Consider the following 109,878-nt stretch of genomic DNA (forward strand, 5'->3'; position numbering starts at 1 on the left):
CGCCTGTGCCGCGGGGATGACCGCGGCACCGATCCCGGTGAGCGGCTCGACGACGCGGGGGTCGTCGCCCGTGGTGGAAATGGCCAGCACCGCGTCGGGCGGAAGCCCGATGAACGGCGGCGGGTCCGCCCCGCCGAGGTCGAAGGCGAAACCGAACTCGGGCAGTGCCGGGTCCTCGACCACCGTCAGATCGGGCAGGGCCACGCCCAGTTCGGTGTAGAGGCCTTTCCGGGCGGCGGCGAAGCCGTCGGGCGCCGCGACATCGGCTGATTCCAGCAAGGCTTCGAGGTAACCGGGGTGGATCTTGATCCGCCACGTGCCCGAAGCCAAGCTGTCGACGACCTGTTCGGCGATACCGGCGGCGGGCAACCCGGGATCGACGGCCTGGTGGTACCGATCGTGGGCGTCCCGGAGGGAAAGGCCGAGCCGGAGGGCGAGTTCGAGTCCCGCCACCGCACCCGGCGGCGGTGCGCCTTCGGAAAGGATCGAAGCCAGGTGGTCGCGGTCCACGAGCGCGATCGCGTTCCGTCCGACGGCTTCGGTCACCACGGCGGACAGCACGGTCGAAAACCCGGCGACGTCGCCGGACCGCGCTCGCCCGGCCAGCACGGCCTCCGCTTCGCCGGCTTGCCGGTACCAGGGGATACCCGCGACCCCCCGGAACAGCGACGAAGAAGCGGAGTCGTCGGTGTCGCACCGGGCACCGCCGGCCGTGACGGTGAAGAGCTCGAGGGCGTCGGGGGCGCACCCGATGTTCACGGTGATCCCGACGCCGACGCCGAGCCGGTCCACCAGGTCTTCGAGGGCCTTCTGAACCGCGGTACGGCACCCGAGCAGGCCGGGATCGGACCGGGCGGCCGGTTGGTGCAGGGCCGGCGCGAGCTCGACGTCGACCGTCGTCTCGGCGGGACTGGTCATGCCGCTCCACCTCCGGCGCGCTGGATCGGTGGCAGCTGGGTCCGGGCTTCCCGGGCGGCTGCCGCGTACGACCACTCTTCGTCGGCGACGATCCGGATCAGGCCGTCGAGGTCGCTGTCGGGGCGGAGGCTGACCCCGGCGTGGAGCAGGTCCCGGAAGACCGTCGTCAGCCGGACGACGCCGCGCTCGTCGAGGTCGGGAGCGTCGACGAGGTGCCCGGCCGTCCGCCACTCCGAGATCAGCTCGGCGGCGTCGTCGATTCTCACCAGGTCGGCCGCGCCGGCGAGCAAGCGCGCCTCCAGGACACGCATCGGGTAGGTCAGCCGGTCGTGGTCGCCTCCGGTTTCGATCAGCAGCGCGGACCAGACGACCTGGTCGAAGAAGTGGTGGACCTTGTCCCTGACCCAGCCGACCGCCCGCTCCAGCGCGGTGGCTCCCGGGTGGCCGGTGCCCTCGGCGCCGGCGGGCGGCGCCACCACCCAGCACCCCTCCGCCCCGGTCAGGGGGTCCGGGACCACCGAGACTTCGACTTCCTGGCCGAGTTTCGACCGCACGTGCTCGCCCGAGCTCGGAACGTACGCGTGGCCGGGGGGAACATGCCCGGGCACCGCGCGTTGGTCGCCGATCCGGATGCGATAGCTGCCGGGGGGCAGCTCGCCGTCTTCCCGGATGCGGATGCCCGGAACGGTGACGCCGGTCGCGGCCCGGACCCGGTCGCGGATCCGGGGGATCGTGGTGGCGAACAACGGACCTTCCTCGCTCGTGTCCGCCGGCACCAGGTCGGTGGCGATCGAGACGACGATCGGGTCCGTCATCGGCCACGCCCAATCGCCGAGCGCCGGTGACAGCTGGAACAACTCGTCGCGCACCAGGTCCAGTGCTTCGACCAGCGGGAGCTCGCCGAGGCCGCTCGCCGCCCGGCGGAACCGCACCAGCCGCGCCGCACCACCGCCGGTCTTCCGGAGGACGTCCGCCAGCTCGTGGGCCGGCACCGCGCCGGCGGCGACGGCGGCGCGTCGCGCTTCGGACTCCTCGCCCCGCAGCAGCGAGGTGAGGAGGCGACGGCATTCGAGCGCGGTCAGGCAGTCGTCCGGGGGGAGGGGCAGCGGTGTGCTCAGCGCTCGCCCCACGAGGTCGTGGGCCCGGTCCACCTCGTCGTTCTCGAGCAGCGCGTCGATCGCCACGAGCACCCGCCCCACCAAGCCGGGCTTGTCGATGTCCGGGAGCCCGGCGGACTCGAGGACGTCGATCGAGATGAGCGCCGCCTCTTCCCAGCGGGCCGCGGCGATCAGGAGCCGGCTCCGGGTGAGCGCGAACGGCCACCGGCTGTCCTCGACGCTCGCTTCGGCGAGCCGGCGGAGAACGTCTTCGGGGTCGAGGTGGGCGGTCTGGAGCCGCCCGGCCAGCCGGTCCACCTCGTCCGCGTGGCGGAGGGCCGTCGCCGCACCGGCGTCACTCGGGGCCGCGCGGGCGAAGTCGCGCAATTCCCTGGCCAGCTGGCTCGCTTCGAAGACATCGCGAAGGGACGCGCGCAACGTCGCCATCTGCTTTTCGGTGACCTCCGGGCGGTCGAGAGCGAGGTGGCACAACATCAGCGTTCCCGCGATGTCACCGGCGGTGTAGGTCGTGCGGTCGAAATGGGAATCGATGGGCTCGAGCAAGGCGATGGCCTCGTCGTAGCGCCCGCCCCGGTACAGGAGCTCGGCGACGACCGGGATCCCGGCGTACTCGACCCGTGGATCTTCCCGGTCGATCAGTTCGACGGCACCCGCGGCCGTCGTAGCGGCCGCTTCGGGCTCGGCCCGCAGCAACGCGCGAATCGCGATCAAGCGGGCCTTGAGCCCTTCGGGCCCGTCGTAGGCGCCGTGCAGCATTTCTTCGGCTTCCCGGTATCGGCCGAGCAGGTACCGGGCGAGCCCGTGCATGAGCACGTTGTCGGGAGGCAGATCGAGGAATCGCCGGCAGGTCGCCTCCGCCTCCGGATGCCCGCTCTGCAATTGGGCGTAGAGGAGCGTCCACAGCGCGAACTGGTCCCCTGGGGCCAGAGTCACCGCCTGCTGGGCGCAGCCGAGGGCGACCCCGGCCAGTTCGAGCTCGATGAACGTCTCGGCCAGCCGCGACCACATGTCGCCGTCCTGGTCGTCGTCCAGGAGGTGTCGTTCGTAAGCTTCGAGCACCGCCAGCATGAGCGGCTTGCTCCGCTCGGGATCCACGTCGGCGAGCTCTCGGTGGATCGCCGCGGAGGTGTCCAGCGCCCAGGACCAGGCCCAGCTCGTCGGCCCGGCTTCGGTTCCGGCCCGCCACTGCTCCAGTGCCCGCTCCAGCCGGCCGCGTCGTTCGGCGCGGTCGAGCAGGCCGACCGAGCTCAAGCGGAGCGTCTCGGCGAGGTACCAGCGGGTGAGCGGGCGGTCCGCGGCGCCGAGCGACAACCGGAGGAGCCGTTCGGCGTCGATGAGCTGTTCTGCCTGGTACGCCTTTTCCCCGGCGTCGAAGTAGGCGTCGGCCACTGCTTCGACATCACGCGGGGGGAGCAGTTCGGCCTTGAGCTCGCGGAGACTCACCGCGGCCGCCGGATCGTGGTCGACCTTCCCTTCGTCGATGACCCGGGAAACATCGGTGAGTGCCTGCTGCTGCCTGCCGAGCCGCTTTTCGACGCGGATGAGGGCGTGGAAGACCGCGGGATCGTCGGAATCGCACGCGCGGACCGCGCTGAGCACGCCGTCGACGGAGCCGACGTCGGCTGAGCGGTCGGCGGCCTGGAGCGCGCCTTCGCAGTTTCCTTCCAGGATGGCGGCTTCGAGTTCGAGGGCGCACAGAATGTTTTCGGCGACCGGTTCGACCCGGTGGCGCAGGGCGGGGACGATCCGGTCGAGCAGAGCTTTGCGGGCCGGGCCCGCTCCTTCGGCGAGCAGCAATGCGTGCAGCCAGCTCGCGACGGCTTCGAGTGCTTCGGGGGTGTCCTCCACCGCCTCCAGCACCTGGGTGGCGGCGGCAGCGGGTTTCCCCAGGTGCTCGGCGCACTCGGCGTTCATCAGGAGGAGAACCGCACGGGGCGGGTGCGCACCCCGCTCGGCCAGTGCGGTGGTGATGGCGTCGTGTGCCGCTTCGTACCGCCTCTCCGCGAGGAGTGCCATCGCGTAATCCGCTGCTGCACGGCGGATCGCCGGCGGAGTGGTCAGCGTGTCCCGGAAGACGTCGGCACCTCGCCAAGCCTGCCATTCCACTCGGGTGGTCATGACGCCCTCTCGAATCCGTCGCCGGGCGGTTGCGGAGTCCGTGGAAGCGCACGGGGCTGGCCGGCTGGTTCGTCCGGCTGGTAGCGGGGAACCTCGAACGCATGGGTGCACACCGGGCATCTCCCGGACTGCGGCTTCTGGAGGTCTTCCCGGCAGCTGCAGCCGGCCGCCGCGTCCTGCCACGAACACGGGCACACGAGGGGAATCGAGCACTCGGCGCAGAGCTTGTAGATGGCCCGGGTCTCCGCCGAGCAGCGGGGACACGTTCCCTGCGGTGGCCGCGTTTCGCGCTCGGGACGTGGGCTCCGGTGCCGTGCCTTGACGATCTCGATGTCGCGCTGCAGGTAGATGACCGGTGTGCCGAAGTCTCGGTGGTCCCAGGCGTACTGCTCGCGCACCGCGAGTTGCTTGCGTCCCTCGAACACCGCCTGGCCGATGGTCTGGTTGTCGATGAGGGCCTTGTAGAAGGCCGCGGCGAAGATGTCCGCCTCGGTCGCGCCGATGTCGTACTGCATCGCGATGACGGCGGGGACACCGGACCGGACGATCTCGACCGCGGTGCAGTAGAGCGTCTCGGTGTCGGTTCCGCCGCCGTGGCAGGAGTGCAGGAAAATCAGGCTCGGTGGGGTGGAACCGAACAGTTCACGCAGTTTGCTCGTGTCGACGAGCTCGGTCCGGTCGATGGGCTCGGTCGGCAGGCGCCGGGAGCGGTCGATCTCCACCCGGGCTTCGTCGGCCGCGATCCGGTCCGATTCGCGGGGCAGCACGATCTTGCCCGGTTCGCCGTGCGCGACGAGGTGCACGATGTCGGGATTCAGATCGCTGATCTCCTTCTTCAGCTGGCTGAACGTCGGCTGGTGCAGGGGACGGGCGGTGAGCGCGGTCTCGTCGTGGAACAGAGCCTGGAGCTCTTTGGTGGTGCCTTCGTTGGTTCCGTCCGGAGTGCACAGCGCGAAGAGTATGGACAGGTTGTCGCGCGGGTTGTCGGGGAATTCGCGCTGGTCCGACAGAACCCGGGTGAGCACCAGCGAATGCGATTCGCCGGTGAGGAAGGTGCCGCTGCCGTCTTGGTGCGTGAGGTAGAGGAATTCCCAGGGAAGGTTGGTCAGGTCCTCCGCGAGGGGGTGGAAGGTGATGACCAGCCGGAGCGCGTTCGCCCGGCCTTCCTTGACTCGACTCCGGAACTTTTCGAACGTCTGGCGGAAGGCCAGGTCGACCTCGCCGCGGAAGACGCGGTCGTAGAGATGCCGCCCCAGGATCTTGAGCCCCTCGCCCGAAACCGCGTCGGCGCGATCTCGCAGGAGCTGACTGAGCCACGTGGTGGTCGCGGTGTGAAGCCCATCCCCGTCGGTCTGGCAGGTGTAGGTCCGCTCGTGGGTTTCGCTGGTGAACCGGACGTTCGTGTCGTCCACCAGATCCAGGGTGCACTCGATGAACCCGGTTCTGCTCATGACGCGCTCCGGATGTGCAGGGCGCGGGCCAGTAGAGGATCGGCTTCTCGCCGCGTGCTGTCCCACCGTTCGATGCCCTGGGCACGCTCGCGGATCGTGGTGGCCCGCTGTGCCCACCTGGCGTAGACGTCGTCCACGGCGTCGGGCGGAACGTCCGGACTGGTCGCGATTTCTTCGTAGAGCGCCGCGAGGTAGTTTCGCGTGACCGAGCGGGCGTCTTCGTTGGGGATTCCCGCCCACCGCACGATCCGGTTCCACAGCGGCGTGAACCACGGCAGCGACTTCAAGTCGACCAAGGGTTCCGCGTCGACGCTGAAGACGATGTAGTCGGTCTTCGCGGGCGGCTTCGCCGATGCCGCGGTGTCACCTTTCTTCAGCATCCCGCCGTCGAGCCACAGCCGGTCGGCGAGTTCGGAGTCCGGCAGCACCGCGAACGACGCGGAAGGCAGCTGGTCGCCGTGGAGCTCGATTCGTTCGCCGAGCACGGGCTGCACCTGCTTGTGGCCCAGAGCGGCTTCGACGGCGTCGAGGACACCGTTCGCGATGCCGAGCCCGGTGGACATCGGACCGCCGACGCCGACCGCGGAGCAGATCTTCTGCACGGCATCGAGCGCGGCACGCACGTAGTCGTCGCGCAAGAGCCGGTACAGGATCACCGTGACGGCGATCCGCCCGGTGTAGGGGAAGGGGCCGGCGACGAGCGTGTCCGTGTACCGCATGGTGCGCGGGGTGCCGTGTTCGGCGTTCACCATCGAAGAGCCGACGACGAACGGGACTCGGCAGGCGGCCCCGTCGAAAACGAACTCGGTGACGGCGAGAACGATCGGATCGTAGGTCTTGCCGAGTACCTGATCGGAAGCCAGCCGCATGTCGTTCACCGTGACGCGAACGCGGTGGCGATCTTTCACCGCCGGCCCGCCATCCCCGTTTTCCGGCCCGGCGCCCAGTACGTGGCCGTCCGGGATCCGGAGCCGGTGGCAGACCGGGAGCTGTGAACGGCCGAAGTTCTGGATGGCGTCGTGAATTCCTCCCGGCATCCTGTCTCCCTGAACTCGGCTTGCTGCGATGAGCGTGAGTCGTCGCCGGCAGCCACCGGGTTACACATTGATGTGGCAAAAGTGGGAAATCACTCGGGTGGCGTACGTTGTTTCGAGGAAGAACGGTGGCCGATGATCGCCTCGTCTTCGAGACGTTTCTTCGCGGGTTTCCGGGACGATCGGCTCGGGTCAGTTCTTCGCCGTGCCGGGTGCGTTCCGGTACGTCAGGATTCCGTCGACGCCGCGCAGGAAGGTTTCGCAGATCGGGGCCGGGTCGGTCAGGCAGCCCGCGGCCATGGCGCCGTCGCGGAGGAGGACGAAGTGGCGGGCCGCCGGTTCGGGGGCGGATTCGCCGGTGGCCGCCAGCAGTTCGGTGATGGTCTCCAGGAACCAGTGGCGGTGCGTGAGGACCGCCTGGTGCACCGGGTGGGCCGGGTCGGGGTACTCGGCGGCGGCGTTGAGGAACGCGCAGCCCCGGAAGCCGGGGGAGCGGATGCCGTCCGCGATCGAGGCGGCGACCGCGCGGACGGTGTCGGCCGGTGGGCCGCCGGCGGTGCGGGCGGCCGCCACCTGGGCGCGGATGGCGTGGTCGGCTTCGGTCAGGTAGGCGACCAGCAGGTCGTCCTTGCTGGGGAAGTGCCGGTACAGCGTGGCGCGGGTGACGCCCGCGTCGGCGATGACCCGGTCGATGCCGACCGAGTGGAGTCCCTCGGTGTAGAACAGCCGGCTCGCCGAGGCGAGCAGCCGGGCTCGGGCTTCGGACACGTGAACTCCTGCCTCGCGGTGCTGCGCCCAGGCTAGCAGATAGAACGGTCGGTCTTGACGGACGCACCGTGCGCTGCCATAGTCCCCATCACGAGATAGAACGATCTGTCTACCTGATTCGGGAGCACCCATGACCACCCGCACCGTTCCCGCCGCCGGCACCGCGCAGTCCCTGCGGCGGCTCTACTTCGCCCGGTTCGCGTTCGCCGTCGTCTGGGCCGGCCTGCTGTTCACGACGGCGTCGAGCCTCGGCCCGGTCAGCGTCGCGCTGCTGGTGCTGTACCCGCTGTTCGACGTGGCCGCCGCCGTGGTCGACGCCCGGTCGTCCGGGGCCGGTCAGCCGGTCCTGGCGCTGTACGTGAACGTCGCGATCAGCCTGCTGGCGGGCGCCGGACTGGCCTTCGCGGTCTCGTCCGGCATCCCGGACGTCCTGCGCGTGTGGGGGAGCTGGGCCGTCGTGGCCGGCGCCGTCCAGCTCGCGGTCGGCGTCGCCCGCCGCGCACTGGGCGGGCAGTGGCCGATGATCCTCAGCGGCGGGATCTCCGTCCTGGCCGGCACTTCCTTCATCCTGCAGGCCACAAAGGACGGTGCGTCGCTGACGACGCTGGCCGGCTACGCGACGCTGGGCGGCGTCTTCTTCCTCGTCTCCGCGCTGCGGCTGGGTCGCGCGAACAAGGCCGCAGGCTAGGCCTCGGCGAGCAGTGCCGGGTCGGTCGCGACCGCCCGGAGCCGCGCCAGCATGATGCGGGCGACCCGGTCGTAGCGGCTGTCGTCGTCGAAGAGGACGGCGTCCTCGGCGGCGACGCGCGCCAGGGCGTCGAGCTCGAAGGCCAGGTCGGTCGGATCGAGGTCCGCGTCGATCTCGCCCAGTGTCTGCGCCTCGGAAGTCGTTGCCGCGTAAAGGGTTTGCCAGTCCTGGCGGGCGGCGGCGATGGTGTCCCGGACGCGGCCGGGGCGGGCGTCGAACTCGGCGGCCGCCCCGGTGAAGAAGCAGCCGCCGTCGAACACCGGCTGCCGCGTGTACCGCAGCCACGACTCGCCCAGTGCCCGGACGCGCCGGATTCCCGCGGGGGCCCGCCTGGCCGGCCGGACGACCTTCGCCGCGAAGACCTCGATCGCCGCCCGCACGGTCGCGAGCTGCAGCTCCTCCTTCGACCCGAAGAGCGCGAACACCCCGCTCTTGCTGACGTCGAGCTCGACGGCCAGCCGCCGCACGGACAGGCTTTCCAGTCCCTCCGCCGAGGCGATGTTCATCGCCCGGTCCAGGATGAGCTGCCGTGACTGCATGCCGCGCAAGACCCGCTTGTCCACGACGTGAGCATACCGGACGGACGTCCGTCCGCTCTCTTGCCTGGCTGAGCGTCGATGTCAGCAGGGTTTGTCGGACATGGGTCTGGTTCACCACGTGAAGTTCCAGTACGGTCGTCCACATTGTTTGACCGAAGGAGCTGGGCATGCGAGCGGTGCGTCAGGACGAGTGGGGTTCTCCGGACGGCATGAGACCGGTCGAGATCGCGGCGCCGGTGGGGGTGTTCGCGGAGGTCGTCGACTGCACCACGGCGGACGTCGCCGCCACGGTCCGGTGCCTCCGCCCGGGCGGGATCCTCGTCGACGCCCAGAGCGCGTGGACCCGCGGGATGCGGGAACGGGCGGCGGAACCGGGTGTCCGCGCGTCCGGGTTCCTGGTCGAGCCGGGCCACGTCGGTCTCGCCGCGCTGGCGGACCTGGTGCGCGAAGGCGCGCTGAGCGTGCACGTCGGCAGCGGACTGCCGCTCTCGCAAGCGGTCGAGGCGCCCAGGTTCGTCGAAAGCGGACGGACGGTCGGCAAGATCGTGCTGACCGCGGGCGGGGCGGCATGAGCCCGATGACCACGTTCGTCCTCGTCCACGGCGCCTGGCACGGGCCGTGGGCCTGGCACGGCGTCGCAGCCCACCTGCGGGCGGCGGGGATGCGCACGATCACCCCGGAACTCGGCGCGGGCGGCCTCCACGACGACGCCGGTGCGGTCGCCCGCGCCCTGCCCGCCGGCGAAGAAGTCGTGCTGGTCGGGCACAGCTACGCCGGCCTGGTCGTGCGGGAGGCGGCCGACGCGCGCCCGGACGCGGTCGGGCACGTCGTCCTGCTGGACGGCTGGGCCGGGCCGGACGGCGCGAGCCTGGTCGGCTTGGCGCCGGCCGCGTTCGGCCAGGCGATGCGGGCGGCCGCCGCGGCGAACGGCGACGGCCGGCTGATCCCGGCGCCGCCGCCGGCCGCGTTCGGCGTCACCGAACCGGATCTCGCCGCGTGGCTGGCCGCGCGCCTGCGGCCGCAGGCGCTGCGCACGTTCACCGAACCCACGCGGTTGACCGGCGCGGTCGACAGCATTCCCGGGACAGCTGTCCACTGCCGGCCGTCGACCTACCCGTTCGACCGGTTCGGGGAGGCGGTCGGGTACGCCACGCGCGCACTGGACGGGCCGCATGACGTGCCGCTCACCGACCCCGGGCTGGTCGCCCGTGCGCTCTTGGCGATCCCGGAGCCGCCGCGCACGGCCGTGCCGGGCCCGGCTAGGTTGCTCGGGTGAGTCTCCTCGATGACGTGGCCGAACGCGACGGCTGGCGCTGCTGGGTGTGCGACGAACCGGTCGACCCCGGCATGTCGGTGAACGACCCGCGGGGGCCCAGCGTCGACAGCCGGACCGCCGATCGCAAGGCGAAGGTCCCCGAACGGCTCGCGCACCGCGGGTGCAACACGCGCAAGGGCGCGGTCAAGGTGGTCATCGCCTGGCCGGACCGCCTGCACGTGGCCGAACCCGCGCCGCTGATCACCGTGGCCGGCCGGCTGGAACGCAAGGGCGGCCGCGAACTGGTGGCCCGCTGCCCGACCGAGCCGGACGCCCGGGAAGCGGCGGACTGGCTGGTGGACCGGTTCTCCCGCCTGGTGCCGGGACTGCCGGTGACCGCCGACGTCCAGCCGGGCGGCGGCCAGTTCCTCGTCATCCTGGCCGCCGGCCGGCGCTGACGCGTGGGTCAGCCGGCCCTCACGCGGCGCCGCCGGGCTGCCACGGGCCGCCCGCGTACCCGGACGGCGGGTACGCCGCCGCGCGCTTGGCGGCGCTGAGCCGGACGACGCCGAGGACCGCGTTGAGGACGAGGGCGATGAGCAGGAACGGAACCGCGATCAGCTGGATCACCCGGAACCCCATCGCTTCGGAAACCAGCTGGCCGATCACCGGTCCGAGCACGAGGGCGAGCACGGCGAGCCCGGCGGTCACCCCGGCGACGGCACCGCGCCGTTCGCGGAGCTTCAGGATCAGCGCGACCGCCGTGCCGGCGGCCGCGCCGGTGCCGAGCCCCGACAGGGCGCGGCCGGCCATCAGCAGGCCGCCGGCGTCGGCGAAGGCGGCCAGCAGGACGCCGAAGAGCAGGAAGCACGTCGCGGGCACGGCCACGGCCGTGGGGAAGCGGGCGCCGAGCAGCAGCCCCGCGACGGCGCTGAGCGCCGCCCCGGCCAGGTAGGCGACCAACCCGATCAGGAGCAGGCTCCGGCTCGACAGGCCCAGCGCCAGCTGGATCTCCGACAGGCCGTCGAACCGGTAGATCACCGTCAGCATGAACAGCCCGATCAGCGCGGTGAACCCGGGCCCGGACACCTGCCACCAGACCGGTGCGGTGACCGGGCGGGTGACATTCGGCGATGGTGGCGTCACGTACATGCGGTGACCGTATAACTTCGACGGCCCCCGCGTGCGGCGTTGTCGGAAGTCGGACAGGGCCCCGTTTTCGGTAAGGTGGAGCCCGCTGGTGGCAGGGGGTGGTCGACGTCGGACCAGGTCGGGTGACCGAGCCGGGCGGCTCCGCCGAGCGGGCCGAGGACATCGTCGCGCTGACCCGGCTGGCCACCGGGCCCGGCGCGGTCGGCGCGGTGCTCGACTGGCTCGCGACGCGCACCGGCGGCACGGCGGCCCTGCTCGGCGTCGATGGCGAAACCCTTGCGGTGCCCGCGAAGCGGCCCGCTCCCGGCCCGCCGGTCCTGGCCGCGGCCGCCGCCGCGGTGGCCGGCATGCACCGCAGCGGGACGCCGTCGGCGGTCCTCGGCGGCGAGCCGGGCCCGATCGACGTCGTCCGCCTCGATGCCGGTGACGAAGCCGCGCGGGCGGCGTACCTGGTCCTCACGAACCGGTCGGCGCATCGGCACAGCGTCCTGCTCGCCGACGCCGCCCGCCTCCTCGGCCTGTGCTGGCGGCTGGCGGAAGCCGACCGGGCCCGCCACCGGGTCGCGTCGGCGATGACGCTCAGCCGCGAGGCCGTGCTGCACCTGCTCATGATCGGCAGCCTCGCCGCCGCCCGGCGGATCGCCGCCACCCTGGGGCCCCGGCTGCCGAACGCGGCCCGCGTGTTCGTCGTGGAGTGCCCGGCCGGCCGGCGCCGCCAGGTCGGCGAGCAGATCGACCGCTTCGCACGGGGGCGGGCGTGGATCGTGCCCTGTCCCGTCCGGCCCCACCACCTGATCGCGCTCGTCCCGCCGCGGCGGGAGCAGCGCCTGGACCTGCTGCTCGCCGACCGCGTCCCGGAAGCTCGGATCGGCGCGAGCCAGGAGGTACCGCTGCGCGAGACCGCGCTCGGCTACGAACAGGCGTTCCACGCGCTGGCGGTGGCCCGCGGCGTGCCCGGCCGGTACGCGCGGTTCGACCGGCACACCGACCTGACGCCGTTCCTCGGGGGCCGCGGCCCGGCCTGGGCGGCGGGGTTCCTGACGCCGTGCCTGACCCACGTCCCGGCGCGGCGGGCCGATCCCGGCGCCGAGGAGCTCTTGGCCACGTTGAACTCCTGGCTCACCTTCGACAGCGGCGCCGTCCGCCACCTCAAGATCCACCGCAACACGCTGTCCGCGCGGCTGCGCGTGCTCGGCACCCTGCTCGGCCTGGACCTGACCCGGCTCGCCGACCAGTCGGCGGCCTGGCTGGCCCTGCGCCTGCACGCCGCCCGCGGGACCGCGGCCGCCCTGGAGGGCACGCTCGACGATCTGCTGGCGACCCCGGCCGCCGTCGTCTGGGCCCGCTCCCAGCTGCTTCCCCTCGACCGGGCCGGCCTCCCGGCCGGCACCGAAACGCTCCGGGCCTGGCTGCACGCCGACACCCGGCTGCCCGCCACCGCGGCGGCGCTCGGCATCTCCGCACCGGCGGTGCGCAAGCGGCTGGCCCGGATCGAGCGCGCACTCGGCCGTTCACTGCTGCACGCGCCCAGCGCCAGGCACGAGCTGTGGCTCGCGATGCGAGCACTCGGCACGCTCTGACCGGCCGTCACTGGTCACCGCGAAACCGCGTGGGCCGCTCACTGTGCAGTCCGTGCCTCGCCGTGGCGGGCGGTGGCTGGCTAGGTTCGGGGCAGGCTTGCCGGACGATGCGAGGGGGAGCGGAGATGAGTGCGTCGATCGGAACAGCGCTGCGGTAGGTCTACTGTGGACTGAAGTGGAGACGCGACGGTGATCACTTCCGGCTCCGCAGCCCGCGCCGGTCCAGCATGATGCTCGGACATGGTCGAGAACTTCCGCCTGCGTTCGGTCGCCGCGGCCGCGTACGGGCCGGCGGCGCTGTTCGGGCTGTCCGAGGGGGCGGTGCTGCCGGTCATCGCGCCGAGCGCGATCGAGCGCGGGGCCGGCACGGCCACGGCGGCGCTGATCGCGGCGATGCTCGGGGTCGGCTCGCTGGTCGCGAACATCCCCGCCGGGGTGCTGACGACCCGGATCGGCGAGCGCCGGTCGATGCTCGTGGCGGCGGCCGTCCTGGCCGGCGGCGTGCTGATCTGCCGGGTCGACCTGGGCCGCGGGCCGTGGTCGCTGTTGCTCTACGGCTCCGGGGTCGTGCTGATCGGGGCGGCCGCCGCGGTCTACGGCCTGGCCCGCCAGTCGTACCTGACCGAAGTCGCCCCGCCGCACATGCGGGCCAGGGCGTTGTCGACGCTGGGCGGGAGCACGCGGATCGGCGTGTTCCTCGGACCCTTCGCCGGTGCCGCGGCGATGCGGTTCGCCGGTCTCCCGGGCGCGTACTACGTGAGCCTGGCCGCGATCGCCGCGGCGGCCGCACTGGTGCTGCGGGTGCCCGACCTCGAGGGTGCCGGCAGCGCCCACGCGCCCGTGGTCACCACGCGGGCGATGCTCAAGCGGCAGTGGCGGGTGTACGCGACACTGGGCCTCGGGGTCCTGCTGCTGTCGGCGATCCGCCAGACGCGTCAGACGGTGGTGCCGTTGTGGGCGGCGCACATCGGGCTGTCGCCGACGACCGGTTCGATCATCTACGGCGTTGCCGGCGCCGTCGACGCGCTGACGTTCTACCCGGCGGGCAAGGTGATGGACCGCTACGGCCGCCACTGGGTGGCTGTGCCGGCGACCCTCGTGCTCGGCACGTCCTTCCTCCTGATGCCGCTCGCCGGCGGCGCGACCCTGCTGACCGTGGCGGCGATGGTGATGGCTTCGGCAACGGGATCGGCTCGGGCATCGTGATGACGCTCGGCGCCGACGTGTCCCCGCCGGAGGGCCGCCCGACGCACCTGAGCATCTGGAACGAACTGGCCGACATCGGCACCGGCGTGGGCCCCTTGATCCTCTCGGCGGCGACCGCGCCGGCCGGACTCGGCGCGAGAATCGCGGTCAGCGGCCTGGTCGGCTTCGCCGCGGCCGGAGCGTTGTGGCGCTGGATTCCGAGATGCTCCTGACGGCCGTTCACCGCTGAGTCCGAAAAGGACAGTCCGGCCGGCCGACGCCGGTCGCGCACGCCCGGCTTCGGGCAATGCCCCAACCGGGTGGTGGTGCTTGACCTGCTTCGCGATCGTCGGACCACTACACCACCAGGTGTTGACATTCCTCGCACGCTCAGCACGCGGCAGCACTGCGCTACCGTAGAGATTCGGCTACACCGTGCTGTGGAGGTCCGATGAATCCGGCGGACAGGAACGCCGACAATGCGGTGCCGGTGCCGATGGACGGCACCCGATCGGAGTTGTCCGGTACGGCGGGTGACGTCGTCCAGGCGCGGGACGTCAGCGGTGGCGTGCACTTCCACCAGTCCGGTCCACCCGGGCGAGACGTACCCCGGCAATTGCTCGGCGATGTACGAGGATTCGTCAACCGCTCAGCCGAACTGGGCCGGCTGGACTCGGTCTTGTCCGAAACCGGGCGAGATGCCGCGCACCTCACGGTGATCGTCGGAACGGCCGGGGTGGGCAAAACCGCGTTGGCTCTTCGCTGGGCACATCGCATGCAAGACCAATTCCCCGATGGCCAGTTGTACGTGAACCTCCGCGGTTATGATCCGGGTACGCCGATCACCGCCGAACAGGCGCTGGATCGGTTCATTCGCGCCCTGGACGTGCCACCGGCGCGGATTCCGGCGGATCTGGAAGCCAAGGCGACCCTTTACCGGTCGTTGCTGGCCGACCTCCGGGTACTCGTCGTCCTGGACAATGCCGACAGCGTCGCGCAGGTACGCCCCCTCATCCCGGGCAGTGACGGCTGTCGTGTCATCGTCACCAGCCGGAGCCGGCTGGCCGGGCTCATGGCCCGGGACGGTGCGCAGCGCGTGATCGTGGAAGTCCTTCCCGAAGCCGAGTCGGTCGAGCTGATCAAGGCCATCACCGCGGATTACCGCGCCGAGGACGATCCGGGTGACGTCGCCGAGCTCGCCCGGCTGTGCGCTTGCCTGCCTCTCGCGCTGCGGATCGCCGCCGAACGCGCGGCGACCCGCCCGTGGATGCCGCTGGCGCAGCTCATCCAGGACCTGCGTGACGAATCCGGCCTTTGGGATGCGCTTTCCGCCGAGGACGGCGAGGAAGCCGATGGCGTGCGCGCGGTGTTCGCGTGGTCGTACCGGGCGCTCCCGGTCGACGCCGCCAGGATGTTCCGGTTGCTCGGCCTGCATCCCGGTCCCGAATTCAGCGTGCAGGCCGCCGCGGAACTGGCGGGCGCCTCGGTGCCGGACGCACGGCGTCTCCTGGACACCATCTGCGGGGCTCACCTGCTCGAGCAGATCGGGCCCGATCGCTACGAATTCCACGATCTGCTGCGGGCGTACGCGACCAACGCCGCCCATCACCAGGACTCCCTGGAAGATCAGTACGCGGCCTTGAACCGCGTCCTTTCGTGGTACCTGCATGTCGCCCACGCGGCCGGGACCGCGATGCGAACACCGGTTCGCCTCCTCCCGCCGACGGCTCTTCCCGCGCCTTCGGCACCGTTCGAATTCACGGACTACCTCGACGCCGCGCGGTGGTACGAGATCGAGTGGGCCAACCTCCTCGCCGCGGTGCGAGCCGCGGAAAAGTCCGGGCTGGACCGCGTCGCCTGGCAATTGGCGTTGATGCTGCGGCCGTACTTCACCCGGCAGGCACCGATGGCCGACCGGTTTCAGGTCATCGAGGCGGCGATGGGCGCCGCGGGGCGGGACGGCGCCGAGGTGGCCGAAGCGGAGGCCCGATTCGCGCTGGGCGCCGCGTACTCCACCGCGCACCGGCTGGACGACGCCGTGCGCGTGCATTCGGAGGTTCTTCAGCGCCAGCGTGAAATCGGCGACGGCGAAGGCGAATTGCTGTCGGTCAACATGCTCGGGGTGCTGTACCTCCTGCACCGCAGGTTCGCCGAAGCTGTCGAGCAGCTGGAGTCGGCTCGCGAACTCTCGCGCGAACGAAGTGATGTCGGACGCGAAGCGACCGCGTTGTTCAACCTCGCCGATGCCTACGACAGCTTGGGGCGCTACCCGGAGGCGATCGCCGCCGCGACCCGAAGTCTGGCGCTGAGCCGACAACTCGGTGACCAGCGGCGTGAACTGGTCGCGCTCGTCAATCTCGCTCGCGCGCAGGTCAACTCCGGCGACAGCGGGAGAGAAGAGGCGCTCGGCTCGGCCGCGGCGGCGCTCGACCTGGCTCGCGCCCGCGATGACGACCGCAGCGAGGGATGGGTGCTCCTCGACTACGCGCGGATCCAGCGGCTCAACGGCCTTTCCGCCGACGCTCTCGTGTCCTACCAGCGAGCGACCACCCTGCACATAGCGCTCGAAGACCGAGGCAGGGAGGCCGCGGCGCTGGGCGGCGCGGGGCAGGCGTACGAAGAGCTCGGACGGGTGGCGGACGCCGTTCCCTTCCACCGCCGGGCCGTGGCGATCTGCCGGGACCTCGGCGACCGGTGGCAGCTCGCCGTCGCACTCGACAACCTCGGGACGGCCCTGGCGGCGACTGACGTGGCCGATGCGCGCGCGTGCTGGCAGGAGGCTGCCGAGCTGTTCGAACACTATGCCGATCCTGCCGCGCGCGACCACCTGGCACGAATAGCCCGGCAGCTCGGCTGAGCGTCAGTGGTCACCGCATTGAGGGCCGGACTTCACCGGCGGGCAATCGGAATCTCCGCGACGTTCGGCGAAGTCCGCGGAGATCGCCGCCATCCTCGGGCTGACGAGAATCCGGTCCACCGGCTCTTGGCGGACGTTCCCGATGCTGATCCAGCGCGCCATCACGCAGGGGGAAACGTTGCCGAAAGTGTCGATGGCCGCTCGTCCCTGGGCGCACTGACCGCACAGGTCCGCGGCCGTGGGCGGTTCGTCCCGGGCTGCGCGCCCGATTTCGCGAACGTGGCCGACCCTGATGTCGGCGACGCCCAGCGCGCCGAGATCTGCGCACGCGAGATCGGCCGCTCCGTCGAAACCGACCACGACCACCCGGAGTCTCACGCCGGCTCGCACGGCCTCAGCGATGTTGGCACGCGTACGCGCATGGCTGCCCCGGACCCCGGTGAAGGCGTCGTGCGCCGCGGAATCGCTGGTGTAGTAGGACGTCGCCACGGAGACGTCCGGCCGCAGGAAGAGGGACCACCAGGATCGGCTGACCCGCACCAGGTTGGTGAACACCTCGACGCGCAGCCCCGCGGCCAGTGCGTGGTCGACCAGGTTCGCGCACTCGGGGTGCAAGGTGGGTTCGCCACCGATGAACTGCACCGCTTCCACGCCGGACCCGGCCGCCGAGTCCAGTACCCGACGCCAGTCCGCGCCGGTCATGGAACCGTGCCGGCCACGCGGCGAGGAATCGGCGTAGCAGTGCGCGCAAGTGAGCTGGCACCGGCCGGTCAATTCCAGCGACAGTGATCTGATGCGCGTGCCGGCTGGCATCGGGTCCCTCCTCTACGCCGATCGTCGAGCCGGAGCTTGTTCACGAAGGGTCGCAGGTAGTTCGCAGACGGTCAATGGCCCGGGGCGTCGACGTGGCTGCGTGGACTTCGTCGCGCCCGGCGAAGACCTCGACGTCCCACGCTGTCCGAAGTGGACTCCAGGGACCGCGGCCGACCGCCACGATGCGCAACGTCGTGTCAGACTGTAAGTCAGTCGGCCGGGAAAGGGGTCACGTGACCGTGCCTTTGCGTGGTACCAGCACGCGCGACGTCCTGGTCGGGGAGATCCGGCGGCACATCCTCAGCGGCGAGCTCGCGCCGGGGGAGCCGCTCACCGAGGTCGGGCTGGCGAGCATGTTCGGTGTCGCACGCCCGACCGTGCGCTCGGCCCTGCAGGAACTGCTCGCCCGCAACCTCGCCGAGCGGTCGGCCGGCCGGTCGCTGCGCGTTCCGGTGGTCACCGCGGACGACGCGCGGGACCTGTTCTTCGTCCGCACCCCGCTCGAGCTCGAAGCGGTCCGGCGCATCGTCGCCGAGAAGCGTCCGGTCGACGCCGCCGAAGCCGGGCTCGCCGCGATGGAGGCGTTGGCACCCGGTGCGAGCTGGGGTGATCGGGTCGACGCGCACACGAAGTTCCACGTCGCGGTGATCGGCTGCGCCGGCAGTCCGCGCCTCGACCGGATCTACCCGGCGATGCAGGAAGAGATGCAGCTCTGCCTGGCCCGGCTGAGCGACTCCTACCCGGCGCCCGGCGACCTCGCGGCGGAGCACCGGGTGCTGCTGGACGCGGTGCGTTCCGGGGACGAGACGCGCGCGGTGACGGCGATGCGCGAGCACCTGGAGCGTGCGTTGCGCAGTCTCACCGCCTGACGGTCATTGTCATACTGTCATACAGTGGGGTGATGACCGCTTTCGACCTGACGAAGTTCAAGGCCCTCAGCTTCGACTGCTACGGCACCTTGATCGACTGGGAGGCCGGGATCGCGGCCGTCCTGTCGCCGTGGGCCGAAGAGCAGGGGCTCGGCTTGGCCGACGAAGACCTGCTGGTCGCCTACGCCGGGCACGAGGCCGCCGTCGAGCGGGAAGCGCCGGCCACGCTTTACCCGGAGGTTCTCGCGGAAGCGTTCCGGCGCACCGGTGCCGGGCTCGGGCTCGCCGTGAGCGACGAGTGGGCCGGCCGCCTGGGTGGGTCCGTGCCCCGCTGGCCCGCGTTCCCGGACTCGGCCGGCGCGCTCGCCCGGCTGGCCGAGCGCTACCGGCTGATCATCCTGTCCAACGTGCACCGCGCCGGGTTCGCGGGCAGCAACGAGCTGCTGCGCGGCCGGTTCGACGCGATCATCACGGCCGAGGACGTCGGCGCCTACAAGCCCGCCGCGAACCACTTCCGCGCGCTGGAGGAGACGTTGCCGTCGCTGGGGGTGGCGCGCGGAGAACTGCTGCACGTGGCGCAAAGCCTGTTCCACGACCACGTGCCGGCGAAGCGCGAGGGCCTGCCGTCGGTGTGGATCGACCGCCGTCACGACCGGCCGGGCTGGGGCGCGACGCCCGAGCCGAGCGGTGACTGGGACTACCGCGCCGCGTACCCGTCGATGGCCGCCTTCGCCGACGCCGTCGACAGCGCGTTCGCCGGAACCTGACGCGCCGGTGCGGCTACGCGTCCGGGTGCGCCAGCGCGTTCGCGTGCCGCAGGACGAGGTCGACGCTCTCCGCCACGCTCGTCACCGCCGTGTCGATGACCAGGTGGTCGCGGTCCCACGCCTCGTATTCGCGGTCGAGCACCTGCTGCCAGGTCGGCAGCCGGAGGCCTTCGACGTCGACGGTCCGGTGCTCCACGCGGGCGCGGTGCTCGGCCGGGAGCGAGCAGACGAGTTCGGCTTCCAGGGTCCACCGGCCGTGCCGGTCGCCCACCGACTTCCAGGCGTCGCGGGTGAGCTTCAGCGGGTTCACGCATTCGGCGACCACGCTGACACCGACGTCGAGCTGGTCGCGGGCCAGCGCGTACCCGACCAGGTAACCGGCCGCCATCGGGTTTTCCGGGAGTTCCCCGGAGTCCACCAGCGCCTGCTCGATCCGGTCGATCCGCAGGTACGCCGCCCCGAGCGCGCGCGCCACCGGGACGGCCACGGTCGACTTGCCCGTGCCGGGCAGGCCGCCGAGCAGGATCAGGCCGGGCCGGCTCATCGTCCCCCCCTCCACCGGAGATCCCGAGCGTAGCCGTCCGGCCGGTCAGCTCGCCGGGCCGCCGACCAGCACCGACCAGCCGGCGTCGACGCGCAGGGTCGTGCCGGTCGCCGGGCGCAGCGCGGGGTCGACCGCCAGCGCGACGGCGGCGGCGACGTCGTCCGGTTCGAGCACGCGGCCCAGCACGGACTCCCGGGCGAGGCGGGCACCGCGGTCGCCGGCCAGCACGCCGGCGGTCGCCGGGGTCCGGACCGCGCCGGGCGCTACGACGAGCACGCTGACGCCGTCGCGCGCGCATTCGGCGGCGACGTGGCGGGCGAAGGTGGCCAAGGCCGATTTCGCGGTGCCGTGCGCGAGCCGTCCCTCGCCGACGTAGTCCGCGGCCGTGCTGCCGAGGTAGACGATCCGGCCGTCGCCCTGGGCCCGCATCGGTTCCAGGACGCGCTTGGTGACGTGGAACGCGCCGGCCAGCTCGCCGGTGACCTTGGCCGCGAAAGCGGTCCAGGACAGCTCGGCCAGCGCGGCGAACGGGGGCGGCGCGGTGTTGGCGTTGACGACGACCGCGTCGATCCGGCCGATCCCGGCGACCAGCGCGTCGACGGCGTCCGGGTCGGTGACGTCGGCCCGGGCGCTCGACGCCGTGCCGCCGGCGGCTTCGATGTCGCGGACGACCCCGGCGGCGCCCGCCGAGTCCGTGCGGTAGTTGACGATCACGTGGTGTCCGTCCCGGCCAAGGCGGCGGGCGACGGCCGCGCCGATGCCGCGGGCGGCGCCGGTGACGAGTGTGGTCGGCAAGGGTCCTCCAGGTGGTCGTGAGCAGGGCACTAACCTAGGGAAAGCTCGGCTGCCGCGGAAGGCGCTCACCACCGCGTGAGCTGCTCACCCGCGGTTGAGCGCGCAGGCCGGAGACGCGCGGGAGGCGTGGTGGGTGACGTGTTCCACAAGGACTGCCCGGCGCGGGAGGTGCTCGGCCACCTCGCCGGCCGGTGGGCGATCCTCGTGCTGACGGCGTTGCTGGCGAGCCCGCGCCGCTACCACGAGCTGCGCGCGGTGGTGGCGGGGATCAGCGACAAGAGCCTGGCGGCGACGCTGAAGTCGTTGCGGCAGCACGGGTTGGTGCACCGCGAGATCGGCACCGGGCAGCCGCCCCCGGTGACGTACTCGGTCACGGAACTCGGCCGCGGCGCGGCGGCGGCGCTGGCTCCGCTGCTGGACTGGATCCGCGCGAACGCGGACGAGATCACGGCACCCCGGGAACCCTGAGCGCCGGGTTCGCGGGCGGCGCGCTTTCCGGCCCTACGAAGGGAGATTCCCGCCAGGTGGGCCGGTTTCGGCGACCCGCGGCACCACGTCCCGGATGATCCGCTCGGCGTCCTCGGGCAGCACCGCCGGGCGCAGGCGGGCACCGGCCAGCCCGTGCCGTCCCGCCAGCCGGTGAGGATCGCGGCGAGCCCGGTCGCGGTGCCGGTGAAGATCGCCGTGTCGGTCGTCCACGCCGAACCGGCGGCCTGGCCGAGCCGGGCGAGGCGGCGCCGGGCGTGCTCGTCGGTGTCGCCGAGGACGACCGCGATGTCGGCGTACGCCGCGGTCACCGTGGCGTCCGGGGTCAGCTTTTCGATCTCCCGGAACGCGGTCAGCAGCGCGGGGACGGGGGTGCTCGGGCGTCGGGGTGAGGAACACGCGGTCGGCGACCGCGGCGGCGAGCCGGTAGGGCTCGAGGGCGTGGTGGGCGAGGGTCGCGACCGGCGGCACGGCGAGCACCGGGACGTTCAACGGCCCCACGGCGGTTCCCCGGCCGGGGAGCGGGCCGACCCGGCCGGGGAGCCAGAACTCCTCGCCGGCGCCCAGCGCGTCGGCCGGGAACGTCGTCCAGAGGTCGCGCACGGTGCGGACGTGGTCCTCGGCGTCGCGGAACAGGTCCCGCAGCCGGTGCGCGATCCGCGTCGGGACGTAGCTGTCGTCCGGCCGCAGCTCGGGCGTCGGCGTGCCGCCCACGGCCGTGGCGTCCCGCGCGTTCGCGGACACCTGGGGGCGCCACACCACCCGGCCGGGCCCGATCGCGGCCAGGGACGCCAGCTGGGTGGCGGTGTGGAACGGGTTGGCGTGCGTGACGTTCCGGGTGACCACGACTTCGCCGACGTCGGAGGCCGACAGCAGGACCGCGGCGGCGACCACCGGGTCCAGCCGGCCGCGGACCCGGCTCCCCGGATCGCCGGGGGCGGCGCCGAACTGCTCGGTCTGCGCGGTCAGGCCGTCTTCGAGCGTGACGAACCCGATGCCGCCGGCCGCGCTCGCCCGGCCCCACCCGGCCCAGTACCGGGCGCCGAAGAGCGCGGCCGGCTCGGTCACCGGCGACAGCAGCCACGCCGCCGGGTGCCACCCCACGCCGTCCAGGGCCAGTCCGATGCGAAACACCATGGGCCGATCACATGACCTTCACACCGGTGTGAAGGTCAACCGGTCCGGGATGTGGGAACACCGCCGCGGCGACCGCGCGGAGCGTGGCGATCGGGTCGTCGCCGAGTGGGTAGACGCCGACGTGGTCCGCGCCCGCCTCCCGGTGGGCCAGCAGCCGTGCGGCGACGGTCGCCGGATCGCCGTGCGCGACGAGCGCGTCGATCAGGCGATCGCTGCCGGCGCCGGCGAGGTCGTCCTCGGTGAAGCCCAGCCGCCGGAGGTTGTTCCGGTAGTTGGCGACGCCGAGCGCGGTTCCCGGCGGGGCCGACCGCGCGATCGCCCGCGCCCGGCCGGGATCCGGCTCGACCAGTGCGAAGTGGCCCGGCAGCACCAGCTTGCCCGGGCCGAGGATCGAGCGCGCCCGGCGGGTGTGGTCCGGGGTGACCAGGCACGGCACGGTGCCGGCGGTGCGGTCGCGGGCCAGCCGCAGCATCTTCGGCCCGAGCGCGGCCACCACGATCCGCCCGGCAGGCACCCCGGCGCGGACGAGCGAGTCCACATAGGACACCAAGGTGTCGTACGGCGACGCGTATTCGCGGTGGACTTCGCGGTGCCCGATCCCGACGCCGAGCAGGAACCGGCCGGGGTGCCGCGCGACGATCCGGTGGTAGGACGCGGCGACGGTCGCCGCGTCGGCGGTCCACGCGTTCACCACGCTCGTGCCGACGACCAGCCGCGTGGTCGCGTCGAGCAGCTCTTCGGCGAACGCGAGGCCGGCGGGCGGGGAGGCGTCCAGCCAGAGCGTGCCGTAGCCGGCCCGCTCGACGTCCGCGGCGCCTTCCGGGGTGACTTCGTGCTCGCGCAGGTGCGCGCCGAGCAAGCCGAGATCGAGGTTCATGGGGCCGACTCCAGCACGGCGGCCCGCGGCGAACCAGCGCCAGGACCGACGCGCAGCGATAACCTGGGGGCATCGTCCCAGCCCAGGGGAGGACCGGTGGAACTTCGGGCCTTGCGGTACTTCGTCACGGTCGCCGACGAGCTGCACTTCGGCCGCGCAGCGGACCGGCTGCACATCGCCCAGCCCGCGGTCAGCAGGCAGATCGCGCGGCTGGAACGCGAGCTGGGGGAGCGGCTGTTCGACCGGTCCCCCCGCCGGGTCCGGCTGACCGCGGCCGGGCACCGGGTGCTCGCCGCGGCCCGCGAAGCGCTCGCGGCCGCCGACCGGGTCCGCAGCGCCGCGGCCGGTCCCGCGGGTGTCATGCGCATCGGCACGGCGTCCGGGGTCACCGCCCGGCTGGAGCGCGGGATCGACGAGCTGCGCGAACAGTCGCCGGCCTTCGACGTCGTGCTCGTCGACCTCCCGCCGGCCGCGCGGCTGAACGCCCTGCGGCACGGGGAAATCGACGTCGCGCTGGCCAGGGGCGTGGCCGCGGCACCGGGGGTGCGGGTGCTGCCGGCCTGGACGGAACCGCTGTTCGCGGTCGTGTCCGCGCGGCACCCGGCCGCCGGTCGCGAGGTCGTGAGCGTGGCCGAACTGGCCGGAGGCAAGTCGCTGATCCACGACCCGTCCGTGGCCGCGGTGCTGCGGGAGGCGGGTGTCCCGGTGCGGCCGGACCGGCCGGCCGGGTCGGTCCAGGACACGATCGTCGAGGTCGGCTCGGATCCGCGCGCCTGGACGGTGCTGCCGGCCGGCCAGGTGGCGGAGATCGGCTCGACCCGCGTGCGCGCGATCCCGCTCGCGCCACGGACGACGATCACGGGCAGCGTCGTGGTCCCGGCCGGCCTCCCGCAGCCGTGCGCGGCCGCCCACCGGGCCGCGTTCGGTGACTGACACCGCGCCGCGGCTGGCCACTCCCGCCACCCGGCTGCACGCCGCCTGGCTCGCCGCGCACGCGGAGTGGGGACCGGGTCGGCACGAAGACGGCTTCGGGCTCCTGGCGTCCGACGAAGTCCTTTCGCCGGAAGGGTTTTCGGCGTGGATCACCCGGCTCGGCGCGGACGCCGGCTGCACGTACCGCTGGATCGTCGAGGGCGGCGAAGTGCTCGGCGGGATCGCCCTGCGGCACGGGACCCACGAGTCGGTCCGGCGGGCCGGGCACCTCGGCTACGGCATCCGGCCCTCCGCGCGCGGACGCGGGCTGGCCGCGTGGGCGCTGGGCCGGATGCTGCCCGAAGCGCGCAGCCTCGGCATGGACCACGTGGTGCTCGTCTGCGCGGCCGGCAACCTCGCGTCGGCGAAGACGATCGAGCGCTTCGGCGGCGTGCGCGAAGACGCCGGCACCACGTGGCGCTACCGCATCCGGCTGCGGTGACGCCGCCGGCTCAGCGGTTCCAGTGCCCGCCGAGCAGTTCGTAGGACCGGACGCGGTCGGCGTGGGCGTGGGTGATGGTCGTGACGACGATCTCGTCGGCGCCGGTGGCCTCCTGCAACTGCCGCAGGCGCGCGGCGACGGTGGCGGGGGAGCCGGCGAACTGGGTGCCGACGCGGTCGGCGACGAGGGCGCGGTCCTCGTCGGTCCACTCGTGCGCGGCGGCTTCCGCGGGGGTGGGGAAGGGGATCGCGCCCTCGGCCTTGCGGATGCTGCGGACCCAGGGGCCGTAGCCGCTCGCCAGTTCTCGCGCGGTGGCGTCGTCCTCGGCGACGACGACGTCGGCCGACACCGCGACGTACGGCCGGGGGAGCGCGGCCGAAGGCCGGAACGCCTGCCGGTAGGCGGCCACGGCTTCGAGCACGCCCGACGGGCTGACGTGGTAGTTGGCGGCGAACCGCAGGGAATTGCGCCCGGCCACGGCCGCGCTCTGCCCGCCGCTGCTGCCGAGGATCCAGACCTGCGGCCGCGCGCCTTCCCCGGGCACGGCGTGCGCCGCCTCCCCGTCGGCGGCCCGGTAGGTGCCACCGAGCAGCGCGAGGATGTCGTCGACCTGCTCGCCGTAGTCGGGCGATTCGGCGCCGGGTTGCTGCAGCAGCGCGAAGGTCACGCCGAGCCGCGCCGACCGGGCCAGGCCGCTGAAATCGGGTTTCGGCGGGATGAGAAGCCCGTTGGCGGCCTGCGTGGGCGCGGTGGGGTGCGCCGCCGCGGCGGCGTATTCGCGGACGAGCTGCTTGCCGCTGCGCCCGAGCCCGAGGTCGAGCCGCCCGGGGTGCAGCGCCTCGATGAGCCCGAACTCCTCCACCACGGCCAGCGGCGTGCGGTGGGCGAGCTGCACACCCGCGGACCCGAGCCGGATCGTCCGCGTCGCACCGGCGACGAGCGCGATCAGCACCGGCGGCGACGCGCCGGCGACACCGGCGTTCAGGTGGTGTTCGGCGAACCAGTACCGGTGGTAGCCGAACTCCTCGGCCCGCCGGGCGAGATCGACGGTGTTGCGCACGGCTTCGGCGGCGTCGGAACCGGAACTGATCGGGACGAGGTCCAGGACGGACAGCGGGATTTCGGGCATGGGCGGTCCTACCTTCTCGGTCGGGGCTGAGCGCGCGGTCCGGGTCGTGCCTTGACAAGGCCCATCGGGACGTCCTTTCAGCCGAGCTGTCCGTTGCGGAGGGACCCGGCGATCCGCCCGTCGACGACGATCCACGCGGCTTCGCGGGTGCCGAGGCGGGCGCGGGCGGCCGCCGGGCTTTCGGTGATCCCGATGGTGGGCAACGGATCCGTGACGTGGGCGGTGATCGGGTCGGCCGGGCGGGCCGTGCCGGCGGTGACCAGCCGGCGGAGCTCGGCGACGTCGAGGGTCCCGGTCACCTCAGCGACCGACAGCGAGCCCGGCGGCGAACCGGGCCGCCGGGGCCCGACCGGCCGCAGCGCGGCCGGGTGGCGGTCCGCGAGTGCCTCGCCGACCGATGCCGTCGCCGGCACGGCGGGAGGTGGTGCGGGCAGCGGGCCGACGACGTCCGCCACCGTGGGTCCCGCCGCGTGCCCGACCGGGAAACCCAGGCGCAGCAGCCAACCGTCGTCGTAGTACTTCGACAGGTACGACCGGCCGGAGTCGGGTACCACGACGACGATCAAGGCGTCCGGCGCCGAGCGGGCGGCCAGCCGCAGCGCCGCGGCGACCGCGGTTCCGGCCGAGGCGCCGAGCAGCAGTCCCTCTTCGCGGGCGAGCCGCCGCGCCGTCAGGATGGATTCGCGGTCGCCGATCGCTTCGACGTGGTCGACGACGCCGCGGTGGTAGGAGCGGGGCCAGACGTCTTCGGCGGTGTCCGGGTGGCGGTAGTGCCCGATGCTCTCGACCAGGTACGGACTGCCGTCGCCGCCGGAGTACACCGAGTGCTCGGGGTCGGCGCCGACCACCCGGACGCGGCCGCCGCTGACCTCCTTGAGGTACGCGCCGGCTCCGCTGACCGTCCCGCCGGTGCCGACGCCGGCGACGAAGTGGGTGATCCGGCCGTGTGTCTGCCGCCAGATCTCGGGCCCGGTCGTCGCGCGGTGGGCCGCGGGGTTGGCCGGGTTGTCGTACTGGTCGGCGAGCCAGCCACCCCGGTCGGCGGCGACGCGGCGGGCGACCTGCCGGACGTGCTCGGGGTCCTCCTGCGGCACGGCACCGGGGGTGACCACCACCTCGGCCCCGTAGGCGCGCAGGATCGCGGTCTTCTCGGAGCTGGTCTTGTCCGGCACCACGACGGTCAGCCGGTAGCCGCGCTGGGCCGCGACGATCGCCAGCCCGATGCCGGTGTTCCCGGAGGTCCCCTCGACGATCAGGCCGCCGGGCGGCAGCGCGCCCGAGCGCTCCGCGTCGAGCACCATCGCCAGCGCGGCCCGGTCCTTGACGCTCCCGCCCGGGTTGAGGAACTCGGCCTTGACGTACACGCGCGGTGCGATCCGGGCCAGCCGGATCAGCGGGGTCCCGCCGATCGCGTCGAGGACGGAGTCGAAGGCGTCGGGTCCGGGCGGCGCCGGAACGTCGGCGGCCATGCGCACCCCCTCGGGTTCGGGTACCCCACAGCTATCCCGAGCCGGCACCGCACCGCACCCGTGCCCAGGATGTGGGCGGATCGGCGATACCGGGTTCCGTGACGAGCGACGGCCGCGCCGTGCTGCCGGGCTTCCCGGAACAACCCGGACAACGCCCGGTACGTCGTGGTCGTGATCCCCGGTGTCGGGTCCGGCATGGCCGACGCGGCCCCGTTGCTCGACCTCGTGGACACCCAGGTGACCACGTTCGACGGCGACCTCGGCGACGACTTCTCGGTGGTCGGCTGGGCCGACTGCGTGGCACCGCGGGACGCGGGGGAAGCGCGCGACCCGGCGTACGCGGCCGCCGGGGCCGGCCGGCGGCAGTGGTCGCTTCGACGAGGTGTCCGCCTCGGCTCCGCCGCTCGAGCCGCGCCGACCGGCGAACCGGACCCCGCGGAGGGTAGGAAACACCGGGTCTGGCTGGCCGGTGCCGCGCCCGGCACCTTGGGGGTGTCAGCCGTCCGCCACCACCCCCGAGGTCCACTGTGAACGCGATTCCCGAAGAGATCACGCTGGGCGACGTCACCGTCACCCGCGTCACCGAATTCTCCGGCTCGGTCGGAATGACGCCGGCCGAGTTCTTCCCCACCAGCCCGCGCTCCTCCTGGGAGGAGAACCGCGACTGGCTGGCGCCCGACTTCTGGGACCCCGAAACCGGCGAGATCCTCGCGGCGGTCCAGACCTGGCTGCTGCGCAGCGAAGGCCGCACGATCCTCGTCGACACCGGCGTCGGCAACCACAAGGAGCGGCCCTACGCCGCGTTGTGGGGTCACCGCGACACCCCCTTCCTCGACACGCTCGCGGCGGCCGGGGTGCGGCCCGAGGACGTCGACCTGGTGCTCAACACCCACCTGCACACCGACCACGTCGGCTGGAACACCCGGCTCGAGGACCGCGCCTGGGTGCCGACGTTCCCCAACGCCCGCTACCTCCTGCCCGGCGCGACTTCGACTTCTGGAACCCGGTCAACGAGCACAAGTCCGTCTTCGGCCGGGGGAACCAGAACGTCTTCGAGGACAGCGTCGCGCCGGTGCACGAGGCCGGGCTGGTCGAGCTGTGGGACGGCTCGTACCGGATCGACGGCAACCTGCGGCTCGAGCTCGCGCCCGGCCACACGCCGGGATCGTCGGTGCTGCACCTGGACTCCGGCGGCGACCGGGCGCTGTTCGTCGGCGATCTCGTGCACACCCCGCAGCAGATCGTGGCGCCCGAGGTCAACTCGTGCTTCTGCGAGGACGAAGCCGAGGCGCGCGCCACCCGGCACAAGCTGCTCGGCTCGGCGGCCGAGACCGGCGCGCTGGTGTTCCCGGCCCACCTGCCCGGGCCCGGCGGGGTGCAGGTCCGGCGCGAGGGTTCCCGGTTCGCGATCGCGGACTGGGCCGGCTTCGCGCGGATCGCGTGAGCTCCCGGCACCCGGTCGCGCACCCGCCGTCCGGTGCGGTGCGGGGGACCCGCGACCGGTTCGGCGAGCGCTACCGCGCCATTCCCTACGCGGCCGCGCCCCTCGGCCGGGGTCGCTTCGCCGCACCCGCGGCGCACCCGGGCTGGACCGGCGTCCGGGACGGCACCCGGCCCTCGCCCACCGCACCCCAGCCGGCACGGGACTTCGGCCGGCTCGACCTGAGCCCGTACTTCGGCCCCGGCTGGGTGCGCGGGGACGAGTACCTCACCGTGGACGTCCGCACCCCGGCCGCCGACGGCGGGCAGCGGCCGGTCATGGTTTTCGTGCACGGCGGCGGATTCGTCACCGGCTCCACCGCGGCCGCGCTCTACGACGGCCGGGCGTTCGCGCGCGACGGCGTCGTCCTGGTGACCCTCAACTACCGCCTCGGGATCCCCGGGTTCCTCGTCCTGGACGGCGCCCCGGACAACCGCGGGCTGCTGGACGTCCTCGCCGCGCTGCGCTGGGTACGCGACGCCGTCGGGGCGTTCGGCGGCGATCCCGGCAACGTCACGGTGTTCGGGCAGTCCGCGGGGGCGACGCTCACCGCTGCGCTGCTGGCGGAACCGGAAGCGAAGGGCCTGTTCCGGCGGGCGATCGTGCAGAGCGGCAGCGGCACCGGCGCGTTCACCCCGGAGCAGGCACGGCGCGTCACCGCGGCGGCGGCCACCGCGCTCGGGACCGAGCCGACGGCCGAGGCGTTCGCGGGGATCCCCGACGCCCGCTTGGTCGCGGTCGTCCCCGCACTGTCCGGTGTGGACCTGAGGACCGCCACCGCCACGGATCCGCTCGCCGGGCTCAGTCCGTTCAGCCTGGTGCTCCCGGTGCAGCCGGCCGACGCGCTGGGCCGGGGCGGCGACGTCGGCCTGCTCGTCGGCACCACCACCGAAGAGGGAAACCTCTACCTGGTGCCGCAGGGGAAGTTCGACGCCTCGACCGGCGCCGACGTGCTCGCCGTCGCGGCGGCGAGCCGGGACGACCCCGAGGCCGCCGTCGCCCGGGTGCGCGCGGCCCGCCCGGGCGCGAGCCCGGGAGAGCTGCGGTCGGCGCTGCTCGGCGACGCCCTGTTCGGCGCCGGCACGGCCCGGCTGATCGCGGCGCACGCTCCCGGGCGGACCCACGTGTACTCGTTCGCCCACCGCTCGACGGCACTGGGCGGCCGGCTCGGCGCGGCCCACACGGTCGAGCTGCCGTTCGTCTTCGACGTCGCCGACGAACCGTGGCTGCACGGGGACACCGGGCTGCTGGGCCCGGATCCGGCGCCGGCGGACCTCGCGGCGCGCGTGCACCGCGCGTGGGTCGAGTTCGCCCGGACCGGGGACCCGGGGTGGGCGCCGCACACCCCGGGTCGGCCGGTGGTGGAGGTCTTTCGCTGAGCGTCAGAGGCTTGCTGCGTGCTCGTGGAGCCACCGGGAGAGGGCGAGCAAAGTGCGTTCCGCGCTCGACGCCATCTCGTCCCGGAGCGCGGCCACCTGGCGCGCGGTCGAGCCGAGCACCGGATCCAGGCGCAGCAGCTGCCACTCCTGGGTCACGATCGAGCCGGGACCGTCGGCCGCCACGAGCCAGCGCCAGCGCACGATGCCGTCGTCGAGACCGCCGACGACGAACGCGAACTCGGCGGGCGCGTCGGCGGTGAGGACCTGCGACCGGGTGTCCCATTCGCGTTCGCCGCGGCGGTTGTGGCCGCCGAACCACGCCCCCGGCACCGGCCCGCCGCCTTCGTCGTAGCGCACGCGGGACGCCGTCGGGCTCCACAGCTCGATCTTGCCGACGTCGCTGACCAGGTCGTAGACGACCGGCGGCGGTGCGGGCACCCACGCCCGCCGGGTGAACGCGAACGAGGCCGGGTCGGCGTCGAGCGGGTGAGTGGTCATGGTGCGGGTCCTCCTGGACGGGGCTCGGAAAGCCGCCGGCGGCGGCCACGCCCAGGCTGTCCCGGGCGGCGTCACGGCGGCCAGCCCGGCGGTTTCCTACCCCCGGCAGGGACAGGCTCGGGCCCGGGCGCCCCGGCATACTCGGTGTCATGGTCGATCAGGGACTGCTGGCCGAATACCTGCAGGCGTGCCGGGCGCGGCTGCACCCGGACGACGTCGGCCTGCGCACCTACGGCGAGCGGCGCCGGGTGCCCGGCCTGCGCCGCGAAGAGGTGGCGAGTCTCGCCGGGGTGAGCGCGTCGTACTACGTCCGGCTCGAGCAGGGCCAGTCGGTGAACGCCTCGGACGAGGTGATCGACGGCATCGCCCGCGCGCTGCGGCTGGACGAGGACGAGCGCGAACACCTGCGCGTCCTGGCCCGCCCGCCCCGCCGCCGCGCCGCGAAGCGCCCGCCCGCCGAGCACGTCGACGCGGCGACCACCCAGCTGCTGGCCGGACTGGGCGACGTGCCGGCGATCCTGCTGGGCCGCCGCAGCGACGTGCTGGCCTGGAACCGGCTCGGCCACGCGTTCTTCGCCGGCCACCTCGACTTCACGGCACCCGGCCGCGCCGCCGACCGCCCGAACATGGCGCGCCTGGTCTTCCTCGACGCGCACACCCGCGACCTCTATCCACAGTGGACCGACAAGGCCCGCGCGGTGGTCGGCAACCTGCGCCTGACCGCGGGCAGGCACCCCGACGACCGCCTCCTGAGCACCCTGATCGGCGAGCTCGTCACGGGCAGCGCCGGCTTCGCCGCGATGTGGGCCGACCACCGGGTCTTTGCGTGCGCCGCGACCGAGTACGCGATGCGCCACCCGCTGGTCGGCGACCTGACGGTGCACCAGCAGACCCTCGCGCTCGCGCACGCGGCCGAGCAGACGCTCGTCGTGGTCACGGCTGAGCCGGGCTCGTCCTCGCAAGCGGCGCTCACACTGCTGAGTGCGGCCACGGCTGGGCGGGGATGTCAGGCGGGGTCGGTGTCGTAGTCGGCCGCGCGGGTGCGGAGTTTGGCTGCGACGCGGCCATGTGCCTGGTGGTCGGTTTCGCGAGCGGTTCGCGCGCGCCCGAGCGGGTGCTTGTGTGGTGACCGTTGAGCCCGGGTGACCGTCGTCGGTCGGGGGGCCCGGGGAGTCAGGCGGGGTCGGTGTCGTAGTCGGCCGGCCGGGTGCGGAGCTTGGCCGCGATGCGGGCGAGTGCCTGGCGATCGGTCTTGGTGAGCGGGTCGAGCACCAGTTCGCGGACCGAGCGGACGTGGACCGGGGCGGTGGTGACGACGATGTCGTGGCCCGCGTCGGTGAGCGTGGCCAGGGTGTAGCGGCCGTCGCCCGGGTCGGGGGAGCGGGTCACCCAGCCGCGGTTCTCCAGGCGTTTGACCACATTGGACAGCCGGGAGAGCGAGCCGTTCGTCAGGTAGGCGAGTTCGCTCATCCGGATCCGGCGGTGCGGGGCCTCGGAGATCTGGCTGAGCGTCATGTACTCGAACAGCGTCAGGCCCGCGGTGTGCTGCAGCGGCGCCTCGAGCCGGCCGGGCATCAGGAGTGCCAGGGAGATCAAGCCGGTCCAGGCTTCCTTCTCCGCTGCGTCGAGCCAGCGCGGCTCGTCCGCGGTGCCGCTGGGACCCGGGCTGGTGGTCGAGGCCATCGGGTCACTGTACCGCCTCGCCTTGACTTCACTCTTGAAGTCAAGGCAGACTGAAATCACTTCAAGATTGAACTCAAGGGAGTGAGTGGGAATGCCGGTTTCGCTGATCAATCCGGACGGCCACGTGGCGGTCCCCGACTACCACCACGTCGCCGTCGCCACCGGCGGGACGCAGGTCCACGTCGCCGGGCAGGTCGCCTGGGACGAGAACGGCGCGCTGGTCGCGCCCGGCGACCTCGCGGGGCAGGTCGTGCAGGTGTACCGCAACGTCGCCCGGTCGCTGGCCGCGGCGGGCGCCACGTTCGACGACGTCGTGCGCGTCACCTGGTACGCGGCCGGCTGGCGGCGCGAGCGGTACGACGCCTTCCGGGCGGGCGTCGAGCAGGCGATGGCGGAACTCGGCATCACGGCGACCCCGCCCGCGGCGCTGATCGGCGTCGAGATCCTGTTCGACCCGGAGATCCTGGTCGAGGCCGAGGTCACGGCCGTCGTGGGCTCGTGAGGGGGGTCAGGCGCCCGGCGGCCGGCACGCCGGCGGCCGGGCGCCGTGCGGTGCGCCGGGGGCGTCGTGCGAGCAGGAATCGGCGGACGCGGTGGCGATGATCGTGTCCAGCTTCTCCCGCGCGCCGGCCAGTTCTCGGGCCAGGCGGTCGATCCGGTCGCGTTCGGTGACCAGCAGCTCGATCGCCTCCGGGCTCGCCCGGCCGGCGCGGACGGCCGGCATGATCGCCTGGATCGTCGTGCTCGACAGGCCCGCCGCGTAGAACTGCTGGATCAGCCAGACCTGACCGACGCCGGCGTCCGGGTAGGAGCGGTGCCCGCCGGCGGTGCGCCCGGGCACGAGCATCCCTTTTTCCTCGTAGTAGCGCAGCGCGCGCACGCTGACGCCCGTCTTCTCGGCCAGCTCCCCGATGCGCACGCGGTCCTCCCGGCGTGATCTGTCCCACAAGACGTTGAATCTCACGTCCACGTCAGATTCTAGCCTGGTCGTCAAGCCGATCGAGGAGGATCCGAACGATGGAAAACCGTGCCGCGCGAACACTTTCCCGGCCGATCACGCTGGGCGGGGTCACCCTGCCCAACCGCGTCGCGATGGCGCCGATGACCCGCGGGCACGCCCCCGGCGGGGTGCCGGGGCCCGACCTGGCCGCCTACTACGCCCGGCGGGCCGCCGGCGGGACCGGGCTGGTGATCACCGAGGGCAGCTACGTCGACCACCCCTCCGCCGGGCAGCACGACCTGGTCGCGCGCCTGTACGGTGCCGAAGCGCTCGCCGGGTGGGCCCGCGTCACCGCCGCCGTGCACGAGGCAGGCGGGCGGATCTTCGCGCAGCTGCAGCACGTCGGGATGGCCCGGCGGGCCGGGGACCCGCCGCACCCCGGTGCCCCCGCCCTCGGCCCGTCCGGCCGCCCGCTCGAAGGCACCGTCCCGGGGCGGACCATGACGCGGGCCGACATCGACGACGTGGTCCGCGCGTTCGGCGAAGCGGGCCGGGCCGCCGAGCGGGCGGGGTTCGACGGCGTCGAACTGCACGGCGCCCACGGCTACCTGATCGACCAGTTCCTCTGGGCGGGCACCAACCACCGCACCGACGGCTACGGCGGCAGCGTGCGGGCCAGGACCCGGTTCGCCGCCGAAGCCGTCGCGGCCGTCCGGGCGCGGGTGACGCCCGGGTTCCCGGTCGTCGTCCGGCTGTCGCAGTGGAAGACGTCCGACTACGACGCCCGCATCGCCGGCACCCCCGAGGACTTCGGGATCGTCCTGGGCGCGCTCGCCGACGCCGGCGCGGACGCCTTCCACATCTCCACCCGCCGCTTCTGGCTGCCCGCGTTCGACGGCGCCGAGCTCACGCTGGCGGGCTGGGCGAAGAAGCTGAGCGGCAAGCCGGTCATCGCGGTGGGATCGGTCGGGCTGGACACCGAGTTCACCGCCGGCCTGACCGGCGGGGGCGCCGGCCGCACCGGGATCGGCGGGCTCCTGGACCGGCTGGAGGCCGACGAGTTCGACGTCGTCGCCGTCGGCCGGTCCCTGCTCGCCGACCCGGCGTGGACGGCGAAGATCCTCGGCGGCCGTGACGACGAGGTGGTGCCCTTCACCCCGGAAGCACTGGGCGTCCTGCACTGAGCGCGGCGATCGGCGGTACGGGTTCCCCTGGCCGACGGACGTGCGCAGACCGGCGCTGCGGAGCCGCGGATGTTCTCCTGCCCGCGGCTCCGCAGTCACGGCTCAGGCGTCGCCGGGGTCGGCGCCCACCCCCGAAGCGGCCGGCCGCGGCGAGCCGCCGAACCCGGTGTGCAGGCCCGCCGTGCGGCGCAGGGTGAAGCGGTCGATCTCGGCGCCGTCGTTGCGCAGGGTTCGCACGGTCAGCGTCGTCTTGCGGCCGGACCACGCCGGCTCGACGTCGATGGCCAGGAACGAGTAGCCGGTGTAGCGCACGCGCGACCAGCCGACCGTTTCGGTTTCCTTCCCGCCGCCCCGAACCCAGTGGTAGGACGTGAACTCGCCGTCGAAGGTGTCGGGCACCGGGAAGCTGTACACGCTCCGGCCGCCCCCGCCGCAGGTCGCGTAGACCGTGCCGTCGCGGTCCGGGTCGACGGTGTCGCCGATGGCCACCTTCCGCGTGATCCGGCCGCCGCGCAGGGCGTCGGTGCGCTCGTAGATGTGGTTGTGCCCGTTGACGACCAGGTCGACGTGGTACTGGTCGAACAGCGGCACCCACTCCTCCCGCACGCCGCCTTCGGACGCGTGCTGGTTGGTCGTCGAGTAGGCGCAGTGGTGGAAGAACACGACGATGAAATCGACGTCCGGCTGCATGCGCAGGTAGCGCAGGCGGCGCTTGAGCCACGCGGTCTGCGAACCGCGCGAGTAGCCGAGGTTGGCCGGGATCTCGTAGGAGACGTCGTTGGCGTCCAGGGAGATCACACCGACGTTGCCGTAGATGAACGAGTACACGCTCGGGCAGTCCGCCGGGCCGCTGCCGGGGAAGTCCCAGCGCCGGGTCTGGCCGCCGTAGCCGTCCGGCGAATACAGCGCCTCCATGTCGTGGTTGCCGGTGGTGACCATCCACGGCACCGAGGCCGCGACGCCCTCGATCTGGGTGTAGTAGGCGTCCCAGACCTTCGGGTCGAAGAGGTCGTGACCGCCGTCGGCGACCGGGCCGGGCGGCAGGCCGGCCCCGCTGGGGTCGGCGTAGGCGATGTCGCCGGCCAGCAGGTGGAAGCGCGGCTGCTGCCTCGCGACGGCGCCGTCCTGGGCCAGCGCGGTGGTGGAGACGCCCTGGTCGCCGAAGGCGGTGAAGGTGAACTTGCCGGCCGGGAAGCCGCGCGCGGGGGCGGTGGTGAACGTCGAGATCGCGGCGGCGCCGCCGTCGCCCTTCGCCGGGTCGAACCCGTCGTGCCCGACGGCGTAGGTGTAGGTGCGGCCCGGAGCCAGCCCGCTCGCCTCGGCGTGCAGGTAGTACTGGTCGTAGGGCGCGATGACCCCGGCGACCTCCGAGTGCAGGGCACGGGTTTCGGCGGGGATCCGGTGCCCCCACTGGATCCCGCGCCGGTCGTGGTGCTCGGCCACGCGCAGGAACGGGTTCTTGACGCGGGTGGGCACCTGCCAGGCGACCCGGATTTCGGTGCGGGGGTTGCGCCCGAAGGCGAGGTGCCGCCCGGCCGGGGCGACCCGCGCGCCGTCGGCGTAGGCGGTACCGGGCAGCAGCAGCGGCCCGGCGGCGAGCAGGGCACCGGTGGCGGCCGCACCCTTGAACAGGGACCGGCGGGAGAGGTATTCGTGCTGCTCGGCCATGGTGAGGCGGGCAGCCAGTGCGTCGGGGACACCGACTCTCGGGATTTCCATGCGCGGATGCTCGCCGACGGATCTGCCCGGTTCACGACACCGAGGCGAACAGCGGCCGTCCAGTGTCCCCGGAGCGGTTCAAGGGATGCTCAAGCGGCCTTTACCCGGCGCCGGGGAAAGCCGCCCCGCCCGGCGGGCGAGGCGGCCCCCCCGGTCAGTTGAGCTTGCGGGTGTCGGCGGGCAGCCCGCCGCCGGCGTAGACGTCTTCGGCCAGTTTCGCCAGCGCGGTCAGCGCGACGTTCTGGCTCCACGGCCCGTAGGACACGCGGGACACGCCGAGCTCCTGCGCGCGGGCCAGGGGGATCGAGCCGGGGATGCCGATGAGGTTGACCTTGCGCTCGCCGAGTTCGCCGACGAGCCGGGCCACCTGGTCCTCGTCCAGCTTGCCGGGCACGAAGAAGTTGGACGCGCCCGCCTCGAGGTAGGCGCGGCCGCGGGTGATCGCCTCGGTCAGGGCGGTCTCCGGGTCGGTCTTGAGGAACGCGTCGGTGCGGGCGTTGAGCACGAAGTCGACGCCGGCCGACTCCGCGGCCGCGACGGCGGCTTCGACGGCCTTCACGGCTTCGGCGAGCGGCTTCATCCGGTCTTCGAGGTTGGCGCCGACCGCGCCCACCTCGATGGCCTTGGCCACGGTGCCGCCCGGGTCCCCGTAGCCTGCTTCGAGGTCGGCCGTGACGGGCAGGTCGCCGGCGGTCCGCACGATCAGGGCGACCTCGGCGATCATTTCGTCCCGCGGGATCTTCTCGCCGTCCGGGTAGCCGCGCGAGGCGGCGATGCCGTGGCTGGGGGTCGCGAGGGCCCGGGTGCCGGGCGTTTCGGCGACGACCTTCGCGGTGATCGCGTCCCAGACGTTGACGACGAGCAGCAGTTCGGGCGCGGCGTGCAGCTCTTGCAGGAGGGTGGCCTTCTCGGCGGTCGAGGTCATGCCGTCCAATGTAGGCGCGGCACCGCTTCCGCGCCGGAGCGGCGCACGGTGGTGGGATGGGCGCCATGCCGGTCGGTGCGCACGAGGTCGAGGTGTTCGAAGCGGCCCGGCCGCGGCTGGAAGCCATCGCGTACCGCCTCCTGGGGTCGGCGGCCGATGCCGAAGACGCGGTGCAGGACACGTTCCTGCGCTGGCAGGCCGCGGGCCGCGAGCTCATCGGGACGCCCGGGGCGTGGCTGACGAAGGTGCTCACCAACATCTGCCTGAACCGGCTCACGTCGGCGCGCGCCCGGCGGGAAACCAGTGGCTCCCCGAGCCGGTCTCCGCCACGGACCGGATGCTCGGCCCGGCCGAGACCGCCGAACAGCGCGAGTCGGTCTCGATCGCGGTGCTCACGCTGATGGAGCGGCTCGCGGCCAAGGAACGCGCCGTGTACGTGCTGCGCGAGTCGTTCGGCTACGCCCACGGCGAGATCGCCGAGGTGCTCGACCTCACCGAGGCGAACTGCCAGCAGCTCTACCGGCGTGCCAAGCAGCACCTGGCCACCGACCGGCCCCGGCCGGCGGTCGACGCGGCCGCGGCCCGGAAGGTCGTCGAGGAGTTCCTCGCGGCGGCGCTCAGCGGCAAGACCGACTCGCTGGTGCGGCTGCTGACCGACGCGATCGCCATCGGCGATGGTGGCGCCGTCGTGTTCTCGGTGCCCCAGCCGATCACCGGTGCGCTGCGGGTGGCGCGGTTCCTGCGCACGCTGTTCACGCCCAGCGAGGCCAAGTGGGCGATGATCGGCGGCCGCCCCGACCTGTTCGCCGCGGTCGCCAACGGCGTGCCCGCGCTGGTGATGGTGGTCGGCGACCGGGTCGCCGGGGTGTTCGCGCTGGACGTGACCGCCGACGGCATCGCGGCCGTGCACGCCCAGGCGAACCCCGCCGAGCTCGCCCGCGCGACGGGCCGGTGGGCCGGGTCCGCGGCGGGGGAGCCGCTCACCGGCGCCTGGCCAAGCGGCTGCACCCCGCCGGCACCGAAATCACCCTCGTCGACGCCGATCCCGAGTTCGTCGAGCGCGTCCGCCTGCACCAGCTCGCGAGCGGCCAGGACCCGAAGCCCCGCCTGCTGACCGACGTTTTCGCGGGCACCGGCGTGCGGGTGCGGCTCGCACGGGTCACCGCCGTGGACGCCGAGCGCAAGACCGTCAGCGTCACCGACGCCGGCGGTCCCGGCGAGCTCGCCCACGACACGCTCGTCTACGCCCTCGGCAGCACCGCGGCCCTGGACGGCGTCCCCGGCGTCGCCGAGCACGGTCACCTGGGCGGGGATCGCGCAGCCGTCGGCGGTGACCGCGCCGGCCGGGCCGGCACTCGCGATGTCCGTGTGCTCGTGCACGACGATGCCGAGCCGGTCGACGGCCCGGCGCAGGTGACGCCGGGCCTTCTCGCCCGGTCAGGCGCCGAGATCACCGCGGACGGCGAACGAGACCTCGAGGTCCGGCCGGGCTTCGACGATCTCGTCTGGACGGCCGGCTTCGCCGTCCACCCCGTCGCCGCGGCCACGACCCTGCGGGTGTCCGCGGCGGGGCGGATCGTCGTCGACGAGACCATGCGGTCGGTCTCCCACCCCGACGTCCACGCCGTCGGCGACGCCGCGCTCGCACCGGGCGCGAGCGGCGCACCGCTGCGGATGCCGTGCGCCTCGGGCGTCCCGTCGGCCCAGCTGGCCGCCGACGCCATCGCCGCCCGCCTGACCGGACGCGCGATCCCGCCGAACAAGATCGGCTACACCGCCCAGTGCATCAGCCTCGGCCGCCGCGACGCGGTCGTGCCGTGGGTGACCCCGGACGACCGCCCCAAGCCGGCCGCGGTCACCGGCCGGACGGCCTCCCGCCTGAAGGAGCTGATCTGCCGGAGCGCGGCGTGGAGCGTCCGCCACCCGACGTCGATGCTCCCGCCGCCGCCGCGCGATCCCGGCGGGAGAGCCCGTCGCGAGCACGGTCGGCTAGTCACGAAACGGTCAAGTTACGGGCCCGGCTGCAACCGACGTCCCCGTCCGGGCGATACAGGACCGCTGGGAAGGGGACCCGACATGGCCTGGAAAACGCTTCACGCACTCCGCCACCTCCTCGTGGCCTCGGTGCTGACCGGGGCACTGCTGCCCGCCCTGTCCCCGGCGGCGGCCGCGACAGCGCTGCCGCCGGGTTTCGTGCTGCGGGACACCGACACCGGGCTCGGGCAGTACCAGCTGACCGACTTCGCGTACCTGCCCGACGGTTCCGTTCTCGCCACCGCCAAAGACGGGCGGGTGCGGTGGCTGCCGGTCACCGGGGCGGGCAAGACCGTCGCGACGCTGCCGACCCGTTCCGTCAGCGACCTCGGGCTGGTCGGAGTGGCCGTGGCGCCCGACTACGCGACGTCACGCACGATCTACCTGACGCGCTCGGTCAATCAGGCCAGCGGCTTCGTCATGCGCCTTTCGCGGTTCACCGTCACCGTGGACACAGCGGGCGCGCCGACCGGGCTGACCGGTGAGCAGGTGCTGTTCGAGGTGCCGGGCATCTTCGACGTCCACGGCATCAACGGCGTCATCGCCGCCGCGGACGGCACTCTGTGGCTGTCGATCGGCGACAACGGCGACTTCTCGAAGGTGGATCCGGGTGCGTTGCGCGCCCAGGACGTCAACCAGCCCTACGGCAAGATCTTCCACCTCGCCGCCAACGGCAACGGGGTGCCGGCCAACCCGTACTACGACGCGGCCAACCCGGGCTCGACCGCGAGCAAGGTGTTCGCGCGCGGGTTCCGCAACCCGTTCCGGTTCAGCATCGACCCGAACCTGGGCCTGCCGGTCGCCGGGGACGTCGGCTGGAACACGTGGGAAGAGGTCGACGTCGTCCAGCGCGGCGCGAACCAGGGGTGGCCGTGCTGGGAGGGCAACCACCCGACGCCGGGCTACAGCGGTCTCGCGGAGTGCGCCGGCGTGGCGAACCAGCCGCCGGTCTTCGAGTACCAGCACGGCAGCGGTGCCATGCAGGGCAACAGCGTCTCCGGCGGGATCGTCTACAACGGATCCAGCTACCCGGCGGCCTACCGCGGTTCGTACTTCTTCGGCGACTACGTGACGCACAAGATCTGGTCGATGAAGTACGACGACCAGGGCAAGCTCACCCAGGCTCCGCAGAACCCGCCGGTCTTCACCGACATCGGCGGGCCGGTGAAGTTCGCGGCCGCGGTCAACGGCGATCTCGTCTACGCCGACATCCTGTCCGGGAAGCTGCGCCGGCTGAGCTATTCGGCAGGCAACACCGCGCCGGTGGCGAATGCGTCGTCGACGACCGACCCGGACACGAGGACGGTCTCCTTCGACGGTTCGGCGTCGGTCGACTACGACAACGACCCGCTGAAGTACGATTGGGACTTCGGTGACGGGACAACGGCCGCCGACGCGGGGCCGACCGTGTCGCACGCCTACGCGGCGGGTACCGGGTCGTTCACCGCGAAGCTGACGGTCCGGGACCCGCTGGGTGCCAGCGGCACGACCACCATCGTGGTCGCGCCCGGCAACCACACCCCGCAACTCACCTTGACCACGCCGGGTGACGCCGCGACGTTCGCGGTCGGCCAGCAGGTTTCGCTGAGCGCCACCGCGTCCGACGCGGAAGACGGCGCCTTGCCGATCACGTGGACGTCCGCGGTGCGGCACTGCCCGAGCGAGGCGACGTGCCACTCGCACCCGGGTACCGGGGCGGCGGGAAGCGGTTTCGGGCTGCCGTTCACCGAGCACCCGGACTCGCGGATGGAGTTCACGGCGGCGGTGACCGACAGCGCGGGTGTCACGACGTCCAAGACGTACACCGCGTGGCCGCGCGAGCACCGGATCACCCTGGTCGGCACGCAGCCGGCGGCGCTGAGCATCCCGGTCGAGGGCGGGGTCAGCACCGCGATGGTCGCCGAGGGCGCCACCTTCGACGTCGAGGCCGCGCCGCTGGGCATCGACGGCGTTTCGAAGTTCACCGGCTGGCAGGGCGGCCCGGCGGGTACCACGTGGATCGTCACCGTCGGCACGAGCGACCTGACGCTGACGGCGAACTACGCCACGCCGATCGACCAGCGCTACGACGGGGACGCGGCGCTGCGGACCAAGCTCGGGGCACCGACGGGCACCGAGGTCACCGACGGCGGCGTCCACTACCGGACCTACGCCAACGGGCGGCTGTACTGGAGCGCGGTGGGCGGAACCAGGTTCCTCACCGGTCCGGTGCTGGCCAAGTACCTCGCGTTCGGCGGGCACGCCAAGCTCGGGCCGCCGACGACCGACACGACGTCCACTCCGGACGGTGTGGCGCAGTACAACCACTTCGTCAACAACGGAAACGTCGGGTCGATCTACTACACGGCCGCGACGGGCGCGCACGCGCTCTACGGTGAGATCCGGAAGAAGTGGGCGGCGCTGGACTACGAGCGCGGGCTCGGCTACCCGACGACCGACGAGGCCGGTACCCCGGACGGCGCCGGGCGCTACAACCACTTCGTCAAGGGCGGCAACGTGGGCTCGATCTACTACACGAACGCCACCGGCGCGCACGCGATCTTCGGCGAGATCCGGAAGAAGTGGGCCGCACTGGGCTACGAGCGCGGCCTCGGCTACCCGACGACCGACGAAGGTGTTACGCCGGACGGAATCGGCCGCTACAACCACTTCAGCCTCGGCCATTCGATCTACTACACGGTGGCGACCGGCGCGCACGCGGTGAAGGGCGAGATCCGCAAGCGCTGGGCGGCGCTCGGGTGGGAGCGGTCCTACCTGCGCTACCCGACGTCGGACGAGTACGTGGTGAACGGGGTGTACCGCAGCGACTTCCAGGGCGGCTACATCACGTTCACGCTCGCGGGCGGGGCGGTCGACCGGCCGTGGTGAACCGGGCGTCGAAGGCCGGCCGTCCCCGGCTCAGCCCTTCGCGCGCGCGTTCTGCCGGAACCACTGGAGCAACGTGGGGTTGTCCGTCGTCGTGATGACGCCGACGGTGGCACCGAGGTAACGGTTGCCCGCCACCAGGTCCAGCATGCTCGCCGCGAGGTCCGCGCGGGCGGTGAACCTGCCGTCGGCGTCGCTTTCGGCGAGCGTGTAGCCGGTGGCGGCCGGGAGGTGGTACAGCCCGCCCGGGCGCACGATCGTCCAGTCCAGGTCGCCGGCGCGGACGAGCGCTTCCATGCGCCGCATGTCGTCGTAGAGGGTCTTGCCCAGCACCCGCGTCACGTAGGGGAGGAGCACCCGGTTGAACAGGAACCCGCCGTCGGAGTACGGCCGCGGAGCGACTCCGCTCGAGCTGACCACGACGAGCCGGCGCACGTCGTGGCGCCGCATCGCCGCGACGATGGCGCCGGTGCCGCGCGAACAGGTGGTGATCGGTGTCTTCGCGGCGGGGACCCCCAGCGCCGACAGCACGGCGTCCTGGTGGGCCACGGCGGCGTCGACGGCCGCCGGGTCGAGCACGTCGGCGCCGAGCACCCGGCGGCGAGTGCCTGCCGGGTGAGCAGGCGGCCGGTCGGCCCGCTTGCGCCGAAGATCGCGATGCGGATGGCGGTCGTCTTTCCCACCTCGATGCCCTTCTGCCTGATCGCTGGGATGACCACGAGATGCCGCCGGCGCCGTCTCCGTGACAGAACCGCGAAGTGACGTGCCGCACTCGCCGGGGGTCACGACCCGGCCGGGTGCGGCGTCTCGTGGGGACAGTGCGAAAAGGATCAGGCAGGAGCCGGCCTGCGGTCGCGAAGGGACCGCCGTGGTCACCGGTGGGCGCGGCGGCCCGAGGGGTCGTGGGCGCGGGTGTTCGTCGCGCGGTGGTCGCGCCGCGGCGCGTGGCCGGCGTCGGACCGGGCCGGCGGCGAGTACGTCGGCTGCAGGAACAAGCTCCCGTACCGCTCGTCCTGGGGTGCCGTGAGCGCCCCGGGCCGGGTCTCCTCGGCCACGGGGTGGCTGAACAACGGGCTGTCTAGTGGGGAAGTGCTGATGGAGTGCTCCTTTCGCGCACGCCGCCGGTCGGCGGCGTGGTGGGTGCGGGTGCCGGCGTGCCTTCGGCCGCGGCCTCCGCGAGGGTGCGCTTCGCGGTGCCGGGCTCGGTCTCGGGTGGCACGACCCGCAGGGTCATGCGGTTCCGGTTCCAGCCGATCACCGTCAGGCTGCCGGCCGCTTGGGACCGGAACCCTTCGAGGCGGACGACGCCGTCGCCGAAGGGGAGGCGGCGGTCGGGGACCGGCCAGTCCGCGAGGTGGTAGGTGACCCGGTCGATCTGCCCGACCCGGGCGGTCATCGCGTCGAGCAGCGCGGGTAGTTCGGTGGCCAGGTCACGGCTCGCGGGCCACCAGGCGCCGTCGAACGGACCGGTGGCGGGCTTCGCCGAGTTGATCCCCAGCCGTGGTTCGGATTTCGGTGAAGAGGTGTTCGGGCCCGACGGCATGTCGGTGCTCCCGTCTCCGGCCGCGGGTGGCGGCCGGACCAGGATCGGGGACGGCGCAGGTTCGAGTTCTTGCGCGCGAAATGCTCCCGGTCGTCTCCCAGTGTAGCCGACGGCGCCGGCCGGTGTGTTATGACTGGCTTCTAGCAAAGGGGCCACTGTGCACCAGCTCACCCTCGGCGTCATCGCCCGTTCACGCAAAGAGAACGAACGGCGGTTGCCGATCCACCCGGACCACCTCACCCGGATCGACGCCGGCACCAGGAAATCCATCTTCCTCGAACACGGCTACGGCGAACCCTTCGGCGTACCCGACGAACAGCTCGCCGGCCGCGTCGGCGGGCTGCGCTCGCGCGAAGAGCTCATCGCCGGCTGCGACGTCATCCTGCTGGCCAAGCCCCTGCGGGAGGACGTCGCGGAACTCCGGCCGGGCCAGGTGCTGTGGGGCTGGCCGCACTGCGTGCAGGACGCCGAGCTGACGCAGCTGGCCATCGACCGGCGGCTGACCCTGATCGCCTTCGAGGCCATGAACCACTGGCGCGCCGACGGTTCATTCGGGCTGCACGTCTTCCACAAGAACAACGAGCTGGCCGGGTACTGCTCGGTGCTGCACGCCCTGCAGCTGATCGGCTCGACCGGCGACTACGGCCGCCGGCTGCGGGCGGTGGTGATCGGGTTCGGCGCCACCGCCCGCGGTTCGGTGACGGCGCTGAACGCCCTCGGGATCCACGACGTCGACGTGCTCACCGCCCGCGGTCTCAGCGCGGTCGGCGCCCCCATCCACTCGGCGACGATGGTGCACTTCGACCACGACGTGAACCACCCGGGCGACCCGCGGCGCAGCCACGCGCACACCCCCGGCGGGCGGGTCCCGCTGGCCGGGTTCCTCGCCGAGCACGACGTCGTCGTGAACTGCGTGCTGCAGGACACCGCGGCGCCGCTGACCTTCCTCCTCGAAACCGACCTGAAGGCGTTCGCCCCCGGCAGCCTCGTCGTCGACGTCTCCTGCGACGAGGGCATGGGGTTCAGCTGGGCGCGGCCCACGACGTTCGCGCGGCCGACGTTCCCGGTCGGCGACGGCGTCACCTACTACGCCGTCGACCACAGCCCGTCGTACCTGTGGAACTCGGCGACGTGGGAGATCAGCGAAGCCCTGCTGCCGCACCTGCGTCCGGTCCTTTCCGGACAGTCCGCGTGGGACGGTGACGAAACCGTGCGGCGGGCGATCGAGATCCGCGACGGCACGATCCGGAACCCGGCGATCCTGGCCTTCCAGCGCCGCGCCGCGGACTACCCGCACCCGCGGCGCCCCTGACCGGCGATCAGCCGGCGTGCGGTGGCGAGCCCGGTTCGCGGGTGTGGCCGAGGTAGGGGCTCAGCTGCTCGGCCAGGGAGCCGCGGGTCGTGGCGTGCGCCGGCCCGGACCGCTCCGGGCCGCCGTACCGCCCGGCCGCGGCGTCGGCGACGAACCGCGCGACCAGGCCCGGCTCCGGGACGAGGTCGTCGCCACCCTGGCGTGCGATGAGGACCGGCTCGTCGGCGGGATCGGTCTCGACCGCGAGCGACCAGCCGCGCCGTTCGCTCCACAGCAGCATGACGTCGTGGTCGGGCCGGTCGGGCCAGCGCCGGGGCAGCCCGAGGTAGGCGGTGGCCGTGTCGCTGATCTCCACCGTGGTGCTCTCGTCCGGGACGCCCGTGGCGGCGGCGACCGCCCGCACGTATCCGCGCAGGCTGCGCTCGAGGGTTCGGGTGTCGGGTTCGAGGTGCTCCATGCCCATGACGCTAGAGGGCTTTCGGGCGGTGTGCCGGGCGGTGCGCGGGACGGGCACGCGCGGTGACGGCCTTCCTCCGGACGGCGACCGCCTCGAGAGGGGCTAGACTGCTCGTACCGCCCCAGACCTCGGCGATCCGCATTTCCCCGGTGCCCGGCCGTCCGGCCGGCACCCGTACCGGACGGCGAGGCGCGCGTGATGACGGGACGCGTGGTGGTGGCGGCCGGGCTGATCGGCCCCGGCTGCGTCCTCGCGGTGCTCGGGGCACTGACCCTGCCGCGGGACGTCCTGATCGGCTGGCTGGCGTTCGGCGCCGGTGCCGGGCTGCTCGTGGCGTTCGGCGCTCCCCGGCTGCCGCGCGGGCGGTCCGCCTCGGGCGGGCCCGACCTGCTCGCGGGCGCGGTCACCGCCGCGGTGTTCGTCCTGGCCTGCCTGGTCGTGGCCGGCTTGCGGAGCGCGCTGGGCGGCGGCCTCACGGCGGTCGCCCTGGTGCTGCTCGTCGCCACCGGTGTGGGCGCCCTCCACCGCCACCGGGCCAGCCCCGCCGCCGAGCCGTCCGCCCTCGAGGTGCCGCCGCCGGTGGCGCCCCCGCCGGTGGCCGACATGGCCACCGAGGACCTGTGCGTGGCGTGGCGGCGCAGCTACTTCCTCTTGATCCTCGCGACCGACGACCCGGCCCGCCGCCGCGTCGTCCAGCGCCGGCAGGACTACCTCGACGAGATCGAACGGCGGGACCGCCGCGGGTTCCTCCGCTGGCTCGCCAGCGACGCGAAGGCGGGGAGCGATCCCGCCCCCTACCTGACGACCGGGGCCGACTGAGGGGAGAGGGCGACCATGACGCAGGTCGACGGCGCGCTTCTCGCGGCCGCGGTGGCGGGGGAGCGCGCCGCGACCGACGCGCTGCTGGGCCTGCTGCACCCCGGCGTGCTGCGGTACTGCCGCGCCCGGCTGGGCGACCGGCCGTACCGCGACTGCGACGCGGACGACTGCGCCCAGGAGGTCCTGCTCGGCGTGCTGAAGGCGCTGCCGGGCTACCGCCACGACGCCACCCGGTTCCCGAGCTTCGTCTACGGGGTCGCCGCGCACAAGGTGGCCGACGCGCGCCGCCGCCGGGGGAGCGACGGCAGCATCCCGGTCGCGGAGTTCGCCCCGGTGCCGTCCGGCCTCCCCGGCCCCCTGCGCCGGCTCGAAGAACTCGAGCTCCGGCGGCAGATCGCCCACCTGCTCACCCTGCTGGTGCCCCGCCAGCACGAGATCGTGGTCCTGCGGGTCATGTTCGGCCTGTCCGCCCGGGAAACGGCGGGGGTGCTCGGCGTCGCGGGCCCGGGGGTGGTGCGCGTGTGCCAGCACCGAGCCCTGACCACGTTGCGGCGGCGCCTGGCCGCGCCGGCCGGTCGGACGGCGGATCCGGACCGGGGCGGTGGGCGGGAGCGGGCAGCGCTCGTGGTGGGCCGGGCGGTGCCGCGGGGGTGACCGGTGTGACTGCTGGGGTTGGTGTTCCGCCGGCAGCCGGCGGCACTGTCGCGGGGTGGGAGCGGGCGACCCGCGGCTTCGCCGGGATCCCGAGCCTCGCCCGGTGCCGCGGTGGTCCATTGTGGATCCTCAGTGCCGGGAGTGCGCGTAGGGTGGGAACGGAGACGGCCCATCGGTCATCGGCCCCGGGAGTTCCCATGCGGTTCCGCGATCGGCGGGAAGCCGGCGAGCGGCTGGCTCTCCGGTTGCGCCCGCTGCTCGGCGCCCGGGCGGTCGTGCTGGGCCTGTCCGAGGGCGGGCTGGTCGTCGGTGCCGAGATCGCCGACGTCCTCGGTGCGCCGCTGGACGTGCTGCTCACCTGCCGGATCGAGTCGGCCGGGCCGCCGGCCACCACGTTCGGTGCCATCGGTGAAGGCGGTTTGCTCGTCTGGGACCACAGCGCGATCCGCCGGTACGACATCGCGGCGGCCGAGCTCACCCGGCTGGCCGAGCTGGCGCGGGCCGGACTGGCCCGGCAGGTCGCGGTCTACCGCCGGGCGACCGCGCCGGTGCCGATCGCGGGCCGGACGGTCGTCCTGGCCGACGACGGCGCGGCCACGGGCACGACCGCGCACACGGCGATCCAGGTGCTGCGGGCCCGCCAGGTCGGCCGGATCGCGCTGGCCGTCCCGGTCGCCCAGGCGCCCGTCCTCGACGTGCTCGCCCGCGAGGCCGACCAGTTCGTCTGCCTGCGCCCGCTGCCGTGGCTGCACGAGGTCCGGAACAGCTACCGGAGGTTCCCCGCGGTCGCCGACACCGAGGCGATCGCCCTGCTGCACCGCTAGTCCACAATGGACTCGAAAGGTGACGGTGCCCACGTTACGGGTTTGTGGCGCCGGGGAAAACGATCCGGCACCACCCACCTGGCCCAGTCCGGCGCGGCCGCGAGGGCATAGGGTGGTGGCCTGGCCCTGGACCACGGCGACCGGTAGAACCGCTCCACCCGAGGAGAACCCGCTGATGACGACCAGTGCCAAGGAACTCGGCCACGCCGAGATCGAGCAGCTCGGCACCGAGCTCGACGAACTCCGCGTGCGGGTCACCGCCGATCTCGGCGCGGCGGACGCCGACTACATCCACAACGTCGTCGCGGTGCAGCGGTTTTGCGAAGTCTCCGGCCGGCTCCTGCTGTTCGCCGGGTGGTTCCCGCCGGCCTGGGTGGGCGGCGTGGCGGCGCTGGCGGTGTCGAAGGTCCTCGACAACATGGAGATCGGGCACAACGTCATGCACGGCCAGTACGACTGGATGAAGGACCCCGCGCTGAACTCGCGGACCTTCGAGTGGGACATGGTCTGCCCGGGCGAGCAGTGGCGCCGCTCGCACAACTTCATGCACCACACCTACACCAACATCCTCGGCCAGGACCGCGACGTGGGCTACGGCATCCTGCGGATCACCGACGACCAGCCCTGGCACCCGTACTACCTGGGCAACCCGGTGTACGCCGCCGCGCAGGCGCTGTTCTTCGAATACGGCATCATGCTGCACGACCTGGAGGCGGACCGGATCGTGCAGGGCCGGCGGCACTGGGCGGACGTCCGGCCGCTGCTGAAGCCGATGCTGCGCAAGGTCGCCCGGCAGGCCGGTCGGGACTACGTGGTCCACCCGCTGCTCACCGGGCCGCTGGCGCCGCTGACGCTGACCGCGAACATCACCGCCAACGTGGTGCGCAACCTCTGGGCGTTCTCGATCATCTTCTGCGGCCACTTCCCCGACGGGGCCGAGGTGTTCACCGAGGAAGAGAGCGAAGACGAAAGCCGGGGGCAGTGGTACCTGCGCCAGATGCTCGGCTCGGCGAACATCACCGGGAGCCCGCTGTTCCACGTGCTTTCGGGCAATTTGAGCCACCAGATCGAGCACCACCTCTTCCCGGACCTGCCGAGCCACCGCTACCCCCGGATGGCCGTGGAGGTGCGGGAGATCTGCGAGCGCCACGGCCTGCCCTACAACACGGGGTCGCTGTCCCGCCAGCTCGGTTCGGTCGCGCGCAAGATCTTCCGGCTCGCGCTGCCGGAGAAAAAGCCGCGCCCGGCCGTGGCGTCCATCTCGTCCACAAAGGACTGATCCGGCGCCCGGCGACCCTGGCCCACCCGGTCGGCGCTGTCGATCGGCCGCGGTCCCGGCTATGCTGGAGGACCGCCCCGGACCCCGGCGGACGATCCGTCGACCGAAGCGGGGATTTACCGTGGATTCAGGCGTGGACGACCTGTACGACGACTACCCGGTGGGCTGGGTCCTCACCTACCGGCGCGGCCGGGCACCCGGTTCACCGACCGGCGGCTGCGAGGCGGGCGTGGTCGTCGGACCGCCGGCCCGGGATCCGCGCACCGGCCTCGAAAAGATCCCGCTCTCACCGCTCGACGGCGGCCGCACGGTCTGGGTCCCCGACCGGGAAGTCATCGGGATCGAGCCACGCCGGCTTCCTCCGTCCTGAGTGGACACCTGATGCCGGGCCGCCCCCGGAAGCCGGCGCCCCCAGACGATCTTCGAGCGAGCAGGTGAGAGCGTGGCCACGGTCGACGGCACCGACGCGGACCCGCGCCGCCCGGCAGGACACGGCGGCTACCACCTGGGCTGGCAGGTGCGTTACCGCAGTCGCGGCCACGCCGGCGTGGCCGCGCACGACCTGATCGGCACGATCGCGGGTCCCAGCCTGCGCGACGAGCACACCAGCACCACCTGGGTGCCGGTGCGCCCCAGGGGTGCGGCCCCCGACGTACCACCGACGCTGGTGCGGTCGCAGGACGTCCTCGACGCCCGCCCGCCCGGCGAACCGGCACCCGGCCGCCCCGCCGAGACCGGTGAAGCCCGAAGCCGTGAGGTGATCGTCGAACTGCCGGTGCGCGGGTCCGACGGGCACCCGCCGGGCTAGGCGGGGCTCGGCGCACCGGGTGGCGGCCGGGGATTCGGGTACCCCCCGGGCATGACCGATGCCGGAGAACGCCCTCGTCCCACCGAAGAACCCGAAGAAGCCGTGCCCGCCGACCACGGTTCCGAAGCCGTGGACCGGGGGCTCGCCCCGCCGTCGGAGGTCCCCGTGATCACCTCGACCCACCCCCTCGACCGCGGGCTCGCTCCGCCCGACGAGGAGGAGACCGCCCCGGGGCGGTGACGGGCGCCGGGCTCGGGTGACGACGATCTTCCCGCCGTGGCGGGGAAAATTGGTACTTGACAAGCCCGCGGGTGCCCTTCAGTCTCTCTAATTAACCGTACGGTACATACCTGAGCGGTTACTTGCCTGGACTGCACTGGCGCACCCGTGGAGGAGATTGACGTGACCGATCGTCCGGAGGGCGCTGTCGGCGCCCCGCCCGCGGGCCGGCCCGCCAAGGCGGCCTTGGCCGCCTGGATCGGAAGTGCGCTCGAGTACTACGACTTCTTCATCTACGGCACGGCGGCCGCGCTGGTCTTCAACAAGATCTTCTTCCCGGCCTCGTCCCCGGCGACCGGCACGCTGCTCGCGCTGTCGACCTTCGGGGTCGGTTACGTGTCGCGGCCGCTCGGGGCGCTGCTGCTGGGGCACCTCGGGGACAAGTTCGGCCGCAAGCGCGTCCTGCTGATCACCCTCCTGCTGATGGGTCTGTCCACTGTGCTCGTCGGCTGCCTGCCGGGCTACGGGACGCTGGGCGTGGCCGCGCCGATCCTGCTGGTCGCGCTGCGGTTGCTGCAGGGCCTGTCCGCCGGTGGTGAGCAGGCGAGCGCGAACTCCATGAGCCTCGAACACGCGCCCGAGCACCGCCGCGCGTACTACACGAGCTTCACCCTCAGCGGCACCCAGGCGGGGCAGATCCTGGCCACCGCGGTGTTCCTGCCGGTGGCCGCGCTGCCGCAGGAGGAACTGCTGTCCTGGGGCTGGCGGGTCCCGTTCTGGCTCAGCGCCGTCGTGGTGCTCGTCGGGTACTACATCCGCCGTTCGCTGGAAGAGACGCCGGTCTTCCGGGAGGAGGTCGCCAGCGGCGAAGTGGTGAAGCTGCCGCTGGCCGTGCTGCTGCGGGACCACTGGGCCGACGTCCTGCGCGTGGTCGTGGCGGCGTTGATCGCTTCGGTCAGCACGATCTTCACCGTCTACGCGCTCAGCTACGCCGTGAACACGGTGGGCCTGAGCAAGACGCCGATGTTGTGGGTCGGCGTGCTGGCCAACGTCGCCGCGGTGGTCACGATCCCGTTGTGGGCCAGGTTTTCCGACCGGATCGGGCGCAAGCGGATCTTCGTGGCCGGTTCGCTGGGCTGCGCGATCCTGATCTTCCCGTACCTCGGCGCGATCGCGGCGGGCAGCTACCTCTGGATCTTCGTCGTCGGCATCGGGATGTTCGGCATCGTCTACACCGCCACGAGCGCGGTCTGGCCGTCGTTCTACGGCGAGATGTTCCCCGCCAGGGTGCGGTTGTCGGGCACCGCGATCGGGACCCAGATCGGGTTCGCGATCAGCGGGTTCCTGCCCACCATCGCGGTCGGCGTCACGGGCACGGGCCGGGGCGCGTGGCTGGGCGTCGCCGTCTTCACCGCCGCCCTGTGCCTGGTGAACGTGATCGCCGTGGCCACCGGGAAGGAGACCTACCGGGTGCCGACCGCCCGGCTGGGCCGCAAGGAACCGGCGCGTGGCGAGGTCAGCGTCCCGCAATGAGCGTGTTCGAGGTCTACGCGCTCTGCTACGGCCGGCGCACGGGGTTCCGCGGCGAGCATTTCCTCGGCTACGACGGGGAATCCGCGGCACCCCACCCGACCGCCTACTACGTCTGGCTGGCGGTGTCGCCGGAGCACACGGTGCTCGTCGACGCGGGCATCCGGGCGGCACGGGCGAGGGAGGTGGACGGGCTCGAGTACGTCGAGCCCGTCCGGCTGCTCGCCGCGCTCGGTGTCGATCCGGGGGCGGTCGGCCACGTCGTCCTCACGCACCTGCACTACGACCACTGCGGCACGGTGGCGGACTTCCCCGGCGCGCGGTTCGTGGTCCAGCGGTCCGAAATGGACTATTGGACCGGCCCGTGGGCCAAGCGGATCGAGCGGGAGCGGTGGCTGCTCGACGAAGTGGCCCTCGGCCACGTGCGGGCGGGCCCGGTCGACCTGGTCGACGGCGACGCCGAGGTGGTGCCGGGGCTCAGCGTCCACCTCGTCGGCGGGCACACCGCGGGCATGCAGGTCGTGCGGGTCGAAACCGCCGCCGGTCCGATCGTGCTGGCCTCGGACGCCACGCACTTCGACGAGAACATCGAGCACGACCGCCCGGCGCCGCTGCTGCACTCGATGACCGGGGTGTACGGCGCCTTCGACCGGGTCAAGGAGCTGGCCGGCGCCGGCCTGGTCGTCCCCGGCCACGATCCGGCGGTGTCGGCCCGCTACCCGCCCGTCGCCGACCGGGTCGTGCGGCTCAGCGCGTCGTCAGGTAGCTGACCAGCAGGTCGGCGACCATGCGCCGGTGGTGCTCGCGCAGCGCCGGGTCGAGCATGTCGCGGCCGAAGATCGCGTTGAACGTGTAGCGGTTCGCGGTCCGGAACACGCAGAACGCGCTGATGGCCATGTGCACGTCGAGCGCGTCGACGTCGTCGCGGAACTGCCCGGCCTCGCGGCCGCGGGCGAGGATGCGGGTGAGCACGTCGAGGGCCGGGTTGGCCAGGTTGGACAGCGCGGTCGACCGGGCGATGTGCTCGGCGCGGTGGATGTTCTCGATGCTGACCAGCCGCACGAAGTCCGGGTGGGACTCGTGGTGGTCGAACGTGAGCCCGGCGAGCTGCCGGATCGCCTCGGCGGGGTCGAGGTGGTCGACGTCGAGGTTCTGCTCGAGGGAGCGGATGACCGTGTAGGCCCGTTCGAGCACCTCGACGAACAGCTGGTCCTTGTTGGTGAAGTAGTAGTAGATCATCCGCTTGGTGGTGCGGGTCTTCGCGGCGATCTCGTCCACCCGGGCGCCGTCGAACCCCTTTTCGGCGAACTCGCGGGCGGCCGTGTCGAGGATCTCGGCCCGCGTCCGGTCCGCGTCGCGGATGCGCTCGGGCCCGGCTTTCGCGGGCGCGCTCGACACCTCGCCCGACGATGGTGCTGCTGCCACGGGTTTCCTTCCTCGCTCCGGCTGGTCTGACCCACTCTAGGACGTGACGGTGGATCCGGGACCCTTCACGGGGCCGGTGCCGTGAGGTACAAATAACGTACTGGTTCGTACATTAAGGGAGTGCTGGTGTCCTTGTCATCGACCGTCGAGGCGATTCGCGCCCACGCGGCGCGCGCGACGCCGGGCGCGGTGCTCACCGGGCTGATCGGCGCGGGTATCGGGCCCTCGCTGAGCCCGCCGCTGCACGAAGCCGAGGCGCGCCGGCTCGGCCTGGAGCTGGTCTATCCGCGGTTCGACCTCGAGGACGAGGGCGTGCCGGCCACCGCCGTCGGGGCCCTGCTGGCCGCGGCCAGGGACGCCGGCTACCGCGGGCTGAACATCACCCACCCCTGCAAGCAGGTGGTGCTCGACCACCTCGACGAGCTGTCCCCCGACGCGGCCGCGCTGACCGCGGTCAACACGGTCGTGTTCCGCGACGGCCGGGCGATCGGGCACAACACCGACTGGTCCGGCTTCGCCCGCGGCCTGCGGACGGGGCTGCCCGGCGCCGATCTCGGCGCCGTCGTCCTGCTCGGTGCGGGCGGTGCGGGCGCGGCGGTGGCCCACGGCCTGCTCACCGCCGGAGCGGGCCGCGTCCAGGTCTTCGACCTCGACACCGGGCGGGCCGCCGCGCTCGCCGCGGCCCTCGCCGGCCGGTTCGGTGCCGAGCGCGCGGCAGCCGGGACGGACCTCGCGACGGCGGTCGGCGCCGCGGCGGGGCTCGTGCACGCCACCCCGACCGGGATGGCCGCCCACCCCGGGCTGCCCCTGCCCGCCGGCTTGCTGCGCCCGGACCTCTGGGTCGCCGAAGTCGTCTACCGCCCGCTCGAAACCGAGCTGGTCCGGACCGCCCGCGCCGCGGGCGCCCGGGTGCTCGACGGCGGCCGCATGGCCGTGTTCCAGGCCGCCGAGGCGTTCGCGCTCTTCACCGGTACCCGGCCCGACGCCGGCCGGATGCTGCGCCACTTCGCCGACCTCACCGGTACCCCACCCCTGGAAAGGCAGCCCGCCGATGTCCTCGACTGAGTCCCGCCGTTCGATCGCCACCGTCTGCCTGTCCGGGACACTGGAAGACAAGCTGACCGCGGCCGCCCGCGCCGGGTTCGACGGGGTGGAGATCTTCGAGAACGACCTCGTCGCCTCGGCGTGGTCGGCCAAGGAGATCGGCGAGCACTGCGCGGAACTGGGGTTGTCGATCGACCTGTACCAGCCGTTCCGGGACTTCGAAGCGGTGCCACCGGACGTGCTCGCCCGCAACCTCCGGCGCGCGGAGCTGAAGTTCGACGTCATGGAGCAGCTCGGCGCCGACACGATGCTGGTGTGCTCGTCGGTGTCGCCGGACGCGGTCGACGACGACGACCTCGCCGCCGAACAGCTGCACCTGCTCGCCGAGCGCGCCGCCGCGCGGGGGATCCGGATCGCCTACGAAGCCTTGGCGTGGGGCCGGTTCGTCGACACCTACGAGCATTCGTGGCGCATCGTGCGCCGCGCCGCCCACCCCGCGCTCGGCCTGTGCCTGGACAGCTTCCACATCCTGTCGCGGGGCAGCGACCCGGCGGCGATCCGCACGATCCCGGGGGAGAAGCTGTTCTTCCTGCAGCTGGCCGACGCGCCGCGGCTGCAGATGGACGTCCTGCAGTGGAGCCGGCACCACCGGCTCTTCCCCGGCCAGGGCGCGTTCGACCTGACGACGTTCACCGGTCACGTGCTGGCGGCCGGCTACCGCGGGCCGCTGTCGCTGGAGGTGTTCAACGACGTCTTCCGCCAGGCCGACCCGGTGCCGGCCGCCGTCGACGCGATGCGGTCCCTGCTCGGCCTGCAGGAAACCCTGGGGGCCGCGGAGCTGCCGCCCGCGCCGGCGCTGGCCGGGCACGCGTTCGTCGAGCTGGCGGTCGACGACGAGGCGGAGCCCCGGCTGGCGGCGGCGCTGGGCGGGCTCGGGTTCACCGAGACCGGGCACCACCGGTCCAAGCCGGTCCGGTTGTGGCAGCAGGGAAACGCGCGGATCCTGCTCAACAGTTCCGGGGCTTCGGCGGGCGCGTCGGTCGGTGCGGTCGCGGTGGAGAGCGCGGACCCGGTCGGCTCGGCCCGCCGCGCCCAGCGGCTGCTCGCACCGATCCTGCCGCGCAGCCACCGCGCGGACGAGGCGGACCTCTCGGCGATCGCCGCGCCGGACGGGACCTCGGTCTTCTTCTGCCGCACCGGCGCCGACACCGGCGACAGCTGGCTCGGCGACTTCACGCTGACCGAGCCGGCCGGCCCGGACGCCGGCGTCACCGGGATCGACCACCTGGCGCTGACCCAGCCGTTCGACCACTTCGACGAAGCGGCGTTGTTCTACCGCGCGGTCCTCGGCCTGGAGCCGGAACCCGTGACGGAGTTCGCCGCGCCGTTCGGCCTGGTGCGCAGCCGGACGGTGGCCGACCCGGCCGGGCGGGTCCGCATCGCGCTCGAATCGGCCCTGCTGCGGCGGGGCGACTGGGCACCGGGCGTGCGCGAACCACAGCGCGTCGCGCTGACCACCGGCGACGCGCTCGCGTCCGCGCGCCGCATGCGTGCGCTCGGGGCGCCGCTGCTCGAGATCCCCGGCAACTACTACGACGACCTCGACGCCCGGCTGGCCCCGGACGCCGAGCTGCTCGCCGCCCTGCGCCGGCAGTCGGTGCTCTACGACCGGGACGAGCACGGCGAACTGCTGCACTTCTTCACGGTGGTCCTCGGCGGCCGGGTCTTCTTCGAGGTGGTGCAACGGATCGGCGGCTACGCCGGGGACGGCGCGGCGAACTCCCCGGTCCGGATGGCCGCGCACCGGCGGCAGCGCGCGGCCGCGGGCAGCGGCAAGTCCGCCTGAGGGCGCCGGGCCGGCAGCGAGGCGCACGACCGGCCGTGGGGCACAACTGCCCTGGCCGGTGGGGATGATCGGCCACCCGGCGCGGGCCTTCGCCTCTGGGTGCGGCACCGGCCGGGCGGCCAGCATCGAAGCGTCGGCGACGGCCGCACGACGTTCTTCGGGCAGGAGGCCTGCCATGACTTCTCTCCAGCACCGCCGGGACCCGGGGCCGGCCCGGGCGGGCGGGTTCCCCGAAGGGCTGCGGGTGGGCGTCCGCGGCGGCCGGTTCGACGGCCGCCGCGGCGTGGTCGTGGACCGGGCCCCCGACCTGCGGCCCGGTTCGGTGTGGGTCGAGTTCACCGGTGAGCCGCCGCGGCTCGTACCCGGGTACCGCCTCGACGTGACCGAGCTGGCGGACGACCGGCCGTGACCGCGGGCACCCGTCCCGGAGGACCTTCCGACCGCGGACGGAGGACCAAGGGCCCTGATCTTCAGCCGGCCGCGTAGGGCATCGTCGGTGTGACCGCCGCTGCTTCCCCGCGCACAGAGGACCTGACATGGTCGAGACCCCGGTTGCCGATGCCCCGATGTCCGAGGAGCGTTCCCGCGCGATCCGGGTGGTGCGGCACCACGCCCGCGACTGCCGTGACGAAGCCGAGCTCATGGCGATGCTCGGACTGGATCAGGTGCCGAGCCCACCGGCGCGGCGTCCGCACGGCGCCCTGTCCGCGGCCGAACTGCGGGCGCTGCTGGCCCCGGTCGCGGCGGAGCGCGCGAAGGCGATCACCTGATCCGCCGCCCGCGCGGAATCACTCCGGGGGCGGAGCCTGCTTCGCGCGCCGCGGGGAGCGTCGGCGGGTGTACTGCGGGCCGTGGAAGACACTGGCCGCCAGCAGGATGCCGGACACGAAGCCGAAGTCGTACCAATGCCCGTTGTTGTGCACCTCGTAGACGCCGACGTGCTCGTCGAACAGCGAGACGAGGAACGTGACCGGGCAGCTGAAGCCGTGCCACAGCCCCAGCCAGAAGCCGGGCAGCAGGGCGGTGCCGGCGGCGCTGTTGGCGGCCGGCGCACAGCCGGCCAGGAGCGCGCCCAGGCCGACGACCACCCCGGCCGCGACGAGCCGGCGGCGGGCGGGAGTGCGGTGTCGGAGGTTCACGGCACCACCGTCCCCGGCCCGGTGGCCAGGCGGAAAGGGCCGAAGGTCACCGGCCGGGGCACCGGCCCGGTGTGCACTGTGGACTTTCCGCCGCCGGACCGGGGACTTCGGACTCTGGCCGGGCGGTGGCCGGGCCCGGTCGGCTGGGTCCATGCCGCCGACCAGACCGTCGCCGCCGCCGGTCATCGACCGCGCGAGCCCCGCGGACCGCGCGTTCCTGGCCATGGACACCGGCGACGTACCCGAGCAGTTCGGCGTGGTCCTGGACCTCGGCCCGGCCACGGCGTTCGACCTGGCGCGGGCCCGACAGCTGGTCGCCGACCGCGTCCCGGCCGTCCCGCGGCTGCGGCAACGGCTCGTCCGGGCGCCGTTCGGCGGGGGCGGGCCGTTCTGGTCGGACGACGCGGGCTTCGACGTCCGCCGCCACGTGCGGGCCGTGGTGTGCGCGCCGCCGGGCGACCGGCAGGCCTTGCTGGACACCGCCGTGTCCCTGGCCGAGACGCCGCTGCCCCGGGACGCGGCGCTGTGGTCGATGGCGTTCGTGACCGGCCTCGCCGACGACCGGGTCGCGCTGGTGGTCGTGCTGCACCACGTCCTGGCGGACGGCGTCGGCGGTCTCGCGGTGCTGGCCGATCTCGTCGACCAGGGCGCGGGGGCGCCCGCGAAGCCCTTCCCGCGGCCACCGCCCACCGCGGGTGCCCTGGCCCGCGACAACGTCCTCCGCCGGCTGCGGGCGCTACGCCGGTGCGGGCAGGCCGTGCGGGCGCTGCGTACCTCCATGCGCGCGGCTGGGGGGCTGCGTCCGCCGCGGGCGGCGGCGTGTTCGTTGTTGCGGCGCACTGGGGTGCGCCGTCGGGTGGTGGTCGTGGGTATCGGGCGGTGGGTGTTGCGCGTTTGCGTGCGTGCGGCTGGGGGTCTGCGTGCGCCGCGGGCGGCGGCGTGTTCGTTGTTGCGGCGCACTGGGGTGCGCCGTCGGGTGGTGGTCGTGGGTATCGGGCGGTGGGTGTTGCGCGTTTGCGTGCGTGCGGCTGGGGGTCTGCGTGCGCCGCGGGCGGCGGCGTGTGCGCCGCTCCGGCCCACCGGGGCGCGCCACCGGCTGGTGGCCGTCAGCACCGGGCGGCCGGCGCTGGCCGCGGCCGCGCACCGCCACGGTGCGTCGGTCAACGATGCCGTCCTGGTCGCCGTTGCCGGGGCGCTGCACCGGCTGCTGGTGACCCGGGGCGAGTCCGTCGGCACCTTCGCGGTCGCCGTGCCGGTGTCCGGCCGGCGGCCGGGCCGCGGGGGCGCGCTCGGCAACGCGGTCAGCCCGATGCTCGTCCGGGTCCCCGGGACCGGTGACGTCGCCGGGCGGCTCGAACGCGTCGCGGCCGAGGTGCGGGCGGGCAAGGCCGCCGCGACCGGACCGCCGCCGATCGCCGTGCTGGGCGGCCTCTTCCGGCTGCTGGCCGCGGCCGGCGGCTACCGGTGGTACCTGAACCACCAGCACCGGATGCACACGCTCGTCAGCCACGTGCGCGGCCCGGCCGAGCCGGTCACGTTCGGCGGGCTGCCGGTCGGCTCGGCGATCCCGGTCGCCGTCGGTGACGCCGGGAACCTGGGCGTGTTCTTCGAGGTGCTGTCCTACGCGGGAACGGTGACGATCTCGGTGGTCGCCGACCGGGACGGGGCCGGGGACCTCACCACCCTCGCCGACGGCCTGCGCGCCGAACTGGACCTCGTGCTCGGCGCGTGACCGCGGCCCTTTCGGCCTCCTGCCCGTTGACCTAAGGCCCTGCCGCCCGGCGCCCCGCCGGCCGGACGATCGGGGCGGGGAAGGGAGGCTGTCATGACCGTCGGCCAGGAGACCCGTCGCCCTCGGGCCGGAAAGCGCCGCGCCGGCTACCTGATCGGCGCGCTCGTCAACGTCCTGGTGCTGCTCGCCGCCCACGCCTGGCCCGGCTGGGAAGCCGTGCCGTTCCTGACCGGCGACACCCCTCGGGTGCTGGGCGTGGTCGATCTCGCGCTGACGGCCGGGGTGGCCACCAACGTGGCTTTCCTCGGCTACGACCCCGAGTGGCTGACCGCGCTGGGCGGCCTGGTGACGACCCTGGCCGGGCTGGTCGCCGTCGTCCGGGTCTGGCAGGTCTTCCCCTTCGACTTCGCGGGTTCTTCCTTCGACTGGCCCGTGACGGCGCGCGTCCTGCTGGTCGTCGGCATCGCCGGCTCGGTGCTCGGGGCGCTCGTGCAGCTGGCGACCCTCGTGCGCGCCGGACTCCGGCGCCGCTAGGCGAACCCCGGTTTTCCCCGCCCGACAACGAAAGGTGACGCCGTGACCGAGTCCGTGACCACCTCCGCCGGCCGCTCGCTCGAGCCCGGCGGCGTGGACCTGCTGATCGACCGGTTCCTGCCGCGGTTCGACGTGACGCTGGCCGAGCACGTCGTCGTCGACGCCGGTGCCGAAGCGACCTGGCGCGCGGTCCGCGAGCTCGACCTGACGCGCGTGCACACGCCCCTGGTGGACGCGGCGATGTCCGTCCGGGGCGTCCCGGCCGCCCTGGCGCGGCGGTTCGGGGGCGCGGAGCCGGCCGAGCCGCCCGCCGAGCTGAAGCTGTTCGGCGGCGGCAGCGGGTTGCCGGGATGGCTGTTCCTGGGCGAAACGCCCGGCCGGGAGGTCGTGCTCGGCGCCGTCGGCCGGTTCTGGCAGCCCGACATCGAGTGGTACGACGTGACCGGGATGACCCCGGACGGCTTCGCCGCGTTCGCGGAACCGGGCTGGGGCCGCATCGCGGCCGGGTTCTCGCTGCGGCCCTACGGCCAGGGCCGCACCCTGCTCTCCTACGAGGCACGCACGGCCACCGCCGATCCCGGTTCCGCTCGCCGGTTCGCGCGCTACTGGTGGCTCGTCCGGCCGTTCGCGCGGACGATCATGCGGGCGGCCCTGACCGCGGTCCGCGAGCAGGCCGAATCCCCTGGTGCGGCCGAGGCGCCGCCGGCGAACCCGCTGCGGCGGTGGGGGCGGTGGCTCTACCGGGGCGCCCGGCCCCACGGCCTGGCGCGAGCCCTGAACCGCGGATCCGCCCTCGTGTACTCGGCCGGTGTGCTGCCCCGCCGGCTGGTCACGCTGGAGGTGCCGGGACGTCGTTCGGGCACCGTCGTCGGGGTCCCCCTGGTGGTCGCCGACCACGACGGCGAACGCTACCTCGTGGCCATGCTCGGGCCGGCCACCCACTGGGTGCGCAACGTCCAGGCCGCCGGCGGGCACGTGGTGCTCCGGCACGGGCGCGCCGAGCACGTCCGCCTCGCCGAGGTGGCCCCGGAGCTGCGCGCGCCGGTGCTCCGCCGCTACCTGGCCTGCGCACCGGGTGCCCGAGCCCACATCCCGGTCGACCGCCACGCGCCGATCGAGGACTTCGCCCGGGTCGCCCCCGGCATCCCGGTCTTCCGCATCGTGCCCGAGCGGGCGGAACCCGCGTGAGCGCGCCGGCGGCCGAGCGGTGGGGCGCGGCCAGCGGGTTCGCCGTGATCGTGGTGAGCGCCGCGGCGATGGTCTTCGAACGCGGCGCGGTCCTCCCGGCCGACTCCGCCGACGCGGTCGTAGCCCACTACACCGGGAACCGGGGCGCGATCTTCGCCCAGAGCATGCTGTTCCTCGCCGGCGCCGCGCTCTACCTGTGGTTCCTGGGCAGCCTCCGCAGCTTTCTGCTCCGCGCCGAAGGCGGAACCGGCCGGGTGTCGGCGATCGCGTTCGGCGCGGGAGTCGTCTGGATCGGGCTCAGCGCGCTGGCCCAGGCGTTCCAGATCGGCCTCGCCGCCGCGCCCGCCGCGGCGGCCCTCCCCGCCCTGATCGCCACGATGAACGCCGTGTTCACGATCTCGGCCCTCCCGCTGGCCGTGCTGCTGGCGGCGGTCGCCGCGGTGACGTGGCGGCACCACGCGTTCCCGGCCTGGCTGGGCTGGGTCGCGGTGGTGGCCGCCGGCGCGCAGATCCTGCTGTGGTCGAGCACCGTCGTCGGCAGCGGGCCGTTGGCCGCGGACGGCTGGCTGAGCTACGCGCTCTACCCCGTGTTCCTGGTGTGGCTGGTCCCGGCGACGGTCGTGATGACGGGCCGGTCCCGGCGTTCTCCCGGCCCGGACCGGGAACGGCCGGAGTAGCGGCGCGTGATGCGGTGCGGCGGGCTCAGTTCGAGCCGGTGCCGGGCCGCACGGCGGTGACGCTCAGCGGCCGTTGCCCCGGCATGTGCTCGGCGCAGGCGTGCGCGCCGGGTTCGGGCAGCAGCACGGAGACGGTGTTGCCCGGCGGGTAGACCCGCAGGCCGGTCACGGGTGCTGGGGCGCAGGCCGCGGGGTCGTAGTGGCTGACGTCGACCTGATCGACCGTCGCCGAGGCGGTTTGCCCCCGGTGCAGCACCACGACCGGCGTGGCGCCGGGGTCGCGGTCCGCGGCGTCGCCCACCTGGTGCTGGTCGTCGCCGGCGTAGTGGGAAACCCTGGGGTACCCGGTGATCCGGCAGGGGGCACCGGTGTCGGTGAAGAGGACGGCGACGTAGTAGTTGCCGGCGGCCGTGTCGCCCGGTTCCAGCTTGACGGCCAACCCGGCGGTCGTGCACCGCTCGACCGGGACCGCGCCCGCGGTCGTGGGTACGGCCGTCCGGGGTGGGGTTCCTGCCGGGGCCGAGGACGTCGCCGGTGCCGGCACCGGATCCGTGGTGGCGCTCGGACCGGCGGTGCCGGCGTCCGAACCGCACGCGGCGGCGAGCAACGCCCCGGCGGCCAGGGCCACCGGGCGGACGTCGAACCCGATTCTGCTCACGGTGTTCCCCTCCGGCGTCGGTCGGTGTTCCGGCCCGTGCCGCTCCGCCGGACCGGTCAAGCGGACAGCGTCAGCCCGCGGTCGCGGATCCGGTCCCAGGCCGACACCGGCAAGGCGACGGTGACCAGCAGTTCGTCGACGCTGGAGAACCCGGAGTCCCGGCGGGCGCCGACGATGTCCTCGGCGGCGGGCAGGGGTATCTCGCACAGCCGCGCGATCGTCGCGGCCGGGGCGTTGTTGAGGTCGACGAGACCGCCGTCGTCGTAGTCGCGGGCCAGGTCGGGCCGGCCGATCCGCAGGTCCCGAGCCAGCAGGGGATCGGATTCGGCGAGCCGGCGCGCGGTGGTGCGCCGGCTCCGGGCGGCGAGGGCCCGGCTGAGGCCGGGTTCCGGAGCACCGCCGCGGCCCCGGGCGACGCGGCGCCGCACCGCCCACTGGTGCGCGCAGGCGACGGGGATCAGCACGAGCCAGCCCGTCCCGGCGATGGTGGGCAAGACGGTCCCGGCGGTCCCGACCGCGGTGCCCTGCGCGTCGACCGGTGCGGTGGACGCGCACACGAACAACCCGGCGAGCACCGCGCCGTAGGCGGCGGCGGCCCACCGCAGGCGGGCACTGCCGAGCACCACGCCCGCGTGGAGGAACGGCACCCACGCGGCCAGCCCGGCGGTGAGGATCGTCAGCGGGAGGTACCACCAGCCCGCGGGCCAGGACCGGGTCGTGCCCGCTGCCGGTCCGGAGTCCCGGGTGCCCGGCGGACCGCTGCTCGTCATGTCGATCACCTCTCCGTTCGCTTCGGACGGGGACCGGGCCGCGGGGGTGGTCAGGACTCACCGGCCGGGGCCGCCGCGCGGTACTTGAGCTTCGCGAGGCGCGTCGCCGCGAACAGCGCCGCGACGGCGATCATGCCGACGGTGGCCAGCAGGCGGTTGACGTCCACCGCCGGTTCCCAGCGCAGCTTGCCGTCCTTGATGACGTACGCGCCGACCGGTTTGGCCGACAGGCCGAAACCGCCGCCTTCGCCGGAGCGGCCCTTCTCGTCGCGGCTGTCGCCGCCACCGCCGCCGGTGCCGACCGTGGACGCCACGATCACGGTGACCCCGTCGGTCTCGTACGGCTCGCCGAAGACCATCTTCGTCTCCAGCCCGTTCTTCGCCTTGGTGAGCAGTTCATCGACGTTCACGACGACCTCCCGGTTGAGTTCCCCAGTCTCGCCGCCGACCGGGCCGTCGTCGCAAGGGTCCAAGGTCCCCGGAGTCCCGGCCGGCCGCCTCGGGCATCGGTGGCGTTCGGCCGCTGTGCGCACCGCTTCCGCGCGGTGTGCTGGGCGCACACGAACCAGCGACTCCGGAGGCCGCCATGGCGCACCGTCCCGCACTGGCCGAACTCGGGCTGAACACCGGCAAGAAGACGCGCTTGCACCGCATCCTGCACGACCACGGCCTGCGCAACGGGACCGCGTTCTTCCTGCCCTACGACCAGGGCCTCGAGCACGGGCCGCGCGACTTCTTCGCGAACCCCGCCGCGGGCGACCCGAAGTACGTCCTCAAGCTGGCGCTCGAAGGCGGCTTCAACGGGATCGCCCTCCAGATCGGCCTGGCCGAAAAGTTCTACTGGGACTACGCGGGCGAGCTGCCGCTGGTGCTGAAGCTCAACGGCAAGACCGAAATCCCGCCGGACGGCGAGGCGCTGTCGCCGCTGCACGGCAGCGTCGAGGACGCGGTCCGGCTCGGCGCGGACGCCGTCGGGTACACCCTCTACGTCGGAACTCCCGCGCAGGAACCGGACTTCGCGCAGCTGCGGCGGGTCCGCGCCGACGCGCACCGCCTGGGCATGCCGCTGATCGTCTGGGCGTACCCGCGGGGTTCGGCCATCGAGGGCAAGGGCGGGAAGGACTCGTTCTACGCCGTCGACTACGCCGCGCGCACCGCGTCCGAGCTGGGCGCCGACGTCGTGAAGGTCAACTTCCCGCACCCGGCGAAGATCGACAACGTGCCGGCCCCGTACGCGAAGGAAACCACCAGCCAGCAGGCGATCGACGCCGTCGTCCGGTCGGCCGGGCGGACGCTGCTGCTCGTTTCCGGCGGTGGCAAGGCCGGCGACGACGCGATGCTCGAGAAGGCGCGCGAGTCGATGGAGGCCGGCGCGACCGGGCTGATCTTCGGCCGCAACGTCTGGCAGCGCGACCACGACGAGTCCCTGCGGTTCGTCTCGGCGCTGCGCGACATCCTCGCCAAGTACCCGAGCACATGAGCATGACCGAAGTCCGCATCCACGGCCGCGGCGGCCAGGGCGTGGTGACCGCGGCGGAGCTGCTGTCGGTCGCCGCGTTCACCGAAGGGCGGCACGCGCAGGCGTTCCCCAGCTTCGGTTCGGAGCGCACGGGCGCACCGGTCGTGTCCTTCTGTCGGATCGCCGGCCGGGTGATCCGCACGCGGGAACCGATCGTGCGGCCGGACGCGCTGATCATCCAGGACGCCACCCTGCTGCACCAGGTGAACGTCTTCGAGGGCTTGAAGCCGGCGGGCTACCTGCTGGTGAACTCCGCGCACAGCTTCGAGGAACTGGGGCTGGGGGAGTTCGTCCGCGGCTTCCGGCGCGAGCGGCTGCTCGTGGTGCCCGCGACCGAGCTGGCGCAGCAGCACCTCGGCCGCCCGATGCCGAACGCCGCGCTGCTGGGCGGGTTCGCCGCCCTGACCGGCGTCGTCGAGCTGCGCTCGGTGATCAGCGCGATCTCCGGCCGGTTCAGCGGCGCGAAGGCCGACGGCAACATCGCCGCGGCGACCGCCGCGTACGGGTTCGTCCGCGCCGAACGGGAGGAGCTCTCCGGTGCTCAGGCAGATTGAGGGGTCCAAGGCCGTCGCCGACGCGGTCGCGCTGTGCCGCCCGGAGGTCGTCTGCGCGTACCCGATCTCACCCCAGACGCACATCGTCGAAGGCCTGGCGGAGCTGGTGAAGTCCGGTGAGCTCGCGCCGTGCGAGTTCGTCAACGTCGAGTCGGAGTTCGCCGCGATGTCAGTCGCCATCGGGGCGTCCGCGGCCGGTGCGCGGGCCTACACGGCCACCGCGAGCCAGGGCCTGCTGTACATGACCGAGGCGGTGTTCAACGCCTCCGGGCTCGGCCTGCCGATCGTGATGACGGTGGCCAACCGGGCGATCGGCGCGCCGATCAACATCTGGAACGACCACAGCGACAGCATGGCGCTGCGGGACGCCGGCTGGATCCAGCTCTACGCCGAGACGAACCAGGAGGCCGCCGACCTGCACGTCCAGGCGTTCCGGATCGCCGAGGAGCTGTCCACGCCGGTGATGGTCTGCATGGACGGCTTCGTGCTGACCCACGCGTGGGAGCAGGTCGACACCCCGGAGCAGGACCAGGTCGACGCCTTCCTGCCGCCGTACGAGCCCCGGCAGGTCCTCGACCCGGTCGAGCCGTCGTCGATCGGGGCGATGGTCGGCCCCGAGGCGTTCACCGAGGTCCGCTACCTCGCCCACGCCCGCCTGACCGAGGCACTCGACCTGGTCCCGGACGTCGCGGACCGGTTCGCGGAGAAGTTCGGGCGGAACTCCGGCGGGCTGGTCCGCGCGTACCGCACCGAGGACGCCGACACGATCGTCCTCGCGCTCGGCTCGGTGCTCGGCACGCTCAAGGACACCGTCGACGAACTGCGCGAGGACGGGCTGCGCGTCGGCGTGCTCGGCCTGACCTGCTTCCGCCCGTTCCCCGCGGCCGCCGTCCGCGCGGCGATCGGGCACGCCGCCCGCGTCGTCGTCCTGGAACGGGCCTTCGAACCCGGTGTCGGGGGGATCGTCACGCAGAACGTCGTCACGGCTTCGCCCGCAACGGAAATCCACACGGTCGTGGCGGGCCTCGGCGGGCGCGCGGTCACGAAGAGCTCGCTGGACCGAGTGCTGCGAGCGGCGGACCGGTTGCCGCCGTTGACGTTCCTCGATCTCGACCGCTCGCTGATCGACCGGGAGCTGGGCCGGCTCGCCGCCGCCCGGCGCTCGGGCCCCACGGCCGAAAACCTCCTGCGCGACCTCGGTGCGGTCGCCTCACGGATCGGGTGATGACATGGCGGTGACGCCGATCAAGTTCTACCAGACCGGCAGCTTCGCGGTCGGGGGCCGATTGCTCGGCGACGACCAGCGCAGCGTGCAGTCCGACCGCGAGCGGATCAACTCGATCGACTGCGGGCACCGCGCCTGCCAGGGCTGCGGCGAGGCACTGGGCGCGCGGTACGCCCTCGACGCGGCCATGCGCGCCACCGGGAACCGGATGGTCGCCGTGAACGCGACCGGCTGCCTGGAAGTCTTCTCGACGCCGTACCCCGAGACGTCGTGGCGGATCCCGTGGCTGCACTCGCTGTTCGGCAACGCGCCCGCGGTGGCGACCGGCGTCGCCGCGGCGATGAAGGCCAAGGGCCGCACGGACGTCCGCGTGGTCGGCCAGGGCGGTGACGGCGGCACGGTCGACATCGGTTTCGCCTGCCTGTCCGGCATGTTCGAGCGCAACGACGACGTGCTCTACATCTGCTACGACAACGAGGCCTACATGAACACCGGCGTCCAGCGCTCCGGCGCGACGCCGGCCGCGGCCCGCACGGCGACGACGCCCGCGGTCGGACCGGAGCCCGGTGCGGTGTTCGGGCAGGGCAAGAACGTCCCGATGATCGCGCTGGCGCACGAGATCCCGTACGTGGCGACGGCGACCGTCGCGGACCTGCGCGACCTCGAAGCGAAGGTCACGCGGGCGATGGAGTTCCGCGGCGCCCGCTACCTGCACGTGCTGGTGCCGTGCCCGCTCGGCTGGGGCAGCGCGTCGCACGACACGATCCTGATCGCCCGCCTGGCCAAGGAAAGCGGGCTGTTCCCGGTGTTCGAGGCCGAGCACGGCGAGATCGTCGCGACGTCGAAGATCCGCCGCCGGGTGCCCGTCGAGGACTACCTGCGGCGCCAGACGCGGTACGCGCACCTGTTCGGCGACGAGCCCCGCACCGACGTGATCGCGCGGATCCAGGCGCAGGCCGACCGGAACATCCGCCGCTACGGCCTGCTCGGAGAGGACTGACATGGAGCACGAGAAGCCGTTCGCGATCACGCTCGACGTCGGGTCCAGCCGGGCCAACAAGACCGGCGCGTGGCGCAGCGAGCGGCCGGTCTACGTCGACCTGCTGCCGCCGTGCAACCAGGCGTGCCCGGCCGGCCAGGACATCCAGAAGTGGCTCTACCACGCGGAATCCGGGAACTACGAGGACGCGTGGCGGGGGATCATGGCCGACAGCCCGTTCCCGGCCGTGCTCGGCCGGATCTGCTACCGGCCGTGCGAGAGCGCGTGCAACCGGGGGCAGCTCGACGAGGCCGTCGGGATCAACTCCGTCGAACGGTTCCTCGGCGACGAAGGGATCAAGCAGGGCTGGACGATGCCGGTGACGGCCGCGCCGTCCGGCAAGCGGGTGCTCGTCGTGGGCGCCGGGCCGGCGGGGCTGTCCGCCGCGTTCCACCTGGCGCGGTCCGGGCACGCCGTCACCGTCCGCGACGCGGAGGCCGCGCCCGGCGGCATGCTGCGCTACGGCATCCCGCGCTACCGGCTGCCCCGCGACGTGCTCGACGCGGAGATCGGCCGGATCCGCGCCATGGGCGTCTTGTTCGAGCAGGACAGCCGCGTCACCGACGCCGCGAAGGCGATGACCGAAGGCGGGTTCGACGCGGTCTTCCTCGCCGTCGGCGCCCAGGTCGGCAAGCGGGCCTACATCCCCGCGGGCGACTCGGCGCGCGTGCTGGACGCCGTTTCCCTGTTGCACGACGTGGAAAGCGGCGAACGGCCGCTGCTCGGCCGCCGCGTCGCGGTCTACGGCGGCGGCAACACCGCGATGGACGCCGCCCGCACCGCGAAGCGGCTCGGCGCGACCGACGCCGTGGTCGTCTACCGCCGCACGCGCGACCGGATGCCGGCTCACGAGTCCGAAGTGGCCGAAGCCACCGAAGAAGGCGTCTCGATGCGCTGGCTGTCGACGATCAGCGAGGTCGACGGCGAGGGCATCACGGTCGAGAAGATGCGGCTCGACGAGTCCGGGTTCCCGCAGCCGACCGGCGAGTTCGAGCGCCTGGCCGCGGACAGCGTCGTGCTGGCCCTCGGCCAGGACAGCGATCTGTCCCTGGTGGACAGCCTGCCGGACGTCGACCGCACCGGCGGCGTCGTGCGGGTCGGCGCGGGCCTGATGACCGGGCACCCGGGGATCTTCGCCGGCGGCGACATGGTGCCCTCGGGCCGGACCGCGACCGTCGCGGTCGGCCACGGTGCGAAGGCGGCCGAGGAGATCGACGGCTGGCTGCGCGGGACCGCGGTCGCCGCGCCGCCACCGCCGCGTCCGGCGACCTTCGAGAACCTCAACACCTGGTACTTCAGCGACGCCGACCGGACCGTCCGGCCGCACCTCGACCTGTCCCGGCGGGTGTCGACGTTCGACGAGATCAAGGGCGGCCTGGACCCGTCGACGGCGTTGTTCGAGGCCCGCCGCTGCCTGTCCTGCGGCAACTGCTTCGAGTGCGACAACTGCTACGGGGTCTGCCCGGACAACGCGGTGATCAAGCTCGACCCGGGTGACCGGTACGCGATCGACCTCGACTACTGCAAGGGCTGCGGGATCTGCGTCGCCGAATGCCCGTGCGGCGCCATCGAAATGGTCCCCGAAGAAACCTGACCCGAAGGAGAGCGCCATGGAAGAGAAGCGCTGGCACGTCGAACTGATCATCGACGAAGACGGCGAGCGCACCCGGGCCACGGCCCGGCTGCACACCGCCGACGACACCCGGATCTCCGGCACCGGCACGGCCCGGCTCAACCCGGCCGACCGGAACGTGCCCGAGATCGGCGACGAGCTCGCGGCGTCGCGCGCGTTGAGCGACCTCGCGCACAACCTGCTCGAGTGCGCCGCCGGCGACATCGAAGAGCTCACCCACAAGCCGGTCGAGCTGAGGAGCTGACGATGCGGATCCTCGTCGTGTTCGAATCGATGTTCGGCGCCACCGAACAGATCGCCCGCGCCGTCGGCAAGGGGCTGGCCGCCGAGGTGGTCAACGTCGACGACGCGCCGGCGGACGTCACCGGCGTCGACCTGCTCGTCGTCGGCGGGCCCACCCACGTGCACGGCATGAGCCGCGCCGCGACGCGGAAATCGGCCGCGGACCAGGGCGAGGAGCCGACCCGGTCGAAGACCGGGGTGCGCGAGTGGCTCGGCGCCCTCGGACCGGTCCCGCCGGGACTCCCGGTCGCGGCCTTCGACACCCGGATCGACAAGTCGCGCCTGCTCACCGGTGCCGCTTCGCTCGGCATCGCGAAGCGGCTGCGCCGGCTCGGGTGCCGGCTGGCGGTCCCGGCCGAGAGCTTCTTCGTCGGCACGGACCCGGGCGGCACCGGCCCCGCTCCCGGCGAGCCGGACCGGGCCGAAGCCTGGGGCGCGGCGCTCGGCGCGGCCGCGCGCCGGACCGTGTCCTGAGGCCGGTCGTGGCCGACGGGGGAAGCACGGTCGGGGTCGAGGAGGAGTTCGTGCTCGCCGACCCGCGGTCGGGGGCGACGGCCGCGGTGGCACCGCGGGTCCTGGAGCTGCTGGCGGACGAGCCGGGCGTACAAGCGGAGTTCCTGCGGTTCCAGGTGGAGACGGCGACCGGCGTGTGCCGGTCGCTGCCGCAGGTCCGGGCGGACCTGACCCGGCTGCGGCGGCGGCTGGCGGAGGCCGCGGAACCCGCCGGCTGCGTCGCGCTGGCCACGGGCGTCGCCCCGTTCGGCGCGGCGCCGCGGGTCACGGCCGATCCGCGCTACCGCACGCTGGCGGCCCGGTTTCCCGCGCTGGTGGGCGAGGCGGGGACGTGCGCCTGCCACGTCCACGTCGGGGTCCCGTCTCGGGCCGCCGGGGCGCGGGTGCTGGCGCGGCTGCGCCCGTGGCTCGCTGCCCTGCTGGCGATCAGCGCGAACTCGCCGTACGTCGAGGGGCTCGATTCCGGGTGGGCCAGCGCCCGGTACCCGCTGTGGTCGCGCTGGCCGACGGCCCGCCCGCCGGGCGAGTGGCGCGACGTCGCGGACTACGACGCGGCGGTCGGCGGTGCCGTCCGCGGCGGGCAGGCGATCGACGCCCGCAGCGTCTACTTCTACGCTCGCCTGTCCCCGCGCCACCCGACCGTCGAGGTGCGGATCGCCGACGTCTGCCTCGAGGTGGCCGACGCGGTGCTGCTCGCGGGCCTGGTGCGGGGCCTGGTCGTCACCGCGCTGGCCGAGGAGCGCCGCGGCGCGCCGCCGCCGCGCGTACCGGACGCGCTCGTCGAGCGGGCGCTGCGGGCGGCCGCGCGGTACGGCCTCGCCGGACCGGGCGTCGACGTGCTGACCGGCATCCCCGTGGCGCACGAAGGACTGGTCGAGGACCTGCTCGCCTACGTCCGGCCCGCACTGCGGGCGATGGGTGACCTCGACGACGTCGTGGCCGGCTGGTGCGCGCTCAGGTCCCGGGGCGGGGGCGCCGAGCGGCAGCGGGCGCTGCGCGCCGGGTCGGCCACCCCGGCGGAGTTCGTCGCCCGCCTGGCCGCGGTGACGAGCGGCGAAGACCGGGAACGGAAGGCAGCGCAGTGAAGACCACCGCCCACCCCGAGGCGTTCCACGCCCGCCCGGCGCCCGACGTCGCCGAGCAGCTCGGCGTCGACCCGCGAACCGGTCTCGGCACCGAAGAAGCCGAAGCGCGGCTTGCGCGCTCGGGCCCCAACGAAGTGCCGGCGCAAGCCGGGCCGGGTCCGGTGCTCCGGCTGCTGCGCCAGTTCCACGACCCCCTCATCTACGTCCTCCTGCTCGCCGGCGTGGTGACCGGGCTGTTCGGCGGCTACGTCGACGCCGGGGTCATCGGCGGGGTCGTCGCCCTCAACGCCCTCGTCGGGTTCGTCCAGGAGTCGCGGGCGCAACGCGCGCTCGACGCGCTGTCGAAGATGCTGCCGGCCGACGCGACCGTCGTCCGCGACGGCGTCACCCGGCGGATCCCCGCGGTGCGGCTCGTGCCGGGCGACGTCGTCGAGCTCGCGGCGGGGGACCGGGTGCCCGCCGACGTGCGCCTCGTCGAGGTCCGCATGGCGGAGGTCGACGAGTCGGCCCTGACCGGCGAGTCGATGGCGGTGCGCAAGTCCGCCGACGCCGTGCCGGCGGAAGCCGTGGTCGCCGACCGGGCCGGCTGCGCCTACTCCGGGACGCTGGTGACCCGCGGCTGGGCCCGCGCGGTGGTCACGGCGACCGGCGGCGCGACCGAGCTGGGCGGCATCCAGCACCTGGTGGCCACCGCGGAGGTCGTCGCCACCCCGCTCACCCGCAAGCTGGCCCGGTTCTCGCGGCAGCTGAGCATCGCGATCGTCGCGGTCGCGGCCGGGGCGTTCGCGCTCGGCGTCGGCCGGGGCACCCCGGCCCCCGAGATGTTCACCGCCGTCGTCGCCCTCGCCGTCGGCGCGATTCCCGAGGGCCTGCCGGCCGCGGTGGCGATCGTCCTGGCCATCGGCGTGGTGCGGATGTCGCGGCGGGGCGCGATCGTGCGGAACCTGCCGGCGGTCGAGACCCTCGGCGGCACCACGGTCATCTGCACCGACAAGACCGGCACGCTCACCCGGAACCGGATGACCGTGACCACCCTCGCCGTCGCCGGCCGGGTGGTTCCCCCGGCGGAGGCCCGCGAGTGCCTCGTCGCCGGCGTCCTCTGCAACGATGCCCAGCTCGGCGAGGGCGACCCGACCGAGATCGCGTTGCTCGAGTCGGCGATCGCGGCCGGGCTGGACCCCGAGGCGATCCGCGCCGCCGCGCCGCGCACGGACACCGTGCCGTTCGAGTCGGAGACCCGCACGATGACGACGGTGCACGGCGCCGTCGGCTACCTCAAGGGCGCGGTCGAAGAGGTGGTCGCGCGGTGCGAGACCGAGCTCGGCCCCGGCGGCGTCCGTCCCCTCGACCCGGCCGCGCTGGACCGGCTGCACCGGGAGCTGACCGATCAGGGCCTGCGGGTGCTGGCGTTCGCCCGCTTCACCCCGGGTTCGGCACCGACTTTGCTGGGCCTGCAGGCGATGCACGACCCGCCGCGGCCGGAAGCGGTCGCCGCGGTCGCGGCGTGCCGCAGCGCGGGCATCCAGGTCAAGATGATCACCGGCGACCACGCCGGGACGGCCCGGTCGATCGCCGCCGAAGTCGGTCTGGTGGACGACGCCGCGGCCGCGCGGGTCCTCACCGGAGCCGAGCTGGCGGAGCTGCCCGAAGCCGGGTTCGACGAGACGGTGGCGGCCACGCAGGTGTTCGCCCGGGTGTCGCCGGGGCAGAAGCTCCAGCTGGTGCACGCCTTGCAGCGGGGCGGGCACGTGGTCGCGATGACCGGCGACGGCGTCAACGACGCACCGGCGCTGCGCCGCGCGGACATCGGCGTCGCCATGGGGCGCAACGGCACCGATGCCGCCCGGCAGGCCGCCGACATGGTGCTGACCGACGACGACTTCGCCTCGATCGAGTCGGCGGTGCGGGAAGGCCGGAGCGTCTTCGACAACCTGCGGAAGTTCATCGCCTGGACGCTGCCGGCCAACATCGGCGAGGGCATGGTCGTGCTGGTCGCGATCCTGCTCGGCGCGACGCTGCCGATCGTGCCGGTGCAGATCCTGTGGATCAACATGACGACGGCGGTGTTCCTCGGTCTCACGATGGCGTTCGAACCCACCGAGAGCGGCATCATGGCCCGGCCACCGCGCCCGCCGAAGCGGCCGCTCTTCACCGCCGCGTTGCTGCGCCGGGTCGTGCTCGTGTCGCTCCTGCTGGTCGTGGCCGCGTTCGTGGTCCACCGAGCCGAGCTGGCCGCGGGCTGGTCGCTCGCGCAGGCCCGCACGAGCGCGATCAACGTGTTCGTCGGCGTGCAGGCCGCGTACCTGCTCAGCTGCCGGTCGCTGGACCGGCCGGTGCTGCTCGCGTGGCCGGGCCGCAGCCGGATGTTCGGTCTCGGCCTCGGGCTCACGGCCGGGCTCCAGCTGCTGCTGACCTACGCGCCGGTCATGAACACGTGGTTCCACACCGCGCCGGTCGGCGCCGGCTCCTGGCTGTGGGTCCTGGGTGCCGCGGTCGTGGCGTTCGCCGTGGTGGAGGCGGACAAGCTGTTCTGGCACCGGGTGGCGGCGCGGCGGCGGGTCAGCTCAGCCCGGGAAGGCGGCGAAGGGCGAGTGCGGTGACCGCCGACGTGGTGGCCGCCATCAGGAGGCCGCCGAGCACCCCGACGGCGATCGTCGTGGGGAGGCTCTGACCGGATTGCCACAGCGGCGTGGTCACCCCCAGGAAGACCGCGAGGCCGACCAGCCACGCGCCGGCCGTGGTGGCGATCCACCGCGCCGAACGGGGAACGTGGCGGCGCAGGACCAGCCACTGGGCGAAGCCGATCGAGCAGAGCAGGGCCAGGCCGAGGATCCCCGCGGCCGGCCAGAGGACCAGGGGCGGCCAGCTGCTCAGCCGGGTTGCCCAGGTGCTCGGCGCGAGCCCGGCGAGGTAGGCGAACGCCGCCGCGGCCGCCGTGCCCGCGATCCAGTGCCGCCTGTTCACCGCGGGCAGGGCGCGGCTCAGGACGAGCGCTTGCCCCGCGCCCAGCACGGTCCCTTCGGCCGCGCCGGCGACCAGCAGCACGGGGAGGGCGGCGGGGGAGCCCGCGGTGAGCGCGCCGGCCGTCGCCGGGATCGCGAAACCGGAGAACTCGGCCACGGTCACGAGCAGGAACCAGGTCCACGCCAAGCGCCGCCCGCGCAGCGGCGGCTGGGCGGCGACGGTGAAGCCGATGACCGGCGTGTCCGGGGTCAGGCGGACACGCGGGAAGCGGTTCCGGTAGGTCTCGGCGGCCGCGGCCCGCTCGGCTCCGGCGAGCACCCGCCCTTCGGCGGCCGTCCACCGGCCGTCGAGCAGGACGTCGGCGTGGTGGCCGGCGCGGAAGTGCCGCCACCAGCGCTTGCCGTCCGGGTTCCCGGCCACGACCAGGATCCCCGCGCCCGAACGGGCGTACTGCACGGGGAACACGACCGGCGACGGCCGCCGGGCCGCCGGGTAGCGCAGTGCGCAGAGCTTTCCGGCCACGAGCGGGGAAAGCCCGGACGCGAGCAAGCGGACGAGCAGCCGGTTCGCGGCGGTGGCGGTCATCCTCCGCCCGGTTCCGTGCTTCGCCCGGCAGCCCGAGAGTGAACGCCGGCGGGTGCTCACAGCCAGTCCCGTTTCTTGAACAGCACGTAGAGGGTCGACGAGATGACCAGGATGGCGAGCGTCGAGACCCACACCCCGGACGCCTGGGCGAACCCGGGGTAGGGGATGTTCTGGCCGTAGAACCCGGTGATCGCGGTGGGCACGGCGATGATCGCGGCCCAGCTGGTCACCTTCTTCATGATCGTGTTGAGCCGGTTGCCCTGGATGCTCAGCTGCGTCTCGCGGATCGTCGCGAGCAGATCGCGCAGCGACTCGGTCCACTCCGTGACGCGCAGGACGTGGTCGTGGACGTCCTGGAAGTAGGGCAGCAGGGTGTCGTCGACGGTGCGGACCTCGCGGCGCATCAGCGAGCTGACGATCTCCCGCATCGGCAGGGCCAGGTGCCGCAGCCGGCTGAGGCTCTTGCGCAGCCGCAGGGAGCGGCGCTGCAGGTCCGTGGGGTCGGCTTCGTCGGCGAAGACCAGGTCCTCGAGCTCCTCGACCTGCTCGTCGAGGGTCTGGAGCGCGTCGAAGTGCCCGTCGACGAGGAGGTCGAGCAGGCCGTGCAGCAGGAATCCCGTGCCGCTCTTGGCGAGCTCGGGGGTGCTGTCCCAGCGCTCGGTGAGGGCGTCGATGTCCGCGGTGTTGTTGTGGTGCACGGTGACCAGCACGCGGTCGGTGACGAACGCGTCGAGCTCCGAGGCCCGGAGCACGCCTTCGCCGGGGTCCAGCCGGACGGCGTAGGCGGCGAGGAACGAGTGGTGGTCGTAGTGGACCAGCTTCGGCCGCTGGTGGTCGTCGTCGAGGACCGACGCGACGGCGAGGGGGTGCAGCCCCAGTTCCGCGGTGAGCGCGGCCAGGTCCGCTTCGGTGGGGGCGTCGAGGTCCAGCCAGAGCGTCACGGCCGGGTCGGCGAGGTGCCGGGTGGCGTCCGCGACGGAGAGGTTCTCCCGCTCCAGGACACCACTGCGGTACAGGCGGCTCCGGCTCGCGGACATCAGCGGTCGGCCGCGGCGGCCAGGCTGGCGCGGCACGCGCGGACCAGCTGGCGGGTCGCGCGGGTGGCCGGGGTCCCGCCACAGGACGGGCAGCGCACCGCGACGTCGCCGGCCAGCTGGTCGATCGCGACGTTCAGCGCGCACTCGCACTCGCGGCACCAGCGCGTGCCGGTGACGATGACGACGTGCAGCGGCGAGGCGACGCAGTCGTGCAGCCAGCGCCGGTGCGTGCGGCACGTGACGCGCTCCAGCGGGTCCAGACCGTCCTCTTCGGACCGGTCCTCGGTCGTCAGCGCCAGTGCCAGGCGGTGGTCGGAGACGCCGGCGTAGCGGGGTGCCACGAAGTCCGCCGGCCGCAGCGCGAGGCGGTCCCGGCGGTTGCGGCGGGCGGTCTCGGCCGTCGTCGCCGGGGCGAATCCACCGGAGGAGTTTCGGCTTTCCATGATGGGCCTCGCTTTCGTCTGGACCCAGACTCCGCCGCGGGTGACCGGGCGACGAGGGCCGGACCGTCCTCGTTCGCGGGGCCGAAAGTCCCCGCTTCTACGGTCGCCGGTCTTTCAGCGGCCGCGCAGCTCGGTCGGCACCGGAAGCCCGGCGCCGTAGGGGTGGGCCGGCGGTCGCAGGACCTCACCGATCGGGCGGCGCGGCGTCGCCGGCAGCGGACCGGCGCCCTCGGGGAGGTAGCCGATGCGGACGACGAGCTGGGGCTGCAGCGCGCCGCCGAGGACGCAGTCGCGGATCAGGCCGCGGGTGCTGGCCAGTTCCAGCGGCTCCGTGATCAAGCAGGACGCGAGGTTCAGCCGGGTCGCGGTCAGCAGCAGCGCACTCGCCGCTTCGCCCGCGCGGAGCCGGTCGGCCGGTTCGTCGGCCCGGGTGGCCAGCACGCCCAGGACCGCGCCGTCCGGTCCGGTGGTGTCGGCGAGCTGCGCGTCGGCGAAGTCACGGACCCGCGGTGCGGCGGTGGCCGCCTGGACCGCGTTCTGCGCCGGCACCCCGTCCGGGCTGTAGCGCCGGCCGCTCCAGGCCGCGAGCTCGATGCCGTAGTCCGCGTCGGCCCGGTGGAGTTCCTGGGCCGCCACGGCCGCGCCGGTCAGCGCCGAGAGCCGCGGAGCGTCGTCCAGGAAGCGCACCAGCGCGCCGCGGTCGGTGGCGCTCTTCGCGAGGAACACCTGGTCGCGCACCAGCAACGGGCGCTGGGCGAACCGGCGGCGGTCCGACCGGCGGCGCGGGATCGCCGCGGCGAGGGCGATGTCGCCGTCGCGGGTGTCGTGGGGGACCAGCACGATCCGGGCCGGCACGCCGGGCTCGGGCAGCCGCTCGATCTGCGCGGCCCAGCCGAGCGCGGCGGCCGCGACGGTGAAGTGGTGGAGCACGCACCCGCAGCTGATGAGCAGGTCGCGCCCGTCGGGGTCGGTGTTCCGCAGGTGCCGGCCGGCGTCGGCGCGCAGCTCGACCGTGCGGCCGCTGAACCGCCAGTCCCACGGCTGCGTGTTGTGCACCGACGGTGCGCGCACGGCCAGCGCGATGGCCGCCCTCACCGTGTACGCATCGGGCAGGTTCTGGTCCATCGCTTCCTCCTCGGGTCGGTCCGCACCCCCATGCTCGCCGGGGCGGCCCCGGGCTCCCAGAGCCGAAGTGCTTCCACCCCGGGCCGCGGTTGAGGCCCTTGGACTCTTTCCCGCTCGCGGCGGGCGGCCGACCCTGGACGTCCGATCCGCTCGCCGGGAGGAAGCCGTGCCGCACCCGACCGATCCCTTCGCCCACGCGGACGACACCGCGCGCGCGGTCCGCCGGCCCGGCCACGTGCCGAAGCCGGCGTCCGTCGTGCCGGTCACGGGTGACGGGGGCCGTCGTGCGGGCTGAAAAGGTGCCGTCGCGGCTCCGGGAGGCCGCGCTGCTGGCGGCGGTGCTGGTGCTCGTCGCGGCCGGCGGCGTGGCGTGGTGGGCGGGTGCGCGGACCGCCGCGAACGTCGTGTGGGCGGCCGCGGCCGCCGTCACGCTGGTGCCGGCCGTCGTCTGGGTCGCGGCCGACCTGCGCGCCCGCCGCTGGGGCGCGGACCTGCTCGCCGTCCTCGCCCTCGCGGCCACCGTGGCGGTCGGGGAGTACCTGGCCGGCGCGATCGTCGCCGCGATGGTCGCCACCGGGCGGGTGCTCGAGGCCGGTGCGCAGCGGCGGGCGAGCCGCAACCTCACCGCCCTGCTGGACCGCGCGCCGCGCGTGGCCCACCTGCGCACCGGGACCGGGCACGAGACCGTGCCGGTCGACGCCGTGCGGCCCGGGCAGCTGATCGTCGTGCTGCCGGGCGAGGTGGTGCCGGTGGACGGCGTGCTGCCGGAGGGCGGGACCTTCGACGAGTCCGCGCTCACCGGCGAACCGCTGCCGGTGTCCCGCCGGGCCGGCGACACCGTCCACAGTGGAGTGGTGAACGCCGGGGCGGCGGCCGGGGTGCGGGCGAGCGCCGCGGCCGCCGACAGCGCCTACGCCGGTGTCGTGCGGCTCGCGGAACAGGCCGCGGCCCGCACCGCGCGCGTGGCCCGGGTGGCCGACCGCGTCGCGATCTGGTTCCTGCCCGCCTCCCTGCTGCTCGCCGCACTGGCCTGGGCGCTGACCGGGGAGGCCGGGCGCGCGGTCGCCGTGCTGGTGACCGCGACGCCGTGCCCGCTGCTGCTGGCGGTGCCGATCGCGATCACCGGCGGCATGTCCCGGGCTTCGAAAGCCGGCGTCGTCGTCAAGGACGGCGCCGCGCTCGAAGCCCTGGGCCGGGCCGCGGTGCTGCTGATGGACAAGACCGGCACCGTCACGCGGGGCCGGCCCGAGGTCACCGACGTCGTCTGCGCGCCGGGCCACGACGTGACCGAGGTCCTCGAGCACGCCGCCGGGGTCGAGCAGTACTCGCCGCACGTGCTCGCCGCGGCCGTGGTCCGCGCCGCCGCTTCGGCGGGCGTCGGCCCGGCCCCGGCCGAGGACGTCTCGGAGCAGCCCGGTTCCGGCGTCGGCGGCCGGGTCCGCGGCCGCCGGGTCAGCGTGGGCCGTCCGCCCGCGGGGACCGGGCTGCCGGCGTGGGCGCTCGGTGCGGCCCGCCGGGGCCGGCTCGACCTCGCCTCCGTGCTGTGGGTCGAGTTCGACGGCGAGCCCGTCGCCGCGCTGCTGGCGAAGGACCCGATCCGGTCCGACGCCGCGCGCACGATGCGCCGCCTGCGCGCGGCCGGCATCGGCGAGATCCGGCTGCTCACCGGCGACCGGGTCGACAACGCGCGTGAAGTGGCCGCGATGCTCGGCCTCGACGACGTCCACGCCGAGGTGACGCCCGCGGAGAAGGTCCGCGCGGTCGAAGCCGCGAGCGCGAGCGGCGTGACGGTGATGACCGGCGACGGCGTCAACGACGCGCCCGCGCTGGCCGCCGCGGACGTCGGTGTCGCCCTCGGCTCACGGGGTGCCACCGCGGCCGCGCAGGCCGCGGACGCGGTGATCCTCGACGACCGGCTCGACCGGCTCGCCGACGCCGCCGAGATCGCCCGCCGGTCACGACGGCTCGCGGTGCAGAGCGCGGTGGCCGGGACGCTGCTGTCGCTCCTGGCCATGCTCGCCGCGGCCGGCGGCTTCCTGGTACCGGTCGCCGGGGCACTGGTGCAGGAGGCCATCGACGTCGCGGTGATCCTCAACGCGCTGCGCGCGCTGGGCGGCGCGAAACCCGGCGGCCCGGCACCCGCCGGGCTGGTCCGCCGGTTCGAATCCGAGCACGAGCGCCTGCTGCCCGCGCGCCTCGCGGTCCGCCAGGCGGCCGACGCGCTGGCGGACGGCGCGACGGCGGCCGCGGACGAAGCCGCCCGCACGGCCGCCCGGCTGCTGACCGAGCAGCTGCTGCCGCACGAAGAGGCGGAGGAGACCGAGCTGTACCCGGCGCTGGCGCGAGCGCTGGGCGGGCCCGAGGGCACGGTCACGATGAGCCGCGAGCACGCCGAGATCGGCCGCCTGGCCCGCCGGCTGCAGCGGCACCTCGCCGAAGCGCCGGGCGGGATCCAGCCCGACCAGGTGGACGACCTGCGCGCGACGCTCTACGGGCTGGACGCGGTGCTGACGCTGCACTTCGCGCAGGAGGAAGAGGCGTACTTCACGCTCCCGTCGGCGTGAGCCGGCCTCCCACCAGCGGTCTCGAACGAGTCATTCAGGACGTGCGAAGACCTGAATGACTCATTCGAGACGCCGGGCGCGGGCACCGGTCACGGCACCCGGGGCCGCGCGTCGGTGGCGAGCACCGCCAGCTCCAGCGTGCGGGCGATGTCGTCCGGGCTCACGACGCCCACGAGCGCGCCGTCCTCGACCACCAGCGCCAGGTCCTGCCCGGGCCGGTCGCCGAGCCGGCCGAGGATCGCCGTCAGGGGGACGTCGGGGCCGGTGACCAGGCAGCGCGGCGGCTTGACGCAGACGTCCTCGACGCGCGTCGAAGCGCGGGCCTGCGCCGGCACCCGGGCCAGCGCGGCCAGGCTGACGATCCCGACCGGGCGGCCGTCGAACGAGACGACCGGGTAGGTGCGGAACCGGCGGGTGGCCGCCTGCTCGGCGAACGCCCGCACGGTGAACCAGCCCGGCGCGGTCTCCGGGTGCGGGGTCATGACCTCGCTCAGCCGGAGCCGGCCGAGCACCTCGCGCGCCGGGCCGGTCGCGAGCTCGGCGCGGGCGCTGAAGCCGAGGAACCAGCCGATGCCGACCAGCCACACCCCGGCGAAGCTGCCGAACCACAGCAGCTCCACCAGCCCGATGCCGGCGAGCACCAGGCCGAGGACGTTGCCCGAGCGGGCGGCCACGGCCTGGGCCCGCCGCTTGTCGGCGGTGCGCTGCCAGACGACGGCCTGGAGGATCCGGCCGCCGTCGAGCGGCGAGCCGGGGAGCAGGTTGAACACCGCCAGGACGAGGTTCGTCCAGCCGAGCCAGGTCAGGGTGACGATCACGACCGCGGGGACGGCGGTGGGCAGCAGCAGGCCGAGACCGAGGAACCCGCCGCCGGCCAGCAGGCTCGCCAGGGGGCCGGCGACGGCGACCGCGAAGGACGTCCTGGGGTCCGGGGGCTCGCCGGGCAGCTCCGTGCTGCCGCCGAGCAGCCACAGGGTGATGCGGTCGACGGCGAGCCCGCGGTGCCGCGCGACGAGCGCGTGGCCGAGCTCGTGCGCCAGCAGCGACGCGAGGAACACGACGGCGCCGGCGATCCCGGTCGCCCAGTACACGAACGCCGGCTGCCCCGGCGCCGCCTCCGGCAGGAGGGACTGCGCCAGCAGTTCGGCGAGCAGGGCCATGATCAGGAGCACGGACCAGTGCGCGCCGACGCGGATACCGGCCGGGCGCCCGAGCGGGAACGTGGCATGCATCCCCCGACCGTCCTCGCGGGAGCGGACGACCGGGAGGGCCGCAGCGCCCCCGGCGAAAGGACCAAAGGCCCCGGCGGCGCCGACGTCCGGCCGCAGACCGCCGCGGGCCCCGCTTCGTAGCGTCGGGGTATGGGCCACAAGAACAAGGCGCGGATCCCGCGGCCGGTCTACGAGCAGGAGCTGCTGCGGCTGCAGGCCGAACTGGTCAAGCTTCAGGAATGGGTGCGCCACGAAGGGGCCCGCCTGGTGGTGGTCTTCGAGGGCCGCGACGCCGCCGGCAAGGGCAGCACGATCAAGCGCGTCACCGAGCACCTCAACCCGCGGGTGGTGCGGATCGCCGCGCTGCCGAGCCCGACCGAGCGCGAACGGACGCAGTGGTACTTCCAGCGCTACATCGAGCACCTGCCCGCCGCGGGGGAGATCGTCCTGTTCGACCGCAGCTGGTACAACCGCGCCGGCGTCGAGCGCGTGATGGGGTTCTGCACCCCGGAGGAGCACCGGCGGTTCCTGCAGCAGTGCCCGATCTTCGAACGCCTGCTCGTCGACGACGGCATCCTGCTGCGCAAGTACTGGTTCTCGGTCAGCCTCGACGAGCAGGAGCGGCGGTTCACCGCGCGCATCGACGACCCGATGCGCCGCTGGAAGCTCTCGACGATCGACCTGCAGTCGGTGACGCACTGGGAGGACTACTCGCGGGCGAAGGACGACATGTTCGTGCACACCGACACCGCCGAATCCCCGTGGCACGTGGTGGAAAGCGAGGAGAAGCGGCGCGGGCGGCTGAACATGATCGCGCACCTGCTTTCGAGCGTGCCCTACTACGAGGTGTCCCGGCAGGCGGTTTCGCTGCCGCCGAGGCCGGAGCCGACCGGCTACTTCCGCCCCGACCGGCGGTTGCAGACCTACGTTCCCGACCACGCGGCGACCCTGCTGCCGCGCTGAACCCGAGGAGGAGAAAGCCGTGGACGACAAGGAAAAGGCGGCCATCGAGGCCGAAGCCCGCCGGGAGGTCGCCGAGCGCGACCGGCGGGGCCCGAAGCTGGGCCGCTACCTCTACGCGGTCGAGCACCACGCGATCAAGGAGAACGAGGAAGACGTCGTGCCGGCCGCCGAGGACGAGCCGCGGCGGCCGGTGGCGGATCCTCAGTCCTGATCGGTGCGCGCGTAGGCCGCGACCGCCCGCCGCCGGGCGTTCGCGGCCACCGTGCGGACCAGGGCCGTGTGGAAGGACCCGAGCGCGGGGCGGGCGAAGCGCCAGTGCCGGCGGAACTTCAGCCAGCTTTCCGGGTCGGTCATCGCGACCCTCGTGTGCACGGTCAGCAGCGTGCGGTGCGGGCCGTACGGGATGGCCGACACGGCCATGACGAGCTTGCCGTAGCCGGGTTCGGCGAACCCGGCGAAGTCTTCCGCCTCGACGCGCCGCCACGGGATCACCGGCTTCCAGAACCGGCCCGCGACGCCCAGGGCGAACTCGCTGCCCGGCCGGTCGCCGAGCAGGACCCACTCCGAGCCGGCGTCGAGGTCGTCGGGGGTGAGCCGGGTCGGTCGCCGCGGCGGGCCGTGGCGCCGGTGGTGCCGGCGCTCGGGCAGCGCGCGCACCCAGCCGGCGACGCCCACGATCCCGCCGCCGACGTCGGTGAAGTCGAGTTCGCGCGCGGCCGCGTAGGTCTCCTTCACCGGCGCGTCGACGATGGCGGTGCGCACCAGCTCGAAGTGCGGGTGCCGGAGGAAGTGGTCGATCAGGAGGTCAGGTCCGGTCATCGCTCCAGCGTCGGTGAACGCCGGCCGGGCGGCTGGCGGATTTGGTCCCCGGTGAAAGGGACTTCGTGCTCTGACCGGCGAGTACGCCCGCCCGCCATGCTGGCCGCAGGAAACCGCGACGGCAGGAGGACCCGATGAGTGCGACCGCGACCCGGCCCGTGGTCGCCGGGGTGGATGCCTCGGCGGCTTCGCTCGCCGCGATCCGGTGGGCCGCCAGGGAAGCGGCGTACCGCGACACGACGCTGCGGTTGCTGCACGCCTGCGTCTTCGAAAGCGCGCCGGCCCGGGTGCACGACGAGTCGGAACTGCTGCTGGAGCACGTCCACCGCGCGCTCCGCCGCGGCACCGAGATCGCCCGCGAAACGGCTCCGGGAGTCCAGGTGGAGACCCAGGTCCGGCTCGGCATCGCGACGGACCTGCTGCTGGCCGAATCGGCGGACGCGGGCCTCGTCGTCCTGGGCTCCCACGGCCTGGGTGGGCTGCGCGGCGCCCTGATCGGCTCGGTGGCCCTGCGGGTCGCCGCCGGGGCCGCGTGCCCCGTCGTGGTCGTGCGCGGGCACTCCGGCCCGGGCGGCCCCGTGGTCGCCGGGCTGGATGCGACCGAGTCGAGCGAACACGCGCTGCAGTTCGCGCTCGAGGAGGCGTCGGCGCGCCGCGCGCCCGTGCTCGTCGTGCACGCCTTCACCGACGGTACCGAGGCCACCGGGCAGCGGGGCCTGGAAGCGCGCGTCGCGACCTGGGCCCGGAAGTACCCGGCGCTGACGATTTCTTCGCGCGCGGTACGGGACCGGAATCCGTCGCACGCCCTCCTGGAAGCGGCGCCCTCGGCCCAGCTGATCGTCGTCGGCACCCGCGGCCGCGGCCCGGTCGCCGGCGGGGTGCTGGGTTCGACCGGGAACGCCCTGCTCTCGCACGCGGTCTGCCCGGTCGCGGTCGTGCACTGAAAGGAACTGCGGTGAAGGCACGGGACATCATGACGAGGCCGGTCGTGCGGGTCGGCCCGGGAACCCCGGTCCGCGAAGCGATCGTGCTGCTCACCGAGCACTGCGTCGCCGCCCTGCCGGTGGTGGGTGACGACGACGCGGTGCTCGGCGTGTTCACCGAAGCCGACGCGCTGCGCAGCGGCGTCCCCGGAACGGGACCGGCGCCGGACGTGCTGGTGTGCTCGGTGATGACGGCGCCCGCCGAGACGGTCGGGCTCGACACCGACGTCACCGAGATCGCCCGGCGCATGCTGGGCGACCGGTTGCGCAGCATCCCGGTGGTCGACGACGGCGTGCTCGTCGGCATCGTCAGCCGCCGCGACATGCTGAGCCCCCTGGTGCGCCAAGACGATTCGATCGCTTCGCACCTCAACGCGCTGCTGTCCGACTACGCCGGTCATCGCGACCGGTGGGCCGTCTCCGTCACCGGCGGGATGGTGACGATCCGCGGCGTGTTCCACGACGAGGCCGAACGCCGCGTCGTGACCGCGCTGGCCAAGACGGTCCACGGCGTCGTCGGCGTGGAGCTCTGGGAAGAGGCCTCGGTGACTTTCGGCGAGACCCGCGGGGTCGTTGGCCCCTAAGCCGGCCGGCCCCCGCGCGCGAGCCTGGGAGCATGAGAATCCTCGTCGCGGTGGCCACCCGGCATGGCGCCACCAGGGAAATCGCCGAAAGCATCGCCACGGCGGCCGGTGCCGCGCTGACCGACGCCGGGATGTGGTCGCAGATCGAGGTCCGGGACGCGAGCCTGGTCAGCTCGGTCGACGGCTTCGACGCCGTGGTCTTCGGCTCCGCCGTCTACATGGGACGCTGGCTCGAGCCGGCCGCGAAGTTCGCGGAAGCCTTCGAGGAAGAGCTGCGCCGGGTCCCGGTCTGGGTGTTCTCCAGCGGACCCGTCGGCGAGCGGGACCACCCGGCCGACGAACCGGCCGGCGCCGCCGACGTGGTGCTGCGGCTCGGGGCCCGGGGGCACCGGCTCTTCGGCGGCCGGATCGACCGCCACTCGCTGCACTTCGCGGAACGCGCCATGGTCGCGGCCCTGCGGGTCGCGGACGGCGACTACCGCGACTGGCCGTCGATCCGGGCCTGGGGCCGGGAGATCGGCCTGAGCCTGGCGAAGGCCGAAGTGGCGGGGAGCGCGTCATGACCACGCCGCGCAGCTACCCGGTCCGGGTCGAAGCGACCCTCGACGAACCTCTTTCGCGCGGTCTGTGGCTGGTCAAGTGGCTCCTGGCCGTCCCGCACTACGTGGTGCTGGCGTTCCTGTGGTTCGCCTACCCGTTCGTCACGATCGCGGCGTTCTTCGCGATCCTGGTGACCGGCCGGTACCCGCGGCCGCTGTTCGAGTTCACCTCCGGCGTGCTGCGCTGGAGCTGGCGCGTGCAGTTCTACTCCTACGCGGCGCTGGGCACCGACCGGTACCCGCCGTTCACCTTCGCCGACGTCCCGGACTACCCGGCCCGGCTCGAAATCGCGTACCCGGAACGGCTTTCGCGCGGGCTGGTGCTGGTGAAGTGGTGGCTGCTGGCCATCCCGCACCTCGTGATCGTCGGGCTGTTCGTCGGCGGCGGCAGCTGGCTGGCGTCGCGCTCCGGCCGTGACGACGGCTTCGACTGGGCCGCCGGTGGTCTCGTCGGTGTGCTGGTCCTGGTCGCCGGCGTGGTGCTGCTGGTCACCGGCCGTTACCCGCGGCCGATCTTCGACTTCGTGCTCGGCCTGGACCGCTGGGTGCTGCGGGTCGCGGCCTACGTGTCGCTGATGACCGACGAATACCCGCCGTTCCGCCTGGACATGGGCGGTGCGGAAGCCGGCCACGAGCCGCCGCACCCGCGGGCCGCCCACCCGCGGGCGGCCGGCTGGAGCGCCGGGCGGATCGCCGCCGCGGTGACCGGCGCGGTGCTGGTGCTCGGCGCCATGGGCCTGCTGACCGGCGGCGGGGCCGTGCTGTGGGCGGACCGCACCCAGCGCGACGCCGACGGCTACCTCGCCGGCTCGACCACGCTGGTGGCGAGCGGCTACGCGGTGACGACCGATCCCGTGCAGCTGCCCGGCGCGCCGGACGCCGTGGCGGCGATCGGCGACGTCCGGATCCGCGCCACCGCCACCGACGGCCGCCCGGTCTTCGTGGGCATCGGCCGCTCGGCCGCGGTCGCGGGCTACCTGGCCGCGACCGAGTACACGACGGTGAGCGGCGTGACCGGTGACCGCGTGAACGACCGGGTGCACCCCGGCGGCGCGCCGGCCACCCCGCCCGGCGCCGCCGGGGTGTGGACCGCGACCGCGTCCGGTACCGGCACCCAAAGCCTGTCCTGGCCGGTGGGGGCCGGGCAGTGGACCGCCGTCGTGATGAACGCCGACGGCTCGCGCGGCATCTCCGTGCGCGCCGAAGCCGGGGCGACCGCGCCCGCGCTCGGCTGGATCGCCCTCGGCCTGCTGCTCGCCGGCGCCGTGGCGCTGGCCACCGGCGCACTCCTGATCGGGGTCGCCGCGCACCGGGCCTCGCGGCGACCGGGTACCCCGACGACCCCTGAGCCGTCCACTGTGGACACGTGAGGAAGGGACACCATGCACGCACAGCCGGGCGACTGGCTCGTCATCAAGGGCACGCGGGCCGGCGCACCCGGACAGCGGGGCCGGATCCTCGAGGTCCGCTCGCCCGACGGCACGCCCCCGTACGTCGTCCGCTGGACCGCCGACGACCACGTGTCGACGGTCTTCCCCGGCCCGGACGCGGTCGTGCTGACCGCCGCCGAGGAACGGGCCGCCGAAGCGCGGGCCCGCTCCCGCTTCGACCGGATCCAGCAGCTCATCCACGAGGAGGACAGCCATGCACGGCTTCACTGACGGCGCGATCGTCGCCGGGATCGACGGCTCGTCCTCGGCGGTGGGAGCCGCCGGGTGGGCCGCCGCCGAGGCCCACCGCCGCGGCCGCCCGCTGCGGCTGGTGCAGGTCTACGCCCTCCCGCAGGTGAAGGCCCCGGTCGCGTTCGGCACCCAGGCCCAGATCCGGGCCGGGCTGGCCGAGCGGGCGGAAGGCCTGCTCGCCGAAGCGCGGGAGGCGGTCCTGGCCGAATACCCCGGTCTCGACGTCACCACCGCGGCCCGGGAGTGGAGCCCGGTCACCGCGCTGACCCAGGAGTCGCAGCACGCCGAACTGGTCGTGCTGGGCTCGCGCGGGCTCGGCGGGTTCACCGGCCTGCTCGTCGGGTCCACCGCCGTCTCGGTGGTGGCGCACGCGCACTGCCCGATCGTCGTGGTCCGCGGCCGGACCCCGCACGACCCGCCGCCGGTCACCGGCCCCGTGCTCGTCGGCGCCGACGGCTCGCCCGACAGCGACGCCGCGCTGGCGTTCGCCTGCGAGGAGGCCCGGCTGCGCGGCTGCGGGCTCATCGCGGTGCACACCTGGAGCGACGTCCTCGCCGACGGCATGCTCCGGGCGCACCCGCTCCAGGAGGACCCGGCGGAGATCGCGGCGGCGGAGCGCGTCAAGCTCGCCGAACAGGTCGTGGGCTGGCAGCGGAAGTACCCGGACCTGACCATCGAGCTCGAGGTCACCCGCGGGCGCCCGGTGCGGACCCTGCTGGACCGCGGCGAGCACGCCCAGCTGCTCGTGGTCGGCTGCCGCGGCCGGGGCGGGTTCACCGGCATGCTGCTCGGCTCGGTCAGCCAGGCGCTGATCGCGCACGCGCCGTGCCCGGTGGCGGTCGTCCGGCCCCAGCGGACCGGGGGCGCCCGGTGACCACCCTGCGGACCCGCGCCACGATGCGCCTGCTGGCCACGTTCGAGACGGTGTTCGCCGCGAGCGCGGTGTACGGCGGGATCTCCTTGATCGCCGGAGCACCGGGCTTCACGATGCCGGTGGCGTGGCTCGCGCCGCTCGGGCTGACCAGCTGGGTCCTCCCCGGGATCGCGCTGGCGCTCGTCGTCGGCGGGACGCTCGCCTGGGCGTCGGTGTTCGCGTGGCGGGCCGACTTCCGCGCGCCGGGAGCCGCGCTGGCCGCCTGCGCGGTGCTCACCGGCTGGCTGGCGATCCAGTTCGGGGTGATCGGGGTGCGTGCGCCGATCCAGTGGGTGACCGCGGGGCTGGTGGTCGTGCTGCTCGGGCTCGCCCTGCTCGCCCGGCGCCGGTTGGCGGCGGCATGACGACGACGATCGCGGACACGGCCTTCTTCGACACGGATTCCCTGCGCCTGCTGCGCGGCGGCCTGGCGCTGAGCGTGCGCGCCGGTGACTGGCGGCTCGACACCCCGGACGGCCCGGTCGACTTCGCCGGCTCGGACCTCGGTGTCCCGCCGACGCTCTCCCGGCTGCTGCGGGCCTACACCCGCGACGACGAGCTGGTGCCGGTGGCGCACCTCCCCGGCGGCGGGATCACCCGGCTGCGCGCGGCGGTGGGGGACCGGCTCGTGCCGCCCGAGCGGCCACCGGACGGTTCCGCCCGCGGGGTGGTCCTGGAGTACGTGCGCCGGCAGCTGGCCGCGCTGGCCGCCGCGGACCTCGCCGTCCGGCGGGGCCGCCCCGACGCCGTGCACCGGATGCGCGTGGCCGCGCGGCGGCTGCGGGGCGTCTTTTCCGCGTACCCGGAAGTGCTGGGCGGGCGGAAACTCCTGCGGGAGGTCGGCGGCGCGCTGCGCTGGCTCGGCGGCGAACTGGCCCCCGCCCGCGACACCGAGGTCCACTGGGCGCGCTCGCGCCCCTGGGCGGACGAGCGGTCGGACGCCTACTTCGCGGCTCTCACGGAGGAAGCCGGGGCCCGGGCCCGGCGTGCGCTCGACAGCCGTCGCTACGTCCAGCTGCTGAACGCGCTCGACGTGCTCGAGCTGGTGCTGGCCGAAGAGCCGCGGCGCGAGTGGCGGAAGGCGGCCCGCCGTCCCGCCGCGAAGGTGCTGCCCCGCCTGGTCCGCGTCGTGGCCGCGGACGTCGACGCGCGGGTCGCCCGGGTGGCCGCGCTGCCCGCCGGGCCGGCGCGCGACCGCGCCGTCCACGACGTGCGGAAGGCCGCCGAACGGCTCCGGTACGCGCTGGAGGCCGCCGGCGCGAAGCCGGCGCTGCGCGAGTTCCAGGACCTGCTCGGCGAGTTCCAGGACGCCGTCGTCGCGCGGGAGCACCTGCGCGCGCTGGCGGTCCGGGACGGCCCGGTCCACGACGGCGAGGCCGCCGCGGCCGCCCGGTGCGTCGAGGCCCTGCCCTCGGCGTGGCACGCGCTGCGCGAGGACCTTCGTCCGTTGTGGACGGGATCCGGCGAAGGGACGTAAGTCCCCGCGACCGGTGACCGACGCCAGCGGTGACCCGGGTCCCGCCTTCCTAGGTTGGGAGGTGACACGAAAGGAACACCCCGATGCGCGCACGCGACCTGATGACCTCGCCGGTGATCACCGTGCACCCGTGGACGTCCGCCAAGGAAGCGGCCGAGCTGCTGTCGATGCACGGCTTCACCGCCCTTCCCGTGGTCGACGACGACGACCGGCTGATCGGCATCGTCACCGAAGCCGACTTGATCCGCGGCCGGGTCCCGGTGGACCCCCGGTACGTCCACGAGCACCCCGAAGCCACGTCCGCGGGCACGACGGTGGGGGACCTCATGACCAGTCCCGCCACCGCGATGGACACCGGGACCGACCTCGCCGACCTCTGCCAGGCACTGGTGGACGCCCGGATCCGCGCGATGCCGATCGTCGACGGCGCGGCCGTCGTCGGCATCGTCACCCGCGGCGACATCGTCCGGGTGCTCGCCCGTGACGACGTCGACATCGCCCGGGACGTCAAGCACCGCTTGGAGATCTACGGCGGCGGCGGCCGCTGGAAGATCGACGTCCGCGACGGCCGCGTCCACATCGTCGACCAGTTCGACGACGACACCGACCGGCACGTCGCCCGGCTGCTGGCGCTCGCCGTGCCGGGCGTCGTCGCCGCCGACACCGCCTACGCGGGTGAGGAGCAGAACCGATGACCACCACCGAGCCGAGGATCACCGTGGGCGTGGACGGCTCGGCGGGCTCGACCGCCGCCGTCGCCTGGGCGGCCGAGATCGCTTCCCTCCGGCGCCTGGAACTCCGGATCGTGCACGGGCTGCAGCTGGCCGGCCTCTACTACGGCGGCGGCCTGCCCGGTGCCGGTGCCGAAGCGCTGTTCGACGCGCTCACGGCCGACGGCGAGCGGGTCGTCGCCGACGCCCGCTCCCTCGCCGCCTCCGTGGGCAAGGACCTCGTCATCACGACGGAGCTGCCGAACGAACCGCCCGTGCCGATGCTGATCGACGAGTCCCGGCACGCCCGGCTGCTCGTCGTGGGCCGGACCGGGACCGGGGGCTTCACCGGGATGCTGGTCGGCGGCACCGCGGGCACGGTCGCGAACCACGCGCACTGCCCGGTGGCGATCGTCCGCGGCCGGGACGGCTCCGCCGCCGTGCCGGCCTCGGGGCCGGTCGTGGTCGGCGTCGACGGCAGCCCGAACAGCGAGCAGGCACTGGCCATCGCGTTCGAAGAGGCTTCGCTGCGCGAAGCCTCGCTGGTCGCCGTGCACGCCTGGAGCGACGTCACCTACGAAGACACCCGCGGCACCGCCCGCATCCGCACCCAGCCGGAGGCCCTGCGGGAGGGCGAGGAACGGCTGCTCGCCCAGCGGCTGGCGGGCTGGCAGGAGAAGTACCCCGACGTCGAGGTCAGCCGGAAGCTGGTCCGCGACCGGCCCCGGCACGTCCTGCTCGAGGAGAGCGAGACCGCGCAGCTGGTCGTCGTCGGCAGCCGCGGCCACGGTGGCTTCTCCGGGATGCTCCTCGGCTCGACCAGCCAGGCGCTGGTCCAGCACGCCGGGTGCCCGGTGCTCGTCGTCCGCCCGGAGCGGACGAAGTGACCGCGCTCGACGCCCGTCCCGCGGTGCTCGGCAGCACCGAGCTCGCCCAGGTGGACGCCCTCTGGCGGGCCGCGAACTACCTCGCGGCCGGCCAGATCTACCTGATGGCCAACCCGCTGCTGCGCGAACCGCTGAGCCCGGAGCAGATCAAACCGAGACTGCTCGGGCACTGGGGGACCTCACCCGGCCTCAACTTCGTCTACGCCCACCTGAACCGGGCCATCCTGACCCACGACCTGAACGCCGTGCTCGTCACCGGCCCGGGGCACGGCGGCCCGGCGCTGCTGGCCAACACCTGGCTCGAAGGCAGCTACACCGAGGCGTGGCCCGAGGTGACGCGGGACGCCGAAGGCATGCGGGAGCTGTTCAAGCAGTTCTCCTTCCCCGGCGGCGTGCCCAGCCACGTCGCACCCCAGGTACCCGGCTCGATCCACGAGGGCGGCGAGCTCGGCTACTCGCTCGCGCACGCCTTCGGGGCGGCGTTCGACAACCCCGGCCTCGTCGTCGCGTGCGTCGTCGGCGACGGGGAGGCCGAGACCGGTCCGCTGGCCACGTCGTGGCACGCCAACAAGTTCCTCGACCCGGTCCGCGACGGCGCGGTGCTGCCGATCCTGCACCTCAACGGCTACAAGATCGCCAACCCGACCGTGCTGTCCCGCATCGCGCCCGCCGAGCTCGACGCCTTGCTGCGCGGGTACGGCTACGAGCCGATCTACGTCGAAGGCAGCGACCCCGAGACGATGCACCAGGCGATGGCCGCCGCGCTCGACTCGGCGGTCGCCGACCTCGCGGTGATCCGCCGCCACCACGACCGGCCGGCGTGGCCGATGATCGTGCTGCGCAGCCCCAAGGGCTGGACCGGACCGTCCGTTGTGGACGGTCTGCCGGTCGAAGGCACCTGGCGCGCGCACCAGGTGCCGCTCGCCGAGGTGCGGACCGACCCCGAACACCTGCGGCAGCTGGAAGAGTGGCTGCGGTCCTACCGCCCGGAGGAGCTGTTCGACGAGTGCGGCCGGCCGGTCGCGGACGTCACGGCGATGATCCCGGCGGGAGAACGCCGGATGGGGGCGAACCCGCACGCCAACGGCGGCATCCTCCTGCGGCCGCTCACGCTGCCGGACACGGCGGCCCACGCCGCCGTCGTCCCGGCCCCCGGCGCGACGTCGGCCGAGCCGACCCGCGCGCTGGGCCGGTTCCTGCGGGACGTCTTCGCGCTCAACGCCGACCGGGCCAACTTCCGCCTCTTCGGCCCCGACGAGACGGCGTCCAACCGGCTCGACGCGGTCTACGAGGTCACCGGCAAGGAGTGGCAGGCGGCGGCCGACCCGGTCGACGAACACCTCTCGCCCGACGGCCGGGTGCTCGAAGTGCTTTCGGAGCACCTGTGCCAGGGCTGGCTCGAGGGGTACCTGCTGTCGGGCCGGCACGGGCTGTTCAACTGCTACGAGGCGTTCGTGCACATCGTCGACTCGATGGTGAACCAGCACATCAAGTGGCTGCGGGTGCACCGGCAGATCCCGTGGCGGCGCCCGGTGGCGTCGCTGAACTACCTGCTGACCTCGCACGTGTGGCGGCAGGACCACAACGGTTTCTCCCACCAGGACCCGGGGTTCGTCGACCACGTCGCGAACAAGAGCTCCGAAGTCGTGCGGATCTACTTCCCGCCGGACACCAACACGCTCCTCGAGGTCGCGGCGCACTGCCTGCGCAGCCGGGACTACGTGAACGTCGTCGTGGCGGGCAAGAACGACAGCCCGAACTGGCTCGACGCCGAGCAGGCGGCCCTGCACTGCGCCCGGGGCGTGAGCATCTGGGAGTGGGCGAGCACCCACACCGGCCGCGAACCGGACGTCGTCCTCGGCTGCGCGGGCGACGCCCCGACGCTGGAGGTCCTGGCGGCCGCGAAGATCCTGCGGGAAGAGCTGCCGGACCTCGCGGTGCGCGTGGTGAACGTCGTCGACCTGATGCGCCTGCAGCCGGCGGCCGAGCACCCGCACGGCCTCGGCGACCGCGAGTTCGACGCGCTGTTCACCCCGGACCGGCCGGTGATCTTCGCCTACCACGGCTATCCGTGGCTGATCCACCGCCTGGCCTACCGCCGGACGAACCACGCCGGGATGCACGTGCGCGGCTACACCGAGCACGGCACGACGACCACGCCGTTCGACATGCTGGTGCTCAACCACATGGACCGGTTCCAGCTGGTGATCGACGTGATCGACCGGGTCCCGGGACTGGTCGCGACGGCGGGCGTGCTGCGGCAGCGGATGACCGAGGCCCAGGGCCGGCACCGCCGCTGGATCCGGGTCCACGGGGAAGACCTGCCCGAGATCCGGGACTGGACCTGGGCGGGGTGAGTCGTGACCGCCGCGGTCGCGCTGGCCGTGGCGGTCACGATCACCCTGGTCTTCGACTTCACCAACGGGTTCCACGACTCGGCGAACTCGGTGGCCGCGCTGGTCGCGACGCGCGCCGCCACCCCGGGCGCGGCGCTGCTGCTGGCTGCGGTGTGCCACGTCGCGGGTCCGCTGCTGGCCGGCACCACCGTCGCCGACACGGTCGGCGGCGTCGTCCGGCTGCCCGCGGCGGAGGTCCTGCCCGCGGTCGGTGCGGCCGTCACCGCGGGCATCACCTGGAACCTGCTCACCTGGTGGCGCGGGCTGCCGTCCAGCTCGTCGCACGCGCTGGTCGGCGGCCTGGTCGGAGCGTGCTTCGTCTCGACCGGGCCGTCCGGGATCCGGTGGGGCGGCGTCGACGGCTTCCACGTCGCCGGGGTGCTCGGCGTGCTGGTGGGCCTCGCCCTGTCCCCGGTGCTCGGCGCGGGGCTGGGCGCGGCCGCCGACCGCCTCGCCCGCCGGGCCCTGCGCCGCGCCCGCCGCCGGGTGGACGTCGCGATCCGGCGCGCCGAATGGGTGAGCGCCGGGGCGCTGGCGTTCAGCCACGGCGCCAACGACGCGCAGAAGTCGATGGGGGTCATCACCCTGCTGCTGGTGGCCACCGGGCACCTGGGCACCTTCGCCGTCCCGCTGTGGGTGAAGCTCGCCGCGGCGGCGGCCCTGACGCTCGGCACCGCGTCCGGCGGCTGGCGGGTGGTGAAGACCGTCGGCCGCGGCATCTACCGGATGCGTCCCGTCGACGGCCTGGCGAGCCAGGGCAGCTCGGCCGCGGTGATCCTCACCGCGGCCGCCGCCGGCGCCCCGGTCAGCACGACCCACGTCGTCTCCGCGTCGGTGGTGGGGGCGGGCGCCAGCCGGCACACCCGCCACGTGCGGTGGGCGGTCGTCGGCGAGATCTGTTCCGCGTGGCTGGTCACCCTGCCGGCGTGTGCCGTGCTCGGGGCCGCCGCGCTCCCGCTGTGGAGGTGGTTGACGTGAAGTTGCCGAAGACCTGGTTCCTGCCGCACAACCCGGACGTCCTCGGGCGCCTCCGGGACCAGGCCGACACGGTCGCCGAAGTGCTGACCGCACTGGCGGGCTGGGCCCGGGGCGAGCCGGTGGGCGGCGAGCTGCACACCCCGCTGCTGGTCCAGTCGTCGGAACGCCGCGAGGTGCTCGTCGCGGTGCGGGCGGCGTTCAGCACCCCGATCGAGGCCGAGGACGTCTTCGAGCTGGCCGAGCGGCTCGGCGAGATCGCGGAGGCGGCGTACATGCTGGTCCGCGAGTCGGATCTGTCCCGCACCCCGCCGGACGACCACCTGAAGGCGATGGTGCTGACCTCGGTGACCGCGTTCGACATGCTGCACGACGCGCTGGACCTCCTGCCGCACAACGATGCCGCCGGCCGCGCCGACACGGCGGTGTCCTCTTTGGAGACCGCGGAGCACGCCTACCGGCGGGCGATCGCCGGGCTGGAAACGGAACCCGATGTGCGGCGTGAGGTGCGGCTGCGCGAGCTGTACCGCCGGGCGGAGCACCTTGCATCGGCTGTGCAGCGATTGGGGCGCCGAACCTGGTACGCCGTCTGCAAAATCTCCTGAGCTCGGCGATGAGCAAGTCACGAAGTCCACGCGCTTGACGGCTTGACCCCCCGATCCGGAGCGGGAGACTGGTGTGCGTGAGCTGGACGAACGGGGAGCAGGATCGGCTGACCTTCCCGGACCTGCCGCGCATGGAGCTGGACCAGTTGCTGGGCCAGCTCGTCGAACGCGCCCAGGAGGTGATGGGCACCCAGGGCCGGTTGCGCGGCCTGTTGCACGCCAGCCAGATGGTGACCGGCGACCTCGACCTGCCCACCCTGCTGCGCCGGATCGTCGAGGCGGGCCGTGAGCTCCTCGGCGCGCGGTACGCGGCGCTCGGGGTGATCGGGCCGGACGGTCAGCTCGCCGAGTTCGTCCACGTCGGCATGGACGACGAGACCGTGGCGCGGGTCGGGCGGCTCCCCGAAGGGAAGGGGCTGCTCGGGGCCGTGGTCGAGGATCCGCGCCCGATCCGGCTGGCGAACATCGGCGACGACCCGCGCTCCTCCGGGTTCCCCGACGAGCACCCGCCGATGGGCAGCTTCCTCGGCGTGCCGATCCGCGTCCGCGGGGTCGTGTTCGGCAACCTCTACCTCACCGAGTGCCGCGACGGCGAGTTCAGCGCGGAGGACGAGCAGCTGGCGCTCGCTCTGGCCGCGACCGCGGGGCAGGCCATCGACAACGCGCGGCTCTACGAGACCGCGCGCAAGCAGCAGGAGTGGCTGAGGGCGTCCGCGGCGATCATGCGGGAGCTGCTCGCGCCGGGGTCCGGGCGGCCGCTGGAGCTGATCGCCGAGCACACGCTCGACCTCGCGGGCGCCGACCTCGTCACCGTGGTGCGCCCCGTGGCCGAGCGGCTACGCATCGAAGTCGCGGTCGGCGTGGCCGCCGACGAGCTGGTCGGAAGCACGCTCGACGTCGACGGGACGCTGTCCGGCCAGGTCTTCTCGACGGGCGCGCCGGTGGTGGGGTCGTGGGTCGACCGGGGGACTCTGCCGGACGCGCCGGCCCCGCTCCGGACGGACCTCGACGCCGTGCTGGTGGTCCCGCTGACCGGTGCCGGACAGGTGAACGGCGTGCTGACCGCGGCCAGGAAGATCGGCAGGCCGGCCTTCACGACCGACGACCTCGAGATGGCGGCGGGGTTCGCCGGCCAGGCGTCGGTGGCCATCGAACTGGCCGACGCCCGCGCCGAGCAGCAGCTCAACGAGCTCTACGACGAGCGCGACCGGATCGCCGCGGAGCTGCACAGCGACGTGGTCCAACGGCTGTACGCGATCGGTCTGTCCCTGCAGACGGCCGCCGGCGCGGCCCGCTCGGAAGCCGTCGCCCGTCGGGTCCGGTCGGCGATCGCCGACCTCGACCGGGTGATCGCCCGGATCCGCGACACGGTCTTCCAGCTGGACGACGTGCTGCCCCGGTCCACGGTGACGGTGCGCGACCGGGTGCTGGACGTGCTGGCGGAGGCCGGCGCCGAGCTGGGGCTCACCGCGTCGACGGAGTTCTCCGGCAAACTCGACGCGATCGAGCCGGCGGAACTGGCGGACGAGCTGGTCACGGCGCTGCGCGAGGGCTTGCGGCTGATCGCCGGACACACCGGGGCCGGGGCGGTCGAGGTCTCGGTGCGTGCGGGTGCGGACCGGCTGAGCGTGGTCCTCGCCCACGACGGCGGCCCGTTCGCCGGCACGCCGGAGCTGACCAGGCTCGTCGAGCTGGCGGCCCGCCGCGGCGGGGTTTCGGAAGTGCGTGCGCACGAGCTGACGTGGTGGGTGCCGCTGTCCTGAGACCGCGCGCCCGGGTGGTCGTGCCCGTCGGTGTTCTCGGCCCCCGGGCGGGTCTTCGGTGACGAAGGTCCTCGCGGTTCGGGTAGTCCGGCCGCGTCGCGGAAGCCGGTACCCGAGGTCTCCTTGTGGTGCGGCGCCCGTCGCCGCGAGGAAGGAGAAACACCGATGACTGCCTTGGTGCCGGGTTCACGCCTGGCGTTGCCGAGCATCGCGGCGTGGCTGGAGAACCCGTGGCCGTTCGCCGAGCACAACCCGGTGCGGATCGAGGAGTCCACAGAGGACGGCAAGTACCTCGTCCGCGCGGAGCTGCCCGGTTTCGACCCGGACAAGCACATCTCCGTGACCACCCACAACGGTCTGCTCACCATCACCGCCGAGCGGGAGGCGAAGGAGAGCACGGAGGGCCGCAGCGAGTTCTACTACGGCACCTTCAGCCGCACGGTCAGCCTGCCGGCCGGGGCCGACCCGGCAAAGGTGAAGGCGGCGTACGCCGACGGCATCCTCGAGATCTCGATGCCGGTTTCGGAGCACCCGCGTGACAAGCACGTCAAGATCCAGGTCACGAAGAACTAGGTGACCTCCGGTGGGCGCGGCCTCTGGGCCGGCCGCGCCCACCCGCACGCGCCCACGCCGTCCCCGCAAACCTCCGGAAGAGGTGAAGCCATGCACGTCCTGCTGACCGAATCTTCCTTCGGGGACGCCGACTTCCTGGTCCAGCCCCTGCGCGACGCCGGCTGCCAGGTCAGCCGGTGCCACAGCCGGGCGGGCCTCTGCCGGGCCCTCGCCCCCGGCGGCCGCTGCCCGCTCGACGAGCCGTTCGCCCAGCCCGACCTGGTGGTCGACGTCCGTGGCCAGGGGCCCGAGCTGACCGCCCGCGAGTACGGCGTCGTGTGCGCGGTCCGCGACCACGTGCCCGTCGCGCTGGTCTCCCCGGACCCGGCCGTCCGGGCGGAGATCCCGGACGGGCTGGAGAACCGGGTCACGGTGATCGACGTCGACGGCCTGCTGGCCACGTGCCGGGCCGCCTCGAGGCACCTCGGCGGATGACCGCGCCCGGGTCCCGGCGGGCCCGCCCGCCGGCGCGTTGGTGCGGCCCGGCCCTGGGCGTCGCGGAAGTCCGGCCGACCGAGCCGCATGCCCGGGGCCGACCGAGCCGCCTGCCCGGGCCGATCGAACTGCCTGCCCCGGCCGGGCGGACGGCCCGCTTCGGGTGCGGGGCGGCCCTCTCGTTCCTCGGCGCCGGGTGCCCGCCGGTGCCGATCACCACCTCCGGCGCCACCCCGTATCCGCCGGTACCGCACCGCGCTCGGCCCGCCTCGCCGCGGAGCCGCTCCCGCCCGGCGTTCCGCGAGGCGGGCTCCTGGCCGGCCTCGCCACCCCGAAGCGAAGGAACCCCTGACGATGACCATGCACCTGAGGGCGAAAGCCGTCGCCGGCCCGGCGCCCGAGGTCGACGCGCGCGAGCCGGTCGCCCGCCTGCTGCGGGACCTGCGCACCGCCGTCACCGGGCTGACCGCGCGCGAAGCCGCCCGGCGCCTCCAGGCGAGCGGCCCGAACGCGCTGCCCGCCCAGCACGGCGCGAAGTGGCCGCTGGCGCTGCTGCGGCAGCTGATCCACCCGCTGGCCCTGCTGCTGTGGGTCGCCGCCGGGCTCGCCTGGTTCGCCGGGACGACGAACCTCGCGCTCGCGATCGTCGGTGTCATCCTGCTCAACGGCCTGCTGGCGTTCGTCCAGGAGCAGCAGGCGGAAAAGGCCGTCGAAGCGCTCGGCCGCTACCTGCCCGACCGCGCGGCGGTGCTGCGCGACGGCACCGTCTGGCACGTGCCCGCGACCGAGGTCGTGCCCGGGGACGTGCTGGTGCTCGCCGAGGGCGACCGCGTCCCGGCCGACGCCCGGCTCGTCGAAGGCACCCTCGACGTCGACGCGTCGATGCTGACGGGGGAGTCGGCGCCGGTGACGCGGATGGCCGACGTCCACGACGACGCGACCCGGCCGCTGGAGTCGCCGGTGCTCGTGTTCAGCGGCACGGTGTGCGTCGCCGGCGCCGCGCACGCGGTCGTGCACGCCACGGGACGGCACACCGAGATCGGCCGGATCGCGTCGCTCTCGGCGCGGGTCGGGCGCGAGGAGAGCCCGCTGGAGCGGCAGGTGCGGCGCGTCGCGTGGCTGATCGCCGGCGTCGCGGTCGTGGTCGGCATCGGGTTCCTGCCGCTGGGCTGGCTGGCCGGGCTGTCGTGGTCGGCGGCCTTCGCGTTCGCGATCGGCCTGCTCGTCGCGAACGTCCCCGAGGGGCTGCTGCCGACGATCACCCTCGCGCTGGCCGCCGGGGTCCGGTCGATGGCCAAGGAAGGCGCGCTCGTCAAACGGCTGTCCGCGGTCGAAACGCTCGGCTCCACGACGGTGATCTGCACCGACAAGACCGGCACCCTGACCCGCAACGCGATGCACGTCGAAGAGGTCCGGGACGGCCTGGGCGCGCCGCTGCCGGACGCCGGTGCGCTGGCCGCGTCCCTCGCGCGCTGCAGCACCGCCGACCTCGCCGCGGAGAACGGCGATCCGACGGAGCTGGCCCTGCTGGGCTACGCGGCCGCCCACGGGACCGCGCTCGACCCGGCGGCCCGCGAGACCGCGCGGCAGACCCTGTACTCGTTCGACCCCCGGCTCAAGCGGATGTCCACTGTGGATTCCATCGCCGGTTCGCTCTTCGTGGCCACCAAGGGCGCGCCCGAACAGGTGGTGCCGCGGTGCGCGTCGGCCCTCGACGCGTCCGGCGCGGAGGTGCCGCTGACGGGCGCGCTGCGGGAGCGGATCATCGGACGCGTCGACGAGATGGCGGGCCGGGCCCTGCGCGTGCTGGCCGTCGCCCGCCGCGGCGTGCCCGCGGTGCCCGGCAGCCGCGACGAAGCCGAGTCGGACCTGTGCCTGCTGGGTCTGGTGGGGCTCGTCGACCCGCCGCGCCCCGAGGTCGCCGCCGCGGTCGCGGACTGCCATTCGGCGGGGATCACCGTCCACGTCGTGACCGGCGACAACGGCTTGACGGCGGCGGAGATCGCCCGCCGAGTCGGGATCGGCGCGGACCGCGTGATCAGCGGCGACGAGCTCTCCCGGATGCCGGAACCGGCGCTCGACGAAGCGCTCAAGGCCGACGGTGAGATCGTGTTCTCCCGCGCGGCACCGGAAGACAAGCTGCGCATCGCCGACGCGCTGCGCGACTGCGGCGAAGTCGTGGCGATGACCGGCGACGGCGTCAACGACGCACCCGCGCTGCGCCGCGCGGACATCGGCGTGGCGATGGGCGTCGGCGGCACGGACGTCGCGAAGGAAGCGGCGACGGTGGTGCTCACGGACGACAACTTCGCGACCATCGTCGCGGGCGTGCGGGAGGGGCGGCGGGTCTTCGACAACGTCCGCAAGTTCGTGCTCTACATCTTCGCGCACGCGGTGCCGGAGGTGCTGCCGTTCCTGCTGTTCGCGGTGTCCGGCGGGATGATCCCGCTGCCGCTGACGGTGCTGCAGATCCTGGCGATCGACCTGGGCACGGAAACGCTGCCCGCGCTGGCCCTCGGCCGCGAACCCGCGGAGCCGGGCCTGATGTCCCGCCGCCCGCGGCGCCGCTCGGAGGGCGTGGTCACCGGCCGGATGCTGCTGCGGGCGTGGGGGATCATGGGCCTGCTGTCGGGGATCCTGGTGCTGGGCGCGTACTTCGCGGTGCTGTACGCGGCGGGCTGGCACCCGGGCGCGGACGTCTCGGCCGGAGCCCCGCTGCACCACGCGTACCTCCAGGCGACGACGGCCAGCTTCGCGGCGATCGTGTTCTGCCAGATCGGCACGGCGTTCGCGTCCCGCACGGAGCGGGTCTCGCTGCGGGAGATCGGCCTCACGACCAACCGCCTGCTGCTGGGCGGCATCGCGTTCGAGATCGTCTTCGCGGCGGCGCTGATCTACCTGCCACCGCTGCAGACGCTGTTCGGCACCGCGGCGTTGCCGGCGTGGGTGATCGCGCTGATGCTGCCGATGCCGGTCCTGGTGTGGGGAGCCGACGAGCTGTTCCGCTGGGTCACCCGCCGTCGCTGATCAGCGGCCCGCGCATTTGGTTGGTGCAAACTGCCGGCTTCGAGCAGACGACTCCGAACAACTGAATCCAAGCAGACCAGGCCTGGGGCACCTGGTCGGTTTGGGTGCGGTGCTCTTTCCCGACGAACCCGCGGAAGGCAAAAAGGTGCGCGCCGAGCTGCAGCGCAGGACGATCGAAGCGGCGGTCGAGGCCGGGGTGAAGTCGGTTTCCGTCGTGTGGGCCCGGGGCCGCGTCGAATGGGGAGTGCCCCGGGTACGTGCCACAATCCTGGGATTTCTCTACGACAAGGTGTCCGACTTCCTGAAGAACCAGTATCCGCCGGGGCGAGGAGTCTTCATCCCGGACGAGCCGGGCGGTAACTCCGCCGAACAACACGCTTGGCTCGCGGAGACGCTTCCCCGCAAGAACCAGGGAACCAAGTTCACCGCGCCGACGCAGATCGTGCTGCCGATTCTGATGGCGCCGTCCGACCGCGTCCCTCAGCTTCAGCTCGCTGATCTTGTCGCGGGACAAGTACGGGCGGGTCGGCGGAACGGGTCTCACACTCTGGCGGCCCGATCTCGCGAACCTCTACTGGCACGTCTGCGGCGATACGACTCGATGGCACCAAGGCGCAGAATACGATCTGCCGCACGACGGCTGGGACTACCACGACAACGCCGGGATCCCTGCAGCTTGAGGAACCCCGGCGACAGAACGCGGTCTCAGGCCGGGGCGAGGTGGCGGGCCGCCTCGGGGGTGATGACCACCACCGGGCAGCGGGAGAAGCGGACGCACTCGCGTCCGACGCTGCCCAGCACCAGGTCGGCCACCGCGCCGCCGCGGTGGGTGCCCAGTACCAGCAGGTCCGCGTCGGCCGAGGCGGTCACCAGCTCGGTCGCCGGGTCGCCGTGGACCGTGCGGGTCTCGATCTCGGCCGCGCTGCCGGCGGCGAGGCCGGCGAGGTGGTCGTCCAGCGAGTAGCCGGCTTCCGGCACGCGGCCGTGCGGCTGGATCGCGAAGGACGTGCCCGGCAGCAGCGTGTCCCGCGGCCGGACGAGGATCGCGCGGACGACGTCCCCCGCGTGCGCGCCCACCTCGAGCGCCCACCTCAAGGCCGCGTCGCCGCGGGGGGTGCCGTCCGTCCCGACGACGATGATGCGGCCCGTGCGCGGTTTCGGGGAAGTCATGGCAGGTCTCGCTTTCTCTTCAGTGTCACCGCGATCGTGCGCCGTCCGCACCGGTGCCGGTAGGGGCCGAATTCCGCCGGAGCAGGGGACTTTGTGCTCCGGTGCCGTCCCGGGGGCCCGGCGACCATGGCCGGAGCGGAGCGTCCGGTCTCCGCGATGAGGAGTGACCGCGATGACCGCCGCAGCACCGGCAGCCCTGACCCGCGAGCAGATCGGCGTGCTCGCCCGCGCGGTGAGCCGCGCGCCTTCGGTGCACAACAGCCAGCCGTGGCAGCTGCACGTCCGCGGGACCGAGGTGGACCTGCTCCAGCGCCGGACCGTCGAACTGCGCCGCCACGACCCGTTCGGCCGCGACCGGCTGCTGTCCTGCGGCGCCGCGCTCACGAACCTCGAACTCGCGGTCCGCGCGCTCGGCCGGGACTGCCACGTCGACCGGCGGGACGGCGAAGACGTCGTCGCCGCGGTGACGATCGGCCGTCCGAAAGCGGCCTCCCCCCGGGACTACACGCTGTTCCAGGCCATCGGCCGCCGCCGCAGTCACCGGCGCGCGTTCCACCACGGCCGGGTGCCGCAGGGCGTCCACGCCGCGCTGGTCGCGGCCGGGGAGGCGACCGGCGTGCACGTGGCGGCCCCCGCGCACCTGGAAAAACTGGCCGAGCTGCTCGGCTTCGCCACGCGCGTGCTCCGTGAGGACCGCGGCTACCAGCGCGAATTGGCGATGTGGACCGCGCACACGACGGTGACCGGGGACGGCGTCCCCGAAGAAGCGCTCAGCTCCGAAGCTCTGCCGGTGGCGGGCTTGGTGCGCCCCGATACCCCGGTGCCCGACGACGCCGTGCTGGCCGAACGGCTGGCCGTGGAGAACCTCCTGGTCGTCTGCACCGACGGCGACACGCGGGCCGAGCACCTGGCCGCCGGCGCGGCCCTGCAGCGCGTCTGGCTGACGGCGACGGCGAAAGCACTGGTCGGGTCGATCATCACGCAGCCGTTGCACCTGACCGGCTTCCGGGCCCGGCTCGTTTCGGAGCTGGCCCTGCCGGGCGTGCCGCAGGCGATCTTCCGGTTCGGCTACCCCGCGGTCCCGGCCGCACCCTCGCCGCGGCTGCCGCTCGGCGAACTGTTCCCCGACGGACCCTCAGGAGGACTCCGATGACGTACGTACGCGACCTGGCCGAGATCCGGCTCTCCGACGACGAGACCGTCGGCGGCAAGGGAGCCAACCTCGGCGAGCTGATCTCCGCCGGTTTCTCCGTGCCGGGCGGCTTCGTGATCTCCCGCGACGGCTACTGGGCCGCCCTCGAGCACGCGGGTGTCCGCGCCGAACTGGCCGATCTGCACGCCAAGGCGGTGGCCAACGTGGACGACACGACGGCGCTGGCCGACGCGTGCGACCGGATGCGCGACCTCGTCCGCCTCGCCGGGCTCACCGGTGAACTGCGCGACGAGATCGCCGCCGCCTACGAGGGCATGGGTGCTTCGACGCCGGTCGCGATCCGGTCGTCGGCCACGGGGGAGGACGGCGCCGAAGCCTCCTTCGCCGGGATGAACGCCACCTACACCAACATCTGGGGCGACAACGCGGTGGCGGAGCGGGTCATCGACTGCTGGACGTCGCTGTTCAGCCCGCGCGTGGTCAGCTACCGCGCCAGCCGCGGGTTCACCGGCGAGCCGGCCATCGCGGTCGTCGTCCAGCGCATGATCCAGTCCGAGCGCTCCGGCGTCATCTTCACCGCCGACCCGCGCACCGGCGACCGCGACCGCGTGGTCGTCGAAGCCGTGTTCGGCCAGGGCGAGGCGATCGTCAGCGGGGCCGTCGAGCCGGACACCTACGTCGTGGGCAAGAAGGAACTGCTCATCCACTCGGTCCGGGTCGGCAGGCAGACCCACAAGATCGTGGCCGAGGCGGGCGGCGGCGACGTCACGATCGAGCTGCCCGAGCCCGCGGGCGGCCGCCGCGTCCTGAGCGACACCCTGGTGCTGGAGCTGGCGCGGATGGCCTCGCGGGTCGAGGAGCACTACGCCGTGCCGCAGGACATCGAGTTCGCGATCGCCGACGACGAGATCTTCCTGGTCCAGTCGCGCCCGATCACCACGCTGCCGCCGCTCACGGCGGTGACGGCCGAAGCCCTCGTCACCGGGCTCGCGGCGTCGCCGGGCGAGGGCAGCGGCGCGGTCCGCGTGCTGCACGACCCGGTCGAGGCGAAGCACCTGCGGGACGGCGAGGTCCTCGTCGCGCCGATGACCAACCCGGACTGGGTGCCGGCGATGCGCCGGGCCGCCGCCGTGGTCACCGACGGCGGCGGGATGACCTGCCACGCCGCCGTGGTCGCCCGCGAGCTGGGCGTGCCGTGCGTCGTCGGCACCGGGGACGCGACCCGCGTCCTGGCCGACCGCACCCTGGTCACCGTCGACGGCACCAAGGGCGAGGTCCGGGCCGGGGCGTCGAAGAAGGCGCCCGCCCGCGCCGAAGCCGTCGTCGCGCCGGTGGCCCCGGAAGCCATCGGCACCAAGCTGTACGTCAACCTCGCCATGCCCGACCACGCCGAAGAGGTCGCCGCCCAGGCGGTCGACGGCGTCGGCCTGCTGCGCGCGGAGTTCCTGCTCACCGAGGCCCTCGACGGCCGGCACCCGCGCGACCTGCTCGCCAAGGGCGAAGAGCGGTCCTTCGTGGACAAGATGACGGCGTCGCTGCTCGAGATCACGCGGCCGTTCGGCACCCGCCCGGTCGTCTACCGCGCGACCGACCTGCGCACCAACGAGTTCCGCGGCCTGGCCGGCGGCGAGGAGTTCGAGCCGGTCGAGAGCAACCCGATGATCGGCTACCGCGGCTGCTACCGCTACGTCCGCGAGCGCGACCTGTTCGCCCTCGAACTGGAAACCCTGGCCCGGGTGCGCGAGCAGACGCCGAACCTGCACCTGATGATCCCGTTCGTCCGCACCAAGTGGGAGCTCGAGGAGTGCCTGGAGCTGGTCGACGCCAGCCCGCTCGGCCGGCAGCGCGGGCTGCACCGGTGGATCATGGCCGAGGTCCCCTCGGTCGTGCACTGGCTGCCCGAGTACGCCGGGATGGGCATCGACGGCGTCTCCATCGGCAGCAACGACCTCACCCAGCTGGTGCTGGGCGTCGACCGCGACTCGGCGCAGTGCGCGGAGCTGTTCGACGAAGCCGACCCGGCCGTGCTCGACGCGATCGAGAAGATCGTCCGCATCGCCCGGCACCGGAACATCACGTCGTCGCTGTGCGGCCAGGCTCCCTCGACCAAACCCGGCTTCGCCGAGCACCTGGTGCGCTTCGGGATCACGTCGATCTCGGTCAACCCCGACGTCCTCGGCCCGTCCCGCGCGGCCATCGCCTCGGCCGAGCGCCGGATCCTCCTGGAGAGCACGCGATGAGTGCGGCGATCGAGATCCGGGGGCTCCGGAAGTCCTTCGGGCACACCCGGGCGCTCGACGGGCTCGACCTGACCGTGGAGACCGGGGAGGTGCACGGCTTCCTCGGCCCGAACGGCGCCGGCAAGACCACGACGCTGCGCCTGCTGCTCGGCCTCCTGCGGGCCGACGGCGGCGAGGTGCGCCTGCTGGGCGGCGACCCGTGGCGGGACGCGGTGCCGCTGCACCGGCGGCTGGCGTACGTGCCCGGCGAAGTGTCGCTGTGGCCGAACCTCACCGGCGGCGAGGTCATCGACCTGCTCGGCCGGCTTCGCGGCGGCCTGGACCCGAAGCGCCGCGAGCGGTACCTCGAACTGTTCGAACTGGACCCGCGCACGAAGGGGCGGGCCTACTCGAAGGGCAACCGGCAGAAGGTGGCGGTCGTCGCCGCTCTCGCGTCCGACGTCGAACTGCTGCTGCTCGACGAGCCCACCAGCGGGCTCGACCCGTTGATGGAGCAGATCTTCCGCGAGTGCGTCCGCGAGGAACGCGAGCGGGGCCGGACGATCCTGCTGTCCAGCCACATCCTGTCCGAGGCGGAGGCCCTCTGCGACCGGGTCAGCATCATCCGCGCCGGCCGACTGGTCGACTCCGGCAGCCTCGACGAGCTGCGCCACCTGAGCCGGACCACCATCACCGCGCGGCTGTCCGGCGCGCTGGACGGCCTCGCGCAGCTGCCGGGGGTGCACGACTGCGCCACCGACGGCGACCGCGTCCGGCTGACGGTCGACAACGCCGAGCTGGCGACCGTGCTCGGCCTGCTGAGCCAGTGCGGGGTGCGGAGCCTGACCAGCACCCCGCCGACCCTGGAAGAGCTGTTCCTGCGCCACTACCGCACCGAACCCGGCCGGACGGCGGTGCCGGCATGAGCTCGCTCACCGGCACCGGTGCGCTGGTCCGGCTGGCGGCGCGCCGGGACCGGGTCCGGCTGCCGGTGTGGACCGCGGTGTTCACCGCCGTGGCGGCGTCCTCGGCCGCGGCGACCGCGGCGGTCTACCCGGCCACCGGAGACCAGCGGGCCGCGGCCGACAGCATCAACTCGGTCCCGGCCCTGGTCGCGCTCTACGGACCGGTGTACGAACCGACGCTGGGCGCCACGTCGGTGTTCAAACTGACCGCGTTCGGTGCGGCCCTGATCGCGCTGCTGATGATCTTCACCGCGGTCCGGCACACCCGGGCCGAGGAGGAGGCCGGGCGGCGCGAGCTGCTGGGCTCCGCCGTCGTCGGCCGCTTCGCCGGCTTGGCGGCGGGAGTCGTCGTGACGTCGGTGTCGAGCCTGGTCCTCGGCCTCTTCAGCGGGCTGGGACTCGCGGCGGCGGGACTGCCGGTGGCCGGATCGCTGGCGTTCGGCCTCGCCTGGGCGGGCGCCGGGCTCGTCTTCGGCGGGCTCGCCGCGCTCACCGCCCAGCTGACCAAGAGCGCCCGAGCGGCGTCGGGGCTCGCCGTCGTCGCCCTGCTCGCCGCGTACTTCCTGCGCGCGGTGGGTGACTCCGCCGGTCCGCGCCCGCTGTCCTGGGGCTCGCCGATCGGGTGGGCCCAGCAGGTCCGGCCCTTCGCCGGCGACGTCTGGTGGGTCCTGGTCCTCCCGCTGCTCGCCACCGGCGCGCTGGTCGCCGTCGCGGTCGCGCTGGCCCGCCTCCGCGACATCGACGCCGGGCTGCTGCCGGACCGGGCGGGCCCGGTGCACGCCGGCCGCGCCCTGACCGGCGCCTGGGGCCTGGTGTGGCGCCTCAACCGGGCCAACCTGGGCGCCTGGTGGGCCGGGTACGTCCTGATGGGACTGGTACTGGGCGGCCTCGCGGGCAACGTCGGGAAGATGCTCGACAGCGCGGGCGCCCGGGCGTTGATCGCCGCGCTCGGCGGCGAACAGGCGATGGAGAACGCGTTCCTCGCCGCCGAGTTCTCGATGGCGGCGGTGATCACCTCGGCGTACGCGATCACCGTCCTGGTCCGCCTGCGGGCCGAGGAGCGGGCGCTGCGCGTCGAACCGCTGCTGGCCACCGCGCTCGACCGCCGCCGCCTGCTGGCGGGGTACCTGCTGCTCGCCGCGGGCGCGCCGGTGGTGCTGCTGACGTCCTTGGGGCTCACGGCCGGGCTGGCGTACGGGGTCCGGCTCGGCACGCCCGGCACCGAGGTCGCCCGGCTCGTCGGCGCGGGGCTGGCCCAGCTGCCCGCGGTGTGGGTGCTGGCCGGGCTCTCGGCGGCATTGTTCGGCCTGCTCGCGCGGGCGGTCGCGGTCGCCTGGGCCGCGCTGACGGCGTTCCTGCTGCTCGGCGAGTTCGGCGTGCTGCTGAAGCTGGACCAGTGGGTGCTGGACCTGTCGCCGTTCACCCACTCGCCGAAGCTGCCGGGCGCGACCGTCCAGGCCGCCCCGCTGCTCTGGCTCACCGCGCTGGGCGCGGTGCTGGTCGTGGCGGGCGTGGCGGGGTTCCGGCAGCGTGACGTCGCCGGCTGAGGTGGAAGGGAAGAAACGATGTCCGATGCCCGAGGATCCCGTGCCGCCGCGCTCAGCGCCGCCCGCCGGGCGTCCGTGCGCTACCGCACCAGCCCGTGGCCGGGGCGGCTGCACGTGACCGGTCACCGGCCGGCGTCGCACCTCGACCCCGCGCTGACCTTCCTCGGCGGGCCCACCGGCGCCCGCCACCTCCTCGAGCTGACCGGCACCCGCGTCCTGGTCGGCTGCGGGCTGTTCGCCGGTCCGGACGCGTTGTGGCGGCGCAACTTCTCGCCCGGTCCGGACGCACTGCACACGGTCGGCGCGGTGCTCCTGCCGAGCGCCGACCTCGGGCACGCGGGGTTCCTGCCGCAGCTGGTCGCCGAGGGCTGGCACGGCCCGGTGTTCGCGACGCCGGGAACCGCCGCGCTGCTCCCGGTCGCGTTGTCCGAGGCCGCGAAGCAGTTCACCGAAGACGCGCTCGCCGCCGAGGCCGGTGGCTGGGCCGGGCCCGGGCCTGCCGTGCCGCCGTTCCGCGCGGAAGACGTCGCCCGGGCGGTCGCCCTCGTGCAGCCGGTCGAGTACGGCACCCTGCGGAAGCTCGACGGCGCGGAGTTCGAGTTCGGCCGGGCCGGCGGGCGGCTCGGGGCCGCGTGGGTGCGGATCCGGGCCGGCGGCCGGTCGGTGGTCTTCGCCGGCCCGCTCGGCGCGGCGGAGCACACCACGCTGCGCCCGCCGGATCCGCGGCCGCGGTCCGACGCCCTGGTGCTGGCCGCGCCGTCCCCGCCCGGCGATGGCCACCTGGCCGGCCGGTTCGCCGCGGCGGTGCACCGCGCGGTGCGACGCGGGGGCAACGTCCTCGTGCCGGCGTCCGCGGTCGGCGGCGAAGGGCTGCTGACGATGCTGGACGAGCTGACGGCCGCGGGCGAGCTCCCGAAGCTGCCGGTGGTGCTGGACAGCCCCGCCGGTCTCTCGGCCGTCGAAGTCCACCGGCGCGCCGAGCGCGAACACTGGCACGAGCTGCACCGCGGCGGACGCGCCGGCGTTCCCGCCGGGCTGGTCGAGCAGGCTCCCGACCGGCCGTCGATCATCGTCGCGGGCCTGGCGACGGCGGACTCCGGCCGCGTGCTGCGGCACCTGGCCGAGCTGCTGCCGGACCCGCGCGCCGGGGTCGTCCTGCTGGGCCGGCCGGTGCCGGGAACCCGGGCGGCCCAGCTCGCGGGCGGGGCCCGCCAGCTCAAGATCCACGGCCGGTACGTGCCGGTCCGGGCCGAGGTGACCGCGCTGGGGAGCACCGGCGAGTTCGCGGGGCCGGCGGAGGTGCTGGCGTGGGCGACCGCGGCACCCCGTCCGGAGACGGCGTTCGTGGTCGAGGGCGAGCCCGGGGCTTCGCGCGCGCTGGCGAAGGCGCTGCACGCGGAGGCCGGCTGGTGCGCGGTGGTCCCGGAGGACGGGGAACGCGTGCTGTGCTGAGCGGCTACCGGTCCAGGGTGAGCTGCTGCCGGTGGAAGGCGAAGTGCCGGCTCGGGTAGCGATAGACGTCGGCCATCGTCATGGTCGGCCGGAAGAAGGGGTCCCACCGGGTCGGGTAGTGCATCCCGCGCGCGAGGTCGGCTTCGGTGGCGCGGTCCAGGCTGCGGTGCAGCGACGCGATGATGTGGTCGAGCCAGGCGGCCGCGCGCCGGGGCCCGATCAGGCCGCCACCGCACGAACCGAGGTAGTTGATCACGTGGAAGGGGGGAGTGGCCGCGTTCAGCGCGGCGGCGAACCGGCGGCTGACGGGGTCGGGCAGCCGGCCGAAGAGGCGGACGAGCACCAGCAGCGCACGCACGATCTGGTAGCCGAACACGAGGTGGAAGAGCAGCTGCCGGTTGGTCCACCGGGTTCCCGCCGACCGGCGGCGCAGCTCGGCGGGCGTCGCGGCGGCCACCAGCTCGTGGAGGGTGGCGCGGTCGCGCTCCCACTGTTCGTGCACTGCTCGCCGGTCCATGGTTCGGCCCTCCGCTCGCGCCGGTCGAGCATCCCACCGGCCGGCTGAAACCGGCCTCAGCGACGGGCCCGGGGGTCTTTGGTCCCTCCGGGTCGTGACGCGTGACCGTCGTGGGGGAGCGCCGCCGCCGGTGATGCTGGGTGCGTTCGTTCCCGAGCCACCCGGAGCCCGCGATGACCCGACCACTGCCCACCGTGTTCGACCAGGCCCTCGCTTCGGCCGTGCGCGCGCCATCGCCGCACAACACCCAGCCCTGGCGGTTCGTCGTCGAGCACGAGGTGATCGAGGTGTGGCTGGACCGCGACCGCGTCCTGGGCATCGCCGACCCCCACGGGCGCGAAGCCCGGCTCGCGTGCGGAGCGGCGGCGTTCAACCTCGTCATCTGCCTGCGGGCCAACGGGCTCGCCGCGATCGTGCGGATGCTGCCGGACCCGGCCGAGCCCGACCTCGTCGCGGTCATCCGGCTCGACGGCAACCAGAAGGCCACCGCGCTCGAGCGCAAGCTCGCCGACGCCGTGTTCCGGCGGCACACCAACCGCCGTCCGATGCTGGACAGGGAGGTGCCGGCCGCGGCGCGGACCGCGCTGAAGTCCGCGGCCCTGCACGAGGGCGGGCAGATCGAGTACCTCAACGTCTCCGGCCGGTACAGCACGGTGGCGTCGCTGGTCCGGCAGGCCGAGGCGCAGCAGGCGGACGACGTGGCCTTCCGGGCCGAAGCGGCGTTCTGGACCCACCGGGAGCCCGACAGCCCCGACGGCGTGCCGCGGATCGCGTCCGGCCCGCCCCCCTACGGCCCGGGGATCGTGACGTTGCGCGCGTCGCACGAGAACGAGGACCTGCCCCCGCGCGAATACGAACAGGAACCGCTGCTCGGGGTGGTGCTGACCCGGGATCGGGGACCGCACGCGGAGGTCCGGGCCGGGATGGCGATGCAGCGGGTGCTGCTCACCGCGACCGCCGAAGGCCTGGCGACGTCGTTCCTGTCCCAGCCGTTCGAAACCCCGCGGACGCGGGAGTCGCTCGACCACATCTTCACCGGGCTCGGCCAGCCGCACACCCTGCTGCGCATCGGCTACGGCTCGCCGACCCGGCTCACGGCCCGCCGGCCGGTCGAGGACGTCCTGACCCAGCGCACCGGGCCGGACGTGCCGGCGAGCTGACGCTCAGGGACGCCCGGCCGTCGCGCGCAGGACGTCCCGGAAGGTCACCATGCCGACGACGTGCCCGCCCTCGACGACCGGCGCCGAGCGCACCTCGGCGTCGGTCATCAGCCTGGCCAGTTCCCGCACGTCGGTGTCGGCCGGCACGGCCAGGCCGTGCGTGCGCATCACCGAGCCGGCGGTGCTCGGCCCGCCGTCGAGCATCACGCCCGTATCGGGATCGCCGGACGGGACCGGCGCCCGCAGGATGTCCGCCTCGGACAGCAGGCCGAGCAGCTGCCCGCCGGAGCCGACGACC

General features: G+C 73.7%; 112 protein-coding genes and 2 pseudogenes (2 of these 114 running past the window's edge). 77 read left to right on the top strand and 37 right to left on the bottom strand.

The genetic code is table 11. From position 1 onward, the window contains the following. The 5 genes from AB5J73_RS32200 to AB5J73_RS32220 all read right to left on the bottom strand — a co-directional run. Positions 1–918 carry the 5' portion of an FHIPEP family type III secretion protein gene (locus AB5J73_RS32200; protein ID WP_370962463.1) on the bottom strand. The gene continues 360 nt to the left of window position 1, outside the view, so 918 of the gene's 1,278 nt are visible here — the first part of the coding sequence; its start codon is at positions 916–918; its stop codon lies beyond the left edge, outside the window. After that, the gene (locus AB5J73_RS32205) at positions 915–4,154 is read right to left on the bottom strand and encodes an FHIPEP family type III secretion protein (RefSeq protein ID WP_370962465.1); all 3,240 of its coding nucleotides are present in this window, start codon (positions 4,152–4,154) and stop codon (positions 915–917) included. Before AB5J73_RS32205 ends, AB5J73_RS32200 begins: the two co-directional genes overlap by 4 nt. Then, positions 4,151–5,566: a CHAT domain-containing protein gene (locus AB5J73_RS32210; protein ID WP_370962466.1), complete on the bottom strand. Its 1,416-nt coding sequence runs from the start codon at positions 5,564–5,566 to the stop codon at positions 4,151–4,153. Before AB5J73_RS32210 ends, AB5J73_RS32205 begins: the two co-directional genes overlap by 4 nt. Before the next feature lie 35 nt (positions 5,567–5,601). Further along, positions 5,602–6,642 carry a hypothetical protein gene (locus AB5J73_RS32215; protein ID WP_370962467.1) on the bottom strand — a complete coding sequence of 347 codons (1,041 nt, stop codon included), beginning with the start codon at positions 6,640–6,642 and terminating at the stop codon, positions 5,602–5,604. Positions 6,643–6,831: 189 nt separating this feature from the next. Beyond that, positions 6,832–7,407 (bottom strand): TetR/AcrR family transcriptional regulator, encoded by a 576-nt coding sequence (locus AB5J73_RS32220; protein ID WP_370962468.1) that lies wholly within the window; start codon positions 7,405–7,407, stop codon positions 6,832–6,834. A gap of 130 nt (positions 7,408–7,537) precedes the next feature. Between AB5J73_RS32220 and AB5J73_RS32225 the strand changes: the two genes are divergently transcribed. Then, on the top strand, positions 7,538–8,095 hold the full coding sequence (locus AB5J73_RS32225) for a hypothetical protein (RefSeq protein WP_370962469.1): 558 nt from the start codon (positions 7,538–7,540) through the stop codon (positions 8,093–8,095). On the opposite strand, the gene AB5J73_RS32230 is transcribed toward AB5J73_RS32225, so the two are convergent. Next, positions 8,092–8,718, bottom strand: a complete 627-nt coding sequence (locus tag AB5J73_RS32230) for a TetR/AcrR family transcriptional regulator (protein WP_370962470.1) — start codon at positions 8,716–8,718, stop codon at positions 8,092–8,094. The genes AB5J73_RS32225 and AB5J73_RS32230 overlap by 4 nt on opposite strands. A gap of 143 nt (positions 8,719–8,861) precedes the next feature. Between AB5J73_RS32230 and AB5J73_RS32235 the strand changes: the two genes are divergently transcribed. The 3 genes from AB5J73_RS32235 to AB5J73_RS32245 are packed head-to-tail and all read left to right on the top strand — an operon-like array spanning position 8,862 to position 10,407. Next, entirely contained in the window at positions 8,862–9,266 is a 405-nt protein-coding gene (locus AB5J73_RS32235; RefSeq protein WP_370962471.1) for a zinc-binding dehydrogenase, read from the top strand. 5 nt (positions 9,267–9,271) lie between these two features. Next, entirely contained in the window at positions 9,272–9,970 is a 699-nt protein-coding gene (locus AB5J73_RS32240; RefSeq protein ID WP_370962472.1) for an esterase/lipase family protein, read from the top strand. Beyond that, on the top strand, positions 9,967–10,407 hold the full coding sequence (locus AB5J73_RS32245; protein ID WP_370962473.1) for a hypothetical protein: 441 nt from the start codon (positions 9,967–9,969) through the stop codon (positions 10,405–10,407). The genes AB5J73_RS32240 and AB5J73_RS32245 overlap by 4 nt, the downstream gene beginning before the upstream one ends. A gap of 19 nt (positions 10,408–10,426) precedes the next feature. Here AB5J73_RS32245 and AB5J73_RS32250 read toward each other — a convergent pair whose 3' ends face one another. Then, entirely contained in the window at positions 10,427–11,101 is a 675-nt protein-coding gene (locus AB5J73_RS32250) for an MFS transporter (RefSeq protein ID WP_370962474.1), read from the bottom strand. 122 nt (positions 11,102–11,223) lie between these two features. On the opposite strand from AB5J73_RS32250, the gene AB5J73_RS32255 reads away from it, so the two are divergent. The 4 genes from AB5J73_RS32255 to AB5J73_RS32270 all read left to right on the top strand — a co-directional run bounded on the left by AB5J73_RS32255 (position 11,224) and on the right by AB5J73_RS32270 (position 16,723). Beyond that, a complete protein-coding gene (locus tag AB5J73_RS32255; protein WP_370962475.1) occupies positions 11,224–12,681 on the top strand; it encodes a helix-turn-helix domain-containing protein in 1,458 nt (485 codons plus the stop codon). 240 nt (positions 12,682–12,921) lie between these two features. Then, positions 12,922–13,887 (top strand): MFS transporter, encoded by a 966-nt coding sequence (locus tag AB5J73_RS32260; protein ID WP_370962476.1) that lies wholly within the window; start codon positions 12,922–12,924, stop codon positions 13,885–13,887. After that, the gene (locus AB5J73_RS32265) at positions 13,884–14,099 is read left to right on the top strand and encodes a hypothetical protein (RefSeq protein ID WP_370962477.1); all 216 of its coding nucleotides are present in this window, start codon (positions 13,884–13,886) and stop codon (positions 14,097–14,099) included. The genes AB5J73_RS32260 and AB5J73_RS32265 overlap by 4 nt, the downstream gene beginning before the upstream one ends. A 218-nt stretch (positions 14,100–14,317) precedes the next feature. Beyond that, positions 14,318–16,723 carry an NB-ARC domain-containing protein gene (locus tag AB5J73_RS32270; protein ID WP_370962479.1) on the top strand — a complete coding sequence of 802 codons (2,406 nt, stop codon included), beginning with the start codon at positions 14,318–14,320 and terminating at the stop codon, positions 16,721–16,723. A 3-nt stretch (positions 16,724–16,726) separates the two neighbouring features. Here the strand turns inward: AB5J73_RS32270 and AB5J73_RS32275 are convergent, their stop codons facing one another. After that, a complete protein-coding gene (locus AB5J73_RS32275) occupies positions 16,727–17,536 on the bottom strand; it encodes a radical SAM protein (protein WP_370962480.1) in 810 nt (269 codons plus the stop codon). Positions 17,537–17,775: 239 nt separating this feature from the next. Between AB5J73_RS32275 and AB5J73_RS32280 the strand changes: the two genes are divergently transcribed. Both AB5J73_RS32280 and AB5J73_RS32285 read left to right on the top strand, forming a co-directional pair. Beyond that, positions 17,776–18,405, top strand: a complete 630-nt coding sequence (locus AB5J73_RS32280) for a GntR family transcriptional regulator (protein WP_370962481.1) — start codon at positions 17,776–17,778, stop codon at positions 18,403–18,405. A 32-nt stretch (positions 18,406–18,437) separates the two neighbouring features. Next, positions 18,438–19,172 carry an HAD-IA family hydrolase gene (locus tag AB5J73_RS32285; RefSeq protein WP_370962483.1) on the top strand — a complete coding sequence of 245 codons (735 nt, stop codon included), beginning with the start codon at positions 18,438–18,440 and terminating at the stop codon, positions 19,170–19,172. A 13-nt stretch (positions 19,173–19,185) separates the two neighbouring features. Here AB5J73_RS32285 and AB5J73_RS32290 read toward each other — a convergent pair whose 3' ends face one another. Then, a complete protein-coding gene (locus AB5J73_RS32290) occupies positions 19,186–19,716 on the bottom strand; it encodes an adenylyl-sulfate kinase (protein WP_370962484.1) in 531 nt (176 codons plus the stop codon). Positions 19,717–19,761: 45 nt separating this feature from the next. Further along, complete coding sequence (locus AB5J73_RS32295; protein WP_370962485.1) at positions 19,762–20,511, bottom strand: SDR family oxidoreductase; 750 nt, start codon at positions 20,509–20,511, stop codon at positions 19,762–19,764. A 129-nt stretch (positions 20,512–20,640) separates the two neighbouring features. On the opposite strand from AB5J73_RS32295, the gene AB5J73_RS32300 reads away from it, so the two are divergent. Next, entirely contained in the window at positions 20,641–20,979 is a 339-nt protein-coding gene (locus AB5J73_RS32300) for a winged helix-turn-helix transcriptional regulator (RefSeq protein WP_370962486.1), read from the top strand. 33 nt (positions 20,980–21,012) lie between these two features. Here AB5J73_RS32300 and AB5J73_RS32305 read toward each other — a convergent pair whose 3' ends face one another. Continuing rightward, entirely contained in the window at positions 21,013–22,134 is a 1,122-nt protein-coding gene (locus AB5J73_RS32305) for a hypothetical protein (protein WP_370962487.1), read from the bottom strand. Between the two features lie 7 nt (positions 22,135–22,141). Further along, positions 22,142–23,011: a TIGR03620 family F420-dependent LLM class oxidoreductase gene (locus tag AB5J73_RS32310; protein WP_370962488.1), complete on the bottom strand. Its 870-nt coding sequence runs from the start codon at positions 23,009–23,011 to the stop codon at positions 22,142–22,144. A gap of 96 nt (positions 23,012–23,107) precedes the next feature. On the opposite strand from AB5J73_RS32310, the gene AB5J73_RS32315 reads away from it, so the two are divergent. Both AB5J73_RS32315 and AB5J73_RS32320 read left to right on the top strand, forming a co-directional pair. Next, entirely contained in the window at positions 23,108–23,944 is an 837-nt protein-coding gene (locus AB5J73_RS32315; RefSeq protein WP_370962490.1) for a LysR family transcriptional regulator, read from the top strand. Further along, entirely contained in the window at positions 23,937–24,425 is a 489-nt protein-coding gene (locus tag AB5J73_RS32320) for a GNAT family N-acetyltransferase (RefSeq protein ID WP_370962491.1), read from the top strand. Before AB5J73_RS32315 ends, AB5J73_RS32320 begins: the two co-directional genes overlap by 8 nt. A gap of 10 nt (positions 24,426–24,435) precedes the next feature. On the opposite strand, the gene AB5J73_RS32325 is transcribed toward AB5J73_RS32320, so the two are convergent. Continuing rightward, positions 24,436–25,554, bottom strand: a complete 1,119-nt coding sequence (locus AB5J73_RS32325; protein ID WP_370962492.1) for an LLM class flavin-dependent oxidoreductase — start codon at positions 25,552–25,554, stop codon at positions 24,436–24,438. Positions 25,555–25,631: 77 nt separating this feature from the next. Further along, positions 25,632–27,023 carry a pyridoxal-phosphate dependent enzyme gene (locus tag AB5J73_RS32330; RefSeq protein ID WP_370962493.1) on the bottom strand — a complete coding sequence of 464 codons (1,392 nt, stop codon included), beginning with the start codon at positions 27,021–27,023 and terminating at the stop codon, positions 25,632–25,634. Positions 27,024–27,194: 171 nt separating this feature from the next. Here AB5J73_RS32330 and AB5J73_RS32335 point away from each other — a divergent pair, with 171 nt between their 5' ends. The 3 genes and pseudogenes from AB5J73_RS32335 (at position 27,195) to AB5J73_RS32345 (ending at position 29,882) form a co-directional block, all read left to right on the top strand. Beyond that, on the top strand, positions 27,195–27,554 hold the full coding sequence (locus tag AB5J73_RS32335; RefSeq protein ID WP_370962494.1) for a hypothetical protein: 360 nt from the start codon (positions 27,195–27,197) through the stop codon (positions 27,552–27,554). A 5-nt stretch (positions 27,555–27,559) separates the two neighbouring features. Beyond that, positions 27,560–28,467: pseudogene (locus AB5J73_RS32340) on the top strand (MBL fold metallo-hydrolase). Then, positions 28,464–29,882: a carboxylesterase/lipase family protein gene (locus AB5J73_RS32345; RefSeq protein ID WP_370962495.1), complete on the top strand. Its 1,419-nt coding sequence runs from the start codon at positions 28,464–28,466 to the stop codon at positions 29,880–29,882. The pseudogene AB5J73_RS32340 and the gene AB5J73_RS32345 overlap by 4 nt, the downstream one beginning before the upstream one ends. Before the next feature lie 3 nt (positions 29,883–29,885). Here the strand turns inward: AB5J73_RS32345 and AB5J73_RS32350 are convergent, their stop codons facing one another. After that, the gene (locus AB5J73_RS32350; RefSeq protein ID WP_370962496.1) at positions 29,886–30,380 is read right to left on the bottom strand and encodes an SRPBCC family protein; all 495 of its coding nucleotides are present in this window, start codon (positions 30,378–30,380) and stop codon (positions 29,886–29,888) included. A gap of 149 nt (positions 30,381–30,529) precedes the next feature. On the opposite strand from AB5J73_RS32350, the gene AB5J73_RS32355 reads away from it, so the two are divergent. Then, positions 30,530–31,408, top strand: a complete 879-nt coding sequence (locus AB5J73_RS32355) for a helix-turn-helix domain-containing protein (RefSeq protein ID WP_370962497.1) — start codon at positions 30,530–30,532, stop codon at positions 31,406–31,408. A 145-nt stretch (positions 31,409–31,553) separates the two neighbouring features. Here AB5J73_RS32355 and AB5J73_RS32360 read toward each other — a convergent pair whose 3' ends face one another. Then, positions 31,554–32,063, bottom strand: coding sequence for a MarR family winged helix-turn-helix transcriptional regulator (locus AB5J73_RS32360; RefSeq protein WP_370962498.1), 510 nt, complete (start codon positions 32,061–32,063; stop codon positions 31,554–31,556). Between the two features lie 91 nt (positions 32,064–32,154). Between AB5J73_RS32360 and AB5J73_RS32365 the strand changes: the two genes are divergently transcribed. Next, positions 32,155–32,565, top strand: coding sequence for a RidA family protein (locus AB5J73_RS32365; RefSeq protein ID WP_370962499.1), 411 nt, complete (start codon positions 32,155–32,157; stop codon positions 32,563–32,565). Positions 32,566–32,571: 6 nt separating this feature from the next. Here the strand turns inward: AB5J73_RS32365 and AB5J73_RS32370 are convergent, their stop codons facing one another. Further along, positions 32,572–32,982: a MerR family transcriptional regulator gene (locus tag AB5J73_RS32370; RefSeq protein ID WP_370962500.1), complete on the bottom strand. Its 411-nt coding sequence runs from the start codon at positions 32,980–32,982 to the stop codon at positions 32,572–32,574. 98 nt (positions 32,983–33,080) lie between these two features. Between AB5J73_RS32370 and AB5J73_RS32375 the strand changes: the two genes are divergently transcribed. Further along, positions 33,081–34,187, top strand: a complete 1,107-nt coding sequence (locus AB5J73_RS32375) for a 12-oxophytodienoate reductase (protein ID WP_370962501.1) — start codon at positions 33,081–33,083, stop codon at positions 34,185–34,187. Positions 34,188–34,289: 102 nt separating this feature from the next. Here AB5J73_RS32375 and AB5J73_RS32380 read toward each other — a convergent pair whose 3' ends face one another. Then, positions 34,290–35,906 carry a purple acid phosphatase family protein gene (locus AB5J73_RS32380; RefSeq protein ID WP_370962503.1) on the bottom strand — a complete coding sequence of 539 codons (1,617 nt, stop codon included), beginning with the start codon at positions 35,904–35,906 and terminating at the stop codon, positions 34,290–34,292. A 154-nt stretch (positions 35,907–36,060) separates the two neighbouring features. After that, the gene (locus tag AB5J73_RS32385; protein WP_370962504.1) at positions 36,061–36,831 is read right to left on the bottom strand and encodes an isocitrate lyase/phosphoenolpyruvate mutase family protein; all 771 of its coding nucleotides are present in this window, start codon (positions 36,829–36,831) and stop codon (positions 36,061–36,063) included. Positions 36,832–36,887: 56 nt separating this feature from the next. On the opposite strand from AB5J73_RS32385, the gene AB5J73_RS32390 reads away from it, so the two are divergent. The 4 genes and pseudogenes from AB5J73_RS32390 to AB5J73_RS32405 all read left to right on the top strand — a co-directional run bounded on the left by AB5J73_RS32390 (position 36,888) and on the right by AB5J73_RS32405 (position 41,733). After that, entirely contained in the window at positions 36,888–37,232 is a 345-nt protein-coding gene (locus tag AB5J73_RS32390; protein WP_370962506.1) for a sigma factor, read from the top strand. After that, positions 37,169–37,945 (top strand): sigma factor-like helix-turn-helix DNA-binding protein, encoded by a 777-nt coding sequence (locus AB5J73_RS32395; protein WP_370962507.1) that lies wholly within the window; start codon positions 37,169–37,171, stop codon positions 37,943–37,945. The genes AB5J73_RS32390 and AB5J73_RS32395 overlap by 64 nt, the downstream gene beginning before the upstream one ends. Beyond that, positions 37,855–38,076, top strand: a pseudogene (locus AB5J73_RS32400) (oxidoreductase); the annotation flags it as partial. The gene AB5J73_RS32395 and the pseudogene AB5J73_RS32400, both read left to right, overlap by 91 nt. Before the next feature lie 831 nt (positions 38,077–38,907). Continuing rightward, on the top strand, positions 38,908–41,733 hold the full coding sequence (locus AB5J73_RS32405; RefSeq protein ID WP_370973406.1) for a PQQ-dependent sugar dehydrogenase: 2,826 nt from the start codon (positions 38,908–38,910) through the stop codon (positions 41,731–41,733). A 30-nt stretch (positions 41,734–41,763) separates the two neighbouring features. Here the strand turns inward: AB5J73_RS32405 and AB5J73_RS32410 are convergent, their stop codons facing one another. The 3 genes from AB5J73_RS32410 to AB5J73_RS32420 are packed head-to-tail and all read right to left on the bottom strand — an operon-like array spanning position 41,764 to position 43,273. Then, positions 41,764–42,606: an NAD(P)H-binding protein gene (locus AB5J73_RS32410; RefSeq protein WP_370962508.1), complete on the bottom strand. Its 843-nt coding sequence runs from the start codon at positions 42,604–42,606 to the stop codon at positions 41,764–41,766. Further along, on the bottom strand, positions 42,603–42,785 hold the full coding sequence (locus AB5J73_RS32415; RefSeq protein ID WP_370962510.1) for a hypothetical protein: 183 nt from the start codon (positions 42,783–42,785) through the stop codon (positions 42,603–42,605). The genes AB5J73_RS32410 and AB5J73_RS32415 overlap by 4 nt, the downstream gene beginning before the upstream one ends. Positions 42,786–42,808: 23 nt before the next feature. Next, positions 42,809–43,273 carry a DUF5994 family protein gene (locus AB5J73_RS32420; protein WP_370962511.1) on the bottom strand — a complete coding sequence of 155 codons (465 nt, stop codon included), beginning with the start codon at positions 43,271–43,273 and terminating at the stop codon, positions 42,809–42,811. Between the two features lie 157 nt (positions 43,274–43,430). On the opposite strand from AB5J73_RS32420, the gene AB5J73_RS32425 reads away from it, so the two are divergent. After that, complete coding sequence (locus AB5J73_RS32425; RefSeq protein WP_370962513.1) at positions 43,431–44,585, top strand: N(5)-(carboxyethyl)ornithine synthase; 1,155 nt, start codon at positions 43,431–43,433, stop codon at positions 44,583–44,585. A 7-nt stretch (positions 44,586–44,592) separates the two neighbouring features. Here AB5J73_RS32425 and AB5J73_RS32430 read toward each other — a convergent pair whose 3' ends face one another. After that, positions 44,593–45,042 (bottom strand): DUF6292 family protein, encoded by a 450-nt coding sequence (locus AB5J73_RS32430; protein ID WP_370962514.1) that lies wholly within the window; start codon positions 45,040–45,042, stop codon positions 44,593–44,595. Between the two features lie 198 nt (positions 45,043–45,240). Between AB5J73_RS32430 and AB5J73_RS32435 the strand changes: the two genes are divergently transcribed. The 9 genes from AB5J73_RS32435 (at position 45,241) to AB5J73_RS32475 (ending at position 51,945) form a co-directional block, all read left to right on the top strand. After that, a complete protein-coding gene (locus AB5J73_RS32435; RefSeq protein ID WP_370962515.1) occupies positions 45,241–45,861 on the top strand; it encodes a hypothetical protein in 621 nt (206 codons plus the stop codon). A 15-nt stretch (positions 45,862–45,876) separates the two neighbouring features. Further along, the gene (locus AB5J73_RS32440; protein ID WP_370962516.1) at positions 45,877–46,515 is read left to right on the top strand and encodes a sigma-70 family RNA polymerase sigma factor; all 639 of its coding nucleotides are present in this window, start codon (positions 45,877–45,879) and stop codon (positions 46,513–46,515) included. A gap of 197 nt (positions 46,516–46,712) precedes the next feature. Further along, entirely contained in the window at positions 46,713–47,339 is a 627-nt protein-coding gene (locus tag AB5J73_RS32445) for a phosphoribosyltransferase (RefSeq protein ID WP_370962518.1), read from the top strand. A gap of 175 nt (positions 47,340–47,514) precedes the next feature. Further along, positions 47,515–48,618 carry a fatty acid desaturase gene (locus AB5J73_RS32450; protein ID WP_370962519.1) on the top strand — a complete coding sequence of 368 codons (1,104 nt, stop codon included), beginning with the start codon at positions 47,515–47,517 and terminating at the stop codon, positions 48,616–48,618. Positions 48,619–48,739: 121 nt separating this feature from the next. Beyond that, positions 48,740–48,988 (top strand): hypothetical protein, encoded by a 249-nt coding sequence (locus AB5J73_RS32455; protein WP_370962521.1) that lies wholly within the window; start codon positions 48,740–48,742, stop codon positions 48,986–48,988. 72 nt (positions 48,989–49,060) lie between these two features. Continuing rightward, on the top strand, positions 49,061–49,426 hold the full coding sequence (locus tag AB5J73_RS32460) for a hypothetical protein (protein WP_370962522.1): 366 nt from the start codon (positions 49,061–49,063) through the stop codon (positions 49,424–49,426). A gap of 51 nt (positions 49,427–49,477) precedes the next feature. Beyond that, positions 49,478–49,666 (top strand): hypothetical protein, encoded by a 189-nt coding sequence (locus tag AB5J73_RS32465; protein ID WP_370962524.1) that lies wholly within the window; start codon positions 49,478–49,480, stop codon positions 49,664–49,666. A gap of 162 nt (positions 49,667–49,828) precedes the next feature. Beyond that, a complete protein-coding gene (locus AB5J73_RS32470) occupies positions 49,829–51,178 on the top strand; it encodes an MFS transporter (RefSeq protein WP_370962525.1) in 1,350 nt (449 codons plus the stop codon). Beyond that, positions 51,175–51,945 carry an N-acyl homoserine lactonase family protein gene (locus AB5J73_RS32475; RefSeq protein ID WP_370962527.1) on the top strand — a complete coding sequence of 257 codons (771 nt, stop codon included), beginning with the start codon at positions 51,175–51,177 and terminating at the stop codon, positions 51,943–51,945. Before AB5J73_RS32470 ends, AB5J73_RS32475 begins: the two co-directional genes overlap by 4 nt. Here the strand turns inward: AB5J73_RS32475 and AB5J73_RS32480 are convergent. Beyond that, complete coding sequence (locus AB5J73_RS32480) at positions 51,923–52,600, bottom strand: TetR/AcrR family transcriptional regulator (protein WP_370962528.1); 678 nt, start codon at positions 52,598–52,600, stop codon at positions 51,923–51,925. The two genes, AB5J73_RS32475 and AB5J73_RS32480, sit on opposite strands and share 23 nt — an antisense overlap. A gap of 132 nt (positions 52,601–52,732) precedes the next feature. Here AB5J73_RS32480 and AB5J73_RS32485 point away from each other — a divergent pair, with 132 nt between their 5' ends. From AB5J73_RS32485 to AB5J73_RS32500, 4 genes are all read left to right on the top strand, one after another. After that, the gene (locus AB5J73_RS32485) at positions 52,733–53,665 is read left to right on the top strand and encodes a shikimate dehydrogenase (protein WP_370973407.1); all 933 of its coding nucleotides are present in this window, start codon (positions 52,733–52,735) and stop codon (positions 53,663–53,665) included. Next, positions 53,652–55,490 carry a bifunctional sugar phosphate isomerase/epimerase/4-hydroxyphenylpyruvate dioxygenase family protein gene (locus AB5J73_RS32490; RefSeq protein ID WP_370962529.1) on the top strand — a complete coding sequence of 613 codons (1,839 nt, stop codon included), beginning with the start codon at positions 53,652–53,654 and terminating at the stop codon, positions 55,488–55,490. The genes AB5J73_RS32485 and AB5J73_RS32490 overlap by 14 nt, the downstream gene beginning before the upstream one ends. A 175-nt stretch (positions 55,491–55,665) precedes the next feature. Then, a complete protein-coding gene (locus AB5J73_RS32495; RefSeq protein WP_370962530.1) occupies positions 55,666–55,899 on the top strand; it encodes a hypothetical protein in 234 nt (77 codons plus the stop codon). A gap of 127 nt (positions 55,900–56,026) precedes the next feature. Beyond that, positions 56,027–56,260, top strand: coding sequence for a hypothetical protein (locus AB5J73_RS32500; protein WP_370962531.1), 234 nt, complete (start codon positions 56,027–56,029; stop codon positions 56,258–56,260). 18 nt (positions 56,261–56,278) lie between these two features. On the opposite strand, the gene AB5J73_RS32505 is transcribed toward AB5J73_RS32500, so the two are convergent. Further along, positions 56,279–56,629 carry a hypothetical protein gene (locus tag AB5J73_RS32505; protein ID WP_370962532.1) on the bottom strand — a complete coding sequence of 117 codons (351 nt, stop codon included), beginning with the start codon at positions 56,627–56,629 and terminating at the stop codon, positions 56,279–56,281. Positions 56,630–56,780: 151 nt separating this feature from the next. Between AB5J73_RS32505 and AB5J73_RS32510 the strand changes: the two genes are divergently transcribed. The 4 genes from AB5J73_RS32510 to AB5J73_RS32525 all read left to right on the top strand — a co-directional run bounded on the left by AB5J73_RS32510 (position 56,781) and on the right by AB5J73_RS32525 (position 60,760). Next, complete coding sequence (locus tag AB5J73_RS32510) at positions 56,781–58,361, top strand: wax ester/triacylglycerol synthase domain-containing protein (RefSeq protein ID WP_370962533.1); 1,581 nt, start codon at positions 56,781–56,783, stop codon at positions 58,359–58,361. Positions 58,362–58,454: 93 nt separating this feature from the next. Further along, on the top strand, positions 58,455–58,895 hold the full coding sequence (locus AB5J73_RS32515; protein WP_370962534.1) for a hypothetical protein: 441 nt from the start codon (positions 58,455–58,457) through the stop codon (positions 58,893–58,895). Positions 58,896–58,937: 42 nt separating this feature from the next. After that, a complete protein-coding gene (locus AB5J73_RS32520) occupies positions 58,938–60,083 on the top strand; it encodes a hypothetical protein (RefSeq protein WP_370962535.1) in 1,146 nt (381 codons plus the stop codon). Next, entirely contained in the window at positions 60,080–60,760 is a 681-nt protein-coding gene (locus tag AB5J73_RS32525) for a hypothetical protein (RefSeq protein WP_370962536.1), read from the top strand. The genes AB5J73_RS32520 and AB5J73_RS32525 overlap by 4 nt, the downstream gene beginning before the upstream one ends. 25 nt (positions 60,761–60,785) lie before the next feature. On the opposite strand, the gene AB5J73_RS32530 is transcribed toward AB5J73_RS32525, so the two are convergent. The 3 genes from AB5J73_RS32530 to AB5J73_RS32540 are packed head-to-tail and all read right to left on the bottom strand — an operon-like array spanning position 60,786 to position 62,598. Then, positions 60,786–61,418 (bottom strand): DUF4232 domain-containing protein, encoded by a 633-nt coding sequence (locus tag AB5J73_RS32530; protein ID WP_370962537.1) that lies wholly within the window; start codon positions 61,416–61,418, stop codon positions 60,786–60,788. A gap of 56 nt (positions 61,419–61,474) precedes the next feature. Continuing rightward, a complete protein-coding gene (locus tag AB5J73_RS32535) occupies positions 61,475–62,188 on the bottom strand; it encodes a hypothetical protein (protein WP_370962538.1) in 714 nt (237 codons plus the stop codon). Positions 62,189–62,238: 50 nt separating this feature from the next. Further along, on the bottom strand, positions 62,239–62,598 hold the full coding sequence (locus tag AB5J73_RS32540) for a spore germination protein GerW family protein (protein ID WP_370962539.1): 360 nt from the start codon (positions 62,596–62,598) through the stop codon (positions 62,239–62,241). A gap of 176 nt (positions 62,599–62,774) precedes the next feature. Here AB5J73_RS32540 and AB5J73_RS32545 point away from each other — a divergent pair, with 176 nt between their 5' ends. The 9 genes from AB5J73_RS32545 to AB5J73_RS32585 are packed head-to-tail and all read left to right on the top strand — an operon-like array spanning position 62,775 to position 72,638. After that, positions 62,775–63,668, top strand: coding sequence for a class I fructose-bisphosphate aldolase (locus tag AB5J73_RS32545; RefSeq protein WP_370962540.1), 894 nt, complete (start codon positions 62,775–62,777; stop codon positions 63,666–63,668). 2 nt (positions 63,669–63,670) lie between these two features. Next, on the top strand, positions 63,671–64,261 hold the full coding sequence (locus tag AB5J73_RS32550) for a 2-oxoacid:acceptor oxidoreductase family protein (protein WP_370962541.1): 591 nt from the start codon (positions 63,671–63,673) through the stop codon (positions 64,259–64,261). Continuing rightward, positions 64,245–65,486 (top strand): transketolase C-terminal domain-containing protein, encoded by a 1,242-nt coding sequence (locus AB5J73_RS32555; RefSeq protein ID WP_370962542.1) that lies wholly within the window; start codon positions 64,245–64,247, stop codon positions 65,484–65,486. Before AB5J73_RS32550 ends, AB5J73_RS32555 begins: the two co-directional genes overlap by 17 nt. A gap of 4 nt (positions 65,487–65,490) precedes the next feature. Next, on the top strand, positions 65,491–66,486 hold the full coding sequence (locus AB5J73_RS32560; protein ID WP_370962543.1) for a thiamine pyrophosphate-dependent enzyme: 996 nt from the start codon (positions 65,491–65,493) through the stop codon (positions 66,484–66,486). Position 66,487: 1 nt separating this feature from the next. Further along, on the top strand, positions 66,488–68,119 hold the full coding sequence (locus AB5J73_RS32565; protein ID WP_370962544.1) for an NAD(P)-binding protein: 1,632 nt from the start codon (positions 66,488–66,490) through the stop codon (positions 68,117–68,119). Positions 68,120–68,135: 16 nt separating this feature from the next. After that, a complete protein-coding gene (locus AB5J73_RS32570; protein ID WP_370962545.1) occupies positions 68,136–68,402 on the top strand; it encodes a DUF1876 domain-containing protein in 267 nt (88 codons plus the stop codon). A 2-nt stretch (positions 68,403–68,404) separates the two neighbouring features. Continuing rightward, positions 68,405–68,914: a flavodoxin family protein gene (locus AB5J73_RS32575; protein WP_370962546.1), complete on the top strand. Its 510-nt coding sequence runs from the start codon at positions 68,405–68,407 to the stop codon at positions 68,912–68,914. Between the two features lie 8 nt (positions 68,915–68,922). After that, complete coding sequence (locus tag AB5J73_RS32580; protein WP_370962547.1) at positions 68,923–70,038, top strand: glutamate--cysteine ligase; 1,116 nt, start codon at positions 68,923–68,925, stop codon at positions 70,036–70,038. Continuing rightward, positions 70,035–72,638 (top strand): cation-translocating P-type ATPase, encoded by a 2,604-nt coding sequence (locus tag AB5J73_RS32585; protein WP_370962548.1) that lies wholly within the window; start codon positions 70,035–70,037, stop codon positions 72,636–72,638. The genes AB5J73_RS32580 and AB5J73_RS32585 overlap by 4 nt, the downstream gene beginning before the upstream one ends. Here the strand turns inward: AB5J73_RS32585 and AB5J73_RS32590 are convergent. The 4 genes from AB5J73_RS32590 to AB5J73_RS32605 form a co-directional block, all read right to left on the bottom strand. Next, positions 72,598–73,587 carry a hypothetical protein gene (locus tag AB5J73_RS32590; RefSeq protein ID WP_370962550.1) on the bottom strand — a complete coding sequence of 330 codons (990 nt, stop codon included), beginning with the start codon at positions 73,585–73,587 and terminating at the stop codon, positions 72,598–72,600. The genes AB5J73_RS32585 and AB5J73_RS32590 overlap by 41 nt on opposite strands. A gap of 56 nt (positions 73,588–73,643) precedes the next feature. Further along, positions 73,644–74,624: a magnesium transporter CorA family protein gene (locus AB5J73_RS32595; protein WP_370962551.1), complete on the bottom strand. Its 981-nt coding sequence runs from the start codon at positions 74,622–74,624 to the stop codon at positions 73,644–73,646. Further along, on the bottom strand, positions 74,624–75,067 hold the full coding sequence (locus AB5J73_RS32600) for a hypothetical protein (protein WP_370962553.1): 444 nt from the start codon (positions 75,065–75,067) through the stop codon (positions 74,624–74,626). Before AB5J73_RS32600 ends, AB5J73_RS32595 begins: the two co-directional genes overlap by 1 nt. Positions 75,068–75,181: 114 nt before the next feature. After that, positions 75,182–76,192: a hypothetical protein gene (locus tag AB5J73_RS32605; protein WP_370962554.1), complete on the bottom strand. Its 1,011-nt coding sequence runs from the start codon at positions 76,190–76,192 to the stop codon at positions 75,182–75,184. Between the two features lie 166 nt (positions 76,193–76,358). On the opposite strand from AB5J73_RS32605, the gene AB5J73_RS32610 reads away from it, so the two are divergent. Next, positions 76,359–76,487 (top strand): hypothetical protein, encoded by a 129-nt coding sequence (locus AB5J73_RS32610; protein ID WP_370962555.1) that lies wholly within the window; start codon positions 76,359–76,361, stop codon positions 76,485–76,487. After that, positions 76,477–78,756: a heavy metal translocating P-type ATPase gene (locus tag AB5J73_RS32615; RefSeq protein WP_370962556.1), complete on the top strand. Its 2,280-nt coding sequence runs from the start codon at positions 76,477–76,479 to the stop codon at positions 78,754–78,756. Before AB5J73_RS32610 ends, AB5J73_RS32615 begins: the two co-directional genes overlap by 11 nt. An 89-nt stretch (positions 78,757–78,845) precedes the next feature. On the opposite strand, the gene AB5J73_RS32620 is transcribed toward AB5J73_RS32615, so the two are convergent. Then, the gene (locus tag AB5J73_RS32620) at positions 78,846–79,988 is read right to left on the bottom strand and encodes a site-2 protease family protein (RefSeq protein ID WP_370962557.1); all 1,143 of its coding nucleotides are present in this window, start codon (positions 79,986–79,988) and stop codon (positions 78,846–78,848) included. 129 nt (positions 79,989–80,117) lie between these two features. On the opposite strand from AB5J73_RS32620, the gene ppk2 reads away from it, so the two are divergent. After that, the gene (gene ppk2 / locus AB5J73_RS32625; protein WP_370962559.1) at positions 80,118–80,930 is read left to right on the top strand and encodes a polyphosphate kinase 2; all 813 of its coding nucleotides are present in this window, start codon (positions 80,118–80,120) and stop codon (positions 80,928–80,930) included. Positions 80,931–80,949: 19 nt separating this feature from the next. Further along, entirely contained in the window at positions 80,950–81,141 is a 192-nt protein-coding gene (locus tag AB5J73_RS32630; RefSeq protein WP_370962560.1) for a hypothetical protein, read from the top strand. Here AB5J73_RS32630 and AB5J73_RS32635 read toward each other — a convergent pair. Continuing rightward, on the bottom strand, positions 81,132–81,749 hold the full coding sequence (locus AB5J73_RS32635) for a hypothetical protein (protein ID WP_370962562.1): 618 nt from the start codon (positions 81,747–81,749) through the stop codon (positions 81,132–81,134). The genes AB5J73_RS32630 and AB5J73_RS32635 overlap by 10 nt on opposite strands. A gap of 134 nt (positions 81,750–81,883) precedes the next feature. Between AB5J73_RS32635 and AB5J73_RS32640 the strand changes: the two genes are divergently transcribed. The 17 genes from AB5J73_RS32640 (at position 81,884) to AB5J73_RS32720 (ending at position 99,397) form a co-directional block, all read left to right on the top strand. After that, positions 81,884–82,693: a universal stress protein gene (locus AB5J73_RS32640; protein ID WP_370962563.1), complete on the top strand. Its 810-nt coding sequence runs from the start codon at positions 81,884–81,886 to the stop codon at positions 82,691–82,693. A gap of 11 nt (positions 82,694–82,704) precedes the next feature. Then, positions 82,705–83,316 (top strand): CBS domain-containing protein, encoded by a 612-nt coding sequence (locus AB5J73_RS32645; RefSeq protein WP_370962565.1) that lies wholly within the window; start codon positions 82,705–82,707, stop codon positions 83,314–83,316. A 32-nt stretch (positions 83,317–83,348) separates the two neighbouring features. Then, positions 83,349–83,879 (top strand): flavodoxin domain-containing protein, encoded by a 531-nt coding sequence (locus AB5J73_RS32650; protein ID WP_370962566.1) that lies wholly within the window; start codon positions 83,349–83,351, stop codon positions 83,877–83,879. Beyond that, complete coding sequence (locus AB5J73_RS32655) at positions 83,876–85,285, top strand: DUF4389 domain-containing protein (protein WP_370962567.1); 1,410 nt, start codon at positions 83,876–83,878, stop codon at positions 85,283–85,285. The genes AB5J73_RS32650 and AB5J73_RS32655 overlap by 4 nt, the downstream gene beginning before the upstream one ends. Positions 85,286–85,297: 12 nt before the next feature. Beyond that, entirely contained in the window at positions 85,298–85,576 is a 279-nt protein-coding gene (locus AB5J73_RS32660) for a DUF1918 domain-containing protein (protein WP_370962568.1), read from the top strand. Beyond that, complete coding sequence (locus tag AB5J73_RS32665) at positions 85,560–86,471, top strand: universal stress protein (protein ID WP_370962569.1); 912 nt, start codon at positions 85,560–85,562, stop codon at positions 86,469–86,471. Before AB5J73_RS32660 ends, AB5J73_RS32665 begins: the two co-directional genes overlap by 17 nt. Beyond that, complete coding sequence (locus AB5J73_RS32670; RefSeq protein WP_370962570.1) at positions 86,468–86,875, top strand: hypothetical protein; 408 nt, start codon at positions 86,468–86,470, stop codon at positions 86,873–86,875. The genes AB5J73_RS32665 and AB5J73_RS32670 overlap by 4 nt, the downstream gene beginning before the upstream one ends. Next, on the top strand, positions 86,872–87,987 hold the full coding sequence (locus tag AB5J73_RS32675; protein ID WP_370962571.1) for a CHAD domain-containing protein: 1,116 nt from the start codon (positions 86,872–86,874) through the stop codon (positions 87,985–87,987). The genes AB5J73_RS32670 and AB5J73_RS32675 overlap by 4 nt, the downstream gene beginning before the upstream one ends. A gap of 83 nt (positions 87,988–88,070) precedes the next feature. Continuing rightward, complete coding sequence (locus AB5J73_RS32680) at positions 88,071–88,682, top strand: HPP family protein (protein ID WP_370962572.1); 612 nt, start codon at positions 88,071–88,073, stop codon at positions 88,680–88,682. Then, positions 88,679–89,584, top strand: coding sequence for a universal stress protein (locus AB5J73_RS32685; RefSeq protein WP_370962573.1), 906 nt, complete (start codon positions 88,679–88,681; stop codon positions 89,582–89,584). The genes AB5J73_RS32680 and AB5J73_RS32685 overlap by 4 nt, the downstream gene beginning before the upstream one ends. Beyond that, positions 89,581–91,941: a phosphoketolase gene (locus AB5J73_RS32690; RefSeq protein ID WP_370962574.1), complete on the top strand. Its 2,361-nt coding sequence runs from the start codon at positions 89,581–89,583 to the stop codon at positions 91,939–91,941. Before AB5J73_RS32685 ends, AB5J73_RS32690 begins: the two co-directional genes overlap by 4 nt. Positions 91,942–91,944: 3 nt before the next feature. Beyond that, entirely contained in the window at positions 91,945–92,958 is a 1,014-nt protein-coding gene (locus AB5J73_RS32695; protein ID WP_370962575.1) for an anion permease, read from the top strand. Then, complete coding sequence (locus AB5J73_RS32700; RefSeq protein ID WP_370962576.1) at positions 92,955–93,560, top strand: hypothetical protein; 606 nt, start codon at positions 92,955–92,957, stop codon at positions 93,558–93,560. Before AB5J73_RS32695 ends, AB5J73_RS32700 begins: the two co-directional genes overlap by 4 nt. 77 nt (positions 93,561–93,637) lie before the next feature. Beyond that, positions 93,638–95,323, top strand: a complete 1,686-nt coding sequence (locus AB5J73_RS32705) for a GAF domain-containing protein (protein ID WP_370962577.1) — start codon at positions 93,638–93,640, stop codon at positions 95,321–95,323. Between the two features lie 165 nt (positions 95,324–95,488). After that, entirely contained in the window at positions 95,489–95,896 is a 408-nt protein-coding gene (locus tag AB5J73_RS32710) for an Hsp20/alpha crystallin family protein (protein WP_370962578.1), read from the top strand. Between the two features lie 90 nt (positions 95,897–95,986). Beyond that, positions 95,987–96,370: a hypothetical protein gene (locus tag AB5J73_RS32715; RefSeq protein ID WP_370962579.1), complete on the top strand. Its 384-nt coding sequence runs from the start codon at positions 95,987–95,989 to the stop codon at positions 96,368–96,370. A 354-nt stretch (positions 96,371–96,724) separates the two neighbouring features. Next, a complete protein-coding gene (locus tag AB5J73_RS32720) occupies positions 96,725–99,397 on the top strand; it encodes a cation-translocating P-type ATPase (RefSeq protein WP_370962580.1) in 2,673 nt (890 codons plus the stop codon). Positions 99,398–100,102: 705 nt separating this feature from the next. Here AB5J73_RS32720 and AB5J73_RS32725 read toward each other — a convergent pair. Then, the gene (locus AB5J73_RS32725) at positions 100,103–100,567 is read right to left on the bottom strand and encodes a universal stress protein (RefSeq protein WP_370962581.1); all 465 of its coding nucleotides are present in this window, start codon (positions 100,565–100,567) and stop codon (positions 100,103–100,105) included. 172 nt (positions 100,568–100,739) lie between these two features. Between AB5J73_RS32725 and AB5J73_RS32730 the strand changes: the two genes are divergently transcribed. Genes AB5J73_RS32730 through AB5J73_RS32750 form a run of 5 tightly spaced genes read left to right on the top strand, consistent with a single transcriptional unit; the run spans position 100,740 to position 107,903 of the window. Beyond that, on the top strand, positions 100,740–101,720 hold the full coding sequence (locus AB5J73_RS32730; RefSeq protein WP_370962582.1) for a nitroreductase: 981 nt from the start codon (positions 100,740–100,742) through the stop codon (positions 101,718–101,720). Next, positions 101,717–103,960, top strand: a complete 2,244-nt coding sequence (gene ppsA, locus AB5J73_RS32735; protein ID WP_370962583.1) for a phosphoenolpyruvate synthase — start codon at positions 101,717–101,719, stop codon at positions 103,958–103,960. The genes AB5J73_RS32730 and ppsA overlap by 4 nt, the downstream gene beginning before the upstream one ends. Next, positions 103,957–104,865 (top strand): ATP-binding cassette domain-containing protein, encoded by a 909-nt coding sequence (locus AB5J73_RS32740; protein ID WP_370962584.1) that lies wholly within the window; start codon positions 103,957–103,959, stop codon positions 104,863–104,865. The genes ppsA and AB5J73_RS32740 overlap by 4 nt, the downstream gene beginning before the upstream one ends. After that, positions 104,862–106,451, top strand: coding sequence for an ABC transporter permease (locus AB5J73_RS32745; protein ID WP_370962585.1), 1,590 nt, complete (start codon positions 104,862–104,864; stop codon positions 106,449–106,451). The genes AB5J73_RS32740 and AB5J73_RS32745 overlap by 4 nt, the downstream gene beginning before the upstream one ends. Before the next feature lie 18 nt (positions 106,452–106,469). Then, a complete protein-coding gene (locus tag AB5J73_RS32750) occupies positions 106,470–107,903 on the top strand; it encodes an MBL fold metallo-hydrolase (RefSeq protein ID WP_370962586.1) in 1,434 nt (477 codons plus the stop codon). A 4-nt stretch (positions 107,904–107,907) separates the two neighbouring features. Here AB5J73_RS32750 and AB5J73_RS32755 read toward each other — a convergent pair whose 3' ends face one another. Beyond that, a complete protein-coding gene (locus AB5J73_RS32755; RefSeq protein ID WP_370962587.1) occupies positions 107,908–108,420 on the bottom strand; it encodes a DinB family protein in 513 nt (170 codons plus the stop codon). Positions 108,421–108,593: 173 nt separating this feature from the next. On the opposite strand from AB5J73_RS32755, the gene AB5J73_RS32760 reads away from it, so the two are divergent. Continuing rightward, entirely contained in the window at positions 108,594–109,580 is a 987-nt protein-coding gene (locus tag AB5J73_RS32760) for a hypothetical protein (RefSeq protein ID WP_370962588.1), read from the top strand. A gap of 3 nt (positions 109,581–109,583) precedes the next feature. Here the strand turns inward: AB5J73_RS32760 and AB5J73_RS32765 are convergent, their stop codons facing one another. Further along, positions 109,584–109,878, bottom strand: partial view of an HPP family protein gene (locus AB5J73_RS32765; RefSeq protein ID WP_370962589.1) — the 3' portion only. Its footprint extends 107 nt past the window's final position; only the last 295 of its 402 coding nucleotides appear in the window; the start codon falls outside the window, past its right edge; its stop codon occupies positions 109,584–109,586.

Origin of the sequence: Amycolatopsis sp. cg9 (genome assembly GCF_041346945.1) — a bacterium.
Lineage (GTDB): Bacteria > Actinomycetota > Actinomycetes > Mycobacteriales > Pseudonocardiaceae > Amycolatopsis.

Coding starts and splice junctions, on each gene's coding strand:
- AB5J73_RS32205 (WP_370962465.1), bottom strand. CDS start 4,154: ATGACCACCCGAGTGGAATGGCAGGCTTGGCGAGGTGCCGACGTCTTC.
- AB5J73_RS32215 (WP_370962467.1), bottom strand. CDS start 6,642: ATGCCGGGAGGAATTCACGACGCCATCCAGAACTTCGGCCGTTCACAG.
- AB5J73_RS32225 (WP_370962469.1), top strand. CDS start 7,538: ATGACCACCCGCACCGTTCCCGCCGCCGGCACCGCGCAGTCCCTGCGG.
- AB5J73_RS32235 (WP_370962471.1), top strand. CDS start 8,862: ATGCGAGCGGTGCGTCAGGACGAGTGGGGTTCTCCGGACGGCATGAGA.
- AB5J73_RS32240 (WP_370962472.1), top strand. CDS start 9,272: ATGACCACGTTCGTCCTCGTCCACGGCGCCTGGCACGGGCCGTGGGCC.
- AB5J73_RS32250 (WP_370962474.1), bottom strand. CDS start 11,101: ATGTACGTGACGCCACCATCGCCGAATGTCACCCGCCCGGTCACCGCA.
- AB5J73_RS32260 (WP_370962476.1), top strand. CDS start 12,922: ATGGTCGAGAACTTCCGCCTGCGTTCGGTCGCCGCGGCCGCGTACGGG.
- AB5J73_RS32270 (WP_370962479.1), top strand. CDS start 14,318: ATGAATCCGGCGGACAGGAACGCCGACAATGCGGTGCCGGTGCCGATG.
- AB5J73_RS32275 (WP_370962480.1), bottom strand. CDS start 17,536: ATGCCAGCCGGCACGCGCATCAGATCACTGTCGCTGGAATTGACCGGC.
- AB5J73_RS32285 (WP_370962483.1), top strand. CDS start 18,438: ATGACCGCTTTCGACCTGACGAAGTTCAAGGCCCTCAGCTTCGACTGC.
- AB5J73_RS32290 (WP_370962484.1), bottom strand. CDS start 19,716: ATGAGCCGGCCCGGCCTGATCCTGCTCGGCGGCCTGCCCGGCACGGGC.
- AB5J73_RS32305 (WP_370962487.1), bottom strand. CDS start 22,134: ATGGTGTTTCGCATCGGACTGGCCCTGGACGGCGTGGGGTGGCACCCG.
- AB5J73_RS32310 (WP_370962488.1), bottom strand. CDS start 23,011: ATGAACCTCGATCTCGGCTTGCTCGGCGCGCACCTGCGCGAGCACGAA.
- AB5J73_RS32325 (WP_370962492.1), bottom strand. CDS start 25,554: ATGCCCGAAATCCCGCTGTCCGTCCTGGACCTCGTCCCGATCAGTTCC.
- AB5J73_RS32330 (WP_370962493.1), bottom strand. CDS start 27,023: ATGGCCGCCGACGTTCCGGCGCCGCCCGGACCCGACGCCTTCGACTCC.
- AB5J73_RS32350 (WP_370962496.1), bottom strand. CDS start 30,380: ATGACCACTCACCCGCTCGACGCCGACCCGGCCTCGTTCGCGTTCACC.
- AB5J73_RS32355 (WP_370962497.1), top strand. CDS start 30,530: ATGGTCGATCAGGGACTGCTGGCCGAATACCTGCAGGCGTGCCGGGCG.
- AB5J73_RS32360 (WP_370962498.1), bottom strand. CDS start 32,063: ATGGCCTCGACCACCAGCCCGGGTCCCAGCGGCACCGCGGACGAGCCG.
- AB5J73_RS32365 (WP_370962499.1), top strand. CDS start 32,155: ATGCCGGTTTCGCTGATCAATCCGGACGGCCACGTGGCGGTCCCCGAC.
- AB5J73_RS32375 (WP_370962501.1), top strand. CDS start 33,081: ATGGAAAACCGTGCCGCGCGAACACTTTCCCGGCCGATCACGCTGGGC.
- AB5J73_RS32380 (WP_370962503.1), bottom strand. CDS start 35,906: ATGGAAATCCCGAGAGTCGGTGTCCCCGACGCACTGGCTGCCCGCCTC.
- AB5J73_RS32385 (WP_370962504.1), bottom strand. CDS start 36,831: ATGACCTCGACCGCCGAGAAGGCCACCCTCCTGCAAGAGCTGCACGCC.
- AB5J73_RS32390 (WP_370962506.1), top strand. CDS start 36,888: ATGGGCGCCATGCCGGTCGGTGCGCACGAGGTCGAGGTGTTCGAAGCG.
- AB5J73_RS32395 (WP_370962507.1), top strand. CDS start 37,169: ATGCTCGGCCCGGCCGAGACCGCCGAACAGCGCGAGTCGGTCTCGATC.
- AB5J73_RS32405 (WP_370973406.1), top strand. CDS start 38,908: ATGGCCTGGAAAACGCTTCACGCACTCCGCCACCTCCTCGTGGCCTCG.
- AB5J73_RS32420 (WP_370962511.1), bottom strand. CDS start 43,273: ATGCCGTCGGGCCCGAACACCTCTTCACCGAAATCCGAACCACGGCTG.
- AB5J73_RS32430 (WP_370962514.1), bottom strand. CDS start 45,042: ATGGAGCACCTCGAACCCGACACCCGAACCCTCGAGCGCAGCCTGCGC.
- AB5J73_RS32435 (WP_370962515.1), top strand. CDS start 45,241: ATGACGGGACGCGTGGTGGTGGCGGCCGGGCTGATCGGCCCCGGCTGC.
- AB5J73_RS32440 (WP_370962516.1), top strand. CDS start 45,877: ATGACGCAGGTCGACGGCGCGCTTCTCGCGGCCGCGGTGGCGGGGGAG.
- AB5J73_RS32445 (WP_370962518.1), top strand. CDS start 46,713: ATGCGGTTCCGCGATCGGCGGGAAGCCGGCGAGCGGCTGGCTCTCCGG.
- AB5J73_RS32450 (WP_370962519.1), top strand. CDS start 47,515: ATGACGACCAGTGCCAAGGAACTCGGCCACGCCGAGATCGAGCAGCTC.
- AB5J73_RS32465 (WP_370962524.1), top strand. CDS start 49,478: ATGACCGATGCCGGAGAACGCCCTCGTCCCACCGAAGAACCCGAAGAA.
- AB5J73_RS32475 (WP_370962527.1), top strand. CDS start 51,175: ATGAGCGTGTTCGAGGTCTACGCGCTCTGCTACGGCCGGCGCACGGGG.
- AB5J73_RS32490 (WP_370962529.1), top strand. CDS start 53,652: ATGTCCTCGACTGAGTCCCGCCGTTCGATCGCCACCGTCTGCCTGTCC.
- AB5J73_RS32495 (WP_370962530.1), top strand. CDS start 55,666: ATGACTTCTCTCCAGCACCGCCGGGACCCGGGGCCGGCCCGGGCGGGC.
- AB5J73_RS32500 (WP_370962531.1), top strand. CDS start 56,027: ATGGTCGAGACCCCGGTTGCCGATGCCCCGATGTCCGAGGAGCGTTCC.
- AB5J73_RS32510 (WP_370962533.1), top strand. CDS start 56,781: ATGCCGCCGACCAGACCGTCGCCGCCGCCGGTCATCGACCGCGCGAGC.
- AB5J73_RS32515 (WP_370962534.1), top strand. CDS start 58,455: ATGACCGTCGGCCAGGAGACCCGTCGCCCTCGGGCCGGAAAGCGCCGC.
- AB5J73_RS32535 (WP_370962538.1), bottom strand. CDS start 62,188: ATGACGAGCAGCGGTCCGCCGGGCACCCGGGACTCCGGACCGGCAGCG.
- AB5J73_RS32545 (WP_370962540.1), top strand. CDS start 62,775: ATGGCGCACCGTCCCGCACTGGCCGAACTCGGGCTGAACACCGGCAAG.
- AB5J73_RS32550 (WP_370962541.1), top strand. CDS start 63,671: ATGACCGAAGTCCGCATCCACGGCCGCGGCGGCCAGGGCGTGGTGACC.
- AB5J73_RS32560 (WP_370962543.1), top strand. CDS start 65,491: ATGGCGGTGACGCCGATCAAGTTCTACCAGACCGGCAGCTTCGCGGTC.
- AB5J73_RS32565 (WP_370962544.1), top strand. CDS start 66,488: ATGGAGCACGAGAAGCCGTTCGCGATCACGCTCGACGTCGGGTCCAGC.
- AB5J73_RS32570 (WP_370962545.1), top strand. CDS start 68,136: ATGGAAGAGAAGCGCTGGCACGTCGAACTGATCATCGACGAAGACGGC.
- AB5J73_RS32575 (WP_370962546.1), top strand. CDS start 68,405: ATGCGGATCCTCGTCGTGTTCGAATCGATGTTCGGCGCCACCGAACAG.
- AB5J73_RS32590 (WP_370962550.1), bottom strand. CDS start 73,587: ATGACCGCCACCGCCGCGAACCGGCTGCTCGTCCGCTTGCTCGCGTCC.
- AB5J73_RS32595 (WP_370962551.1), bottom strand. CDS start 74,624: ATGTCCGCGAGCCGGAGCCGCCTGTACCGCAGTGGTGTCCTGGAGCGG.
- AB5J73_RS32600 (WP_370962553.1), bottom strand. CDS start 75,067: ATGGAAAGCCGAAACTCCTCCGGTGGATTCGCCCCGGCGACGACGGCC.
- AB5J73_RS32605 (WP_370962554.1), bottom strand. CDS start 76,192: ATGGACCAGAACCTGCCCGATGCGTACACGGTGAGGGCGGCCATCGCG.
- AB5J73_RS32620 (WP_370962557.1), bottom strand. CDS start 79,988: ATGCATGCCACGTTCCCGCTCGGGCGCCCGGCCGGTATCCGCGTCGGC.
- ppk2 (WP_370962559.1), top strand. CDS start 80,118: ATGGGCCACAAGAACAAGGCGCGGATCCCGCGGCCGGTCTACGAGCAG.
- AB5J73_RS32635 (WP_370962562.1), bottom strand. CDS start 81,749: ATGACCGGACCTGACCTCCTGATCGACCACTTCCTCCGGCACCCGCAC.
- AB5J73_RS32640 (WP_370962563.1), top strand. CDS start 81,884: ATGAGTGCGACCGCGACCCGGCCCGTGGTCGCCGGGGTGGATGCCTCG.
- AB5J73_RS32650 (WP_370962566.1), top strand. CDS start 83,349: ATGAGAATCCTCGTCGCGGTGGCCACCCGGCATGGCGCCACCAGGGAA.
- AB5J73_RS32655 (WP_370962567.1), top strand. CDS start 83,876: ATGACCACGCCGCGCAGCTACCCGGTCCGGGTCGAAGCGACCCTCGAC.
- AB5J73_RS32660 (WP_370962568.1), top strand. CDS start 85,298: ATGCACGCACAGCCGGGCGACTGGCTCGTCATCAAGGGCACGCGGGCC.
- AB5J73_RS32665 (WP_370962569.1), top strand. CDS start 85,560: ATGCACGGCTTCACTGACGGCGCGATCGTCGCCGGGATCGACGGCTCG.
- AB5J73_RS32675 (WP_370962571.1), top strand. CDS start 86,872: ATGACGACGACGATCGCGGACACGGCCTTCTTCGACACGGATTCCCTG.
- AB5J73_RS32680 (WP_370962572.1), top strand. CDS start 88,071: ATGCGCGCACGCGACCTGATGACCTCGCCGGTGATCACCGTGCACCCG.
- AB5J73_RS32685 (WP_370962573.1), top strand. CDS start 88,679: ATGACCACCACCGAGCCGAGGATCACCGTGGGCGTGGACGGCTCGGCG.
- AB5J73_RS32710 (WP_370962578.1), top strand. CDS start 95,489: ATGACTGCCTTGGTGCCGGGTTCACGCCTGGCGTTGCCGAGCATCGCG.
- AB5J73_RS32715 (WP_370962579.1), top strand. CDS start 95,987: ATGCACGTCCTGCTGACCGAATCTTCCTTCGGGGACGCCGACTTCCTG.
- AB5J73_RS32720 (WP_370962580.1), top strand. CDS start 96,725: ATGACCATGCACCTGAGGGCGAAAGCCGTCGCCGGCCCGGCGCCCGAG.
- AB5J73_RS32725 (WP_370962581.1), bottom strand. CDS start 100,567: ATGACTTCCCCGAAACCGCGCACGGGCCGCATCATCGTCGTCGGGACG.
- AB5J73_RS32730 (WP_370962582.1), top strand. CDS start 100,740: ATGACCGCCGCAGCACCGGCAGCCCTGACCCGCGAGCAGATCGGCGTG.
- ppsA (WP_370962583.1), top strand. CDS start 101,717: ATGACGTACGTACGCGACCTGGCCGAGATCCGGCTCTCCGACGACGAG.
- AB5J73_RS32740 (WP_370962584.1), top strand. CDS start 103,957: ATGAGTGCGGCGATCGAGATCCGGGGGCTCCGGAAGTCCTTCGGGCAC.
- AB5J73_RS32745 (WP_370962585.1), top strand. CDS start 104,862: ATGAGCTCGCTCACCGGCACCGGTGCGCTGGTCCGGCTGGCGGCGCGC.
- AB5J73_RS32750 (WP_370962586.1), top strand. CDS start 106,470: ATGTCCGATGCCCGAGGATCCCGTGCCGCCGCGCTCAGCGCCGCCCGC.
- AB5J73_RS32755 (WP_370962587.1), bottom strand. CDS start 108,420: ATGGACCGGCGAGCAGTGCACGAACAGTGGGAGCGCGACCGCGCCACC.
- AB5J73_RS32760 (WP_370962588.1), top strand. CDS start 108,594: ATGACCCGACCACTGCCCACCGTGTTCGACCAGGCCCTCGCTTCGGCC.